General features: G+C 72.2%; 91 protein-coding genes and 1 pseudogene. 39 read left to right on the top strand and 53 right to left on the bottom strand.

The features are described 5' to 3' along the window. The first annotated feature begins 4 nt into the window (after positions 1-4). On the top strand, positions 5-82 hold the full coding sequence (locus tag ACFC51_RS13545) for a 50S ribosomal protein bL37 (RefSeq protein ID WP_371604899.1): 78 nt from the start codon (positions 5-7) through the stop codon (positions 80-82). An 87-nt stretch (positions 83-169) separates the two neighbouring features. On the opposite strand, the gene ACFC51_RS13540 is transcribed toward ACFC51_RS13545, so the two are convergent. From ACFC51_RS13540 to ACFC51_RS13530, 3 genes are all read right to left on the bottom strand, one after another. Further along, complete coding sequence (locus ACFC51_RS13540; RefSeq protein ID WP_376528619.1) at positions 170-2,164, bottom strand: ATP-binding cassette domain-containing protein; 1,995 nt, start codon at positions 2,162-2,164, stop codon at positions 170-172. A 318-nt stretch (positions 2,165-2,482) separates the two neighbouring features. Next, positions 2,483-3,028 carry an AAA family ATPase gene (locus ACFC51_RS13535; RefSeq protein ID WP_376370446.1) on the bottom strand — a complete coding sequence of 182 codons (546 nt, stop codon included), beginning with the start codon at positions 3,026-3,028 and terminating at the stop codon, positions 2,483-2,485. A 76-nt stretch (positions 3,029-3,104) separates the two neighbouring features. Further along, positions 3,105-3,815 carry a DUF2470 domain-containing protein gene (locus tag ACFC51_RS13530; RefSeq protein WP_376528617.1) on the bottom strand — a complete coding sequence of 237 codons (711 nt, stop codon included), beginning with the start codon at positions 3,813-3,815 and terminating at the stop codon, positions 3,105-3,107. Positions 3,816-4,065: 250 nt separating this feature from the next. On the opposite strand from ACFC51_RS13530, the gene ACFC51_RS13525 reads away from it, so the two are divergent. The 3 genes from ACFC51_RS13525 to ACFC51_RS13515 all read left to right on the top strand — a co-directional run bounded on the left by ACFC51_RS13525 (position 4,066) and on the right by ACFC51_RS13515 (position 9,860). Further along, a complete protein-coding gene (locus ACFC51_RS13525; RefSeq protein ID WP_376370443.1) occupies positions 4,066-4,419 on the top strand; it encodes a VOC family protein in 354 nt (117 codons plus the stop codon). A gap of 821 nt (positions 4,420-5,240) precedes the next feature. Then, positions 5,241-8,630, top strand: coding sequence for a CARDB domain-containing protein (locus ACFC51_RS13520; protein WP_376528615.1), 3,390 nt, complete (start codon positions 5,241-5,243; stop codon positions 8,628-8,630). A gap of 87 nt (positions 8,631-8,717) precedes the next feature. Then, positions 8,718-9,860, top strand: coding sequence for a winged helix DNA-binding domain-containing protein (locus tag ACFC51_RS13515; RefSeq protein ID WP_376370438.1), 1,143 nt, complete (start codon positions 8,718-8,720; stop codon positions 9,858-9,860). A gap of 76 nt (positions 9,861-9,936) precedes the next feature. Here ACFC51_RS13515 and ACFC51_RS13510 read toward each other — a convergent pair whose 3' ends face one another. Then, entirely contained in the window at positions 9,937-10,458 is a 522-nt protein-coding gene (locus ACFC51_RS13510; protein WP_376528613.1) for an ATP-binding protein, read from the bottom strand. 608 nt (positions 10,459-11,066) lie between these two features. On the opposite strand from ACFC51_RS13510, the gene ACFC51_RS13505 reads away from it, so the two are divergent. Then, positions 11,067-11,198: a hypothetical protein gene (locus ACFC51_RS13505; RefSeq protein WP_376370434.1), complete on the top strand. Its 132-nt coding sequence runs from the start codon at positions 11,067-11,069 to the stop codon at positions 11,196-11,198. A gap of 22 nt (positions 11,199-11,220) precedes the next feature. On the opposite strand, the gene ACFC51_RS13500 is transcribed toward ACFC51_RS13505, so the two are convergent. From ACFC51_RS13500 to ACFC51_RS13465, 8 genes are all read right to left on the bottom strand, one after another. Next, entirely contained in the window at positions 11,221-11,847 is a 627-nt protein-coding gene (locus ACFC51_RS13500) for a dihydrofolate reductase family protein (RefSeq protein ID WP_376528611.1), read from the bottom strand. 216 nt (positions 11,848-12,063) lie between these two features. Beyond that, positions 12,064-13,062, bottom strand: a complete 999-nt coding sequence (locus ACFC51_RS13495) for an ester cyclase (RefSeq protein WP_376528609.1) — start codon at positions 13,060-13,062, stop codon at positions 12,064-12,066. A 113-nt stretch (positions 13,063-13,175) separates the two neighbouring features. Further along, entirely contained in the window at positions 13,176-14,522 is a 1,347-nt protein-coding gene (locus ACFC51_RS13490; protein WP_376528608.1) for an MFS transporter, read from the bottom strand. 435 nt (positions 14,523-14,957) lie between these two features. Continuing rightward, positions 14,958-15,764, bottom strand: a complete 807-nt coding sequence (locus ACFC51_RS13485; protein ID WP_376528606.1) for an HpcH/HpaI aldolase/citrate lyase family protein — start codon at positions 15,762-15,764, stop codon at positions 14,958-14,960. Further along, a complete protein-coding gene (locus ACFC51_RS13480; RefSeq protein ID WP_376370426.1) occupies positions 15,761-16,534 on the bottom strand; it encodes an SDR family NAD(P)-dependent oxidoreductase in 774 nt (257 codons plus the stop codon). Before ACFC51_RS13480 ends, ACFC51_RS13485 begins: the two co-directional genes overlap by 4 nt. After that, positions 16,531-17,841 carry a histidinol dehydrogenase gene (hisD, locus tag ACFC51_RS13475; protein ID WP_376528604.1) on the bottom strand — a complete coding sequence of 437 codons (1,311 nt, stop codon included), beginning with the start codon at positions 17,839-17,841 and terminating at the stop codon, positions 16,531-16,533. The genes ACFC51_RS13480 and hisD (ACFC51_RS13475) overlap by 4 nt, the downstream gene beginning before the upstream one ends. 80 nt (positions 17,842-17,921) lie before the next feature. After that, positions 17,922-18,668 carry an alpha/beta fold hydrolase gene (locus ACFC51_RS13470; protein ID WP_376370422.1) on the bottom strand — a complete coding sequence of 249 codons (747 nt, stop codon included), beginning with the start codon at positions 18,666-18,668 and terminating at the stop codon, positions 17,922-17,924. Then, positions 18,665-19,804, bottom strand: a complete 1,140-nt coding sequence (locus tag ACFC51_RS13465) for a hypothetical protein (protein ID WP_376370421.1) — start codon at positions 19,802-19,804, stop codon at positions 18,665-18,667. The genes ACFC51_RS13470 and ACFC51_RS13465 overlap by 4 nt, the downstream gene beginning before the upstream one ends. 310 nt (positions 19,805-20,114) lie before the next feature. On the opposite strand from ACFC51_RS13465, the gene ACFC51_RS13460 reads away from it, so the two are divergent. Beyond that, entirely contained in the window at positions 20,115-21,113 is a 999-nt protein-coding gene (locus tag ACFC51_RS13460; protein ID WP_376370419.1) for a LacI family DNA-binding transcriptional regulator, read from the top strand. 102 nt (positions 21,114-21,215) lie between these two features. Here the strand turns inward: ACFC51_RS13460 and ACFC51_RS13455 are convergent, their stop codons facing one another. The 7 genes from ACFC51_RS13455 to ACFC51_RS13425 all read right to left on the bottom strand — a co-directional run bounded on the left by ACFC51_RS13455 (position 21,216) and on the right by ACFC51_RS13425 (position 30,655). Then, positions 21,216-22,667, bottom strand: coding sequence for an amino acid permease (locus ACFC51_RS13455; protein ID WP_376370417.1), 1,452 nt, complete (start codon positions 22,665-22,667; stop codon positions 21,216-21,218). 205 nt (positions 22,668-22,872) lie between these two features. Further along, positions 22,873-24,234 (bottom strand): histidinol dehydrogenase, encoded by a 1,362-nt coding sequence (gene hisD / locus ACFC51_RS13450; protein ID WP_376370415.1) that lies wholly within the window; start codon positions 24,232-24,234, stop codon positions 22,873-22,875. Positions 24,235-24,326: 92 nt separating this feature from the next. Continuing rightward, on the bottom strand, positions 24,327-25,238 hold the full coding sequence (locus ACFC51_RS13445) for a LysR family transcriptional regulator (RefSeq protein ID WP_376528602.1): 912 nt from the start codon (positions 25,236-25,238) through the stop codon (positions 24,327-24,329). A gap of 158 nt (positions 25,239-25,396) precedes the next feature. Further along, complete coding sequence (locus tag ACFC51_RS13440) at positions 25,397-27,349, bottom strand: glycogen debranching N-terminal domain-containing protein (protein ID WP_376528600.1); 1,953 nt, start codon at positions 27,347-27,349, stop codon at positions 25,397-25,399. Continuing rightward, the gene (locus ACFC51_RS13435; RefSeq protein WP_376528598.1) at positions 27,346-28,737 is read right to left on the bottom strand and encodes a hypothetical protein; all 1,392 of its coding nucleotides are present in this window, start codon (positions 28,735-28,737) and stop codon (positions 27,346-27,348) included. Before ACFC51_RS13435 ends, ACFC51_RS13440 begins: the two co-directional genes overlap by 4 nt. Next, complete coding sequence (locus ACFC51_RS13430; protein ID WP_376370404.1) at positions 28,734-29,534, bottom strand: TIM barrel protein; 801 nt, start codon at positions 29,532-29,534, stop codon at positions 28,734-28,736. The genes ACFC51_RS13435 and ACFC51_RS13430 overlap by 4 nt, the downstream gene beginning before the upstream one ends. A 74-nt stretch (positions 29,535-29,608) precedes the next feature. Further along, positions 29,609-30,655, bottom strand: coding sequence for a zinc-binding alcohol dehydrogenase (locus ACFC51_RS13425; protein WP_376528596.1), 1,047 nt, complete (start codon positions 30,653-30,655; stop codon positions 29,609-29,611). A 136-nt stretch (positions 30,656-30,791) separates the two neighbouring features. On the opposite strand from ACFC51_RS13425, the gene ACFC51_RS13420 reads away from it, so the two are divergent. The 7 genes from ACFC51_RS13420 (at position 30,792) to ACFC51_RS13390 (ending at position 39,422) form a co-directional block, all read left to right on the top strand. After that, complete coding sequence (locus ACFC51_RS13420; protein ID WP_376370400.1) at positions 30,792-32,195, top strand: ABC transporter substrate-binding protein; 1,404 nt, start codon at positions 30,792-30,794, stop codon at positions 32,193-32,195. A 34-nt stretch (positions 32,196-32,229) separates the two neighbouring features. Then, positions 32,230-33,210, top strand: coding sequence for a carbohydrate ABC transporter permease (locus ACFC51_RS13415; protein ID WP_376370398.1), 981 nt, complete (start codon positions 32,230-32,232; stop codon positions 33,208-33,210). A gap of 74 nt (positions 33,211-33,284) precedes the next feature. After that, positions 33,285-34,151: a carbohydrate ABC transporter permease gene (locus ACFC51_RS13410; RefSeq protein WP_376370483.1), complete on the top strand. Its 867-nt coding sequence runs from the start codon at positions 33,285-33,287 to the stop codon at positions 34,149-34,151. An 88-nt stretch (positions 34,152-34,239) separates the two neighbouring features. Continuing rightward, on the top strand, positions 34,240-35,448 hold the full coding sequence (locus ACFC51_RS13405) for an ROK family transcriptional regulator (protein ID WP_376528594.1): 1,209 nt from the start codon (positions 34,240-34,242) through the stop codon (positions 35,446-35,448). A 118-nt stretch (positions 35,449-35,566) separates the two neighbouring features. Further along, on the top strand, positions 35,567-36,472 hold the full coding sequence (locus ACFC51_RS13400; RefSeq protein ID WP_376370394.1) for a Gfo/Idh/MocA family protein: 906 nt from the start codon (positions 35,567-35,569) through the stop codon (positions 36,470-36,472). 125 nt (positions 36,473-36,597) lie between these two features. Further along, entirely contained in the window at positions 36,598-37,932 is a 1,335-nt protein-coding gene (locus ACFC51_RS13395; RefSeq protein ID WP_376528592.1) for a purine-cytosine permease family protein, read from the top strand. A gap of 29 nt (positions 37,933-37,961) precedes the next feature. Further along, positions 37,962-39,422, top strand: coding sequence for an amidase (locus ACFC51_RS13390; protein WP_376528590.1), 1,461 nt, complete (start codon positions 37,962-37,964; stop codon positions 39,420-39,422). 90 nt (positions 39,423-39,512) lie between these two features. On the opposite strand, the gene ACFC51_RS13385 is transcribed toward ACFC51_RS13390, so the two are convergent. From ACFC51_RS13385 to ACFC51_RS13370, 4 genes are all read right to left on the bottom strand, one after another. Then, a complete protein-coding gene (locus ACFC51_RS13385) occupies positions 39,513-40,619 on the bottom strand; it encodes a serine hydrolase domain-containing protein (protein ID WP_376528588.1) in 1,107 nt (368 codons plus the stop codon). A gap of 147 nt (positions 40,620-40,766) precedes the next feature. Further along, a complete protein-coding gene (locus tag ACFC51_RS13380) occupies positions 40,767-42,590 on the bottom strand; it encodes a SpoIIE family protein phosphatase (RefSeq protein ID WP_376370390.1) in 1,824 nt (607 codons plus the stop codon). 285 nt (positions 42,591-42,875) lie between these two features. Further along, entirely contained in the window at positions 42,876-43,523 is a 648-nt protein-coding gene (locus ACFC51_RS13375) for a CoA transferase subunit B (RefSeq protein ID WP_376370388.1), read from the bottom strand. Next, the gene (locus ACFC51_RS13370) at positions 43,523-44,293 is read right to left on the bottom strand and encodes a CoA transferase subunit A (protein ID WP_376370386.1); all 771 of its coding nucleotides are present in this window, start codon (positions 44,291-44,293) and stop codon (positions 43,523-43,525) included. Before ACFC51_RS13370 ends, ACFC51_RS13375 begins: the two co-directional genes overlap by 1 nt. A 206-nt stretch (positions 44,294-44,499) precedes the next feature. On the opposite strand from ACFC51_RS13370, the gene ACFC51_RS13365 reads away from it, so the two are divergent. Continuing rightward, entirely contained in the window at positions 44,500-46,164 is a 1,665-nt protein-coding gene (locus ACFC51_RS13365; protein ID WP_376528587.1) for an IclR family transcriptional regulator C-terminal domain-containing protein, read from the top strand. A gap of 76 nt (positions 46,165-46,240) precedes the next feature. On the opposite strand, the gene ACFC51_RS13360 is transcribed toward ACFC51_RS13365, so the two are convergent. After that, positions 46,241-47,401: an FAD-dependent oxidoreductase gene (locus ACFC51_RS13360; RefSeq protein ID WP_376528585.1), complete on the bottom strand. Its 1,161-nt coding sequence runs from the start codon at positions 47,399-47,401 to the stop codon at positions 46,241-46,243. Positions 47,402-47,448: 47 nt separating this feature from the next. Continuing rightward, the gene (locus ACFC51_RS13355) at positions 47,449-48,132 is read right to left on the bottom strand and encodes a TetR/AcrR family transcriptional regulator (RefSeq protein WP_376370380.1); all 684 of its coding nucleotides are present in this window, start codon (positions 48,130-48,132) and stop codon (positions 47,449-47,451) included. A gap of 506 nt (positions 48,133-48,638) precedes the next feature. On the opposite strand from ACFC51_RS13355, the gene tkt reads away from it, so the two are divergent. Then, complete coding sequence (tkt, locus tag ACFC51_RS13350; RefSeq protein WP_376370378.1) at positions 48,639-50,819, top strand: transketolase; 2,181 nt, start codon at positions 48,639-48,641, stop codon at positions 50,817-50,819. A gap of 55 nt (positions 50,820-50,874) precedes the next feature. Here the strand turns inward: tkt and ACFC51_RS13345 are convergent, their stop codons facing one another. Next, a complete protein-coding gene (locus ACFC51_RS13345) occupies positions 50,875-52,320 on the bottom strand; it encodes an MFS transporter (protein WP_376528583.1) in 1,446 nt (481 codons plus the stop codon). Continuing rightward, a complete protein-coding gene (locus tag ACFC51_RS13340; RefSeq protein WP_376528581.1) occupies positions 52,317-52,973 on the bottom strand; it encodes a TetR/AcrR family transcriptional regulator in 657 nt (218 codons plus the stop codon). Before ACFC51_RS13340 ends, ACFC51_RS13345 begins: the two co-directional genes overlap by 4 nt. A gap of 120 nt (positions 52,974-53,093) precedes the next feature. Between ACFC51_RS13340 and ACFC51_RS13335 the strand changes: the two genes are divergently transcribed. Further along, positions 53,094-55,472 (top strand): SpoIIE family protein phosphatase, encoded by a 2,379-nt coding sequence (locus tag ACFC51_RS13335; RefSeq protein WP_376528579.1) that lies wholly within the window; start codon positions 53,094-53,096, stop codon positions 55,470-55,472. A 30-nt stretch (positions 55,473-55,502) separates the two neighbouring features. Here the strand turns inward: ACFC51_RS13335 and ACFC51_RS13330 are convergent, their stop codons facing one another. The 4 genes from ACFC51_RS13330 to ACFC51_RS13315 form a co-directional block, all read right to left on the bottom strand. Beyond that, entirely contained in the window at positions 55,503-58,361 is a 2,859-nt protein-coding gene (locus tag ACFC51_RS13330) for an NHLP bacteriocin export ABC transporter permease/ATPase subunit (RefSeq protein ID WP_376528577.1), read from the bottom strand. Between the two features lies 1 nt (position 58,362). Continuing rightward, the gene (locus tag ACFC51_RS13325; RefSeq protein WP_376370368.1) at positions 58,363-60,636 is read right to left on the bottom strand and encodes an NHLP family bacteriocin export ABC transporter peptidase/permease/ATPase subunit; all 2,274 of its coding nucleotides are present in this window, start codon (positions 60,634-60,636) and stop codon (positions 58,363-58,365) included. After that, on the bottom strand, positions 60,633-61,439 hold the full coding sequence (locus ACFC51_RS13320) for an HlyD family efflux transporter periplasmic adaptor subunit (protein WP_376370366.1): 807 nt from the start codon (positions 61,437-61,439) through the stop codon (positions 60,633-60,635). The genes ACFC51_RS13325 and ACFC51_RS13320 overlap by 4 nt, the downstream gene beginning before the upstream one ends. Positions 61,440-61,522: 83 nt before the next feature. Further along, a complete protein-coding gene (locus tag ACFC51_RS13315) occupies positions 61,523-61,750 on the bottom strand; it encodes a type A2 lantipeptide (RefSeq protein WP_329225975.1) in 228 nt (75 codons plus the stop codon). Between the two features lie 817 nt (positions 61,751-62,567). Here ACFC51_RS13315 and ACFC51_RS13310 point away from each other — a divergent pair. Continuing rightward, positions 62,568-65,261, top strand: a complete 2,694-nt coding sequence (locus ACFC51_RS13310; protein ID WP_376528575.1) for a cellulose binding domain-containing protein — start codon at positions 62,568-62,570, stop codon at positions 65,259-65,261. Positions 65,262-65,377: 116 nt separating this feature from the next. Further along, positions 65,378-67,000, top strand: a complete 1,623-nt coding sequence (locus ACFC51_RS13305; protein ID WP_376528573.1) for an FAD-dependent monooxygenase — start codon at positions 65,378-65,380, stop codon at positions 66,998-67,000. A gap of 109 nt (positions 67,001-67,109) precedes the next feature. On the opposite strand, the gene ACFC51_RS13300 is transcribed toward ACFC51_RS13305, so the two are convergent. The 8 genes from ACFC51_RS13300 to ACFC51_RS13265 all read right to left on the bottom strand — a co-directional run bounded on the left by ACFC51_RS13300 (position 67,110) and on the right by ACFC51_RS13265 (position 78,317). Next, positions 67,110-69,290 (bottom strand): discoidin domain-containing protein, encoded by a 2,181-nt coding sequence (locus ACFC51_RS13300; protein ID WP_376370360.1) that lies wholly within the window; start codon positions 69,288-69,290, stop codon positions 67,110-67,112. A 246-nt stretch (positions 69,291-69,536) separates the two neighbouring features. Continuing rightward, positions 69,537-71,915 (bottom strand): family 43 glycosylhydrolase, encoded by a 2,379-nt coding sequence (locus ACFC51_RS13295; RefSeq protein ID WP_376370358.1) that lies wholly within the window; start codon positions 71,913-71,915, stop codon positions 69,537-69,539. Further along, the gene (locus tag ACFC51_RS13290; RefSeq protein WP_376370356.1) at positions 71,912-73,423 is read right to left on the bottom strand and encodes a sulfatase-like hydrolase/transferase; all 1,512 of its coding nucleotides are present in this window, start codon (positions 73,421-73,423) and stop codon (positions 71,912-71,914) included. Before ACFC51_RS13290 ends, ACFC51_RS13295 begins: the two co-directional genes overlap by 4 nt. Beyond that, the gene (locus ACFC51_RS13285; protein WP_376528571.1) at positions 73,420-74,403 is read right to left on the bottom strand and encodes an aliphatic sulfonate ABC transporter substrate-binding protein; all 984 of its coding nucleotides are present in this window, start codon (positions 74,401-74,403) and stop codon (positions 73,420-73,422) included. The genes ACFC51_RS13290 and ACFC51_RS13285 overlap by 4 nt, the downstream gene beginning before the upstream one ends. A gap of 43 nt (positions 74,404-74,446) precedes the next feature. Beyond that, positions 74,447-75,226 carry an ABC transporter ATP-binding protein gene (locus ACFC51_RS13280; RefSeq protein ID WP_376528569.1) on the bottom strand — a complete coding sequence of 260 codons (780 nt, stop codon included), beginning with the start codon at positions 75,224-75,226 and terminating at the stop codon, positions 74,447-74,449. Then, positions 75,223-76,056, bottom strand: a complete 834-nt coding sequence (locus ACFC51_RS13275) for an ABC transporter permease (RefSeq protein ID WP_376370351.1) — start codon at positions 76,054-76,056, stop codon at positions 75,223-75,225. The genes ACFC51_RS13280 and ACFC51_RS13275 overlap by 4 nt, the downstream gene beginning before the upstream one ends. Beyond that, positions 76,053-77,267, bottom strand: a complete 1,215-nt coding sequence (locus tag ACFC51_RS13270; RefSeq protein ID WP_376370349.1) for an ROK family protein — start codon at positions 77,265-77,267, stop codon at positions 76,053-76,055. The genes ACFC51_RS13275 and ACFC51_RS13270 overlap by 4 nt, the downstream gene beginning before the upstream one ends. 66 nt (positions 77,268-77,333) lie before the next feature. Beyond that, entirely contained in the window at positions 77,334-78,317 is a 984-nt protein-coding gene (locus ACFC51_RS13265; RefSeq protein WP_376528657.1) for a formylglycine-generating enzyme family protein, read from the bottom strand. Between the two features lie 267 nt (positions 78,318-78,584). Between ACFC51_RS13265 and ACFC51_RS13260 the strand changes: the two genes are divergently transcribed. The 3 genes and pseudogenes from ACFC51_RS13260 to ACFC51_RS13250 all read left to right on the top strand — a co-directional run. Next, the gene (locus ACFC51_RS13260; RefSeq protein WP_376370347.1) at positions 78,585-79,157 is read left to right on the top strand and encodes a hypothetical protein; all 573 of its coding nucleotides are present in this window, start codon (positions 78,585-78,587) and stop codon (positions 79,155-79,157) included. A 120-nt stretch (positions 79,158-79,277) separates the two neighbouring features. Then, complete coding sequence (locus ACFC51_RS13255) at positions 79,278-79,961, top strand: class F sortase (protein WP_376370346.1); 684 nt, start codon at positions 79,278-79,280, stop codon at positions 79,959-79,961. A gap of 688 nt (positions 79,962-80,649) precedes the next feature. Beyond that, positions 80,650-80,895 (top strand): annotated as a pseudogene (locus ACFC51_RS13250) (HEAT repeat domain-containing protein); the annotation flags it as partial. A gap of 145 nt (positions 80,896-81,040) precedes the next feature. On the opposite strand, the gene ACFC51_RS13245 reads toward ACFC51_RS13250, so the two are convergent. After that, positions 81,041-81,616: a DNA polymerase ligase N-terminal domain-containing protein gene (locus ACFC51_RS13245; RefSeq protein WP_376528655.1), complete on the bottom strand. Its 576-nt coding sequence runs from the start codon at positions 81,614-81,616 to the stop codon at positions 81,041-81,043. 457 nt (positions 81,617-82,073) lie between these two features. Between ACFC51_RS13245 and ACFC51_RS13240 the strand changes: the two genes are divergently transcribed. Together ACFC51_RS13240 and ACFC51_RS13235 are read left to right on the top strand one after the other, a co-directional pair. Continuing rightward, complete coding sequence (locus ACFC51_RS13240; RefSeq protein WP_376414805.1) at positions 82,074-82,988, top strand: family 16 glycosylhydrolase; 915 nt, start codon at positions 82,074-82,076, stop codon at positions 82,986-82,988. A 56-nt stretch (positions 82,989-83,044) separates the two neighbouring features. Further along, complete coding sequence (locus ACFC51_RS13235; RefSeq protein ID WP_376528567.1) at positions 83,045-84,037, top strand: aldo/keto reductase; 993 nt, start codon at positions 83,045-83,047, stop codon at positions 84,035-84,037. Between the two features lie 7 nt (positions 84,038-84,044). Here the strand turns inward: ACFC51_RS13235 and ACFC51_RS13230 are convergent, their stop codons facing one another. From ACFC51_RS13230 to ACFC51_RS13195, 8 genes are all read right to left on the bottom strand, one after another. Continuing rightward, complete coding sequence (locus tag ACFC51_RS13230; protein ID WP_376380482.1) at positions 84,045-85,226, bottom strand: serine/threonine-protein kinase; 1,182 nt, start codon at positions 85,224-85,226, stop codon at positions 84,045-84,047. A 240-nt stretch (positions 85,227-85,466) separates the two neighbouring features. Next, entirely contained in the window at positions 85,467-86,156 is a 690-nt protein-coding gene (locus ACFC51_RS13225; RefSeq protein ID WP_376528565.1) for an HAD family hydrolase, read from the bottom strand. Between the two features lie 24 nt (positions 86,157-86,180). After that, a complete protein-coding gene (locus ACFC51_RS13220; RefSeq protein WP_376380477.1) occupies positions 86,181-86,663 on the bottom strand; it encodes an Lrp/AsnC family transcriptional regulator in 483 nt (160 codons plus the stop codon). A 207-nt stretch (positions 86,664-86,870) separates the two neighbouring features. Further along, the gene (locus tag ACFC51_RS13215; protein WP_376380475.1) at positions 86,871-87,269 is read right to left on the bottom strand and encodes a VOC family protein; all 399 of its coding nucleotides are present in this window, start codon (positions 87,267-87,269) and stop codon (positions 86,871-86,873) included. A gap of 41 nt (positions 87,270-87,310) precedes the next feature. Then, positions 87,311-87,859, bottom strand: coding sequence for a GNAT family N-acetyltransferase (locus ACFC51_RS13210; protein WP_376528563.1), 549 nt, complete (start codon positions 87,857-87,859; stop codon positions 87,311-87,313). A gap of 152 nt (positions 87,860-88,011) precedes the next feature. Further along, positions 88,012-89,700, bottom strand: coding sequence for a hypothetical protein (locus ACFC51_RS13205; RefSeq protein ID WP_376528561.1), 1,689 nt, complete (start codon positions 89,698-89,700; stop codon positions 88,012-88,014). Further along, a complete protein-coding gene (locus tag ACFC51_RS13200) occupies positions 89,697-91,520 on the bottom strand; it encodes a flavin-containing monooxygenase (RefSeq protein ID WP_376528559.1) in 1,824 nt (607 codons plus the stop codon). The genes ACFC51_RS13205 and ACFC51_RS13200 overlap by 4 nt, the downstream gene beginning before the upstream one ends. A 418-nt stretch (positions 91,521-91,938) precedes the next feature. Next, entirely contained in the window at positions 91,939-92,706 is a 768-nt protein-coding gene (locus ACFC51_RS13195; RefSeq protein WP_376528557.1) for an SDR family NAD(P)-dependent oxidoreductase, read from the bottom strand. 130 nt (positions 92,707-92,836) lie between these two features. Here ACFC51_RS13195 and ACFC51_RS13190 point away from each other — a divergent pair, with 130 nt between their 5' ends. The 8 genes from ACFC51_RS13190 (at position 92,837) to ACFC51_RS13155 (ending at position 99,870) form a co-directional block, all read left to right on the top strand. Continuing rightward, a complete protein-coding gene (locus tag ACFC51_RS13190) occupies positions 92,837-93,511 on the top strand; it encodes a TetR family transcriptional regulator (protein ID WP_376528554.1) in 675 nt (224 codons plus the stop codon). A gap of 65 nt (positions 93,512-93,576) precedes the next feature. Beyond that, the gene (locus ACFC51_RS13185) at positions 93,577-94,041 is read left to right on the top strand and encodes a hypothetical protein (RefSeq protein ID WP_376528552.1); all 465 of its coding nucleotides are present in this window, start codon (positions 93,577-93,579) and stop codon (positions 94,039-94,041) included. Between the two features lie 190 nt (positions 94,042-94,231). Beyond that, positions 94,232-94,420 carry a hypothetical protein gene (locus tag ACFC51_RS13180; RefSeq protein WP_376380456.1) on the top strand — a complete coding sequence of 63 codons (189 nt, stop codon included), beginning with the start codon at positions 94,232-94,234 and terminating at the stop codon, positions 94,418-94,420. A 149-nt stretch (positions 94,421-94,569) separates the two neighbouring features. After that, positions 94,570-95,619: a YihY/virulence factor BrkB family protein gene (locus ACFC51_RS13175; protein ID WP_376528549.1), complete on the top strand. Its 1,050-nt coding sequence runs from the start codon at positions 94,570-94,572 to the stop codon at positions 95,617-95,619. Positions 95,620-95,820: 201 nt separating this feature from the next. Next, positions 95,821-96,258, top strand: a complete 438-nt coding sequence (locus ACFC51_RS13170; RefSeq protein ID WP_376528546.1) for a phage holin family protein — start codon at positions 95,821-95,823, stop codon at positions 96,256-96,258. Then, complete coding sequence (locus ACFC51_RS13165; RefSeq protein ID WP_376528544.1) at positions 96,255-96,725, top strand: DUF3618 domain-containing protein; 471 nt, start codon at positions 96,255-96,257, stop codon at positions 96,723-96,725. The genes ACFC51_RS13170 and ACFC51_RS13165 overlap by 4 nt, the downstream gene beginning before the upstream one ends. 467 nt (positions 96,726-97,192) lie before the next feature. Then, the gene (locus ACFC51_RS13160) at positions 97,193-98,704 is read left to right on the top strand and encodes an FUSC family protein (RefSeq protein WP_376528542.1); all 1,512 of its coding nucleotides are present in this window, start codon (positions 97,193-97,195) and stop codon (positions 98,702-98,704) included. Positions 98,705-98,799: 95 nt separating this feature from the next. Beyond that, a complete protein-coding gene (locus ACFC51_RS13155) occupies positions 98,800-99,870 on the top strand; it encodes a lactonase family protein (protein WP_376528653.1) in 1,071 nt (356 codons plus the stop codon). Between the two features lie 111 nt (positions 99,871-99,981). Here ACFC51_RS13155 and ACFC51_RS13150 read toward each other — a convergent pair whose 3' ends face one another. Next, on the bottom strand, positions 99,982-100,905 hold the full coding sequence (locus ACFC51_RS13150; RefSeq protein ID WP_376377824.1) for a sirohydrochlorin chelatase: 924 nt from the start codon (positions 100,903-100,905) through the stop codon (positions 99,982-99,984). A gap of 138 nt (positions 100,906-101,043) precedes the next feature. Continuing rightward, positions 101,044-102,042, bottom strand: a complete 999-nt coding sequence (locus ACFC51_RS13145; RefSeq protein ID WP_376528539.1) for an N-acetylglucosamine kinase — start codon at positions 102,040-102,042, stop codon at positions 101,044-101,046. 186 nt (positions 102,043-102,228) lie between these two features. Here ACFC51_RS13145 and ACFC51_RS13140 point away from each other — a divergent pair, with 186 nt between their 5' ends. From ACFC51_RS13140 to ACFC51_RS13125, 4 genes are all read left to right on the top strand, one after another. After that, a complete protein-coding gene (locus ACFC51_RS13140; protein WP_376377828.1) occupies positions 102,229-102,906 on the top strand; it encodes a uracil-DNA glycosylase in 678 nt (225 codons plus the stop codon). A 410-nt stretch (positions 102,907-103,316) separates the two neighbouring features. After that, entirely contained in the window at positions 103,317-104,537 is a 1,221-nt protein-coding gene (locus tag ACFC51_RS13135) for a saccharopine dehydrogenase C-terminal domain-containing protein (RefSeq protein WP_376377830.1), read from the top strand. Between the two features lie 152 nt (positions 104,538-104,689). After that, complete coding sequence (locus ACFC51_RS13130; RefSeq protein ID WP_376377831.1) at positions 104,690-106,183, top strand: APC family permease; 1,494 nt, start codon at positions 104,690-104,692, stop codon at positions 106,181-106,183. 1 nt (position 106,184) lies between these two features. Continuing rightward, positions 106,185-106,601, top strand: coding sequence for a universal stress protein (locus tag ACFC51_RS13125; protein WP_376377833.1), 417 nt, complete (start codon positions 106,185-106,187; stop codon positions 106,599-106,601). Positions 106,602-106,632: 31 nt separating this feature from the next. Here ACFC51_RS13125 and ACFC51_RS13120 read toward each other — a convergent pair whose 3' ends face one another. The 3 genes from ACFC51_RS13120 to ACFC51_RS13110 all read right to left on the bottom strand — a co-directional run bounded on the left by ACFC51_RS13120 (position 106,633) and on the right by ACFC51_RS13110 (position 109,482). After that, a complete protein-coding gene (locus ACFC51_RS13120; RefSeq protein ID WP_376377835.1) occupies positions 106,633-107,718 on the bottom strand; it encodes a WD40/YVTN/BNR-like repeat-containing protein in 1,086 nt (361 codons plus the stop codon). Positions 107,719-107,905: 187 nt separating this feature from the next. Then, positions 107,906-108,412: a GNAT family N-acetyltransferase gene (locus tag ACFC51_RS13115; RefSeq protein ID WP_376528537.1), complete on the bottom strand. Its 507-nt coding sequence runs from the start codon at positions 108,410-108,412 to the stop codon at positions 107,906-107,908. Between the two features lie 11 nt (positions 108,413-108,423). After that, positions 108,424-109,482: a LacI family DNA-binding transcriptional regulator gene (locus tag ACFC51_RS13110; protein ID WP_376377838.1), complete on the bottom strand. Its 1,059-nt coding sequence runs from the start codon at positions 109,480-109,482 to the stop codon at positions 108,424-108,426. 215 nt (positions 109,483-109,697) lie between these two features. Between ACFC51_RS13110 and ACFC51_RS13105 the strand changes: the two genes are divergently transcribed. Genes ACFC51_RS13105 through ACFC51_RS13090 form a run of 4 tightly spaced genes read left to right on the top strand, consistent with a single transcriptional unit; the run spans position 109,698 to position 115,233 of the window. Next, on the top strand, positions 109,698-110,942 hold the full coding sequence (locus ACFC51_RS13105) for an extracellular solute-binding protein (RefSeq protein ID WP_376377841.1): 1,245 nt from the start codon (positions 109,698-109,700) through the stop codon (positions 110,940-110,942). A 2-nt stretch (positions 110,943-110,944) separates the two neighbouring features. Beyond that, on the top strand, positions 110,945-111,874 hold the full coding sequence (locus ACFC51_RS13100) for a carbohydrate ABC transporter permease (RefSeq protein WP_376377844.1): 930 nt from the start codon (positions 110,945-110,947) through the stop codon (positions 111,872-111,874). Between the two features lie 4 nt (positions 111,875-111,878). Next, on the top strand, positions 111,879-112,778 hold the full coding sequence (locus ACFC51_RS13095) for a carbohydrate ABC transporter permease (protein WP_376377847.1): 900 nt from the start codon (positions 111,879-111,881) through the stop codon (positions 112,776-112,778). Between the two features lie 52 nt (positions 112,779-112,830). After that, positions 112,831-115,233 carry a glycoside hydrolase family 3 N-terminal domain-containing protein gene (locus ACFC51_RS13090; protein ID WP_376528534.1) on the top strand — a complete coding sequence of 801 codons (2,403 nt, stop codon included), beginning with the start codon at positions 112,831-112,833 and terminating at the stop codon, positions 115,231-115,233. Positions 115,234-115,343 lie beyond the last annotated feature (110 nt).

Raw genomic sequence — 115,343 nt, 5'->3', positions numbered from 1 at the left:
TTCGATGTCCTCGAAGCGACGTCGCAAGAAGAAGGCCCGCCGCAAGAACGGCGCGAACCACGGCAGCCGTCCTCAGACCTGAGGGAGCGCCGACGGTGATCCGGGGGGTGGCACATGCCACCCCCCGGACGCGTTCCCGGCGGCCTGCCGCACGGCCGGGCGGCCGGACTCAGGCGTGGCCGCGGACCGGGGGCGGGCCGGGGTGCGGCACGGAGCCGCGCGGCTCCGCCGCGTACTGGGCGGCCTGCGTGGTGAACATGGCCGCGTAGCGTCCCTGGGCCGCCATGAGTTCGTCGTGCGTCCCCTGCTCGACGAGCCGGCCCCGGACGAGGACGTGGATGGTGTCGGCGTGGCGGACGCCGGACATGCGGTGCGTGACCAGCACGACCGCCCGGTGCGGGCCGGCGAGGCGCCGGATGGCGTCGAAGGCGGCGATCTCGGCCTCGGGGTCGAGCGCCGAGGTGGGTTCGTCGACGATCAGCACGCTGTCCGCCGGACACGTCCCGGTGCGAAAGTGGGTGCGGGCCAGGCCGATCTTCTGCCATTCACCGCCCGAGAGTTCGGACGCCCCGCGGAACATGCGGGCCAGCAGGGTCCGCGGTCCATGGGGGAGCCCGGCGATGACCGGGCCCGCCCCGGCGTAGTCGATGGAGGGCCGGAGGTCGTCCGGCCCGGCGTGCCGGCCGGGGCGGCCGATGCCGATGTTGAGGGCTGCGGTCATCGGCCAGCGCTGGAAGTCCTGTGTCAGCAGGGCCACGCGGTCGAACACCTGTGACCGGTCGAGGTCCGACAGCTCCTGCGTGCCCCAGTGCACCGTGCCGCGATGAGGCAGCAGCAGCCCGGCGAGGACCTTCATCAGCGTGCTCTTGCCCGAGCCGTTCTCGCCGACGACGGCGGTCACCGAGCCCATGGGGAGGGAGATCGACACCCCGTCCAGTGCCGGGGTGTCGCGGTCCGGATAGCGGTAGGTGACTCCGTCGAGGACCACCCGGCCCACCCGTTCGGGCAGACGTCCCCCTCCGCCGGGGATGGCGCGACGGGCGGCCTCGACCAGGAACCGGTCGTGGTCCTGCACGTACAGGCCCTCCTCGTGGAGCTGGTTGACATTCATGACCAGGGCCCCCAGGCTCGCCGAGCCTGACCGTACGGCGATCACCGCGGTGCCGGCCACGGCCAGGTCCATGTGGCCTGCCAGGATCAGCCAGACCATCACGCCGTAGGTGGAGGCCAGTGCGAGGCCGGACAGCGCCGCGGCCGCCATCTCGGTCATCGCCTTGCCGTTCGCGAGCCGCTTCTGCTCGGCCTCCGCGCTCTCCGCCATGCCGCGGTACTTCTCCAGCAGGAACGCGCCGACGGAGTGGATGCGCACCTCCTGGGCCGCGCCGCGCTCGGTGAGCAGGCTCGCGATCAGCCGGCTGGCACGCAGGTGCTCGACCCATGCCATCACGGACGTGTACCGCTCCTGGGCGACGCGCATCGCCCCCCAGCCGCGCGGGGCCGCGATCAGCAACAGCATCGGGAGCAGGGCCGGGTGGAGGACGGTCAGGATGCCCGCGGTCGCGACCAGGGAGATCGTGCCGTTCAGCGCGGCCACGCACGCGCTGATCATGCGCCGGGCGGAGGCCGCACCGAACTGCGCGACGTCGATCAGCCGGCGGAACTCCGGGTCCTCGATCGCCTCCAGTTCGACCACGGTCGCCGCCTCCAGGTACTCGGTCGTCGCGATCCGCTCGACGAGCGGTTCCAGGCGGCCGGCCCGTGACGTGGAGAGCCCTGCGAGGCCGGCGTCGACGACCGCGACGGCGGCCACGACGACCAGCGCGGGCAGGGCGGACCGCAGCCGCTCGACGGGGTCTCCGCCACCGAGCAGCGCGTGCATCACGGAGTTGACCGCCAGGAGGGCCACCGCGGCCGCGACGCCCTGGCCGACCTCGCTGATGCCGACCGTCAGCAGGGCCGGGCGGTCGGCGGCCCACGCCCGGCGCAGCGTCGAGCCGATCAGCCGGGGCATGGCCCGGAGCGCCGAGCCCATCGTCCGTTCGAGCAGGGCGCGTTCGTGCTCGGCGAACACGCCGTCGTAGCGCAACGGGCCGCCGAACAGCTCCTCTTCGGCGGCTGAGACCTTCGGCTCGACCGGGCGGGCGCGTCGGAAGAATCGCCTCACGTACGGCCTCCCCGGGCGTGGCCGTCCCTGCTCGGCTCCCTCACGCGCGCCTCCCCCGTCTCCGGTCGGCCGGTGGCCCTCGGCCCGCGCCGGGGCGGACGCTCAGCGGAAGCGTCGGCCGACCACAGAGAAGTGCCCAGAAGACAGGCCGTCGTAGCCCATCGGCGGGCGTACGCCGGAGCGGGAACCGTTCGCCGGCAGCAGCGCCGTCCCTCTCCCGGGGTCTCGGTCCTCGTGGGCGGGCTCCTGGAGGGCTCGGCCTCCTGGGTGGGCGAGCTCCCGGTGGTTCCAGTCCTCCTGGGCGGGATCCCGTTGGTCTCAGTCCTCCTGGGCGGGCAGCTCCGCGAGACCGCTCTCGCGCATGACGCGCTCGACCGTCCGGCCGAGGGGGCTCCGGTGGCCGATCACGGTCTCGATGCCGCCCGGCAGGAGATCGCGCTCCCGGTACCAGTCACGCAGTTGGTGCTCGGTCACCTGCGCCAGGTACACGGGATCGGCCTTGCCGGCGTGGCGGACGAACGTCTCGTCGATGGGGACGTCCAGGTAGTAGCAGCGGGAGACGCCGCGGTGGTCGGCGACCAGGTCCGTGAGCATCTCGCCGTAGCGGTCGGCGTACAGGATGCCCTCGACGACGACGTGGTAACCCGCTTCGAGCGCGTAGCGTGCCACCGTGTCGATCAGACCGATGTTCGCGGCGCCGGGCCGGTCCCGCTCACGCAGCACGGTCCGCCGGAGGTTGTCCTGCCCGACCACGGCCAGTCCGCGGCCGAAGCGGTCCCGGATCCCGGCCGCCACCGACGACTTGCCCGACGCCGAGTTCCCCCGTACGACGATCAGCCGGGTCTCTTCGCTCCCCGTCCTCATCCGCCGCACGCTACCGCCTGCCCGGGGGCCGCGGGCCCGTTCGTGCAGGGAGGCCCCGGTGCCTCCGGGGCCGTGGTCAGGTGAGCAGCTGGTTGCGGTGGGAGGCGCGACGTGCGGCCGTGAGCAGGGCGTGGATCTGCGGACCCGCCTGGTCGAGGCGTGCCACGGGCTTCGCGAAGGGCAGCCGTACATCGCGGTGGGTGCCGGGGTACTCCATGCGCAGGGTCACCCCGTAGCGGTCCATGGCGAGGGGGAGGACGCGCTTCACGCCCTTGTCCGGCTGCGGTTGCACGAGGCGGAGGAGCAGGGGCACGAGCTCCCCGTGTTCGTCCACGAGGTGGGTCAGCATCCCCGCCTCGCTGGTGGCGATCGGATCGGGCTCGGTCTCCTGCAGCGTGTCCAGAGTGACGAACGCCCGGCCCCCGTGGTCCTCGAAGACCGCCTGGCCGAACTCCATGCAGGTGCTCTCCGCGGCCTCCGTGCTGTAGGGGGCCGACAGCAGGCCGGTCACCGTGACACGGGCGCGCGTGCGGTCGCGCACCGGCGTGGGCGCGATGTCGGTGAACTCCAGCCGGACGGGGACGCGCGGCCCGGCCGGGTCGAGGCCCGCCTCGGACGGCTCGTGCAGGTGGATGTGGCCCATGGCGGCCGTGCCGTCGAGCCGGTGCACCTCGACGGGGTCGAGTCCGTCGCTCACCACCGTCATGGAATGGGCCGCGGTCAGGATCGACAGCACGCGTTCGGCGGGGGTGGGCTGTGTGACGCGGGAGGAGGTGAAAGGACGCATCCAAGTTCTCCAGAGAGCAGGCGGGGAGACCTCATTGCAGTTACTTAGGTATGCCTAACCTAACCCATGAATGCCGGTTCGGGTAGCGCGCCGCCCTGACCGAGGAATGTTCGAGACGTACCCGGTGGAGGGGGGCCGTACGATCTGTTGGTCGGACGGCATTTCGGCGCGGGGGTGGTCCAGGGTCCGGCCGGCCGTGCGCCGGGGGAGCCGGCCGGCGCCGTACGGCAACGACGAGGGGAGCCGGGCCGTGGCGAATCGCTGGGTGGGGGTGACCGTCGACTGCGTCGACGTGGAGCGGGTGTCGGCCTTCTGGAGCGTGCTGCTCGACCGTCCGCCGGGGCCGTCCCGGCCTGGCTGGGTCTACCTCGGCCGTCACGACGACCCGCAGCCGCGCCTCGTGTTCCAGCCCGTTGCCGAGCCGAACCCGGGCAAGGTCCGTCTCCATCTGGACGTCCTGGTCGACGACATCGACCAGGGCATGGCACAGGTCCTCGCCCTGGGAGGCCGGTCCACCGGAGAGCGGCACGACTACGACGAGGGTGTCGTCGTCGTGATGGCCGATCCCGAAGGACACGAGTTCTGCCTGTCGCAGTTCTACTGACCGTTCGCATGAGCCGGCGCCGCTCCGCGATCGCGCACCCCCGCGCGGGCAGCGCCCACGCGGGGGTGCGCCCCGCGGCGGCATGGCGGGGGAGGTGCGGAACGGTGGCAGGACGCGGAGCTGTCCTCCTGCCCGGCCTCCCGCAGCAGTGACCCGGGAGCTGGCCGGATGCGCGCGATTCCGGACCGGGCCGCCCGCCGGGGTGAACTCGACCCCGGTGTCCCGCTTCAGGGCCGGCCCGGTCGCCCTCCCGGTGGTGCTGGTGCTCCATGAGCTCCTCATGGTCCGCCGCACCCTCTCCGAGGCCGGCCTGGAGGAGATCGTGGATGTCCTGTTCCTTCCCCTCGTCGTGCCCGGGAAGACGCACCACACCTGGCCGCGCGTCGTACGGGCGGCCGGCCGTCCCTGCGACGTCCGTGTAACTGCTGTCCGTTACAGCTGTGTTGAGCCGACATGAGCTGCGGCTGCCGCGGTGCCGCCCTCAGGTGATCCCGTCGGGGCCGCTGAGCTGCGCGGACGGCGGGCGTGCACCTGGTGCCCGTGTGAGGACCGTTGACAAATGGGTGACCTGCTAGAAACCTGTCACCCCAGCACCGCAAAATATTGACCGGATCACTCAAAAACCTAGGCAATTAGCGCGAGTTCCCGGCGGGTGGCCTGCTCCCTCACCTGCCGGAGTCCGGGATCGTCCCCCCATCGGTGTACCGGCAGCCGGCACCCGGCCGCCGCCGACCGCCCGACCGCCGTGCAGGCGTCGCGCGGGACGGCGGCGCTTCGGCGTGCTCCTTCCGGTCCCGCAGCCTCACGGAACAGAGGACAGCATGAGATGGAAGCAACTCGGCTGGCGGTTCGTCGTCGGCGCGGTGACAGCCGCACTGATGACCGTCGGGCTCCTGCCGGTCACCGCCACGGCGGCAGTCCAGCGGACCGACCTGGCCCTCGGTAAGCAGGCCACGACCAGCGGGTCCCACGGTGCCTACCCGGCGTCGAACGTCACCGACGGGAGTCAGGCCACGTACTGGGAGAGTCCCGGGACCTTCCCGCAGTGGGTCAGGATCGACCTCGGCAACCGGTTCGACGTCGACCAGGTGGTGCTGAAGCTGCCCGCCGCATGGGAGGCGCGGACCCAGACGCTCGACGTCCAGGGCAGCACCGACGGGAGCACCTTCAGCACGCTGTCGGCCTCCGCCGCACGGGCGTTCAGCCCCTCGGCGGGCAACACCGTGACGATCGGCTTCACCGCGAAGCAGGTGCGGTACATCCGTGTCCAGGTGACCGCCAACACCGGCTGGAACGCCGCGCAGCTCTCCCAGGTGGAGGTCTACGGCGAGGAAGGGACAGGCCCGCCGCCCGCGACCGGCTCCAACCTGGCGCTGAACAAGCCGATCGAGGCGTCCTCGGTCGCGCAGACCTATGTGGCGGCCAACGCCAATGACGACAAGCTGGGCACGTACTGGGAGTCGAACGGTCACCCGTCGACCCTCACGGTGAAGCTCGGCGCGGACGCCGACACCCAGGCCGTCGTCGTCAAGCTCAACCCGGACCAGGCGTGGGCGACCCGCACCCAGAGCCTCCAGGTGCTCGGACGGGCGCAGTCCTCCACCGGTTTCACCTCGCTGAAGGACCGGGCGGACTACGTGTTCAGCCCCTCGGGCAACCAGAACACGGTGACCATCCCGGTCAGCGGACGGTACGCGGACGTACAGCTCAAGTTCTTCGCCAACACGGGTGCTCCCGGTGCCCAGGTCGCCGAGGTCCAGGTGGTCGGGACCGCCGCTCCCAACCCCGACCTGACCGTCTCGGAGCTGACGTGGTCGCCGGCCTCGCCGTCCGAGAAGGACGACGTCACCGTGAACGCCACCGTGCGCAACACGGGCACGGCGGCGTCCGCCGCGACGACCGTCGACGTCAGCGTGGAAGGCGTCGTCGCCGGCAGCGGGGCCGTGGGCGGACTCGCCGCCGGGGCCTCGGCCACCGTGGCCGTCGGCGTCGGCAAGCGGCCGATGGGCTCGTACAGCGTCTCGGCGGTGGTCGACCCGACCGACACGGTCGCCGAGCAGGACAACAGCAACAACAGCCGCACCGCCTCGTCGAAGCTCGTGGTGAGCCAGAGCCCCGGTCCCGACCTGGAGGTGCTCGGGATCACCTCCAGCCCGTCGAACCCCGCCGTGGGGGCACCCGTCACCTTCACCGTCTCCGTCCGTAACCGCGGTACGACAGCGGTGAGTTCCTCGACCGTCACCCGTCTGCAGGTGGAGAGCACCACCCTGAACGGCACGACCGGTGCGATCGCCGCCGGAGCCACCGTCGCCGTGCCGGTGAGCGGGAGCTGGACCGCGAAGAGCGGCGGGGCCAACCTGACCGCCACCGCGGACGCGACCGGTGTCGTCGCGGAGACGAACGAGAGCAACAACGTCTTCTCCCGCGCCATCGTGGTCGGCCGCGGTGCCGCAGTCCCCTACACCGAATACGAGGCCGAACAGGGCGCGTACAAGGGGACGTTGCTCAAGTCCGACAAGGAGCGCACCTTCGGGCACACCAACTTCGCCACGGAGTCGTCGGGGCGCGAGTCCGTGCGGCTGAACACCACGGGCGAGTACGTCGAGGTCACCTCCACCGTGCCGTCGAACTCGATCGTGGTGCGCAACTCCGTCCCCGATGCACCGGGCGGAGGAGGAGCGGAGGCCACGATCAGCCTCTACGCCGACAACACCTTCGTACGGAAGCTGGCGCTCTCCTCCAAGCACAGCTGGCTCTACGGTGACACGGACAGCCCCGAGGGCCTGACCAACCAGCCCGGACCGGACGCCCGCAGGCTGTTCGACGAGTCCAACGCCCTGCTCGGCCGGACCTACCCCGCCGGGACGAAGTTCCGTCTCCAGCGCGACGCCGGTGACTCGGCCTCCTTCTACATCATCGACCTGGTGGACCTGGAACAGGTGGCACCGGCCCTCGCCCAGCCGGCCGGATGCACGTCGATCACCACCTACGGAGCCGTCCCGAACGACGGGATCGACGACACCGACGCCATCCAGCGTGCGGTGACGGCCGATCAGAACGGCGACATCGGCTGCGTGTGGATCCCGGCGGGCCAGTGGCGGCAGGAGCAGAAGATCCTCACCGACGATCCGCTGAACCGCGGCCAGTTCAACCAGGTCGGCATCAGGGACGTCACGATCCGTGGCGCGGGCATGTGGCACTCCCAGCTGTACACCCTCACCCAGCCCCAGAACGCCGGCGGCATCAACCACCCGCACGAGGGGAACTTCGGCTTCGACATCGACGACAACACCAAGATCTCGGACCTGGCGATCTTCGGCTCGGGCACCATCCGGGGCGGCGACGGCAACGCCGAGGGCGGGGTGGGCCTGAACGGGCGCTTCGGTGACGACACCAAGATCACCAACGTGTGGCTGGAGCACGCGAACGTGGGCGTCTGGGTCGGTCGCGACTACGACAACATCCCGGATCTCTGGGGCCCCGGCGACGGCGTCGAGTTCACGGGCATGCGGATCCGGAACACCTATGCCGACGGCATCAACTTCGCCAACGGGACGCGCAATTCGACGGTGTTCAACTCCTCGTTCAGGAACACGGGTGACGACTCGCTGGCCGTGTGGTCGAGCAAGTACGTGAAGAACCCGTCGGTGGACGTCGGTCACGACAACCACTTCCGCAACAACACCATCCAGCTGCCCTGGAGGGCCAACGGCATCGCGGTCTACGGAGGTTACGGCAACACCATCGAGAACAACATCATCTCCGACACGATGAACTACCCCGGCATCATGCTGGCGACGGACCACGACCCGCTGCCCTTCTCCGGGCAGACGCTGATCGCGAACAACGCCCTGCACCGCACGGGAGGGGCGTTCTGGGGCGAGGCCCAGGAGTTCGGCGCGATCACGCTGTTCGCGGCGGGCCAGGACATTCCCGGGGTCACGATCCGGGACACCGACATCCACGACTCCACCTATGACGGGATCCAGTTCAAGTCGGGCGGCGGGTCCGTGCCGGGAGCGCAGATCTCGCACGTCCGCATCGACAACTCCGTCAACGGCTCGGGAATCCTGGCCCATGGCGGGGCACGGGGCAGCGCGACCCTGACCGATGTGACCATCACCGGTTCGGCCGAGGGCGATGTCGTCGTCGAACCCGGATCACAGTTCGTCATCAACGGCAGCGCGGGGAGGGCGACGGCCCGGAAGTAGCCCGGGTTCCGGGGGCCGGCTCGACCGGCCCCCGGAGTTCCCCCGCCCGGCCCGCCCCGCCGGCGGTCACGAAGCCATAATCCCTCCATGAGCCTCAGTGCACGCCAGCTCCTCCTGGCCACCCTGGACCGCCAGCTCCTGCTGGAGCGGCAGCGGATGGACGTGCCCGAGGCGGTCCGCCAGGTCTGCGCCCTCCAGGCGCAGTCACCCGCCTCCCCGTACGTGGCCCTGTGGAACCGGGTGGAGGACTTCGACCCCGCGGACCTCGACGCGGCCTTCGCGGACCGCAGGATCGTGAAGGCGACCCTCATGCGGATCACACTGCACGCCGTCCACGCGGAGGACCATGCACCCTTCCACGCCGCGATGACGGGATGTCTGCGGTCGAGCCGGCTGTACGACCGCCGTTTCACCTCGACCGGTCTGCCGCCGGAGGAGGTGGACGCGCTGCTTCCCGATCTCGTTGAGCTCCTGGCACACCCTCGCACCGGCCCGCAGGTGGAGGAGGAACTGGCCAGCCGGTTCGGCGAGCACGCGCGCCGCGTGTGGTGGGCGTGCCGTACGTACGCGCCGTTGCACCATGTCCCCGCGGCCGGCGGCCCCTGGGCGTTCGCGCTGCCGAACGTCTACCGCTCCTCCCCGGCCCCCTCGGCGCCGACGCCGCAGGAGCGGGCGGCAGGGGTGCGGCGGCTGCTGCTCGCCCACCTCCGGGCGTTCGGACCGGCGTCGGCCCAGGACTTCGCGCGGTTCACGCTCCTGCCGCGCTCCGAGGTCTCGCAGGCCGTGCGGGAACTCGACGACCGGCTGGTGCGGTTGGCGGGCCCCGGTCGCGCCGTCCTGTTCGACCTGGCAGGCGCGGTCGTGCCGGCCGAGGACACCCCGGTGCCGCCCAGACTGCTGCCGATGTGGGACAGCACCATGCTGGCCCACGCCGGCCCCGGCCGGACCGTTCCCGAGGAGTACCGTCCGCTCGTCGTCCGGAGGAACGGCGATGTGCTGCCCTGCATGCTCGTCGACGGGCGGGTCGCCGGTGTGTGGCGCGCCACGGACGACGGACTCGAACTGTCCTCCTTCCACGAGCTGGACAGGGCCGCGCGGGAAGGACTGGCCGAGGAGGCGGAGAAGCTGGCGCTCCTGCTGGCCGGCCGGGATCCGGCGGTGTACCGGCGGTACGGGCACTGGTGGGACAAGGGGTTCCCTGTGGTCGACACCATGGTCGTCAAGGTCTGAGGAGTGGCGGGTTCCGGACCGGAGGGGACGGGATCTGTGCCCAGGGGCAGTGCGCCGAACGAAAGCGGGACGAGCCTCAGTTCTTGACGGATTCGACGATCCGCAGGGCGGCCTCGGCGGGTGTGAGGTGCGTGGTGTCCACGACCTCGGCCTCGCTGTGCAGCCAGGTGCGGGCCGCCTCGGCGTACGGCTCGAGGTGGGAGAGGCGGAACGAGGACGGGCCGAGAACCGTGTCGCCCTCGATACGGTCACGGAGCGTGTGCTGGTCGGCATGGAGGACGAAGTGCCGTACGGGAATGCCGTGCCGGGCGAGGCCGGAGCTGATCTCGCGCCAGTACTGCTCGACCAGGACGGTCATGGGCATCACCAGGATGCCGCCCGTGTAGTCGAGTACCTGGCGGGCGGTCTCGACCACGAGCGGCCGCCACGGCGGCCAGTGCTGGAAGTTGTCCGTATCAGGCAGCCCCGGCGTGATGTCCATGAGCGTCTCGCCGACTTTCTCGGCGTCGAACACCCGCGAGTCCGGCATGAGTTGCTGTACCAGTGGACTGGTCGTCGTCTTGCCCGCGCCGTGGGTTCCGTTGAGCCATACGATCATGGCCCCACGCTAGCGCTGTCCGGACCTCCGGGGGCGGGTACGGGGAAGCGGGGTCGGGGCGGAGTCGGCAGGGACGGCCGGGGATCGTGCCCGTCCGGCAGGCACCCGGCCGCACGCGAGGACATGCGCGATGCGGGTGCGAGCGGAATCCGATGGCCCCTGCCGGGTCGCCCGCTGCGCTCTCGCCCCACCCCGCCCGTTCCGGCTCCGTCTTCACTGTGGGAGGCGGCTCGTAGGCTGCTCGGCACACCGGACAACCGGAGGTTCCGTGTCCAGCCATCCCGGCGTCCGCGCACTGTCAGGCCTGCTCGTGCCGTGCAGCCGAAGCAGCGAAGGGGCGCCCCATGACGTGGCCGGAGTGGCGGAGGCCGAGCGGCGGCTGGGGGTACGGCTGCCCTCGGACTATTCCCGGCCTCGCGCGACGGGGTCGTCCCACCGGCCCGCACCGCGTCGGTCGTCACGGGAATACCGGTCCGGGCCGGTGAACTCGCCTGCCGTACTTGCATTCGAGTGCGAGGCGCGGGATAAAGGTGAGGAAGAGGGGCACAGGCGACTTCTCACGATGGCCGCCGCGAACGACCCGCCCGTACGACACGAGGTGAAGATCCATGGGCAAGATGACCTCCGCGATCAAGCAGGTGCGCGGGCGGATCATGGAAGCCGACGGCAAGGCCCTGCAGAACCCGCGGCTGCGGGACGAAGGGCGCCGCCTGCAGGAGAAGGGGCGCGAGGGCCGGTAGCACCGGACGCCCCGGCACCCCCTCAGGACGCCGGGTCCTGGGCTCCGGCGCCGTACACCCCGTGCTCGGGCAGTCCCGCCGTCTCGAAGGTGTGCACCGACAGCCCGCGCGGTGTCGTGCGATGGCTGACGAGCCGCAGCCCGGCCGGGGTGCCGTCGTCCGGGAAGAGCCGCCTTCCGCGGCCGGCCACGACCGGGGCGATCGCGAGCCGCAGTTCGTCGACCAGGCCCGCCGCCAGCAGGGACCGGGCGAGCCGGGAGCTGCCGTGCACCTGGAGGTCCCGTCCGGGGCGGCGCTTGACCTCGGCGACCTGCGACGGCACGTCCCCGTCGAGGATGGTCGTCGGGTTCCACGCGGCCGCGGTCAGACTGTGGGACGCGACGTACTTGGGCAGGCCGTTCATCAGGGGTGCGAAGGGGTGGTCGGTCATCGTCGGCCAGTCGCGGGCGAAGCTCTCGTAGGTACGGCGTCCGAAGAGCAACGCGTCCGCCGTGCCGAGCCAGGCGGCCGCCACAGCGAGGAACTCCTCGTCCAGGTACGGCACGAACCAGCCGCCCTGATCGAACCCGTCCGTGGGGTCCTCGTCAGGGGAGCCCGGCCCCTGCGAGACACCGTCGAGGGTCAGGAACTGCTGAACGACAAGCCTCATCACGCATCGCTCTCTTCCGCTCCGTCGTGGGCCGACACGATGTGGCCCCAGGGTCAGACTCTGCCACCCCTCATGGGCCGGTACGGGCCGACACCCGACGGCCCGCCCGGACTCGTGCGGATGCCGTGGGGGGAACGCGGCGGCGGGGAGCCGGCCGGTCCGGGGTGAGGAAGAGGGGCCCTGCTTGCCGGTCCCCTCTCCCTCACCCGGGGTGGCTCAGTAGATGTTGGCCTCCACGGCCGGGCCGTCCCCCCGGGTGCTGTTGATCTGGGCCCGCAGCGAGATCTCGTCGTAGACGCGGAACTCCCGCACGATGCGGCCCTCCTGGACCAGGAACTGGGAGACACCGAGCACGGTCACGGGCTGATCGGTCAGCGGCCCGAAGACCGGCGTGCCCCGGTAGGTCCCGTGCATGGTCCACGTGACGGCGACCCGCAGTCCGGCGTACCGCGGCGCGTAGTTGGTCTGTACGTCCCGCACCGCGAACCGGGCGTCCGGGAAGGCGCCCACCATGGAGAGCAGGTCGCTCTGGTAGCGCTCGGGGCGGATGACGGTCCGGTCGCCGACGGTGTGCAGGAAGAGGTCCCGCACCATGAAGTCGTCGACCTTGTGCAGCCGGCGCCGGGTCCAGACCTCGTCGATGAACTCCAGCACCATCTCGCACTCGGGCCGGTACGCGTCCGGGCGGGGGCCGCTGACGCCCACGGACAGGACGTCCTCGGGCGGCTCCTCGGTCATCGACCCGCTGTATCCCTGGAAGCGCAGGGCGCGGGCCGCCTCGTCCGGGTCGACGCCCCGCTGCAGGCAGTCCGCCAGCTCGTCGCGGACCACCCACTCCTCGACCATGCGGCCGCGCCGGTAGAGGCAGTTGGCGACGGTCCGCTTGCGGATGCGGATGTTGCGCCCGTCGACCAGGTGCTCGTCCGCGGAGAAGACCAGGTGGGAACTGAGGAAGGCGTCGTCCCCGCGCGCTTCCCACACCACGTCCTCGGCCTGGCCGATGTGTCCGGGCGTACTGCCCATGCGCATCGTGCTTCCCTCGATCACACCGTCGCGGCCCACGACGGTGCCGAGGCTGGTGTGGACGATCGAGTCGGGCTCGTAGTTGTCGACGATGTAGGAGATGTCCCGGCCGACCCAGATGCGGTCGGTCACCTCACGGATGAAGTCGTCCGGGTCTTTGTAGGGGAGATAGGCGGCGGGGTCCAGGGGCATGAGAGGTACCTTTCGCGATCTGCACGGATTTCTGAATGCGTATGTATGGAGGGTGGACGTGCTGGGTGTGGAGACGGTGCGCCGAGGGGGAACGGCGCGGTGGTGCGCACGGCTCACCGGGCGAACTTGTCCGCCCCGAGGTGACTCCGGTACGTCTCCGTCATGAAGGCGCTCACGACGACGAGGGCCATGACCGCGGCCACCGCCAGATAGGCCCACACGGCGTAGATCGTGTCGAAGGTGGTGACGAGCAGGGCGGCGACGAACGGGGTGATCCCCATGAAGATGGAGAACGAGCTGTTGTACGCGATGGCGCTCGCGCTGAAGCGGGTGCGAGTCGCGAAGAGTTCCGCCGCGCAGACCGTGACGATGCCGGTCAGGAAGAACTCGGGGACGATGTAGATCAACTGGCTCGCGACGGCCGCCCCGAAGGTTCCCTGCTCGCCGACCCGGAAGGCGAGCGGCACCAGGACGATGCACGCGACGGCTCCGGCGATGATCATCGGTTTGCGGCCGATCCGGTCCGAGAGGATTCCGGCCAGGGGCAGCATCGGGATGAGCGCGGCTATCGAGATCGCGTTGGAGGTCAGCGCCATCCAGCGGGGCAGGCCGAGCGTCCCCGTCAGGTATTCGGGATAGAAGGTGACCCAGCTGTAGGAAAGGATCGCGGCCATGACCGAGATGCCGCAGAACGCGAGCATCGGACGCCACTGCGTGCGCAGGGCCTCGCGGATCGGGGCCTTGACGACCACGGCGCCGTCCTCGGTGGCCCGGACGAACTCGGGCGACTCCTCGATGCGCCGGCGCAGCCAGATCCCGACCGCGCTCAGGGGGAGCGCGAGGAGGAACGGGATGCGCCAGCCCCAGGAGTCGAGCGAAGGTCCCTGGAACAGCCAGCTGGCGAGGGCCGCCGTGCCGGCGCCGGCGAGGATGCCCACGAAACAGCTGTTGGAGGCGTACGAGGCGTAGTAGGCGCGGCGGTCCGGCTCCGCCCATTCGACGATGAAGGCCACCGCGCCGACGTACTCCCCGCCCGACACCATCCCCTGGACGACGCGCAGGAGGAGGAGGAGCAGGGGTGCGAGGATCCCGATCTGGTGATACGTCGGCAGGGCGCCGATCAGGGCGGTGGCCACCCCCATGAGCACGATGGTCCAGAGCAGCGTCTTCTTGCGGCCCACCCGGTCTCCCCAGCGGCCGACGAGCGTTCCCCCCAGGGGGCGGAAGAGGCAGGCGACGGCGATGATCGCGTAGGTGCTCAGCACCGCAACCGCCTGGTTGCTCTCCGGGAAGAAGGCGGGGGCCAGGACCGGCGCCATGTAGCCGTAGAGGCCGTAGTCGAACTGCTCGACGAAATTCCCGACGCTTCCCGCCCCGATGGCTCGGCGGATCTCCTTCCGCTTCTCCGGGTCGACCTCGTGCGTGGCGACTGCGGTGGTGGGCGGCGCTACAGCGGACATGGGTTCTCCGTTCGCGCAGTGAGAGTTATGCATACGTATGAACTTTCGCCGAACACTAGGGAGCGCGGGGAGGGCCGTCAAGGGGTCCGCGCGACGGATTCGGCGAGCACCGGGAGTACGTGACGGGCACCTGCACGGCGAGGCCGGAGACCTGCGCGCAAGCGGGCCACCAGCGTGCCGTGCGGGTGCGGGGACCCGCGGGAGCCCGCGCGGTGTCCCCGGCTGCGGGGTGGCACCGGCGGGCCCCGGAGGACCGCCCCGGGGGAGTCCCGAAGAGCTGGCGGAAGGACGCCGACGACCGGCCCACGGAAGGCCCGCCGGAAGTCTCTGAGGGTGCCCGGTGAGGAGCCCGCCGCCTCCTCACCGGCCCCGGACGGGCCCGGGCCGGGAGACGAGGAGTGGTGCGGAAGGGCGAGCGGCGGACGGCACGCGGCGTCACGACGGCCGGCCGCCCTCCTCACGGGAGGCGGGAGCCGCCAGGGACCGGAAGGTGTCCATCAGGACCTGGGCCATGTTGTGGAGCACCAGCTGGGCCCCGGCCCGCTCGGCGTCCCGGACGCCTTCCGGGCCCGCCACGATCGTCATGACCGCCCGCCCCGCCTCCCGGGTCGCCCGGTGAGCCGTGGCGACCAGCCCGTCGATCACGTCCGTCCCGGGGAAGGCGCAGTCCGCCGCGAGGTCGGCCGGTCCCACGAGCACCGCGTCCACCCCCTCCGAGCCGGCGATCTCCCCCGCGGCGGCGACGGCCTTCTCCGTCTCGACCATCGCCACCACCAGGGCGTCCCGCGAGGCGGTGACATGGTCGGCCGCCGAAACGGTGCCGAAGCGGCCGGCTCTGCTGTACGTCGCGAAGCCCCGTGTCCCCAGGGGCGGATAGTGGACCGCCTCCACCGCCCGGTGCGCGTCCTGCGCGCTGTCGATGTGCGGATGGACGATCCCCGCGGCCCCCAGGTCGAGGCAGCGCAGAGCGAGAGCGGGCTCGGAGGTGCCGACGCGGACCAGGACGTCGATGCCCCGGGCGGCCGCGGCGGTCATGTGGTGCTGGAGCGCCGTCATGTCCGCGGGCCCGTGCTCGCAGTCGATGACCACGTAGTCGAGGCCCGCGACGCCCGCCATCTCCACCAGGGTCTCCGACGGAAGCCGCAGCAGCGCACCGTACAGCCGTTCGCCGGCCGCGAGCCGTGCCTTGAGGGAAGTGCGCTCGGTGAGGGCGGGGCGGTGATCCGCCCGTGCCGCCGTCACCGTGCCACCATGCCCGCCGAGAGGTCGATGTCGGCGCCGCACAGCCCCGGCATCCGCAGCATCGCGCTCACCGCGGCGCCCACCTCCTGCTCGGTGACCATCCGCCCGAGGGCCGACCGCGACACGAACTCCTTCTCGGCCTCCGCGTGGCTTCTGCCGGTGCGCTCCGCCTCCAGGCGGAAGTTCCGCTCCATCCGGGGGCCCGACACGGGCCCCGGGGACAGCGAGTTCACGGTCACCCCCAGGGGCCCCACCTCGCCCGCCAGGGTCGCCGTCAGCCCGATGACCGCCATCTTCGACGCGCAGTAGGGGGTGCGACGCAGCAGCGGCCGCTTGCCCGACACCGAGGCGATGTTCACCACGTCGCCCGAGCCCCGCGCCGTCATGGCAGGAAGGAACGCCCGGCACATCAGGAACACCCCGCGCACGTTCACGTCGAAGACCTCGTCCCACTCCGGTACCGGGATCTCGGTGAGCGGTGCCACCGGTCCGGCGATCCCCGCGTTGTTGACCAGCACCGAGATCTCCTCGTGCGCCAGGCTCTCCGCGAGCTGTGCGACCTCGTCGGGGCGCGACACGTCGCAGACCCGGTGGACCGCACCGGGCCCCAGGCGGGCGGCCGTCTCCTCCAGGGTGTGTCCGTTGCGGCCGGTGATCACCACACGGGCCCCGCCGGCCAGCAGCGAGCGCGCGATCGCGGCGCCCAGGCCGCTGCCGCCTCCGCTGACGAGCGCGGTGCGTCCGGCCAGTGGGGCCGTACCGCCGCTCATGCGCCGGCCTCGTCGTTCCACGGCAGCGTGCCGTTGCCGTACTTCGCCGCCCGTACGTCACCGGAGCGGGCGTGCCCCTCGAACAGCTCGACGCGCGACGCGCGCCCGCAGACCTCGCCGAGCAGCGCCGACGAGGAGGTGTCCGTGACCTCCTGGTAGGTCACGGTCTTCAGGTACTTCCCCACCCACAGGCCGCCGGTGTAGCGCGCGGCGCCCCGCGTGGGCAGGACGTGGTTGGTGCCGATGACCTTGTCCCCGTACGAGACGCAGGTGCCCTCGCCGAGGAACAGGGCGCCGTAGTCCCGCATCCGGTCCAGCGCCTGGCGAGGGTTCTCGGTGAGGACCTCGACGTGCTCACTGGCGTAGGAGTCCGCGATCTCGAAGGCCTCCGCAAGGGAGCCGGCCACGACGATCTCGCCGTGGTCCCGCCAGGCGGGACCGGCGAAGTCCTTCGTCGGCATGCCCGGCAGCAGCCGCTCGATGTGCGCCTCGACCTCCCGGCCCAGCGCCTCGGACGTGGTGACGAGCACGGCGGGCGAGTCCGGGCCGTGCTCGGCCTGCGAGAGGAGGTCGACGGCCACGACGAACGGGTCCGCGTGTTCGTCTGCGATCACGAGGATCTCCGTCGGGCCCGCGAACAGGTCGATGCCGACCTCCCCGAACAACTGCCGCTTGGCCTCGGCGACGTACGCGTTGCCCGGGCCGGCGATGAGCGGCACACGGCCGATCGTCTCGGTGCCGACGGCGAGCGCCGCGACGGCCTGCACCCCGCCCAGCAGGTAGATCTCGTCGGCGCCCGCGAGGTGCATCGCCGCGACCGTCGCCGCCGGGATCTCGCCCCGTATCGGCGGGGTGCAGGAGGCGACCCGCTCCACCCCGGCCACCTTGGCCGTCACGATGGTCATGTGCGCGGAGGCGGTCAGCGGGTAACGCCCGCCGGGTACGTAGGCCCCCGCACCGGAGACGGGGACGTGGCGGTGTCCGAGGCGGACGCCCGGCAGGGTCTCGATCTCGACGTCGTGCAGCGAGTCGCGCTGGGCCCGGGCGAACGTGCGCACCTGCTGCTGGACGAAGCGGATGTCCTCCAGGACCGTCTCCGGAACCCCGGCGACGATCCTGCCGATCTCGTCCGGGCCCAGCCGGAAGGACTCGGGACTCCAGTCGTCGAACTTCTCGGAGTACCGGCGGACCGCTTCGTCGCCGTGCTCACGGATGTCGTCGAGGATCGCGCCGACGCGCTCGGCGACATCCGCGCGGGCCGCGCGCACCTGACCGGCGGGCACGGGGGACTTGAGGAACTGGGGCATGACGGCTCTCTTCTCGGGTGTGACGGTGAAGGGGTGGGGATGGGGTGGTCCCGGCCGGTGAGGACCGGGACGGCCGGGCGTCAGGGCCGCGCCGGAGGCCGGGAGCTCCGCACCCGTGCCAGCAGGTCCCGCAGGGCGGCGGAGACCTCCCAGGGGGACTGCCAGGGCAGCAGGTGTCCGGCGCCGGGTACCTCGCGCAGCTCGGCGTCCGGGACGGCCCGGGCGATCAGCCGGTGGAAGTCCGGAGGGCACAGGGCGTCGCGTGCGCCGGAGAGGACCACGGTGGGGCAGCGGGCGGTGCGCAGCGCGTCCTCGCGATCCGAGCGGGTCGCCTGGGCGGCGAGCTGGGAGCGCGCGGCGACGGGGCCGACGGCGCGGGCCATCCGCCGGTACCGCTCGGCCTCCCCGCCCGCCGGGTCCGGCGGAGCGGGGAACATGCCCGGCAGCGTCTCCTCGACGACGTCCGCGAAACGGCCCCCGGCGATCAGCCCGTCCCACGCGCGCCAGGCGGCGTACTGACCGGGGCGCGGCGCGCCCGCGTTCGCCGACATGACGCAGAGACCGGCGATCCGCTCCGGGGCCCTGTGCAGCGCCTCGAAGGCGACGACCGCTCCGAGACTCAGCCCGACGGCTACGAAGGGGCCCGGCACCGACGACAGGAGGTCCCCGGCCAGCGCACCGATGTCCGGCTTCCCCAGCGCGAGGTGGTGGACGGCGTGCCCTTCGGGGAACTCCACCTCGGACCAGAGGCTCTCGTCGCACAGCATCCCGGGCACCACCACGAGGGGCAGCGGGTACGCCGGGCCGACGCGGGGCACGGCGGTCACCAGCGGCGCGCTGAGCGGGGCAGCAGCGCGTAGGGCGCGAGGTAACCGTTGTGGTCGATCCCCAGGCCCGCGTCGGCGGCGCTCTTGGAGACCTCCTCGTCCCACTCCAGACGGACGCGGCCGTCACCGGAGTTGACGACCAGGAGATCGCCCTCCTCCTCGCCCGCGTTGCGCAGCGTGCGCCAGGCGTCCTGGGGAACGGAGAGCATGTCGCGCGGCCCCAGCCGCACCGAGACGGGGTCCGCGCGGTTGAGCGTGACCTCCCACAGGCCGTCCTTGACGATCAGGGTCTGCGTCTCGTGCTGACGGTGCAGCGACACGCCCTGACCCGGCTCGGCACGCAGCCAGGCGGCGTTGTGGCCGTGCGGATTGAAGATCCGGGGCTCCTGGTGCGGGTCCTCGGTCATGCCGTACCCGATGACGCAGCTCAGGCGGGCTCCTCCGCCCGGCAGGGTGCTGTCCAGGAAGGGCCGGTCGGACCAGACCAGCTCGTCGGACACCGCGACACGGCGCTTCATCTCGTCGGCGGTGTAGTGGCGCAGCCGGTCGATGTGCTCCTGGGGCATCGGCTGGGTCAGCTCGGCGCCGGACGGGATCTCGTCGCCGGCGACCGTGTCGACCAGTTCGTTGTCGGCGGTGAGGTACAGGCCGTGCCCCTCGGCCTCACGCAGGACCGAGGGCCCCCAGATGATGCCACCGGTGTGGTCCATGCCGAGCACGGTGAACATCCAGCCGTCGTCAGGGCCGGTGTTGGTGAAGCCGCGGAAGATCCAGGTGGGCACGGAGGCGATGTCGCCGGCCTTGAGGAGGTGCTCCCCCTCGGTGCCGTCGGCGCCCCAGCGCAGCAGGTACTCGCCCTCGGTGCAGACGAACACCTCGGCCGTGTAGTGGAGGTGGAGGTTGTTGGTGACGCCGTGGGGCATGGCGGCGGCGCCGATGTTGTAGCCGTGCGGCAGGCGGAGGTTGACGTGCTGGCCGGCGGCCTGCGACACGCCGGGCCCGATCATGGCGTAGTTCTCCTTCCGGTCCGATCCCGGCGTACGGCAGTCGATGAAGGCCTGGTCGCACGAGACGAAATCGCTGCGGCGGATCGTGCGGCGCCCCAGCTCCGCGGTGGACACGACGGCGTCAGGCATGGCTGCTCCTTCATCTGGAATACGTATGCATTTCCATGACAGGCCCTTCGTCGGGCGATGTCAAGGGATCATGCGGGGTCGGTTCCGGGGCGTAGGGTGCGCAGGGCTCCCGGTTCGCGGGTCCGGCCGCCTGGACTGAGCGCCCGCCTGGTCGGCCGTCGGGTGCGGGGAGCGCGTGGATCCGGGTGCGGAGCCGGTCGCGGCTGCCTCGCGGCGTACGGGCGCCATTCGGAAGTGTGGCGGTAGCTGCATACGTATAGTGACTACAGGGCGCCGGCGGTGATGCGCCCGGGCGAGGAGAAGAGGGCGGATGGCGATCACGAGTCACGACGTGGCGAGGCTGGCGGGCGTCTCCCAGCCCACGGTGTCCCGCGCCCTGCGGGACGACAGCCGTGTGTCCGCGGCCACCCGTGAGAAGGTCAGGCGGGCCGCGGAAGCGCTGAACTACGTGCCCAGCGAGGCGGGGCGGACCCTCTCGACCCGGTCCACGCGCCGGATCGGCGTCATCGTGACCGATCTGACGAACCCGTTCTACCCGCACGTCATCGCACCCCTGCACGACGAGCTCCAGCGCCTGGGCTACCGCATGATGCTCCTCGTGGAGCGCTCCGACGAGGCGGTGGCCGAGGAGAAGCTGTTGGACCAGTCCCTGGACGGTGTCGTCCTTGCGACGGCCACCACCGACTCCCGTCTGCCGGCCCAGCTCGACCGCCGCGGCATGCCGTACGTCTTCCTCAACCGCGACACCGGCGGCAGCGGCGACTACGCCTCCGTCGTCGACAACGAGGGTGGCGGGCGCCTGGTCGCCGACGTCCTGGTCGGCCTGGGCCACCGGAGGATTGCTGGCATCTTCGGCGCGGCCAACACGACGACCGGGCGCGAACGCGAGCTGGGCTTCCGGCTGGCCCTGGCCGACGCGGGTATCGGGCTGCCGGCGGACCGGGTGGCGCGCGGAGCCTTCGAGTACGACACCGGCTACGGTGCGCTGCCCTTCCTGCTCGACGCGGCCGAGACCCCCACGGCGGTCTTCTGCGGCAACGACGTGGTCGCCATCGGCGTCCTGAACGCCGCCCTCAAGGCGGGGCTCCGGGTCCCCGACGACCTGACCGTGATCGGCTTCGACGACCTCCCGATGGCCGCCTGGGAGGTGTTCCGGCTGACCACGGTCCGGCACGACCTGCGGGAACTGTCGCGGCAGGCGGCGCGGCTGCTGGTCCGTCGCATCGACGGCGGCGCCGACCCCGCCGGTGAACGCCTCGTCCTGCCGACCGAGTTCGTACCCCGCGCGACGCATGCCCGTATCGCCTGACCCGTCGCCGCCCCACACGCCCACACCCGCTGACCCGTCGCCGCCGAGCACGCCCGTACCCACTGGTCCGCTGCCGCCGCACAACCCGGCGTCCCCGGCCTGTCAGTGCGGCGTCGATCCGGCCGGGAGGGACGCGGTGCGGTCGCCGTCCGCGGTTGCGGGAGCGGCCCCCTCCGCGCCGGACCGGTCGCCGTGCCGCTTCTGCCGCAGCACGCCGACGCCGACGAGGACCGCGGCCAGGGCGAGCGAGAGCCAGAGTTCGAGACGGTGACCGGGCAGCACCGCCATGAGGACCAGCACCCCGGCGATGAAGGCGATCGTGGCGAGGGTCAGATACGGGAAGGCCCACATCCGCACCTCACCCGGCCGGTCCTCCTTGCGGCGGGTGGCGTACTGGGTGATCGCGATGACCATGTACATCATCAGGGCGATCGCACCGCTCGACGCGATGAGATAGGTGAAGACGCTGGGCAGCAGGTAGTTGGCGATCACCGCCGCGACGCCGATGACGGTGGAGGCGACGACCGCGTTACGGGGCACACCGGACGCCGAGGTGACGGCGAGCGCGGCCGGGGCGTCCTTGCGGCGGGCCAGCGAGAAGGCCATGCGTGACGCGGTGTAGATGGCCGAGTTGAGACAGCTGCTCACCGCCACGACGAGGACCACGTCCATGATCCGCCCCGCGCCGGGGATGTTCATACGGTCGAGGACCGCCTGGTACGAGCCGGCGGCCAGTCCGTCGGCGTTCCACGGCACCAGGCTGACGACGACGAAGATCGAGCCGACGTAGAAGAGTCCGAGCCGCCACACGACGGCGCGTACGGCCTTCTTGATGTTCTTCCTCGGCTCAGCCGACTCGGCGGCGGCGATGGTGACGATCTCGCTGCCCTGGAAGCTGAACATCGCGGTGAGCAGGCCGGCGAGTACGGCGACCCCGCCCTTGGGCGCGAACCCTCCGTTGCTCCAGAGGTTCGCGATCCCGTGGGCGTCCGAGCCCGGGAGCACACCGAAGATCGCGAGGGCGCCGAGCACGAGGAACGCGATGATCGCGACGACCTTGAGCAGCGCGAACCAGTACTCGAACTCGCCGTAGTTGCGCACGGCGAGCAGATTGCTGCCCGCCAGCAGGGCGATCATGGCGAGAGCCGGTATCCAGCTGGGGAGCGAGGTGAGCCCCGCGATGACCTCGCCGGCGGCGATCGCCTCGATGGGGATGACCAGGATGTAGAACCACCAGTACAGCCAGCCGATGGAGAAGCCGGCCCAGCGGCCCAGGGCGCGGTCCGCGTAGGTGGAGAAGGAGCCCGTGTCGGGCTGGGCCACGGCCATCTCTCCCAGCATCTGCATGACGAGCACCACCAGGGTGGCGGCCAGCAGGAAGGAGATCAGTACGGCGGGACCGGCGGCGGCCACGGCGGTGGACGAGCCGACGAACAGGCCGGCTCCGATGACACCTCCGATGGAGATCATCGTGATCTGGCGTCCCTTGAGGCCCTGGGTGAGCGGGGGGCCCGAGCCGTCCGACGGGGGAGAGGCCGGTGAGGGATGGTGCATGGGGAGAATCCTCGCGGGAGTGGGAGCGCAGGTGCCCCTGCTGCAGGACTGTGCTCGTCCGCCTCGGGCGGGCGACGCCGGCCGGCGGCCCGGGACACCGGCTACGACTGTGCACGGTGTCCCGGGCGCCGACAACCCCCGCCCCGGCCCGGGCCGGCGTGGAGACCGGGGCGGGGGGCGGGTCGGCGCTGCTCGCGCAGCGCCGTCAGAGCTGCTCGCGCAGCGCCTCGGGGACGGAGTCGAACGCGCCGGAGGTGCGTCCGATCCGGTCGATGCGGACCGTGGCGGTCGCCCCGTGGGCGGCGAGCCCCTCGAAGGCCGAGATCCGCTCGACGGCGGGGGCCAGGGCGGCGGTACCCTCCCGTGCGGTCCGCTGGTACGTCAGCGGCTTGAGGAAGCGGGAGACCGAGAGCCCCGCGTTGTAGCGGGCCGTCTTGCCGGTCGGCAGCACGTGGTTCGTGCCCGCGATGCCCTTGTCCGAGTAGGCGACGGTGGACCAGGGGCCGATGAAGAGCGAACCGTAGTTGGTGAGGTTGTGCAGGTAGAAGTCGTCGTCCTCGGTCTGGATCTCCAGGTGCTCGGGGCCCAGGATGTCCGATACGGCGACGGCCTCGTCACGGTCGCGTACGACGATGACGGAGCCGAAGTCCCGCCAGGCGGGTCCGGCGATGTCGCGGGTGGTGAGGGTCTCGAGCTGGCGGTCGATCTCGGCGGCGACCGCCCGGGCCGTCCGCTCGGAGGTGGTGATCAGCGCGGCCGGGGAGTTGGGGCCGTGCTCGGCCTGGCCGAGCAGGTCCGCGGCGACCCAGGCCGGGTCGGCGGTGTCGTCGGCGATGACTGCCACCTCGGACGGGCCGGCCAGCAGGTCGATCCCGACCCGGCCGAAGAGCTGCCTCTTCGCCTCGGTCACGAAGGCGTTGCCCGCACCGACCAGCATGTCCACCGGGGCCTCGCCCAGCAGGCCGAAAGCCATCGCGCCGAGGGCCTGGACACCTCCGACGGCGAAGACGCGGTCGGCCCGGGAGAGGTAGGCACCGTAGAGCACGGCGGGGTGGGCGCCGTGCTCGCCGGACGGGGGCGTGCACGCCACCACCGTCGGCACCCCCGCCGTCTTGGCCACGCCCACGGTCATGAACGCGCTGGCCAGCAGGGGGAAACGGCCGGCCGGGAGGTAGGCGCCGACACGGGACACCGGCACGTAGCGCTGGCCGCCCGCGACCCCGGGCGCCAGCTCGATCTCGAAGTCGGTCAGGTGCTTGCGCTGGGCGGAGGCGAAGCGGTGCGTGCGCTCGTAGCCCATCTCCAGGGCGGTGCGGACGTCTGCGGGCAGGGCGTCCCCCGACTTCTTGAGCTCGGTCGCCCCGATCTCCAGTTCGCCGGACCAGCCGTCGAGCTCCTGGCCGTAGGCACGGACCGCGTCCAGGCCCCTGGTCTCGATCTCCTTCAGCATCTGGGAGACCCGCTCGACCACCTTGGGGTCGCGCTGGGCGGGAGGCCCGTCGACCGCCGGCTTCTTGATCCAGCGGAAGGGGGCGAGGGTCTTCTGTTCGTCGTGCGTGATCTGCATGCCTGGGACGGTAGACGCGCCGCTGCCACAGGACCAGAGGGGCCTTGCCTGCGTCTCCCACAGGGTTTCCCTGTGGGTCGTACCAGGAGGGGTCACAGCGGCAGACCGTTGCCGATCTCGCGGAGGGTGTCCTCGGCGAGGCGGGCGAGTTCCCTGGTGGCGCGCGACAGGGGGTGGCCGCGCCGCCTCACCAGCGCGATGGTGTCGTACAGCGGCTCGGCGAAAGGAACGGTGCGCAGCCCGGCGGGGAAGGAGGGGCTGGCGATCACCGCCCTGCTGGCGATCGTGTCGCCGATGCCGGCCGCGGCCAGTTTCAGCGCCGCCTCCACGTGTTCGAGCTCGATCAGCGGATCGACGCTCACTCCGGCGAGCTGGGCACGTGCCGCGATCTGCCTCCTGGTCGGGTCCTTCCACCCGTAGTGGGCGTCGTACAGCACCAGAGGTGCCTGCGAGAAGGATTCGATGGTGACCGGGGCGCGGGTGCGCTCGGCGCTCGCGCTGACGTAATGCACCTCGTCGCGCATGAGCGGGGTGACCGCGAGTCCGTCCTCGTCCACGGGCAGGATGACCAGGCCCGCTTCGATCCGGCCCGCCGCGACGGCCGAGGCGGTCTCGGCCGAGTTCTGCCCCACGAGCCGTACACGGACGGACGGGTACCGGGCATGGAACATCTGTACGAGATTGGCGAGCAGGTAGTAGTCGGCGTTGCGCAGGACCCCGAACGTGGCGGTGCCCCCGCCCAGGGAGCCGAGGGAGTGCACGGCCCGCATCCCGCCGTCCGCCGCCTCCAGTGCCTCCTGGGCGTAGGGGAGGAGCTCCTGCCCCGCCGCCGTCAGGCTCAGGGTGCGGCTGCCGCGGAGGAACAGCTCAGCGTCCAGTTCCGCCTCCAGGCGGCGGACCAGCTCGGAGGCGGATGCCTGGGCGATGTCCATGGCCTGTGCGGCGGCGGTGAAGGACCCGAGGCGCTCCGCCTCGACGAAGGCCCGCAGCTGATTGAGTGTCATGCCGTCTCCTCGTGCGGAGCGGACGCGGGGAGGCGGCCGCGGCGGGGGTGCTCCGGCGGCGCGGGGGAGAGGCGTGCGGTTCTGCGCATGCCTGCACCTTAGGAAGCCGTGGCCCCGGACACCGCACCGGCGTCCGGGGCCTTCCCGGAGCGGCCCGGTCAGTCCGCCGTCTCCCGCAGCGCCGTGAGGACGGCCAGGGGGGTGGCGGCCGCCCACGCCTGCGGGGAGCAGGAGTGGGGATACGGCACCGGGCGGGGGTGCTGGGCGCGGGAGTAGCCCGCCATGACCTCGGGCAGCCGGTGCCCGTGGTGCGCCGACGCCTCCAGCAGGCCGAGGGCGACCGTGCGCGCCTCCTCGACGAGACCGCACCGGGCCAGACCGAGCAGCACCACCGCGTTGTCGTGCGGCCAGGACGTGCCCCGGTGGTACGAGAGCGGGTGGTACGCGGGCTGGCCGGACGCCAGGGTGCGGATGGCCCACCCCGAGAAGAAGTCGGGTTCCAGCAGACGCCGCCCCACGCGCTCGGCGTGCCGGCCGTCCAGGATGCCCGACCACAGCAGGTGCCCGGCGTCGGAGGCCAGCGAGTCGACCTGCCTGCCCCGGCCGTCCAGCGCGAGCGCGGGGAAGTCGGGGCCGGTCATCCAGAAGTCCCGCAGGAACCGCTCCCGCAGTTCCGCGGCCGCCTTCTCCAGCTGTTCGGCGTACGCCGCGTCGTTCCACACCGAGCGGGCCGTGCGCGCGGTGCGGACCAGTGCGTCGTAGGCGTATCCCTGCGCCTCGGCCACGGCGATCGGCCCCTCGGCCTGGGTGCCGTCCAGGAAGCAGACGGCACCCTCGGAGTCCTTCCAGTTCTGGTTCACCAGCCCGCGGGGGTCGGGCGTGTAGACCAGGTAGCCGCTGTCGTCCAGACCGCCGTCGCGGAACATCCAGCTCACGGCGGCGCGCGCCGCACGCTCCAGGCGGGTGGCGAGGGTGAGGTCGCCGGTGGCCTCCGTGTAACTCTCCAGCAGGACCAGGAAGAGCGGGGTGGCGTCCACCGAACCGTAGTAACGGCCGTACGGCACCTGGCGGAAGTGGGCCAGCTCGCCGTGGCGGATCTCGTGGACGATGCGCCCCGGCTGCTCCCCGCGGCCGGCGTCGTGGACGGTGCCCTGGGTCGCCGCGAGAGCGAGCAGGGTCCCCTCCGCCAGCTCGGGCCGGTAGGGCAGCGCGAACAGGGAGGTGAAGAGGGAGTCCCGCCCGAAGAGCGTGAGGAACCACGGGATCCCGGCCGCCGGCACCCGAAGGTGCTCGCCGTCCGGGCCGGTCGCGGGGACCCTCAGTGCGGCCAGGTCGCTCAGCCCCCGGGCGCACGCCGCAGCCAGACCGTCCGGTGCGCCGGGTGGCACGGGCAGCGGCGCCCCGGTGAAGGCGGAGGTGTCGGCCGCCTGCTCCGCGACCGCCTCGGCCGGCGTGCCGACGAGGGCGGGCGCGGGTGCGCCGTGCGCGTACGCCGTGACGGTGAGCAGGAGTTCGGCCGCGCCGTGGGCGGGCAGCTCCAGGTGCCAGTCCAGCCGGTGCGCCGTCCCCGGTTCGCCGGCGGGGCCCACGGCGGCCGGAGCCGGGGAGGCGCACACCGCAGTACGGGAGAGCCAGTCGCCGCGCTCGTAGGTGAACGTGACCCCGTCCTGATGGAGGGCCGCTGTGTGCCGGGCGCCGTCCTTCTCGTACCGGCGCTTGTCGGAGCGCAGTTCGAACTGGTCGGCGAAGTCGGCGTCCGCGGTGAGCGAGAGCACCGCGGTGACGGGTGCGGGGCCATTGTTGACCAGCCGCAGACACTCCGTCAGAACGCCCGAGTCGACGGCCTGTTCACGGAATACGGTATAGGCGGCCGGTTCGTCCCGGGTGCCCGGCGGGGTGAGCACGCACAGAGCGGACTCCTCGCCCGCCGACGGCACCAGTACCTCCGGTGCCGCACCGTCGACGGTCAGCGTCCACCGGCTCAGGTGGCGTGCGTCGCGGTGGAACAGCCCGTCCGGGGAGGTGCCGCGGCGGCCGCCGACGCCTCCGTCGGCGCCCAGGACCGCGAAGGTGCCCGCGCGGACGAGGGTGGTGTCCGCTGTGCCGTTCACGCGCGTACTCCGATCGCAGGGGTGCCCGGGCCGTTGTCGCCGGAGGCCGGCCGCGCCGCGGCCAGCAGATCGAGGGTGAGGGCCGCCGTCCAGCCGAAGGCACGGGTGCCGCGGGCCTCGGCGGTCTCCGGGTCCACGTACTCGGCGAAGGCGCTGGCCCCGGCGGCGTCCAGCATGGCCGTACGCAGCGCGTCCGCCGTGCGGGGACGCCCGTACAGGCGCAGCCCGCGCTCCAGCAGCCAGTTGGTGTTGAACCAGGCGGGACCGCGCCAGTAGCGGGAGGGGTCGAAGGCATGCCCGGCGAAGTCGTACGACGGCGCCATCGGCACCTCGCCCAGACGGAAGGCCGGGCCCGACACCGTGTCGAGCAGGGCGTCGACGACGTGCCGGGGGAGCCCGGGGACGACGAGAGGGACGAGCCCGGCGACGCTGCGCTCGGGGATCAGCTCGTCACCGACCAGGTCCCGGCAGAGGAACATGCCGTCGGCGGGCGACCAGAGCCGCTCCACCAGCGCCGCCGTGAGCCGCTCGGCCCGTGCCTCGTGCGGGGAGGGGTCCGCCCCCGTCTCGGCGGCGATCCGGGCGAGCGCGTGCTCCGAGACGATCAGCAGCGCGTTGACACAGGGGTCCTCCACCGCGAAGGCGTGCGATCCCCGCACGTCCGCGTAGCCGCCGTCCCGGTAGTCCGAGGCGAGCCGCACGTAGCGGCCGTAGTCCAGGTCGGTGGGACGCTCCGACGCCTGCCCGTGGTCGAGGTCGGCACGCCGGTACGAGCCCGGGGCGGCCGGCTCGACACGCCGCAACGGGCCGTCCCAGCACGGGCTGTTGTCCATGCCGGGCTCCCACGGGTGCACCATGGCGGCCAGTCCGCCGCCGCCGAGGTCGCGGTCGCCCGTGAGGTAGTCGTGCCAGGCCACGAGCCGGTCGTAGACACGCGGCAGGAAGCCGCGGCCGCGCGAGGCCTCAGGGTCGGCCTCGTGGACGAGCCACGCGGCCAGCGCGTGTACCGGGGGCTGCACGATGCCGGAGGTCTCGGTCCCGGCCGGGGCACCCGCCGGGGCGCCCGCCGTGGAGGAGCGCCAGAAGTCGGGGCTGGGGAAGTACGCGTCCAGGGGCACCGCGGGACTGAACACGATGTGCGGAACGCGGCCGTCGGCCCACTGGGCGCCCAGCAGGCTCTCCAGCTCGCGCTGGGCCCTGCGCACCGACAGGTGGCGCAGCCCGATCGCGATGAAGGCCGAGTCCCAGCTCCACTGGTGCGGATACAGGCCGCGGGACGGGACGGTGGAGGAGCCCGTCCAGTTGGTGAGGAGGACCCGTGCCGCACCGCGCCGAAGGGTCAGGTGATCGGCGGCGGCGGGCACGGGGGTCTCGAGCAGCGACGTCACGCGCCGGACCTCCGCAGGAACGCGGGGACCGAGCGGACGGCCGCGACCGGGTCGCCGGTCAGCCGGCACTCGGCGGCGAGGTAGCCGTCGTAGCCGATGCTGTGCAGGGCTCCGATCCAGGCCGGCCAGTCGAGGTGGCCGGCTCCCGGCTGGAAGCGGTTGGAGTCGCTGACCTGGGCGTGGCCGATGTAGGGGGCCGCCGCGAGGATCGAGGCCGAGGGGTCGGCCTCCTCGATGTTCATGTGGTAGCTGTCGATGCCGATGCGGACGGAGTCCAGGCCCACTGTGCGGATGAGGTCGACGGCCTGGTCCAGCCGGTTGACCATGTGGTCCTCGTACCGGTTGAGCGGCTCCAGGTAGAGGGCGACGCCCTCGGAGCGCGCGTGCTCACCCAGCTCGGAGAGGCCGGACAGCAGCACCTCGCGGTCCTGCTCCTCGGTGCGCGGCGGCTCGAAGGGCGGCAGCCGGCGCGAGAACATCCCGTACGACGCGGGGGTCTGCACACCCAGTGCCCCGATCTCGGCCGCGACGGAGAGCTGCGACTTCATCTGCTCCAGCGCGTCACGGCGCAGCCCGTCGTCGAACGCCGCGAAGAAGTGCAGCATGTCGACGCAGACGGTCGGCATGACGACGCCGTCGGCGAGTGCCTGCTTGAGCTCGGGCAGACGGTCGCGGAAGTGGAAGTCGCCCTTGGACCGCAGCTCCACGGCGTCGAAGCCGGCCTCCTGGGCGAAGGCCCATTTCTCCTGGAGCGTGTCGCCGGGGAGGAGCTGTTCCTGGCAGGCGGTTTTCAGCATGGGGTGCCTTTCGGCGCCGTCGGAGGGCGCTCGGGGTCTGAACGGTTCGGGAACGGATCGGGCGTGCTGCGGGCTCAGAACTCCAGGACGACCTGGAGGGCGTCGGCGGGCGTCTCGTCGAGCAGCACGTACGCGTCGGCGCACTCCGCCACCGGCACGACATGGCTGACCAGCGACTTCACATCGACCTGGCCTTCGGCGACCAGCGAGAGGAAGGTCTGCTGGAGCCGCTCGACACTCCAGCGTCCGGCCAGCTGCGGGGGCACGCCGCCGATCTGGGAGCAGATCAGCTGGATCCGGTTGTGGTGGAACTCGTCGCCGAGCCGCAGCCCGGCGCCGTCGCCCTGGTAGAAGCCGGACGCCACGACCCGGCCGCCGACGGTGACGGAGCGGACGGCCTCGTGCAGCGCCGGGTACACCCCGCTGATCTCGATGGCGACATCGGCGCCCGCCCCGCCCGTGGCGGCGCGGATCCGTTCGGCGACGTCGTCGGTCCGCGCGTTGAGGGTGTGCCGCGCGCCGTACTCCCGGGCGGTGGCGAGACGGCCGTCGAGTGCGTCGACCGCGGTGACGCGCGCGCCGTTGAGCTGGGCGAGGCGGGTGGTGAGCAGCCCGATGACGCCCTGGCCGAAGACGGCCACGTCCTCGCCGAGGTGGATGTCGGCGGCGAGGATCGCGTTGTACGCGATGGCGCCGACGCGGGCGAACGCCCCCGCGAGCGGTTCGAGACCGGCGGGCAGGGTGTGGCCGACCATGCGCTCGGCGGGGACGATGCCCTCGCTGCGGTGGCCCCAGATGCCCCAGACCAGATCGCCCGTGACGGGCATCCCGGGCGTGCCGACGAGCTCGGGGGAGACCTCGGTGACCTCGCCGACCTCGGAGTAGCCCCAGCCGGCCACCGGGTACTCGATTCCGGCCGCACCGTCGCGGAAGATCCGGGCCTCGGCGTCCCAGGTGCGTGTGAGATACGGATTCGTACCCCTGTAGGCAGTGAGTTCGGTTCCTGCCGAAATGCCGGAGTAGCGGGTGCGGACCCGCAGGTGGCCGGCGGGGAGCGGGGCGCTCTCGTGCTCGGCGACTTCGACCTGACGGGGGCCGGTGAACTGGACGACGCGTTCCACGGGGGGCTCCGGTAGCGCTGGGAGGGGTGTTGCTCGCTGACTTCAGTCGAAGATATCTCAGAGTTATGTCTTGTCAACACGCAAAAGTAATGCTGAGATGCATCAGGAAAGTGCGTAAGTGGCGTGAGGACAGAGCATGGTGATGAAGACCCGACGGTCGAGGGCGACCCTGTTCGGGCTCGCCGCGACCCTGGCGGCAGGCCTGCTGGCCGGCTGCTCGGGCGGCTCCGGCGCGGAGCGGCCCGACAACAGGATCACGGTGTGGTCGCAGGAGAACCTGCCGCCGAGGATGGCGGCGACCAGGAAGGTCGTCAGCCGCTTCGAGAAGGAGACCGGTGTCCAGGTCGATCTCGTCGGCGTGGACGAGGCCCAGCTGCCGCAGCTGATCATGTCCGCGGCGGCGGCCGGCAAGCTCCCGGACGTCATCGGGGCGGTCCCGATGGGCCAGGTCTGGCAGATGTACGGCAACGGCCTGCTCAACACCGACGTCGCGAACCGCATCGTCGAGGACCTCGACCCGGGCACGTTCAACAGCAACGCGCTCGCGCTCACGGCCGACGGGGGGACCCGGCTCGGTGTCCCCTCCGACGCCTGGCTCCAGATCCTCGTCTACCGCAAGGACCTGTTCGCCGAGGCCGGGCTCGACGCCCCCGACGACTACGCGAGCGCCCTGAAGGCAGCCGCCTCCCTCGACAAGGACGGAAGGGACGGCATCTCGCTGGCCACCGACCCCTCGGACGTCTTCACCCAGCAGAGCTTCGAGGACCTCGCCCTGGCCAACGGCTGCGAGCTGGTCGACGGGTCGGGCGAGCCCGCCCTCGACTCCCCGGCGTGCCGCAACGCCTTCGCGGCGTACGACGATCTCGCCCGCAAACACGGTGCGCCCGGCACCCAGAGCGTGGACACCACCCGCGCCACCTACTTCGCCGGACAGTCCTCGATGATGGTCTGGTCGTCCTTCCTGCTCGACGAGCTGGCGGGACTGCGGTCGGACGCGCTGCCCAGCTGCCCGGAGTGCACGAAGGACCCGAAGTTCCTGGCCCGCAACACCGGCGTCGTCACCTCCCTGAAGGGCCCCGACGGCAAGGAACCCGCCCAGTTCGGCGAGATCACGTCATGGGCCGTCACCAGGACCGCCGAGACGGGCGCCTCCAGGAAGTTCATCGACTACATGATGGGCAAGGGGTACGCCGACTGGTTCGGCATGGCCCCCGAGGGCAAGATCCCCGTCCGCACCGGCACGGTGCAGAAGCCCGGCTCCTTCGAACAGGCGTGGCGCTCCAGCGTCATGGGCGTCGACCGCCGCGAGTCCATGCAGAAGGCCTACCCCTCGGCCCTCCTCGACCGGCTCGTCACCGGCGTCGGCGACATGAAGCGCTGGGGACTCACCCAGGGGCAGGGCGCGCTCGTCGGCGCCACGAACGGCGAACTCCCCGTCGCCAAGGCCATCGGGGCGATGACCAGCGGCCAGCTCTCGCCTGACGAGGCCGCGAAGGAGGCCGACGACGAAGTGACCGCCCTCCAGAAGTCCCTCCAGTAGCCGCACGCCGCTCCCCTCACGAGGTAACCGACCCATGAGCACAACCCAGAGCGCCGCGAAGCAGCGCCGCGTCCCGGCGCAGAGTTCCAGCAGGCGCGAGAACCGCGCGGGCCTCGCCTTCGTGACCCCCACCTTCCTGGTGGTCCTGGTCGTGGTGATCCTGCCGATCCTGTGGACCGTCCTGCTCGCCTTCCAGAACGCCCGGCTCGTCGACATCCAGGAGAACGGCCTCTTCGGCCGGTGGACCCTGGACAACTTCTCGCAGGTCTTCGGCTCGCCCGGCTTCTGGAGCAGCCTCGGCACCACGCTGCTCTACACCGTCGGCGCCACCGCGGGCTCCGTGGTCCTCGGGCTGGTCGCCGCCCTCGCGCTGCGCCGTCCCTTCCGGGGCCGGGGCGTCCTGCGCGCCGCCATGCTCCTCCCGTACGTCGCCCCCGTGGTCGCGGTCTCCTTCGTCTGGGAGGTGGCGCTCAGCCCGCAGTACGGCATCGTGAACGAATGGGGCCGGAAGCTCTTCGGGTGGGACGACCCCATCGCCTTCCTCTCCACCCGGTCCTACGAAGTCGGCGTGCTCGGCGTCCACTTCGACATCCCGCTCGCCCTGCTCACCGTCATCGCCTTCGAGACCTGGCGCTACTTCCCGTTCGCCTTCCTCTTCATGCTGGCCCGGCTCCAGGCGGTACCCGCCGGACTCGAGGAGGCGGCGGAGGTCGACGGCGCCACCCTCTCCCAGCGCTTCCGGCACATCCTGCTGCCCCAGCTGATGCCCGTCATCGCCCTGCTGTCCGTCCTGCGCTTCATCATGACGTTCAACAAGTTCGACGACATCTACCTGCTCACCGGCGGCGGCTCGGGCACGGACGTCGTGGCCGTCCGCGTGTACGACTTCCTGACCTCGCGCTTCGACGTCGGTGCCGCCTCCGCCCAGGCGCTCGTCCTGGCCGTCGTGCTCATGGCCCTCCTGGGCGTCTACTTCACGTTCTTCGCCAAGAAGATGCAGGAGGAATCGGCATGACCGCCACCGAGACCCTGACCCGCGACGAGACCGGCCGGTCCACGCGCCCGCTGCCCGGGGCCCGGCGTCCCCGGATCACCCGGGCCCAGTTCGAGGAACGCTTCTTCGGCGTACTGCGCTGGATCGTGATCGCCTTCCTCGCGGCGATCACGATCGTGCCCTTCTACTACATGCTCATGCTGTCGGTGAAGCCCATCGACGCCCTGCTCCTCGACCCGGGCAACCTGTGGGTCTCCGCCAAGGACTTCACGCTCGACACCTACGAGAGCGTCCTCAAGTCCTCGTCCGAGGGCGGCCAGGGATTCCTCGGCATGCTGGTCAACTCGGCGCTCGTCGCCGTCGCCACGGTGCTGCTCACGCTGGCCGCGGCGGTTCCCGGGGCCTACGCGGTGAGCCGGCTGAAGTTCTTCGGCAACCGGCAGGTCAGCGCGATCTTCCTGGCCGTGTACCTCTTCCCGGCCACCCTGCTCGCCGTGCCGCTCTTCGTCATGTTCGCGAAGATGGGACTCTCCGGCAGTCTCGTCGGGCTCGCCATCGTCTACATCGCGCAGACCGTGCCCGTCTCGATCTACATGCTGAAGAACTACTTCGTCACCATCCCGTACAGCATCGAGGAAGCGGCGTCGATCGACGGCGCGTCACGGCTGCAGACCGTACGCAAGATCATCCTGCCGCTCGCCCTGCCGACCCTCATGGCGACCGGGCTGTACGTTTTCATGATCGCCTGGAACGAGTTCCTCTTCGCGCTCCTCTTCCTGGCGGCCGACCCCGACAGGTGGACGGTCTCGCTGGGACTCCAGCAACTGGCCAACGGCATCGAGGTGTCGAAGACGGTCCTGATGGCCGGGTCGGTGGTCCTCACCATCCCTGTGGTACTCCTGTTCTTCTCCGCCGAGCGGCTCCTCACCGAGGGCCTGACCAGCGGTGCGGACAAGGGCTGACACCGGGACAGGGGACCGGCAGGACCAGACGCCTGAGGCCCCCGGGGCAGCCGGCACGGACGCGACAGACAGGGCGAGGACAGCAGGGATGGCAGGAAACCAGGCCAGCGCGGGGCACCTCCTGCAGCTCATCCGCAGCGGCGAGGCCACCACGCGCGGAGAGCTCCAGCAGGCGACCGGGCTGTCCCGCTCGACGGTGGGACACCGGCTCGACCAGCTCTTCGGGGCGGGCTGGCTGCGCGGCGCCACCGGCACCTCCACCGGCGGACGCCCCTCCTCCCGGCTGGAGTTCGACCCGGCGCACGCCGTGGTGCTCGTGGCGGACTTGGAGACCCGGCACGCACGCCTCGCCGTGCTCGACCTGGCCGGAGAGGTGCTGGCCGAGCACACCGGGGCCCTCGTCATCGCCGACGGCCCCGACTGCGCCCTGGACCAACTGGCCCGCTGGTCCGGCCCGCTGCTCGCCGAGGCGGGCGTGGGACCCGAACGGGTCTGCGGCATCGGGCTCTCCGTGCCGGGCCCGGTCGACTGGGAGTCCGCCCGGATCGTCCAGCCCCCGATCATGCCCGGATGGGACCGCTTCCCCGTACGGGAGCGCATGCGAGAGGCATGGACCGAGCACGTCGGCCCGATGCCCGCGGCGGAACCCCTCCCGGTCTTCGTCGACAACGACGCCAACCTGATGGCCCTGGCCGAACAGCGGGCAGGCCACCCGGAGTGCAGCGCCTTCGTCCTGATCAAGGCGTCCACCGGGATCGGCGCCGGGGTCGTCGTCGGCGGCGAGATCTACCGGGGCATCGACGGCGGAGCCGGCGACATCGGACACATCCGGCTGCACGACCGCCCCGACGCCTTGTGCATGTGCGGCTCGTACGGGTGCCTCGCCGCGGTGGCCAGCGGCCGGTCCATCGCCGCGCAGCTCACCGACGCGGGAGTGCCCACCGCCTCGGGATCCGATGTCCGCGAGCACCTCGCCGCGGGTCAGCCGGACGCCGTCAGGCTCGCCCGGGAGGCCGGGCAGCGCGTCGGCGAGGTCCTGGTCACGGTCGTCACCCTGCTCAACCCCGGTGTGCTGATGCTGAGCGGGGACCTGGCAGGCACCCCGTTCCTCACCGGGGTCCGTGAACTCATCTACCAGCGCGCGATGCCACGCACCACGGCCCATCTCCAGGTCGTCACCTCCGAGCTGGGCGACCGCGCCGCCCTGGCCGGAGCCGCCCGTATGGTCATCGACCACCTCTACGCCCCCGACCGCGCCGACGCCCGCCTCGCGGCCCTGGCCCGCGTCGGCGCCTGAGCGCCCGTCCCCGCGCCGCCCGCACGACGACGCACAGGCGGCGCGTACCGCCCTCACGCCGGGGGCGCCCCCGTGCCCGGCGTGCACCGTACCCACAGCTGAACGACGGAGAACCACCATGTCCACCGCCCCCCTCCCGGACGCCTGGCCCCACGAACCGGTCCGCGTCGGCCTCGTGGGTGCGGGCCCCTGGGCCCGCACCATGCACGCCCGGATGCTGGCGGCCGGGCCGGAGACCGCACTCGCGGCGGTCTGGGCCCGCCGCCCGGAGGCCGCGGCCGACGTCGCCGCACCCTACGGCGCCCCGGTCGCCGCGTCCTTCGAGGAACTGCTCGACCGGTGCGAGGCCGTCGCGTTCGCCGTGCCGCCCGCCGTCCAGGCCGTCCTCGCCCCCCGCGCCGCGGCCGCGGGCCGAGCCCTCCTGCTGGAGAAGCCGCTCGGTGCCGACCTCGCCACGGCGCGCGCCGTGGCGGACGCCGTCGACGAGCACGGGGTGATCTCCCAGCTGGTCCTGACCAAGCGCTACCACCCGGCCACCCGTGCCTTCCTCGCCGAGGCGGCCACCCGCGAGGTGACGGGAGCGCGCTCCTGCTACCTGCACGGCGCCTTCCTGGGCGGGGAGTTCGCCACCTCGTGGCGACTGGAGCACGGCGCGCTGCTCGACCTCGGCCCGCACCTCCTGGACATCCTCGACAGCGCGGTCGGTCCCATCGTCTCCGTACGGGCCGCCGGTGATCCGCGCCGCTGGACCGAGCTCACCTGCGAGCACGAGAACGGCGCGGTCAGCCAGGCGTCCCTCTCGGGCAGTGTGCGGCTGGAGCGGGCCAGGACCCGGGTCGAACTCTTCGGCCCCGGCGAGGAACTGGTCTACGACACGGCCGGCATCGACCACGAGGAGTGCTGGCCCGTCCTCCGGCGGGAGTTCGCGACCGCCGTACGCACCGGCCGGGGCACCGGCATCGACGCGGCCCACGGCCTGCACATCCAGAAGCTGCTCGACATGGCCGTGCGCACGGCCGGCTGAGCCGAAGGGCCGCGGCCCGCGCGGTCTCGGGCGTCCTGCGCCCGTAACAAGCCGTGCCGTCCGCCGAAACACCCGGACCCTACCGTCCAAGCGTCAGAACGGTATACCAGTATCCGGGAGGGCCCGTGACCACGACCACGACCACGAGCGGAACAGGACGGCAGGAGCCCAGCCAGGGTGAACGCGGCGCGCTGGGCGACGAGTACGAGCACGAGCCGGTGCCCGAGCGGGCACGCCGCGGACTGCTGACCGTATCGGCCGTATGGTTCGGCTTTCCGATGAACCTGGGCAACGCCGTCTTCGGCGGCGTCATCGTCTACAACCTGGGCCTGGCGCGAGGAGCGGCGGCGATCCTCCTCGGCAACCTCGTGCTCTTCGCCTACGTCGGCGCCCTCAGCTGGCTCGCGGGCCGCACGGGCGAGAACTTCTCCCACCAGGCGGCCCGCACGTTCGGCACGCTCGGAAGCCGGATACCCGCCGGCTTCCTCTCCACCGTCGTCATCGGCTGGTACTCCTTCCAGATCGGACTGAGCGGGACCACCCTCCAGGAGACCCTGGGGTGGGCGCCGTTGCTGGGCGCGCTCGCCGGGGGAGTCCTCTACACCGTGCTCACCGTCCTCGGTATCCGTGCCCTGTCACTGATCGGGCTCGTCGCCACGCCGCTGTTCGTCCTCCTCGCGGGCGTCGCCCTCTGGTTCGGTCTCGCCGGGGAAGGCGCGTCCCTGGGGCAGGCCCTGTCGTACGAGGGCGCCGGTCACGCGCTCTCCTTCGGCGCCGCCATGAGCATCGTGGTCGCGGGATTCTCCGACTCGGGCACGATGACCGCCGACTTCACGCGCTGGGCCAGGAGCGGCCGGGCCGCCGTCGTCGCGGCGAGCTGCGCGTTCCCCTTCGCCAACAGCGTCGCCTACCTCGTGGGCGGGCTCGTCGTCGCCGTCGGAGGCGCCGCGGACCCCGCGGCCAACGGTGGCGGATTCCTCGGGCTGCTCACCGGCCACGGCCCCCTCCTGACGGCGGTCGCCGTCCTGTTCGTCTTCGTCAACCTCGGCTCGGTCGCCTCCCACTGCCTCTACAACGGAGCGGTCGGCTGGTCCGCCCTCACACGGTTCCGCATGCGGCCCCTCGCGATCGCCCTGAGCGTCCTCGGACTGGTGGCGGCGCTGACCGGGGTCTGGAGCCTCTTCCTCGACTGGCTGAACCTGCTCGGCATCTTCGTACCGCCCATCGGCGCCGTCCTGATCACGGACCAGCTGATCCTGCGCCGCCGCACGGAGGGCCGGGAGGTCCGCGCGTACAGGCCGGGCGCCCTCGTCGCGTGGGCGGCCGGGGCCGGGGCCGCGACGGTGGCGCACTACTTCCTGCCCGGTTCCGTCGACGCGGTCGTCGGCATGGCCGTCGCGTGCGGCGTCTACCTGGCAGTCGAGCACACCGCACCCGTCCCCGTCGCCCGAACCGCCTGAGCCGACCCGCCCCACCGAGGAGAACACGTATGGACCGCACCGCACGCGACCAGATCTGCCGCCTCTCCGCGACCGAACTCGCCGCACTCATAGGGAAGTCGGAGGTGTCCCCGCTCGAAGCCGTGGACGCGGTCCTCGACCGGACGGCGGAGGTGGATCCCGCTCTGCACGCCTACTGCACCCCCGTGCCCGACCAGGCGCGCGCCCGCGCACGCAGGATCGGCGAGCGCCTGGCGCGCGGCGAGGACGTCGGACCGCTGGCGGGCGTGCCGATCGGAGTGAAGGACCTGATCGCCACGCGCGGCATCCGCACCACGTCCGGCTCGCCCGCCTACGAGGACTTCGTGCCGGACGAGGACGACATCGTGGTGGAGCGGGTCCTCGGCGCCGGAGCCGTGGTGCTCGGCAAGACCAACGCCACCGAGTTCGGCTACAGCGCCGTGGGACACAATCCGCTTTTCCCGGCCACCCGCAATCCGTGGAACACGGCCCTCACGCCCGGCGGTTCGAGTGCGGGATCGGCCGCGGCCGTGGCCGCCGGCCTCGGGCCCGTCTCGCTCGGTTCCGACGGGGGCGGTTCGGTGAGGGTGCCGGCCGCGCACTGCGGTCTGGTCGGGTTCAAGGCGGCGATGGGGCGGGTCCCGGTGTGGCCGGGCTGCCGCGACGAGCGCTACCCGGGAGTCTCCGGCTGGGAGTCCCTCGAACACATCGGCCCGCTCACCCGCACCGTCGCCGACGCGGCTCTGATGCTGTCCGTGCTGGCCGGGCCCGACCCGCGTGACCGGCACTCGATCCCGTGCGGTGACGTCGACTGGACCGGCGCGCCCCGCGAAGCCGGTATCCGGGGCCTGCGCGTCGCCTACAGCGCCGATCTCGGCTATCTCGCCGTCGACCCCGAGGTGCGCCGCGTCGTCGACGCCGCGGTGGGCGTCCTGGAGAAGGACCTCGGGTGCCGGGTCGAGGCGGTGGACCCCGGGTGGGACGACCCCGCCGAGGCCTTCGCCGCCCTCATCGCCGCCGAGACCGACCTCACCGGCATGCGCCGCCTCGTCGACGTGCACGGGGAGCGCATGTCGCCCCATCTCGTGGCGATGATGCGACGCCGTTGGACCGCCGAGGAGTTCACCGATGCCAACATCGTGCGCAAGGCCGTCGTCAACCGGACGGCGCAGCTGATGTCCACGTACGACCTGTTCGTCACCCCGACAGCCGCCGTGCCGCCGTTCGCCGTCGGCATCCAGGGGCCCGGGCTCATCGACGGCCGGGAGGTGCCGGACACCGCCTGGACCGGGTTCACCTTCCCGGCCAACCTCACCGGCCAGCCCGCCGTGAGCGTCCCCGCCGGCTGGACCCGCGACGGTCTGCCGGTCGGGCTGCAGATCGTGGGCCGTCACCTCGCCGACGCGCAGGTCCTGCGTGCGGCGGCCGCGTTCGAGAGCGCGGCGCCCTGGGCCCACCGATGGCCGGCCGAGCTCGCGGCGCGGGTGTAGCGGCACGCGTCGGAGACGGGGCGAGTCACCACCTCGCGGTAGAGGCGTACGGCCACGGCACCCCGCGCCACGAGCCGGCGGGCCCGTGGCTCACCCGCGGCCCCCCCCCGCGCACAACGCGGCGTCCACGGCGCCCTGGACATGGCCCAGGCTCTCGCCGCCGCCCGCCCAGGTCGTGGTGTAGACGGTCACGGTGCCCCGTCCGCCGGTGGCCCGTCCGCCGGCCACCGAGTCGCCCGGCAGGTCGCCGCCGTGCCCCCAGTAGACGCCGCCGCAGCTGAGCGGGACCGAGGCGACGCCGTAGCCGTAGCGGCTGCCCGCGGGGTAGACGTCCCGGCCGCCGACGTCGGTGGTGTCCCGCGTCATCAGACGCAGCGCCCAGGCGGGCAGGAGACGGCCGCCGAACAGGCCGTTCCAGAAGGCGTTGAGGTCTCCGGGCGTCGAGACGAGCCCGCCGGACGCGCCGAACTCGTACCCGGGGAGCTTCGTCACGTCCACGACTCCGGCCTCCGGGAGCGCGGGGTTCACTCCGTAGTTGCGGGCGTGCGGTCCTCGCAGGACCGACTCACCGGGCGCGGGCCAGTAGGTGTCGTCCAGGTGCAGGGGGCGCAGAATCGTACGCTCGACATAGGTGCGGAAGCCGACGCCGGAGGCCCGGTCGATCACCATGCCGAGCACCAGGTAGTTGGTGTCGGAGTACCCCCAGTCGGCACCGGGCTCGAAAGCGGGCTCCGCGCCGAGTGCGAGAGCCAGGTACTCCTGCGGCGTGCCGGCCCGCGACCAGTCGACCAGCGAGACGTACTCCGGCAGTCCGCTCGTCTGCTTCAGCAACTGCCGTACGGTGACGGCGCGCCCGGCGAGCTGGGGCACGTAGGTCCCGGCGCGGTCGTCGAGGCCCATCAGTCCGTCCGCCACCAGGCGCATCACGGCGGCGGCGGTGAACGCCTTGGTGTTGCCGGCGAGCCGGAACCGGCCTTGCGCGCCGATCATGTGATGTCCCGTCACCATGTCGGAGACCCCGGCCGTACGGGTCCTCCCGCCCCCGTGGACGAGGGCGCCCGGGACGCCGTCCCGTTCCACCAGCAGATCCAGCTGCCGCTGCACGGGGTCCGACGGACGGGCCGCCGCCACCGGGGCGAGTGCCCCGGTCGTCGTGGCGGCGAGCAGGACTGCGGCGATGAGGTGCTTGCGGTGCATGGTCTTCCCCCTGAGTGGTGGCCCGGTTCCGGTGGGCCGGCCGGTCGCTCACCGACGACCCTGCCAGGGCGGAGCACCGAGGTCAGTACGTCCCGCCCCCGGACCGGTGGTGTTGCCACCCCCCTTGTCGTGCACTCCGTTGCAGCGTCAGGCGGGTTCGGAGGTGTCTCTGACCGGGGTGCCCTCGATGCGCGAGCCCGGCGCTCCCCGGTCGGCGGCGGCCGGGCTGTGGGCGTGCTGCGGCGGTGCCTCCCCGTCCCCGGCGCCGACGCCCGCGGGCGGGGTACGCAGGGCCAGCAGGGCGACGTCGTCGCCGCTGGGGTCGATGCGGGTCAGGAGTTCGTCGAGGAAGTCCTCGATGTCGCGTCGGGCCAGGGCCGCGGCATGCCGCCGCAGCAGGGCGAGACCGGTCTCGATGTCGCGGGTGCGGCTCTCGACCAGCCCGTCGGTGTAGAAGAGCAGGGTCGACCGGGGCGGGAGCTCCGCGCGGGCGTCGTGCCACCCCAGCCCCATGTGCAGGGCGGAGCTGAGTCCGAGCAGGGGCCCGTGACCGGCTTCGAGGAAGCGTGCGTGCCCGTCGGCGGTGACCAGGAGGGGCGGAGGGTGCCCGGCGTTGACCCAGTGGAGCTCCCGCGGGCCGCCCACCTCGCCCTCGATGCGCGCGAACACACAGGTGGCCATGGGGGCGTCGCTGGTGTGGGTCATGGCCTCGTCCAGGCGGCGCATGATCAGGCTGGGCGGCTCCGTCCGGTCCCAGGCCAGGGCGCGCAGCATGTTGCGGACCTCGGCCATGTGGGCGGCGGCCTTGAGGTCGTGCCCGACGACGTCGCCGATGACCATCGTCAGGACCCCGTCGCCCAGGAGGAAGGAGTCGTACCAGTCCCCGCCGATCTCGGCGGCACTCTCCGCGGGCCGGTAACGGGCCGCCAGAGTGAGGTGGTCCACCTGCGGCAGGGGCGTGAGGAGCTGGCGCTGCATGGTCTCCGCGACGTGACGCTGCTGTTCGAACAGCTCGGCGGCCTCCATGACGAGGCCGGCCCGGCGCGCGATGTCGGCGAGCACGAAGACCTCGGCGTCGGTGTAGGCGGAGTCCGGGGCGGTGCGGGCCACGGTCAGCGCGCCGAAGACCTGCCGCCGCGTGTGCAGGGGGACCACGACGGCGCAGGTCCCTCCCAGCCGGTCGAACAGCTCCCGGTGCGCGAGGGCGAGCGCGCTGTCCGGCCGCTCGGCGAGGTCGGCCGCGTCCAGGACGACGGGCTCCCCGCCCCGCAGCGCCCGGACCACGGCCGAGCGGGCCGACTCCGGCAGGGGTGGCAGCGGCCCCGTGAGCCCCTCCGCCGGCGCCCGGTCGCCGGGGGTGCGGACGGTCGTGCGCCGCATCTCGCCCGTCCGTCCCGGGGCGCGTACGTCGACGGCCGCCCAGTCGCCCATGTCCGGCACGAGCAGCCCGGCCAGCCTGTGCAGCATCTCCGGTGTCTCCAGGGTGGAGATCAGGACGGTCGAGACCTCCGCCACCATCGTCAGCCGGGCGGTCAGCCCTTCCAGTGCCGCGAGGTAGGCCGCGGTCTGCTCGGCGGCGTCGCGGTGCAGGCTGAAGTCGTGGAAGACGACCACCGCGCCCTCCGCGCGGCCCTCGACCCGGAGGGGAGTGGCGGCCCAGATGACGGGCACGAGGCTGCCGTCCCCGCGCAGGAAGAGTTCCTCGCTGCCTTCCGCGGGCCGGCCGCTGTCCAGGACGGCCAGCAGCCCGCACTCGTCGCGCGGGATCCTGCCGCCGCCCGGGCCGCGGTGCATCAGGTCGTGCATGTCGCGGCCGAGCATCTGCTCCAGCGGACGGCCGAGCAGCTCCTGCGCCCGTGGGTTGCACGCCGTGAGCAGACCCGCGGTGTCGGTGACGAAGACCCCCGCTCCGAGGCTGTCGAACACCGTGCGCATGAAGCCGATCTCCAGCAGCCCGTCCGTGGACCTCATGGGGCGTCCTCCGTCGTCGCCGGGTGGATCTCTCCGCCCGTACCCGCCGGGCCCACGTGCCCCGGACCTCCCGGCGACGGCCGCACGGACGGTACCTGGTCCGCCGCCGGAGACGCCGTCTGGGGGGTCATGCGCTCATGCCTTCCGCTTCATGGCCGGGGGCCGGCCCGGTCCGCCCGGCGAGGGCACCGGACGGCACCCGCGGCACCGCGGCATCTGTTCATCATTCATCCGGTACGCCCGTTCCGCCGCTCGGGAGCGGCCCTCACGCGGCGAGGCCGGGGCTCATGACGCGGCCCTGCCGGACGTACGGACCGGAGCGGCTGTCCTCTCCAGGACCTCGGCGGTGCTCACCCCGGGGGCGGTCTCCACCAGGACCAGGCCGTCGTCGGTCACGTCGAGCACCGCGAGGTCGGTGATGACGCGGTCGACGCATGCCCTGCCCGTCAGCGGCAGGGTGCACTCCTCGACGATCTTGGGGCTGCCGTCCTTCGCGGTGTGCGTCATGGTCACGATGACGCGGCGTGCCCCGTGCACGAGGTCCATCGCTCCGCCGATACCCGTCACCATTTTGCCCGGCACCGCCCAGTTGGCGAGGTCGCCCCGGGCCGAGACCTCCATGGCCCCGAGCACGGCGGCGTCGATGTGCCCGCCGCGGATCATCCCGAAGGAGAGTGCCGAGTCGAAGAACGAGGCGCCCGGCCGGACGGTGACCGTCTCCTTGCCCGCGTTGATCAGGTCGGGGTCGACGTCCTCGTCGTACGGGAACGCGCCGGTCCCCAGGATGCCGTTCTCGGACTCCAGGACGACGTGCACGCCTTCGGGCAGGTGGTTCGGGATCAGCGTCGGCAGCCCGATGCCCAGGTTGACGTACTCGCCGTCGCGCAGTTCCGCGGCCGCCCTGGCGGCCATCTCGTTCCGGTTCCAGGCCATCAGCCCCGTGCCTCCCGCTCCGTGACCGTCCGCTTCTCGACCTTCTTGTCCGCGGCCTGCCCGGGGGTGAGCGCGACGACCCGCTGCACGAAGATGCCGGGCAGATGCACATGGTCGGGGTCGATCCCGCCGGGCTCGACCAGTTCCTCGACCTCCGCGACGGTGATGCGTCCGGCCATGGCCGCGAGCGGGTTGAAGTTGCGCGCGGCCTTGTTGAAGACGAGGTTGCCGTGCCGGTCGCCCTTCGCCGCCCTGACGAGGGCGAAGTCGGTGCGGATGCCGTGCTCCAGGACGTACGCGACGCCGTCGAAGTCGCGTACCTCCTTGGCCGGGGAGGCCACCGCCACCCCGCCCTCGCCGTCGTAGCGCCAGGGGAGTCCGCCGTCGGCCACCTGGGTGCCCACGCCGGCCGGTGTGTAGAACGCCGGTATCCCGGTCCCGCCGGCCCGGAGCCGCTCGGCCAGGGTGCCCTGCGGGATCAGCTCGAGCTCCAGCTCGCCCCCGAGGTACTGCCGGGCGAACTCCTTGTTCCCGCCGATGTAGGAGCCGGTCACCCGGCTGATGCGGCCGGCGGAGAGCAGGACCGCGAGGCCGGAGTCCATCGCCCCGCAGTTGTTGGAGACGACTCCGAGACCGCTGACACCCCTCGCGTACAGGGCGTCGATCAGCACGTTCGGCACACCGCTGAGCCCGAAGCCCCCCACCGCCACCGACGCGCCGTGCCGCACGTCGGCGACGGCCAGCGCCGCCGACGCGACCACCTTGTCCATGGGACCGTCCATCCACTAGTGTTCGTCCAGTGAAGTTTCCTTCACTAGGTGGGGTGGAGTTTGCCGCCCGGACCGGAGCCGTGTCAACGGTCCGGGACCCGACGGCCGCAGGCCGGCCACGCTCCCGGCGGAAGGGGCGCGGGTCCCGGACGCCGCCCGGCGCCGTACCGTGTCCTTCCGGCACGGACCCACCCGACGGAGAACAGATGCCCCCGAACAGCACCGACCGGCCGGACACGGGCGTGCCCGAGGAGGCCGTCGCCCCGCTCATGCGCGGCATCGCGGTCCTGCGCAGCCTGACCGACGCGGACGGCTCCCTCAGCCTCAGCGACCTGGAGCGTGCCAGCGGGCTTGCCCGTTCGACGGTCGACAGGATCACGCTCACGCTCGCCCGCACCGGATACGTCCGCGTCGACGGCAGGACCGTCTCCCTCGCGCCGCGCCTCATGGAACTGGGCAACGCCTACCTGTCCTCGATCCGGCTCCCTTCCGTCCTCGGCGGCGAGGTGGACGCCCTCGCGGACGAACTCGACGAGTCCGTGTCCCTCGCGGTGCCCGACGGCGACGGCATCCGCTTCGTGCACCAGGCCACCCGGCGCCGGGCGATGTCCCTGCGCTTCCGCATCGGCGACCTGCTGCCCGCCGAACGCACCGCCCCGGGCGCTCTCTTCGCCACCCTCTGGGGTTCCGAGGAGTGGAGGGCCTGGCGGGAGCGGCGCGAGGCCGATCCCGACGGAGCCGGTTACCTGTCCCTCCAGGGCCGCCCGGGTGCCGCGGACGACCTGTTCGAGGACCGGGTGGAAGCGGCGCGGGCCGACGGATGGGCGCTGGACGACCAGCTGATCGAGCCCGGTCTGCTGGCCCTCGCCACGCCCGTACGCGGCCCCGCGGGATCGATCGCGTGCGTCCTCAGCGTGGTCAGCCACACCAGCAGGCACGACGCGCGAGGGCTCCGCGACAGCCTGCTGCCGCGTCTGCGCGCCGCCGCCCACACGATGGAGGAGCGCCTGCGTGACGCGCCCCCCGCGAGCCCGCCGGGCGCCCCCGGGACCCTCGCCGCGTGGACCGCGGCCTCGAAGCAGGAGCTGGGACGGGAGTTCGTGGAGTCCCTCGCCCGCGGCCTGACCGTCATCACCGCCTTCGGCGACACGGGAGCGGCTCTCACACTCAGCGACGTCGCCCGTGCGACGGGGCTCTCGCGCGCCTCCGCGCGCCGGGCGCTGATCACCCTCGAGCACCTCGGCCACGTCACGGCCGAAGGCCGCGAGCACCGGCTGACACCGCGCGTCCTGGCCCTCGGGTATCCGGTGCTCTCCCGCACCACGCTCCCGCGGATCGCCGAGCCGCACCTCGCCGCACTGGCGGCGCGGATCCAGGACTCCACCTCCCTCGCGGTCCTCGTCGACGACTCCGTGCAGTACGTGGCGCGCGCCGCCACCCACCGCATCATGACCGTCGACATCACCGTCGGGACCCGCTTCCCCGCCTACGCCACCTCGCTCGGCAGGGTCCTGCTGGCCGACCTGTCCACCGACGCGCTCAAGTCGGTCCTCGCCCACTCCGAACTGCGCCCTCTGGCCCCCCACACCCTCACCCACCGCGCCGCGCTCGAAACCGTTCTCGACGGCGTGCGGGCCGAGGGGTACGCCCTGGTCGACGAGGAGCTGGAAGCGGGCCTGCGCTCGATCGCGGTACCGGTGCGCGACCGGACCGGCACCGCCGTCGCCTCGGTCAACGTCGCGATGCACAGCAGCAGCCGGACGACCGAGGAGTGCCTGGAGCAGGTGCTGCCCCAGCTGCGGCTCACGGCTCGGCGCATCGAGGCCGAACTGCACATCGCCGCCCGCTTCACCCGCGTGGCCGTTCTCTGAGCCGTGCCGTCACCCGCCGGCCCGGCCTGCGGGGGAGGGGCCTCGCGCGGAGGGGCGGCTACGGCCCCGGCCCGGCTCATGCCTCCGGGCGCGGCTCCACGGCGAAGGCGGTGAACATGTCGACCAGTGGCTGCGGCGCCCGGTCGTGGAACAGCGTCTCCTGGCTCCGGGCGGAGTCCCGGGCCGTGCGTCCGCTCCGCGGGAACAGCGCGTCCTCGTACGCGGTCAGCGCGGCCTCGGTGTCACCCGGGTGGGCGGCAAGCGCACGGCCCAGCTCCGCGCCGTCGAACATGGCGAGGTTGGCGCCCTCGCCGGCGAACGGCGACATCAGGTGGGCGGCGTCCCCGAGGAGGGTGGCTCCCGGGACCCGCTGCCACCGGTGCTCGACGGGCAGCGCGTGGATGTGACGGGGGACCAGCGCCCCGTCCGCCTCGGCGACCAGGGCGCGCAGGCCGGGTGCCCAGTCGGTGAAGTGCTCCAGCACCGCGGCCTTCGCGGCCTCGGTGTCGGCGAAGTCGATGGTGGACAGCCAGTCCTCGGCCGCGCGCAGCGCCGTGTAGACGTGCAGGCTGCCGTCCGTCTCGCGGTGGGCGAGGAACGCCTTGTGGTCGCCGAGGGCGAAGAACATCCCGCCTCCGATGAGTTCGGCGCAGCCGGGGTGGCGGGTGTCGGCGTCGAGGAGGTCGAGCTCCACGAAGGAGATGCCGGTGTAGGCGGGCCGGGCATCGGAGAGCAGGGGCCGGATCCTCGACCAGGCGCCGTCGGCCCCGACGAGCAGCCCGGTGGTGAACGTGGTGCCGTCGGCGAGCGTCACCGCGTGGCGTCCGTCGCCGAGCGGCTCCGCGCCCACGACCTTGGCGCCCCAGCGGACGGTGCCCTCGGGAAGTGCGTCGAGCAGCAGATCGCGCAGGTCGCCCCGGTCGATCTCGGGGCGGCTGCCGTCGCCTTCGTCCTTCTCCTCCAGCACGACGTGAGCCGCCTTGTCGAGGACGCGCAGCGCCTCACCTCCGGGGTGGACCCGCGCGCGGAACTCCTCGTGGAGGCCCGCGGCGCGCAGGGCCGCCTGCCCGGTCTCCTCGTGGATGTCGAGCATGCCGCCCTGGGTCCGCGCGTTCCGGCCGGCTTCCAGGTCGAGGACGGTGGACCCGATCCCGTGCACGTGGAGGACGCGGGCGAGTACGAGGCCGCCGAGGCCTCCGCCGACGATGATGAGGGGGTGGTGGGGGGTGGTTTCCATGGTGGTGCCTCGTTCCTGCCGTGCGGATGGGGAAGTCGCCCGCTGCCTCAGCGGGGCGTGGTGGCCGTGCCGTTGACGACCGCCCGGAAGATCCAGGCCAGGCGCTGCCGCGGGGTGCCCGAGAAGAGGTCGGCGCCGAGTGCGGCGATGCGCGGGTGGGTCCGGGCCGATGCCTGGCCCAGCGCCTCGACGAGGGCGTCGTGGTCGTCCTCGGCGTCGGGTGCGCCCTCGCGCACGGACTGCTCGGTGGCGGTCGCGGTGGCCACCTGGAGGAGGACGTCCACCCCCCAGGCCGCCTGCCCGTCGGGTACTCCCCCCTCGTGCAGGAGGGTGAGGACGCTCTCCACGAGGGCGAGGTAGTGCGGCCCGGAAGGCCGGGCGACCAGGGCGGACCGGGCGAGGCCGGGGTGGTCGAACAGGACGCGGGTGTACGACAGGAGCACCTGGGCCAGCCGGTCGCGCCAGTCGCCCTCCCCGGTCACGGGCGAGAGGTCGACCGTGCCCAGCAGGTCCTCGAGGATCGCTGCGTGCAGATCGGCGGTGCCGGCGACGTACACGTACAGCGAGGCGGGGCCGGTGTCGAGCTCCTGGGCCAGCCGGCGCATGGTGACGCGCTGCAGCCCTTCGGCCGCCATGAGCCGTACGGCGGTGGCGACGACGGCTTCGTGGGTGAGGGCGGGCTTGGCCGGCCGTTCGCGGCGGCTGCGGGGGGCGGGGGTTCGCGGGGTCACACCCCGACCGTAACGAACATGTTCGTCACGAACAAGTTCGTCGCTGCGCGGCGGCCGGGAGGACGGGGTGCTCAGCCCTGTCGCTCGGAGGTGCCACGGCCTGCTGCCGTCCGGGCGCGGAAGCCGTTGCGAGACGCGCCGCCACCGCGCAGGTGCCCATGTGCGAGGGAGCGTGAGCCCGCGGACCGACCACCGGCAGGCCTGTGCTCCACCTCCCGCCCGTCGTCCGTGCCCTCCGGGAAGCCGGGGATCGTCCCCACGGCCGCGGGGCGGTACACGCCTGCCCGGGACCGCCGGGGGTAGGCGACCGGACGGCGGGGCGTGCGTCTCCGCCACCCGCGCCGGGCGCATCTCCGCCCGACGGGCATCGGGCGCTCCGCTCCACCGCACAGCCGGGCCCGCTCCGGGTGCGGAGGACGCCGAGTGAACCGAGGATGCGAAGGGGTGGCGGGCCGCACCGACCGGCCCCGTCGTACCGAGAAGCGACACCCGAGGGAGACAACACCATGGCGCCCGAGCGATCCTCTTCCGGCAGCACGGCATCGCGAGACGCAGGGCTCGCCCTTCCCGTGGCCGAACGGGCGGGCTGGACCGACGTGGACGTGCGCGCGGTGGACACCGTCAGGGTGCTGGCCGCCGACGCCGTCCAGAAGACCGGCAACGGCCACCCCGGTACGGCGATGAGCCTGGCACCCCTCGCCTACCTGCTGTTCCAGCAGGTCATGCGCCACGACCCCGCGGACGACCAGTGGCTCGGCAGGGACCGCTTCGTCCTCTCCTGCGGCCACACCAGCCTCACCCTCTACATCCAGCTCTACCTGGCCGGCTACGGCCTGGAGATGGACGACCTGAAGGCGCTGCGGACCTGGGACTCGGCGACGCCGGGGCATCCGGAGTACCGGCACACCCGGGGCGTGGAGATCACCACCGGCCCGCTGGGCCAGGGCATGGGCGCGTCCGTGGGGATGGCGATGGCGGCCCGCCGGGAAAGGGGCCTGCTCGATCCCGACGCCGCCCCCGGTGCCAGCCCGTTCGACCACCACGTCTACGTGCTGGCGTCCGACGGCGACATGATGGAGGGCGTCGCGTCCGAGGCCGCCTCCCTGGCCGGTCATCAGCAACTCGGCAACCTCATCACCTTCTACGACTCCAACCACATCTCCATCGAGGACGACACCGACATCTCGTTCAGCGAGGACGTCCCGGCCCGCTTCGCGGCCTACGGATGGCACGTGCAGACGGTGGACTGGACCCGGACGGGCGACTACGTCGAGGACGTCGACGCGCTGCTCGCCGCGATCGAGAAGGCCAAGGAGGAGCGGTCCAGGCCCTCGTTGATCATGCTGCGCACGATCATCGGATGGCCCGCCCCGACGAAGCGCAACACCGGCAAGGCGCACGGAGCGGCCCTGGGCGACGACGAGGTCGCCGGCACCAAGAGGCTCCTCGGCTTCGACCCCGGGGAGTTCTTCCCCGTCGAGGACGACGTCCTGGCCCACACCCGGGCGGTGGGGGAGCGGGGCCGGGCGGCACGGGAGAGCTGGCAGACGGCGTACGACGAGTGGCGGACCGCCGCCCCGGAGCGGGCGGCCCTGCTGGACCGGCTGCGCGAGCAGAAGCTGCCCGCCGGCTGGACCGACGCCCTGCCGGTGTTCCCGGCCGATGCCAAGGGCATGGCCACCCGCAAGGCCTCGGGGAACGTCCTCACCGCGCTCGCGCCGGTGCTGCCCGAGCTCTGGGGCGGCTCGGCCGACCTCGCGGGCAGCAACAACACCACCATGGACGGCGAGCCCTCGTTCGTCCCCGCCGACCGGCAGACCGAGGAGTTCACCGGCGGACCCTACGGCCGGACCCTGCACTTCGGTATCCGTGAGCACGCGATGGGCGCCGTGCTCAACGGCATCGCCCTGCAGAGCCTGACCCGCCCCTACGGCGGAACCTTCCTCACGTTCAGCGACTACATGCGGCCCGCCGTCCGCCTCGCCGCCCTGATGAAGCTGCCGGCCACCTACGTGTGGACCCACGACTCCATCGGCCTGGGCGAGGACGGCCCCACCCATCAGCCGGTGGAACACCTGGCCGCCCTGCGGGCCATCCCGGGCCTCGACGTCGTACGCCCCGGCGACGCCAACGAGACCGTGGTCTGCTGGCGGACGATCCTGGAGCACACCGACCGCCCCGCAGGCCTCGTCCTCACCCGGCAGAACCTGCCGGTGCTCGACCGTGCCGACGGTGTCCACGCCGCCGCCGAGGGAGCCGCGCGGGGGGCCTACATCCTCGTCGAGGCGTCCCAGAGCGTCCCCGACGTCATCCTGGTGGCGACGGGGTCCGAGGTCCAGATCGCGCTCGACGCCCGCAGGCTGCTGGTCGACGAAGGGCTGGCCGTACGCGTCGTCTCGATGCCCTGCCGCGAATGGTTCGCCGCGCAGCCGCTGCCCTACCAGGACGACGTGCTCCCGCCCGACGTGCGCGCCCGTGTCAGCGTCGAGGCCGCCGTGGGCCAGGGCTGGCGCGAGGTGGTCGGCGACGCCGGCCGGATCGTCAGCCTGGAGCACTACGGCGCCTCCGCCGACTACCAGCGGCTCTACGAGGAGTTCGGCATCACCGCGGAAGCGGTCGCCGCGGCCGCGCGTGCCAGTATCCGGGACGCGGTGGAGCCTCCCCGGCCCGGCGGACGACGGTCCTGACCCCGGGAGGCCGTGCCCCGGGGCACGGCCTCGCCGCCGGCCGGCGCCGCATCGGTCACCCGGTCCGCGGCAGGCCGGCGGGAGGAACATCGGGACCGTCCGTGGTGCCCGTGCCGGGTGCGGCGCCGCCGGCCGGCCGGGTGGGCAGCAGCCGTGCCGGAAGCAGGGCGAGGGCCGCGAGTCCGGCGAGGACCAGCAGGGTGGGCCCCGTCGCCGAGACGGACATGCCCCGCTCCCCGGCGGCGGACGGTCCGCGCAGCATCAGGCCGGCGGCCACCGCGATCCCGAGGGCCGGGCCGACGTTCATGGCGGTCTGTTTGAGTCCGCCGATGACCCCTGCGTACCCGTAGGGCGCCTCGCCGACGACGGTCGCGGTGGCCGTGACCATGACGGTGGCGAATCCCGCCCCCAGGACGGCGAAGGCCACGCCGCTGACCGCCCACGCACCGGCCGGCTCCAGCCCGGACAGTCCGGCCGTCCCGAGGACGACGAGGACCGTGCCGAGGACCGCGGTGCGGCGGGGCCCGTACCGGCGCAGGGCGGTGGCGGCGGCGGGCGCGCCGAGGACCATGAACACGGTCAGCGGGAGTCCCCGCAGACCGCTGGCCGACGGGTCGAGCCCCTGCACGTCCTGGAAGAAGAACGTGGACACGAACAGCGCGCCGAACATGCCGCCGCCGGTGAGGAGCAGGAGCAGCACCGACGCCGTCACCGGTACCGACCGTGCCACCGGCGACGGCACGATCGGGTGCGCGGTGCGGCGCTCGTGCAGGACGAGCGCTGCCGCGAGGCCCGCGACGGCGGCCAGGCCGAGCCGGGTCGGCGCGGTGGACCACCCGTGCGCCGGGATGCCGGACAGGGTGTGGGCCAGGGCCGCGAGGGCGGTGGCGAGCAGTGCCACGCCGGTGAGGTCCAGCCGTCGGGCCCCGGCACGGGAGGGCGCCGGTGTCCAGACGGCGAGGGTGAGGACGGCGGCCACGAACGCCACGGGCACGTTGAGCCAGAACACGGCACGCCAGCCCGTATGGGAGACGAGAAGCCCTCCCAGGACCGGGCCGGCCGCCGCGGCCACCCCGATGGCGCTGGTACGCACGGCGACCGGAGTGCCGAGCCGGTCCGCCGGGTACGCCGCCCGCAGCAGCGCGAGTGTCGCCGGCTGCAGGAGCGCGCCGAACACGCCCTGCACCGCGCGCAGTGCCACCACCCAGCCCACTCCCGGAGCGAGCGCGATCCCGGCCGAGGCGGACGCGAAGCCGGTCAGGCCCACGAACAGCATCTGCGGGTGCCCGTAGCGGTCACCGAGTCGCCCGGCGACGACGAGGAGCGAGGCCACCGCGAGCAGGTACGCGGTGCTGGTCCACTGGACGTGCTCCAGGCTCGCGCCGAGATCGTGCCGCAGGCTTGGCTGCGCCACCATCAGGACCGTGCCGTCGAGCGCGACGAGCATCGCGCCGGTCGCGCTGACCAGGAGCGCGAGGCGCTGCCGTAAGGGTGCGGTCACGAGGTCACCGGACCGAGGTGGGCGTCCAGCACCGCCGAGACGAGCCGGTCGGGAGGGACGTCACCCGGTGCTCCGCCCGGTGACGGGGCACCGAGGGCGAGCTGGAGGCTCCCCCAGCTCCACAGTTGGGCGAGGCCGTGCAGGTTCGACCAGAGGGCGGCGGCCGTCACGGCCGGCGGGGGCTCGGCGGAGAGAGGAGTCCCCGGCCCGTGCGCGGCGGCCCGGTCCGTCCGGTGCCGGGTGATGAGGCCGACGACCAGCCCGAACAGCGGCAGAGTCGCATGCCTGAGCTGCGACCCGTCCGGCGCGTGGTTCCCGCTGTCGAGCAGGTCGTGCCGGAACATCAGCTCGAACATGCCCCGGTGCTCCAGCGCATACCCGATGTGCGCCCGCCCGATCTCCTGCAACTGGGCGCGCGGCGACGCGGTGCCGTCGGCCGCGGCGGCGAACCGGGCTTCGAGGTCCGCGAAACCGCGGCGGGCGATCGCCGACAGCAGGGCGTGATGCGTGGGGAAGTACCGGCGGGGAGCCCCGTGCGACACCCCCGCCCGGCGGGCGATCTCACGCAGCCCGACCGAGGCGGTCCCCTCGGTCGTCACGAGGTCCACCCCCACGTCGATCAACCGTTCCCTGAGAGAGTTCTCGTGGTCCATGGGCCGTGTCTACCAGGCGCGAGTAGACACTGTCTACGGAGCCGGGGCGGTGCGCCGCGGTTGTGGTGTCCCCGGGGGCGGCGGATTCTGTAGGGGACGAAGGGCGGCCGGTGTGGCGCCATGACTGCATGGAACGCGGAGCAGACAGCCGACTTCCGTGGTCCCCTCGACGTCAGCAGGGCGGCCACGGCGGTTCTCGACGCCCAGGACACGGTCATCGGATGGAGCCCCGCGGCCGAACGGCTGCTCGGCTACCGGCCGCACGAGATGGTCGGCCGGCCCCTGGCCACGTTCCTGCCACCCGGCGCGGCACCCCCCGTCCCCCCTCCGCACCGCGGGAACGAGATCCGGGCCGCCCGGCACCGGGACGGGCACGAGCTGACGGTCGCCACGGCGGTGTGTCCCCTCCCGGGCGCCGGTGCGGCGGAACGCGTCCTCCTCGCGACGGAGCTGTCGGAACTCCGGCTGTGGGAGTCCCGGCTCGCCCTGTTGAACGGACTGGCAGCCCAGTCGCCCCTCGGCCTGGCCATCTACGACACCGATCTGCGCCTGACCTGGTGCAACGCGGCGTACGAGCAGGAGATCGGGCGGCCGTTCGCCGAGTTCCGCGGCCGCCGGGCCGATGACCTGTACTCCGACGGAAGCTTCGTGACGCAGGGGCATCCGCCCACCCTCGACACGGTCATGCGGCAAGTGCTGGACACCGGCGATCCGTTCCTGGACCTGCATTTCCGGGGCCGGCCGCCCAGTGACCCGGACACGGACCACGTCTGGTCCTGCGCCTACTACCGGCTCCAGGACGCCGACGGTCATGTGTTCGGCGTGTGCGAGGACGCCTTCGACATCTCCGACCGCTACAAGGCCCAGCAGCGGCTGGCCCTGCTCGTCGAGGCGGGCCGCGGCATCGGCACCGCCCTCGACGTACAGGTCACCGCGGAGAAGATCACCGAGGTCGCGGTTCCCGAGTTCGCCGCCACGGCCACGGTCGATCTCTCGCGGGCTGTCCTGGAGGGCGAGGTGCCGGCCACCGGTGATCCGGTGGCGATGTCCCTGGTCCGGGTCGCCAGCTGTTCGGGGGAGGACTCCGGCACGGAGAAGCCGCACCCTCCCGACGTGCGCATCCCGCCCGTGGAGTACCCGCCCGGTTCACCGCAGGACCGCAGCCTCTCCTCGGGCGGCCTCGTGGCCGACGACACGGTCCTGGTGGTGCCGCTACGGGCCGGGAACAGCACCCTGGGCCTCGTCACCTTCCTCCGCGACACCGCGTCGGCCGCCTTCGACAGCGGCGAGGTGGCACTGGCCGACGAACTGGCCGCCCGGGCGGCCGTGTCCATCGACAACGCCCGCCGCTTCACCCGGGAACGCAACGCGTCCCTGGCTCTCCAGCGCCGGCTGCTCCCGCACCACGTGCCGGAGCAGTCGGCGGTCGAGTTCGCCTACCGCTACCTGCCCGCCGACGACCTGATCGGGGTCGGTGGTGACTGGTTCGACGTCATCCCGCTGTCCGGAACGCGGGTCGGACTCGTCGTCGGGGACGTGGTCGGCCACGGCCTGCAGGCAGCCGCCACCATGGGGCGCCTGCGCACGACCGTACGGGCGTTCGCCCAGCTGGACATGGATCCCGTCGAGCTCCTGTCGCGGCTCGACGACCTGGTCGGTCAGTCCGCCCAGGAACGCTGGGGCGAGCTGGGCACACCCGACGGCACGGACGCCGACGTGACCACCGGGGCGACCTGTCTCTACGCGGTCTACGACCCGGTCTCGCGGCGCTGCGTCATGGCCAGGGCCGGGCACCTCCCGCCGGCGGTGGTCGCCCCGGACGGAGGACCCTCGTTCCCTGACCTGCCGGCCGGCCCGCCCCTGGGCCTGGGAGGACTGCCGTTCGAGTCCCTGGAGATCGAGCTGCCGGTGGGCAGCCTGCTGGCCCTGTTCACCGACGGTCTGGTCGAGGCCCGCGACCGCGACATCGACCACGGACTCGACACCCTGGGACGGGTACTCGGCGACCGGCACGCGTCCCTGGAAGAACTCTGCGACCGCGCCGTGGCCGAACTCCTGCCGGACGGCTCGACGGCCGACGACACCGCCCTGCTGCTCGTCCGCACCCGCGAACTCGACAGTTCGCAGGTCGTCGAATGGGAGCTGCCCTCGGAACCGGTCGCCGTCGGCCGCGCGAGGGAGCTGGCCACCGCGCAGCTGCACCTCTGGGGCCTGGAGGAGCTGTCGTTCGCGACCGAGCTCGTCGTCAGCGAGCTGGTGACCAACGCGGTCAGGTACGCCGAAGGACCGCTGCACGTCCGTCTCATCCGCGACCGCACGGTCCTGTGCGAGGTCGCGGACACGGGCCACACCTCACCCCACCTGCGTCACAGCGGTGACGAGGACGAGGGCGGGCGCGGCCTGTTCATCGTCGCGCAGCTCGTCCAGCGATGGGGAACGCGCTACACCCCCTCCGGGAAGACCATCTGGACCGAGCAGCCGCTGCCCGCGGCGGGGTGAGCGAGGGCGGCGACATCCGCCGGCGCCCCCTCAGCTCATCTGGCGCCGGACCAGTTCGTGGAGCTGCCCGCCCGTGTCCGCCAGCAGCACGTCCGGCGGCCCCTCCTGGACGACCCGGCCGTCCGCCATGACGACGACCCGGTCGGCGTCCATGACCGTGGACAGCCGGTGCGCGATCACGACCCGGGTGGCCCGCAGGGACTTCGTGCTCTCGATCACGGTGCGCTGGGTCTCGTTGTCGAGCGCGCTGGTCGCCTCGTCGAAGAACAGGACACGCGGACGCCGGACGAGGGCCTGGGCGATCATCAGCCGCTGGCGCTGCCCCCCGGAGATCGATCCCCCTCCGGAGATCATCGTGTGCAGCCCCATCGGCATGCGCTTGATGTCCTCGGCCAGCCCGGCCATGGCGGCGGCCTCCCACGCCTCCTCCTGGGTGAAGACCTCGGCGCCGCAGATGCAGTCCAGGATCGACCCGGACAGCGGCTGGGCGTTCTGCAGGACGACCCCGCACTGCCGGCGCACGGCCGCCTGGTCGAGGGCCGCCAGGTCCTGACCGTCGTACAGGACACTGCCCGAGACCGGCCTGTCGAAGCCGATGAGCATCCTCAGCAGCGTCGACTTGCCGCATCCGCTGGGGCCCACGATCGCCACGAACTCGCCCGGCCGCACGGTCAGCGACACCTCGTCGAGGACGACGGGACCGTCGTCGGAGTAGCGGAAGGTGACCCCCCTCGCCTCGATCTCCCCGGTCAGCTCGCCCGGCTGGGTGCTCGCACCGCGTACCTCGGGCGCCTCGTCGAGCACCGGCTTGATCTGCTCGAACATCGGCAGCACCGCCGCGGCGGACACGAACGCACCCGTCAGCTGGGTGACGGCTGTCAGCAGCATCGTCACCGACGTGTTGAAGGTCAGGAACTCACTGGCCGTCAGGGAACCGCGTGCCGGGCCGGCCAGCAGGACGAAGACGACCAGCGAACACAGCGGGAGATAGAACGCGTTGAGCACCGTCGTGAGGTTCTTGATCCGGCCCGCACGCTTCTGCAGCTCACGGCTGCGTGCGAACTCCGACGCCCACGCCCCGTACGCGAAGCTCTCCGCCGCCGCGACCCGCAGCTTGGGCAGCCCCCGAAGCGTCTGGAACGCCTGGTTGTTGAGCTTGTTCCCCAGCTCGACCAGCCGGCGCTGCCAGCGGAGCTCCAGCATGCCCATGGTGAGGAACACCCCGGCGATGACCACCAGCATCCCCACGGCGGTGAGAGCCAGCGGGACGCTGAACCAGAGCAGCAGGCCCAGGTTCATCACCCCGAGGGTGCCCGCCTGCACCACGACCGGTCCCGTGCCGGAGAGCACCCGGCGGATCGCGCTCACCCCCATCGCCGCGCTCGCCAGCTCTCCCGTGGACCGCTCGGTGAAGAACTTCGTCGGCAGCCTCAGCAGCCGGTCCCAGACAGCGGGCTGGAGCGTGGCCTCGATACGCCCCTCCATCCGCAGGATCGTGAGGTTCTGGAGCAGCATGAAGGCGGCCGAGACGACACCGGCGATGATCACGGCGAGCGACATCTGCACGATGAGGGCGTTCTGGGCGTTCGGCACGTAGACGCCGAGCACCCTGCCGGTCGCGATCGGCACCAGCGACCCCAGCCCGACCGTCACCAGCCCGGCGACCACCAGCTTCCGCAGGTCGCCCCGGGTCCCGAAGAGGCCGAAGCGCAGCAGCTGCCTCTTGGCCAACGGCTGTTCCGGAAGCGGCCTGTAGAACATCACGGCACGTTCCTCGAACTCCTCGGCCGACCCGCGGTCGATCCGGCTGCGCCGGCCCGTCAGGGGGTTGACCGCCTCGTAGCGTCCGCGCCGCCAGAGAAGGGCGACCGGCGCCCCGGACGCGGCCCGGTGACCCACCAGCGGACCGGAGTCCTCCCGCCACCAGCGCCCGTAGAGCCGGACCGCGCGGGTGCGGACGCGTGAGGCGACCGCGACCCGTTCGACCGGGTCGATCCGGTCGCTCACCGCCCCGCCCGACGAGGGCTCCGCCAGGACGATCCCGGAGTCCCGGGCCACCAGGCGGCACGCCGCGTACACCGCGTCGTCCGAGGCCCCCGCCGCACGCGAGGCACCCCTGCCGGACCGGCCGATCGAGGTCAGCAGCGCCTGGTCCGCCTCCTTGCGTACCGCCTCACCGGCCTTCATGCCGGCCGCGGTCCGGTCCTCGTGTGCGCGCTCCAGCTGTTCGATCCAGCGGTCCAGCGCCGCCAGCAGGCGGTACTGCTGGTTGACCAGCCCCTGCCACATCGACGGGTCGACCAGCAGGTCGCCCGCGGCCTCCGCGCTGAACGCCGCGCCGTACTGGACGCTGCCGGGCGCCACCGGCAGCCACAGGACGTCGTCGTCGCCTCCCGGCTCGTCGAAGGCCGTCCGCCCGTCGAGCGGTGCCTCGAAGAGCACGCGCCGGCTGCGGCCCACACCGAGCGAGAAGGCGTGCTCCAGCAGACTCAGGGCGGCGTCCCCCGTGTCGTAGTGGCTGCGGTACTGCCCGTCGTACGCCGCCTGGTCGGGGTACTCCGGCCGGTACAGCTCACGCAGCGGGATCCGCCGCAGCACGCACTCCTGGAGCGGCCGGCCGACGAGGGTGTGCTTCGGGCCCTCGACCGGCCCCAGGACGAGCGTTCCCGGCTCCAGACGGCCCAGGAAGTGCCAGTGCCCCTGCTCGAGCGCGTCCACCGCGAACAGGTCGAGGGCGCCCCCCACGACGAGCCACAGGACCTGGGGCCCTTCCAGGGACAGGCTCCGCAGCCCGGTGCAGTCGACCGGTTCGCCGAGTGCTCCCAGCGCGCCGATGACGGGGTCCTGGCCGGGAGCCTCCGGGCCCGCGACGGGATGTGCGGATGTCACGTCAGTGCTCCCTGACCAGGTCGGCGTAAGGGCCACCGGCAGCCACCAGGTTCTCGTGGCGGCCGCGCTCCACGACCGTCCCGTGGTCCAGGACCACGATCTCGTCGCTGTCGCGGACGGTGCTCAGCCGGTGCGCGATCACGACGCAGGCGCAGCCGCGCCGCCGCAGGTTGTCGATGATGACCCGCTCCGTCTCGGCGTCCAGCGCGCTGGTGACCTCGTCCAGGACGAGGATGCTGGGGCGGCGCACGAGCGCCCGGGCGATCTCCAGGCGTTGGCGCTGCCCGCCGGAGAAGTTCCTGCCGTCCTGCTCCACCCGGCTGTGGATGCCGCGGGGCCGCCGCGCGACGACGTCGTACAGAGCGGCGTCCCGCAGGGCCTCGGTCACGGCCTCGTCGGGGACCGAGGGGTCCCACAGCGCCACGTTGTCCCGGACCGTCCCCTCGAAGAGGAAGACCTCCTGGTCGACGAAGGACACGGACGCGGCCAGGGCGCCCCTGGGTATGTCCTCCAGCCGCTGCCCGTCGATGCGGATCGTGCCCTCCCACGGGCTGTAGAGCCCTGAGATGAGCCGGGACACCGTCGACTTGCCGCTGCCGGAGCCGCCCACGAGCGCCACCTGCTGCCCCGGACCCACCGAGAGGGAGAAACCGGTGAGCAGCGGCTTGTCGAGCGGGCTGTACCCGAAGGTGATGTCCTCCAGCGTCACATGGCCCTTGAGCCGGCGGGTGCTCGCGGCCGGTTCGGGGCGGGAGTACAGCGCGTCGACCGGGAAGTTCTCGACGTCCTTGAGCCGGGCCACATCGGCGGCGAAGTCCTGGACACGGCCCGCCACCCCGTTGAGCCGGGTCACCGGCGCGGTGAAGCGGGTCACCAGCGCCTGGAAGGCGACGAGCAGACCGATCGAGATGTGGCCCTCGACGGCCCGCAGCCCGCCGATCCACAGGATCACCGCGCTGTTGAGCGTGGCGAGGGCGGGAGCGACGATGCCCAGCCAGGCGCTCGGCACCCCGAGCCGCTGCTGCTCCTCCAGCGTCGTCGCGTGCTGTCCGGCCCACCGTCGGAAGTACCCGTCCTCCCCGCCGGTGGCCTTCATGGTCTCGATCAGCTGGAGACCGGTGTACGACGTGTTCGTCAGCCGTGCGCTGTCGGCCCGCAGCTTCTGGGTGCCGGTGGCCCGCATCCGCACGACGATGCGCATGGCGACCACGTTGAGGAGCGCGATCCCCACGCCGATGACGGTCAGCTGCGGATCGTACGTCCACAGGAGGAAGGCGTAGAGGAGGACGACGATGCCGTCCACACCCGCCGCGGTGAGATCGCGGGCGAGCGTCTCGGCCACCGCGTCGTTGGACTGGAGGCGCTGGACGAGGTCGGCGGGGCTGCGCTGCGAGAAGAAGGTGACCGGCAGCCTGAGCAGATGGCGGAAGAAGCGCGCACTGCCGAGCGTGGACGAGATGATGCGCCCGCGCAGCAGATTGGCCTGCTGGAGCCAGGTCAGTACGGCGGTGAGGGCGACCATCGTGCCCATGGCGGCGAACAGCACGCCCAGCAGCGAGGTCTGCTCGCCAATCATGAACATGTCGATATAGGTGCGGCTCAGGGCCGGGAGCGTCGCCCCGACGGCCACCAGCAGCAGGCTGGCGAGCAGGGCGACCAGCATGGTGCCCGTGGTGCCGCGCAGCCGGGCGGGCAGCGCGGCCATGACGCCGGGCCTACGGCCGCCGCGCCGGAAGTCCTCGCCGGGTTCGAGGACGAGGACGACTCCGGTGAAACTGGTGTCGAAGTCCTCGGTGGGCACGAACCGGCGCCCCTTGTCGGGGTCGTTGATGTGGACCCCGCTGCGGCCGAGGCGGCGCCCCGTCCCGTCGTACACGACGTAGTGGTTGAACTCCCAGAACAGGATCGCGGGCGCCTGGACGTCCGCCAGGGCGGCGGGTTCCATCTGCATGCCCTTGGCCTGGAGGCCGTAACCACGCGCCGCCTTCAGCACGTTGCTGGCGCGCGATCCGTCACGCGATACACCGCAGGCGATCCGGAGCTCCTCCAGCGGCACATGGCGCCCGTAGTGGCCGAGCACCATCGCCAGAGACGCGGCACCGCACTCCAGGGCCTCCATCTGGAGCACGGTGGGCGTGCGCACGGTCCTCGTCCGCCGGGGCTTCGGAGCGGGGCGCGACCGCCGCCTGCTGTTCGGGGCACCTTCCGGGCGGTGCCTGCCGCGACCCGGAGGGGGGAGCTGCTGGGCGGTGGGGGACGGGTGGGGTGCGGTCACGGGAGCAGCCAATCGATCGGGCGCTGGTCGGCGAGACGGACGGAGCCGGTGGCCAGGGTCATGGAGCCGACCGCGTACGGAGGACCCTCGGCCGAGGACCACCGGTAGCCGGACTCGGTGGAGGCCGAGCGCTCGATCTTCACCAGGACCGCCAGCGGACGCCCGTGCGCGGAGAACTGCCGGCCGAGCTGGGCGTCGCCGAGGAAGCGGGTGATCTGCTGCTGCGTCTGTGCCGCCCTGCCGACGGCAGCCACCTTGCCGCGCAGCACCCCGTACTGCTGGGCCGGCACGGACTGGACGGTGAGGTCGACGGAGGCTCCCACCGGGACCGAGGCGGCCCCGCTTCCCGAGACGTACAGCAGGGCGACGAGCGGGTCGTCGGCACCGTCGATCCGTTCGACGCTCGCCACGTCCGCGCCGGTGGTGACCACCGCGCCGATCGTGGCCGTGACGGAGGTGAGCCGGCCCGCGTCGATCGTACGGACGACGCGTTCGCCGGTCTCCGTACGGACCTTGAGCAGGGGGGAGTTGCGGGGCAGCGTCTCGCCCTCGTCGGCGAGCACCTCGGTGATCTGCCCGGCGACCGGGCTCTGCAGGATGTAACTGCCGCGGGAGTGCGTGAGGATGCCCGGTGCGTCGAGGGTGCTGGCGACCGAACCGGTCGCGGCCCAGAAGCAGGCGGCCGCCATCACGGCGACCGTGACGCAGAGGACGAGCAGGCCCTGCGGGCGGGCGAACCGCACCGGGAGGTCGAGCTGTTCGGGCGACTGCAGCTTGGAAAGGGCCTGTTGGCGGAACTGCACGGAACTCTTCCCTCACCTGTCAGCGGTCGGCACCGAGCCCCGGAACCGACGGGTTCCGGGGCTCGGCGGGGTACTGCCGTGTCTCAGAGACCGGCGGTGAGGCCGGTGGCCAGGCCGGTGACCGCACCGGTGTTCACGCCGGTGGCACCCTCGACGAGACCGGTGACCGAGCCGACGACGCCGGCGACCGGGACGATGCCCTCGACGGTGCCCGTGACGTTGCCGAGCACGTTGCCGACGAGGCCGCCCGCGACGTTGTCGAGGTCGCTGTCGGAGATCTCGGCGGTCTCGACCTGGGGGGTGTAGTTCATGATGAGCGCTGCCCTTCGTATGGAAATTGCTTCTCCACGGAAACCCGTGCTGCGGCCTCCGTATGGGCCAGGATCAAAGCACGCCTGTGCCTCGTACAGCCAATCGAACTGCGGTGGATCTGTGGTTGTCGGCCCGCTCGAATCGACTTACGTGCAGAAGTGTTCATTCCGTGGCGGCAGGTTCTTCACGAGCTTCACCGGATGAATTCCGCGCCGTCGCACCTCTCTGTTCCCCAAGTGGGGCAGTCCCGCCCCAATCGCCCCTCGGACCCCCTCGGACCTGGCATTTCGTACCGAGGTGCGTGATCGGTGTGCGCACGCCGTGTGCAGGTTTCCCCTGAGTGGTGCTCCCGCAATTCCGGGGGTGGGTGGTGAGGCCCGACGCGGGAAGTTCGGAAGGTATCGATATTCACGCCATTGTAAAAGATGAACACGACTCTATTTCCCTGTGTGCGTCGTCCGTGCGTGGGTGGCGTATTCATGAAGCATTTTCCTGGACCGCGTGCTCTTTGTGTCACGCGCTCTCCTTTTGTGTGGAGAGGGTGTGGTGTCGCCCATCGGCTGCCGCCCGTCCCGGGGGTCGCCCCCTCGGGGGCATCGCTGTTCCCCGGTACTGCCGTCCGCACCCCGGGGTCGGGCGGTGGTGTCGCCCGGACCCCGGGGTGCGCTCCCCAGATTCATCCGATGAAACGACTGCACCACTCTTCTCTCGGGCGATACGCGGCGCTAGCATCGGGTTGCTCTATGGGAGCGCTCCCATCTCTGTGTCAGTCCCGTACCGCCCCTGTCGGCGGTCCAGCTCGGAGAGGACGTTTCCGTGCGCTTGAGCGCCAGACCAATCGCCGCCCTCGTGGCGGCACTTGCCCTCACCGTCGGGTTATCGGTCACCGGAACCCCCGTCGTCGCCCGGCCGGACGACCGGCCGGCCGCCGAAGCATCGGATGTGTCCTTCGCGGCGGACACGTACACATGGAAGAACGCGCGGATCGACGGCGGCGGCTTCGTGCCGGGCATCGTCTTCAACCGGTCCGAGAAGAACCTCGCCTACGCGCGCACCGACATCGGCGGCGCCTACCGCTGGGACCAGGCCGGCAAGCGGTGGACCCCGCTGCTGGACTGGGTGGACTGGGACCGGTGGGGCTGGTCCGGGGTGGTGGGCCTCGCCTCGGACACGGCCGATCCGGACAACGTGTACGCGGCCGTCGGCACGTACACCAACAGCTGGGACCCGACCAACGGGGCGGTCCTGCGCTCCTCGGACCGGGGCGCCTCCTGGAAGGCCGCCACCCTGCCCTTCAAACTCGGCGGCAACATGCCGGGCCGGGGGATGGGGGAGCGGCTCGCCGTCGACCCCAACAAGAACTCCGTGCTGTACCTCGGCGCCCCCAGCGGCAAGGGCCTGTGGCGGTCCACCGACTCGGGTGTCACCTGGTCCCGGGTGACCGCCTTCCCCAACCCCGGCAACTACGCCTCCGATCCCTCCGACACCAGCGGATACGGCAACGACAACCAGGGCATCGTGTGGGTGACCTTCGACGAGCGCTCCGGGAGCGCGGGCAGCGTCACGAAGGACGTCTACGTCGGGGTCGCCGACAAGGAGAACACCGTCTACCGCTCCACGGACGGCGGTGTCACCTGGTCCCGGATCGCAGGCCAGCCGACCGGGTACCTCGCACACAAGGGCGTGCTCGACTCCTCGACGGGTCAGCTCTATCTGACACTGAGCGACACGGGCGGCCCGTACGACGGTGCAAAGGGGCGGATCTGGCGCTACGACACGAAGTCCGGCGCCTGGGCGGACGTCAGCCCTGTCGCCGAGGCCGACACCTACTACGGCTTCAGCGGCCTCTCCGTCGACCGGCAGAAACCGGGGACCCTGATGGCCACCGCCTACAGCTCCTGGTGGCCCGACACCCAGATCTTCCGCTCCACGGACAGCGGCGCCACCTGGTCCAGGGCCTGGGACTACACCAGTTACCCGAACCGCTCCAACCGCTACACCCTGGACGTCTCCTCCGTGCCGTGGCTCAGCTGGGGCGCCAACCCCTCACCGCCCGAGACCTCCCCCAAGCTGGGGTGGATGACGGAGGCCCTGGAGATCGACCCGTTCGACTCGGACCGCATGATGTACGGCACGGGCGCGACGGTCTACGGCACGGAGAACCTCACGTCCTGGGACTCCGGCGGCCAGTTCACGATCACGCCCGTGGTGAAGGGGCTGGAGGAGACGGCCGTCAACGACCTGGCGAGCCCGCCCTCCGGAGCACCGCTGCTCAGCGCGCTCGGTGACATCGGAGGCTTCCGGCACACGGACCTCGACGCCGTGCCCGCGATGATGTTCACCTCGCCGAACCTGGACTCCACCACGAGCCTGGACTTCGCGCAGGCGTCCCCCGGCACGGTCGTACGGGTAGGCAACGCGGATGCCGCTCCCCACATCGGCTTCTCCACCGACAACGGCGCCAACTGGTTCCAGGGCTCCGAGCCCTCCGGCGTCACCGCCGGCGGCACGGTCGCGGCGGCGGCCGACGGCAGCGGGTTCGTGTGGAGCCCGGAGGGCGCGGGGGTCCACCGCACCACCGGCTACGGGAACACCTGGACCGCGTCCACCGGCATCCCGGCCGGAGCGACGGTCGAGTCCGACCGCGTGAACCCCAAGAAGTTCTACGGGTTCAAGGCCGGCACCTTCTACGTGTCGACCGACGGCGGCGCCAGCTTCACCGCCAGGGCGACCGGCCTGCCCGCCGAAGGGAACGTCCGCTTCAAGGCGCTGCCCGGCACCGAGGGCGACATCTGGTTCGCGGGCGGCGCCGCCACCGGCTCCTACGGCCTGTGGCGGTCCACCGACTCGGGCGCGACCTTCACCAGGTTCACCGGCGTCGAGCAGGCCGACAGTGTGGGCTTCGGCAAGGCCGCCCCGGGCGCTTCGTACCAGGCGGTGTACGTCAGCGCGAAGATCGGCGGGGTGCGCGGCATCTTCCGGTCCACCGACAAGGGCGCCACGTGGACGAGGATCAACGACGACGCGCACCAGTGGGCCTGGACCGGAGCGGCCATCACCGGCGACCCGAGGGTGTACGGGCGCGTGTACGTCTCCACCAACGGACGCGGGATCCAGGTCGGCGAGACCTCCAACACCGGCGGAGGGGGAACGGACCCGGACCCGGACCCCGACCCGGAGCCGGGCGACTCCGACTGCTCCGTGACGTACAAGGTCACCAACCAGTGGTCCGGCGGATTCCAGGCGGACGTGACGGTCACCAACACCGGCACCACCGCCTACGACGGCTGGCAGCTGGGCTGGTCGTTCCCCGGGGACCAGAAGGTCACCCAGATGTGGAACGCCTCCCACCAGCAGTCCGGTACGAAGGTGACCGCGACGAACGTCGGCTGGAACGGCAAGGTGGCCCCCGGATCCTCTGCGGGCTTCGGCTTCACGGGCACGTGGACCGGCGCCAACGCGGAACCTGCCGCCTTCACGCTGGGCGGTGAGGCCTGCACCGTCGGCTGACGCCCGCGGGCCGGTGCGGGGAGAGGGGCCTCCCCGCACCGGCCCGCAGCACCGAAATGGACATATCGCCCCCTGCGTGGTGCATTGAAGTGAAGGCACCTCACCTGGAGGCACCCATGACCGATGTCGATGTGCTCATCGCGGGGGCGGGCCCCGTCGGTCTGACGGCCGCGTCGGAGCTCGGCAGGCGGGGCGTGTCGTGCAGGATCGTCGACCGGCTCCCCGCCCGCCTGCCCTATGCGCGGGCGGTGGGCGTCCAGCCGAGGACGCTGGAGATCTGGGACCGGATGGGGATGGTCCGAGAGGCCCTGGAGACGGCCGTCCCCCTCAGGGGGCAGCTGCTCTGGGTCAACGGTGAGGAAGGGCCTCGGATCGACCTCAGGCTGCCGCCCGAGGTGCCCTACGGCTTCGCCGCCCTCCCGCAGTACGAGACCGAGCGGCTCCTCGAGGGCCTCCTGGTCCGGTGGGGAGGCCGGGTCGAACGCGGCACCGAACTCCTCTCCTTCGAACAGGACCCCGACGAGGTGCGAGCGGTCCTCTCCCTGCCCTCGGGCGGCACCGAGGAACTGACGGCCCGCTACCTCATGGGCTGCGACGGCGCCCACAGCGTCGTACGCAAGGGGCTCGGACTGTCCTTCGAGGGCGCGGCCCTCCCCGAGGAGTACATGCTGGGAGACGTGGAGGTCGACTGGGACCTGCCGGACGGATACGGGATCCGGGCCTCGCACGTCGCCGACGGACGCACGGACGACATCCTGGTCTGCATCCCGCTGCCCGGCGAGAAGCGCTACCGGATGTCCATGGCGACACCGCCCGAACTGTCCCGGACCGCGCCGGGGGAGGCGGACGGCGTGGCACACGGGCTGAGCGGTGACCAGGGTCCGGTGCCGGGCATCGAGCACATCCAGGCGGTGCTCGACCGGCTCTCCCCCCGCCCCACGACCGCCTCCGCGCTGCGCTGGTCCTCGGTCTTCCGCATCAGCCACCGCATCGTCGGCCGGTACGGCAGGGGGCGGGTCTTCGTCGCCGGCGACGCCGCGCACATCCACCCGCCCACGGGTGCGCAGGGGATGAACACCGGGGTCCAGGACGCCTTCAACCTGGCATGGAAGCTCGCCGCCGCGGTGCGGGGCCACGCGGGCGCCGGGCTGCTGGAGAGCTACGACGCCGAACGCCGCCCGATCGGCGAGGAAGTGGTGGCACGGACACTGCGCCACGTGCGGGACGGCGTGCAGGCAGACCCGGAGGACCCGGCGACGACGATGCTGCGGGAGGCCCAGCTCCTGCTCGGCTACCGGGGCAGCCCGGTCGTGGCGCCCGGCGGCTCCGGGAGCGAAGGCCCCGCCCCGGGAGACCGGGCGCCGGACTGCGGGGGCCTCCTGTACGCCCTGGGGGCCTTCCCCGTACGGCTGTTCAGCCTGCTGCGGGAGCGGGAGCACACGCTGCTGCTCTACGCCGGCCGCGAGGAGCAGACCGCACCCTTCGAGGAGGTGGCGGCGGCCGCGACCCGGGCCGCGCACGGTCTGCTGGACACCTGCGTCGTCCTCGCCCCGGAGCTGCGCGCGCCCACGCCCCGCCTGCCCTGCGTGCACGACGGTCTCGGCGAGTTCCGCCGTACGTACGGCGTGCTGGGCGGCGAGGCGGTCCTCGTGAGGCCCGACGGGTATGTCGGAGCGCGCGCGGCCCCGGCGGACGGCCCGGAACTGTGCGCCTGCCTGGAGACGCTCTTCGGCACCTGAGGGTGCGAGGGGAGCGCCGTACACGGCAGCGGGACATGACGCGGGGCCCGGCAGCGACTGCCGGGCCCCGCGCCGTCCGATGAGCCGACTCCGCTCATCTCACCCCGGCTCAGGGAAAGGACACCACCTGGGACGGGATGGTCGACGTGCCGGATGTGGGGGACCCGGTGTTGTTGATGACGTGTTCGTACTGGCCCTGGCCGCCGAGCGAGACGACGAGCAGGTCGTGGAACTTCACCCCGGGCTTCACCGGGGCCTGGAAGCCGTGCTGCTGGCGGATGGTCGGGTCGACGTTGAAGTAGCAGTAGCTGCCCATGCCCCAGCCCTCGTGGGTGGTGACGGAGTCGCCGACCTTGTAGGCGGCGTACCCCTTGATGTCACCGTTCTGGATGGCCGCCTGGTTGGGAGCGTCGTACGCCTTCTCGTTCTGGAAGAAGATCGTCTTCCCGTTCTCGCCGTACCACTGGACGTCGTACTTGTTGAAGTGTTCGACGAACAGGCCGGTGGCCAGCACGTCGTCACCGTTGACCCGGAGTCCGTAGTCGGAGCGGTTGGTCTCCCACCCGACCCCGTCGCCGTGGTCGGCCCGCCACAGCCACGTGTGGTCGATGATCGTGTCGTCGCTGTTGACCACCATGCCGGTGGTCGCCTTGCCGGCGCCCGCGCCGCCGACGCGGACGAAGACGTCCTGGAGGCTGGTCGGGTTCGCCGAGTGGTCGGCGGCCGCGCCCTCCGGTCCGACCTGGACGAGGACCGAGGAGTTCTGGGTCCCCGCGTCGACCAGGAGTCCGGCGAGCTTGACGCCGTCGACGTCGCCGACCTTGATCGCCGTCACGCCGTTGTCCGGGATGATCGTGGCGAGGCCGAGGCCGAGGGCGACGGTGTTCGCGCGGTTGATCTCGATGGGCTCGTTGACGTGGTAGATGCCCGGGGTGAACAGCAGGTGCAGGCCCTGGCGGACGGCTGCGTTGATCGTCTGCGCGGTCGCGCCCGGCTTGACCACGTAGAACTGGCTCAGCGGGATGGACTCACCCTGCGGGGTGCCGTTCCACGAGACGCCGCGTGCGTTGGTGCGCTTGGCGGGGACGAAGACCTTGTAGGTGTTTCCGTCGAGGTAGAGGAAGGGCTTCTCGCGGGAGACCGGGGTGTTGTTGAGGGTGGTGTACGGCGGCTCGGGGAAGCTCTGGGCGGGCGCGCCCTCGACGCCGGAGAACGTCATGTTCCAGACGCCGTTGCCCCAGCTGCCGATGGAGCTGTCGCGGGTGTACCACTGCTGCTGCGAGTAGGGGCCGACCTGGCCGTCGATCTTGCTGTCGGCGATGTAGCCGCCGCTGGCCCAGCCGTAGCCGTTGGGCGCGAGGTTGAGGCCGCCCTTGACGTGCATGCGGCGGAAGGGGGCGGCCTGGGAGACGGCCCAGCGGTTGGTGCCGCTGACGGGGTTGAGGGCGAGGTTCTCGGCCGAACGCCAGAAGTTCTGGGTGGCGTTGCCGTTGAACCAGCCGGCGTCGACGGTGACGTCACCGTTGAAGGTGGTGTCGTCGGGCTTCAGGCCGAGGCCGGCGATGGAGGTGTAGAAGCCGATCTGGGCGTTGATGTTGTTGTAGGTGCCCGGCTTGAACATCAGGGCGTAGCGGCCCGTGCCGAACTGCGCGGACTCCTGCTTCTTGAAGATCTCGTCGACCTTGGCCTGGATGTTCGGCGTCGAGGGGTCGAAGACCAGGACGTTGGGGCCGAGGTCACCGCCCCCGGGGATCTGCGGGTCGCCCCCGCCGGTCGTGCCGAACACCTGGAACTCCCAGAGGGAGTGGCCGTAACCGGTGGCGCGGGCGGTGCCGGTCAGCCGGACGTAGCGCGCGGTGCCGGAGACGTTGAGGGTCTCCGTGCCACCGGGGCCGGTGGTGGTGGAGTAGGCGGTGCTCCAGGTGTTGTTGTCGGAGGAGAACTCGATCCGGTAGCCGGTCGAGTAGGCCGCCTCCCAGCGCAGCACGATCTGGCTGACCGAGGCGGCGGCGCCGAGGTCGACCTTGATCCACTGAGGGTCGGAGAAGGTGCTGGACCAGCGGGTTCCGGTGTTGCCGTCCACCGCGGCGGTTGCGGGGGTGCCGGCGTTCTCCTGGCTGGAGGCGGTGACCGTCTTCCCCTGGGAGAGGAGCGTGGGTGCCGCGCTCGCGGAGGTCTGGGGGACGAACGCGAGGAGCGAGAGGACCAGTCCGGCGATGACGGCCAGGACGCCGCTGCGTCTACCGGTCAGGGCGAGAAGGGGTCTGTGGAGGTTCGGGGGTGCGTACATCGGGGATTCTCCTGAGTCGTGGGGCGGGTACACGACGCGCACAGCCAGAGAGCGCTCTCTCCGGCTGTGCGAGATACTCCACCCTTGTTACGAACGCGTCAAGAGATGTGCAACAGCAGATGTATCAGCGCCTGTTGGCGACAAGAACTGATGACTGGCTCCCGGTGCCGGCCTCCCTTGGACCACCTCCTCGGTGACGGAACGTGAGATCTGACGGGTCATGGATTCAGGAAATGGCGGCGCGGTTCACGGTGCGGCGTACGTCCGCACGTAGTCGAACTCCGCCGTCACGCCCGAGCGGTTGTGGGAGACGAGACCGATCTTCAACTCGCCCCGGACCGGCAGCGTCCAGACGCTGCCGGCCGACCAGTGGACGCCGTCACGGCTGGTGGACGCGCGTACCTCGTGCTCCCCGTGCGCGCTGTCGCGGTGGTACGCCATCCGCAGCCACATCGTGCCGGCCGTGGGGCCCCCGAACATCGGGGCGTTGGCCACCGCGGTCGGCGGAGTGGTCGTGGGTCGCTCGCCCTCCTTGCCGAACTCGCTGACATCGAGCAGCGCGCCGTTGCCGTTGGTGAGCGGAAGGACGGAGTGGACGAGCTTGAACCAGCGGTCGTCGTTCTCGTACAGCACGAGACCGGCCTGCTGCGCGGCCCGGCCGGGGGAGAACCGGAGCTTCGTCTCGACCGTGTAGTCGCCCGTGGGTGCGTCCCTGATCAGCACCGAGGCCGTGTTGTCGCCGAGATACAGCTCGGCGTCCTGGGTCGGCCAGGAGAGCGCTCCGCCGGACACGGTGACGCCCGCCGACGGTCCGCGCACCCACTGCCAGGGGGAGCCGGCGTCCGTGCCGGGGACCGAGGCACCGTCGAACTCGTCGCTGTGTCCGGGCAGGAGACGCCCCGGTGCGGCGTCGGCGACCCGCTTCGTCACCGGCCGGTACAGGGCGGTGGCGCCCACGTTGTCCGCCGCTGCGCCCGTGCCCCGCGCGGCGGCTCCCACCGCCCCCTCGCGCACGGCTGCGGCCGGCAGGTCACGGGACTGCACGGCCACCGGGTCCCGCAGCCGGTCGCCGGACACCTCGGCCGTCAGCCGGGTGCCGCGCAGCTCGACCGACACGTTGTTCCAGGTGCCCCAGGAGAATCCGGACGGCAGCGCGGTGACCTGCTCGCCCCGGCTCCGACCGCCCACCCGTACGTCGGTGACGAGGGCGCCGCGCGCCCGGTCGAGCCAGGCCACGATCCGGTTGCCCGGATCGCGGTGGGCGACGGTGAGCCCCGCCGCGCCGTCCGCCGACGTCACCTTCAGATCGGCCTCCGCGCGCAGGTCAACGGGCACGCGTCCTGCGGCCACGAGGTACGAGGTGCTCGTGCCGGAACCGGCCGGGGTGTGCACCGCGTAGCCGCGCGCGTCCGGGTCGGTCGCCGTGGACCAGCCGGAGCCGCCCTCGGTCCGCCAGCCCTCCAGCCCGCTGCCGTTGAACGTCCCGCCGGCAACGGGAGAGGTCACCGGTGCGGTCGTCGGACCGTCCGAGGGGCCCGCGCCCGCCCGCACGACGGGCCAGCCGTCGATCCAGTCGAGCCGGTCGACGAGCATCGGGCGCCGGGTCAGCTTCAGAGTGCCGTTCGAGGCCGGGGCGAGGTCCGGGGACTCGGCGGGGATGCCGTGGTAGACCAGCCAGTCCTGACCCGCCAGGTCGGTCTGGAGCGCGTTGTGGCCGGGGCCGATCCACCGGTTCCCGTTGGCCCCTGCCACCACGCCCGCCTTGCTGGTGAGAGCCATGAGATCAGTACCCTCGTCATCGGTGAACGGGCCGGTGGGGCTGGTGGACCGGCCCACCTTGACCTGGTAACCGCTGTACGCCCCGTCGCAGCACCCGGCGTCGGAGTAGAAGAGGTAGTAGAAGCCGTCACGCCGTACGACGAAGCCGCCCTCGACCCGGCGTCCCCGCGCCACCTGCGTGACCTCTCCCACGGTCCGCGTCAGGTCGGCGTTCATCCTCGCCACGCAGATCGTGTCGTAACTGCCCCAGTACAGGTAGGGCGTGCCGTCCGTGTCCGTGAACTGCGCCTGGTCGATGTTGCCCGCCGGGCATCCGCTCGGCGAGGGCAGTACGGAGCCCCGGTCGGTCCACGGGCCCGTGGGGGTGGCGGACGTGACCAGGCCGACCGTGTTGCGCCCCGGCACGGAGTAGTAGAGGTGGTAGAGGCCGGCCGCGTAGCGCACGTCGGGTGCCCACAGACGCGAACCCTGGTGCCAGGCGGGCTTGTCCGCCGGGGTGAAGACCTCGCCCGCGTACTCCCACGCCACCATGTCCGCCGAGCGCAGGATCGGCAGCATGCGCTCGCCGTCCTCGCCCTTGCTCTGCATGACCGGGTTCTGGGTGCCGTAGGCGTACCAGAACCCGTCCTTGCCGCGGATGACCGCGGGGTCGGGGAAGGTGTCCACGGCGCCCGCGGACACCGGGTTGGTGTACGTCGCCGCGGCGGCCGGACGGCTCGGCGTGCTCACGGAGGCCGGGCCGCCCTGTGCGCCGTGCGACGGGGCGGAGGCGAGGGTGAGGATCCAGACCAGGGCAGCCGCCCCGGCCGCCCACCCGGGGATCGAGGTCCTTCGCGTGCGTCTCATGGGGTCTCCGTGAGGGTCCCGCCCGGATCCGCGGCCGCGGTCCAGGTCGTGTCATCGGTCTCGAAGGCGCTGAGGCTCGGGTCGTAGTCGGAGGCGCCGATGTCGTACATCGACGTCATCCAGTGGTAGAAGTTGTCGCCCCGGTCCCGCAGCAGCTCGTACAGCCGCCGCATCAGCCGGGCCCGTACCTCGCCGAACTCGGGGTGCGGGTAACGGTTGCAGAGCTCGTGCGGGTCCGCCACCAGGTCGTACAGCTCGTTGACCGACTCCGGGTTGACGACGAGCTTGTAGCGGTCGTCGCGGATCATCCGCTGCGGATAGGGGAAGTGGTGGCCGTGGAACTCCGCCACGAGATCGCCCGGCCAGTCGGGCCGTTCCCCCTCCACCAGCGGGACCAGACTGCGGCTGTCCACCGCCGGGGACGGGTCGCAGCCCGCCAGTTCGAGCAGGGTCGCGGTGCAGTCGGTCAGGCTGACCAGCTCGTCCCTGACCTGCGGGGCGGCCCCGGGGATCCGGATGATCCCGGGGATGCGGTAGATGTCCTCGTACATCGCCGGGCCCTTGTCGTGGAGCCGGTGCGCGCCGGTGAACTCGCCGTGGTCCGCGGTGAAGAACACCGACGTGTCCTCGCTGAGCCCCAGCTCGTCGAGCCGGGTGAGGATGCGTCCGATCTGCTCGTCGATCAGGGTGACGTAGCCCCAGTAGACGGCGATCAGCTTGCGGGTCGTCTCGATCGGGATGGTGTCGAAGGCCCAGTGCGCGCTGTAGTTGCGCTGCACGGGCGGTTTGCCCTCGAAGGTCTCGGCGACGGACGGGGGCAGCTCGACGAGGTCCGGGTCGTAGAGGTCGAAGTAGGCGTCCGGCAGCAGATAGGGCAGATGCGGGCCGAAGAAGTGCGTGGCCAGGAAGAACGGCTCGTCGCCGGCGGCGTACCGCTCCAGGTGCTCGATGGCGCGGGTGGCGAGGTAGTGCTCGAACGTCGCCTCCACCGGCTGGTGCAGCCGCGCGGCGAGCAGGTTCCCCGGGTTCCCGCCCGGTGCCGTCCCCCGGACGGGCTCCGAGATGCGGTACGGCGGGAGCCCGTTGTCCTTGAGGTACGCCAGATAGTCCGGGTGGTCGACAGGGTTGTGCCAGCCGGGCAGATCGGGGCCCTCGAAGCCGTACGACGCCGCGTTGCGGTGGGTGCCGCCGTGCCACTTGCCGATCAGGCCGAGCCGGTAGTCGCGTGCTGCCAGCGCCGCCGGGAAGGTGAAGGCGTCCTCGCGCAGGTCCTCCAGATAGCCCACGTTGCGCTCGTAGTTGGCGAGCAGCCGATGCCGGAACGGCGCCTGTCCCGTCAGCAGGCTCGCCCGCGCGGGGGTGCAGATCGCCGTGGGCGTGTAGAAGCGGTCGAAGCGTGTGCCGGTGGCCGCCAGCCGGTCCAGATTCGGCGTGGCGACGTGCGGATTGCCGTAACACCCGAGGGTGTCCACCCGGTGCTGATCGGTCATCAGGAACAGCAGGTTCACTTCTTGTACGCCTTCGAGTAGAGGTCGCCTTCGTAGTACGTGCCGGCCGCGGGGGCCTTCTCGAGCTGGCCCGTGCCGACGAAGAACTCGCCGAGGTCGTCCAGCCAGCCGTCCACCGTGCCGTCCTCGGTCTTGGCGACCAGGTCGGCCGTCGACAGCGTCTCCACGTTCGCCGCGTCGGCCGCGACCTTGGCGCGGTCCGTCTTCAGCAGCGAGGCGGCCGCGTCGATCGACTCGTCGGGATGGGCCGCCCGCCAGTCGTTGGCCTTCTGGAGGACCCTGACCACCTTGGCGTTCAGCGCGGCGTCGCTTCTGGCGGGCGCGACGAAGGCGGTGGGGAACGCCCGGTCGGTGAAGTCCGCCGTGCTGGCCACCTCCTCGAGGCCGGGCCTCTTCGCCTTGATGGTGTCGATCAGCGGGTACCAGAGGCCCGCCCCGTCGATCTGCCCGGAGACGAACGCCGAGACGACGGTGGAGGGATCCATCGGCACCTTCTCGATGTCCTTCTCCGTCATCCCGGCCTTCTGCAGCGCGAGGTCGAGCGCCATCGCACCGGACGTGCCCTCGGGCACGCCGACCTTCTTGCCCTTGAGCCCTTCGAGGGAGGTGATCCCGGGCTGGGCTATGACCCGGTCGGCGCGTGCGAGCGTGTTGACGGCGATGACCTTCGCCTTGCCGGAGGCGGGCAGCCACATGGCTCCGGGGCCGATGTAGCCGAAGTCGAGGTTGTCCGAGCCGAGTGCCTGGATCTGCAGGGGGCCGTTGGTGAACGTCTTGTACTCGGGGTCGAGGCCTTGTTCCTTCCACAGCCCCTGCTGGTCCGCGATGGCCAGGAGACTCGCTCCGTTGTAGTCGCCGATGTAGCCGAAACGGACGGTGGAGCCGCCGTCCGCGGACGAGCCGCCCGAGCATCCGGTGACGGAGAGTGCCAGGGCGGACACGGCGACGGCCGCCGTCAGGGCGCGCAGAGGTAGACGCATGACGCAGGTTCCTTAAAGGGGTTCGGGTGACGGGGTGGGGGTTTCAGGCGGCCGGGGCGGCCGGGCTCTGGTGGTAGACGGCGGTCCACACGGCGTTGCGGATCCGGGCGAACGCGGGGGAGAGGCGCATGGCCTCGGTGCGCGGGTAGGGCAGGTCCACGGGGACGACCGAGTGGATCCGGCCCGGCTTGGCGGCCATGACCACGACGCGCCTGGCGAGATACACCGCCTCGTCCACGTCGTGCGTGACGAACATGACCGTGCGCTGGTCCCGGCTCCACGTCTCCAGGAGCTGGTCCTGCATCTGGACCCGGGTCAGCGCGTCCAGCGCGCCGAAGGGCTCGTCCATCAGCAGCACCTGCGGATCGACGGCGTAGGCCCGGGCGATGGCGCAGCGCTGCTTCATCCCGCCGGACAGCGTCTTCGGGAGCGCGTCGGCGAAGTCGCCGAGCCCGACCAGCTCGATGGCGCGCTCGGCCCGCAGCTTCCGCTCGGCGGCCGCCACGGACGCCAGCTTCAGCCCGAACTCGACGTTGCCGCGTACGGTCAGCCAGGGGAACAGGGCGTACTGCTGGAAGATCACCCCCCGGTCGGGACCGGGGCCCGTGACCGGCCGGCCGTCGACGAGGACCTCGCCCGAGGTCGGCACGGCGAGCCCGGCCGCGAGGTTGAGCAGGGTGCTCTTCCCGCAGCCGGACGGGCCGACGACGGTGACGAACTCCTCGTCACCGATGTCGAGGGACACCTCGTCGAGGGCGGTGAAGACGGTCTTCTTCAGGGGGAAGGTCCGTGAGACCTTCCGGAAGGAGATCTTGGGGTTCATCGGGTCTCCTGCCAGCGGGTGAGGCGTCGTTCGGCGAGCAGCAGCAGCCGGTCCATCAGGAGACCGAGCAGGCCGATGGTGATGAGGCCGACGAAGATGGTGGGGAGGTCGTAGTAGAGCTGGGCCTTCTGCATCTGGTAGCCGAGCCCCTCCTGCGCGGCGATCAGCTCCGCGGCCACCAGGGTCCCCCAGGCGGAGCCCAGCCCGATCCGCATCCCGACGAGGATGAACGGCGCGGAGGCCGGGACGACCACCTTCAGGAAGATCGTCCCGTCGCGGGCGCCGAGCACCCGGGCGGCGTCGATGAGTGTCCGGTCGACCCCGACGACGCCCTGGAAGGCCGCCACGACGCTGGACAGGAACGCCGCCAGGAAGATCACGAAGATCTTGGGTACCTCCCCGATGCCCAGGAGCACGATGGCCAGCGGGATCATGGCCAGGGGAGGAACCGTGCGGAAGAACTGCACGTACGGCTCCAGCAGCCCGCGCGCGACCGGGTACCAGCCCATCAGGAAGCCCACGGGCACGGCCAGCAGGGTGCCCAGCGCGAAGCCGGTCAGTACGCGTCGCACACTGGCCAGCGAGTCCTCGGCCAGTGTGCCGTCCGCGATCAGCTCGCCCGCCCTGCCCGCCACGGCGGCCGGGCCGGGAAGCGCCTGGACCCCGAGCGAGGCCAGCCAGGCCCACAGGCCGACGCCCGCCACCAGGGCGAGCAGATTCAGGGCGAACGCGGGGACGCGGGTGCCGCCTTTCCGGCGGGGCTCACGGGTGTGTTCCACCGTCTCCCGGACGGGTGCGGCCCGCTTCATGGGTGTCTCCGTGGAACTCATGCGGCGTCCTCGGGAAAGTCGTCGTCGCCCGCATCCGGATAGCGGGCGAGCAGGGGGGACTCATGCAGGGCGAGGGCGACGCCGCCGAGCGCGCCCCCGGCCTCGCCCAGCCCGGAGGGCAGCAGCGTCACGCGCCCGCGGGCCAGCGGCATGACGTGCGTGTCGAGGGCTTCCTGCACGGGGGTGAGCAGTGCCTCCCCCGCCCGGGCGAGCTCGCCGCCCAGCACGATCACCCCCGGACCGACGGCGTTGACGACCCCGGCGAGGACCGTGCCCGTCCTGATCCCCGCCGCCCGCAGGACCTCGTGCGCCGCCCGGTCGCCGTTGCCCAAGGCCCGCAACAGCGTCGGGACGTCGTCCGCACGGCCGCCGAGCGCGCGGTAGGAGGCGAGGACGGGCCCGATCGACGCGATCGTCTCCAGGCACCCCCGGCCCCCGCACTCGCACGGCTCGCCCGCGGGATCGGCGGTGATGTGCCCGAGCTCGCCCGCCAGCCCGTCCACACCCCGGTGGAGCGAACCGTTCACGACCAGTCCACCGCCCACTCCGTGCGAGAGCCGCAGGTACAGGACGTCCTGGCTGGATGCGGCCGCCCCCCAGGTGGACTCCGCGAGGGCGGCGAGCCGGGTGTTGTTGTCCAGCAGGACAGGGGCGCCGAACCGCTTGCCCACCAGCCCGGCCAGGGTCGCCAGCGGCTCCTCCGGCGCGCCCGCGGCCGTGCGCACCGGCCCCACGACACCGACCCCGACCGCGCCGGTCGTCCCGAGGGAGGAGAGGCGCAGGGTGCCGCCGGCCAGTGACGCCACCAGCCGCTCCGCCAGTTCCACCCGCTTCTCCCAGGAGAGCCCGGGCGGGTGGGCCCGGCTCGCCGAACCGATCACCTCGTGCGCCACGTTGGCCGCGGCCACATGGACGGCGCGCCGGGCGAAGTCGATGCCGACGGCCTGACCGGCCGTGGGGTTGAGCGTGAGGTGCTCCACCGGCCGCCCCCGCCGGCGCGGACCCGGGTCGGCGGCGGCTGCCACGACGGCGCCGCTCGCGACCAGGGTCCCGACTATGTCGTACAGCGTGGTGCGCGACAGTCCGGCCCGGCGTCCGAGTTCGGCGCGGCTCTGTGGTCCGTGCCGCCGCAGCAGACCGAGTACGCGTTCCTCGTGCCCGCGTCTCAGCCGCGAGAGAGGTCCACCGTGTGAGTGCATGGCGCCCAGCATGATGACCGCGCGATTTTTTCGTCAATGACCCGGAAAAATATTCATGTTGCTGCAATGGCGGCGGATTCAGGCCGTGCGCACCGTACGGAAGCCGAGGTTCCCCGTGGTGCTGTCCGGTGTGTTGCCCGTACGGGCGGCCACCCGGTAGCGGTTGCAGTAGGAGCGGTGGCACAGGTAGGAGCCGCCGCGCATCACCTTGGCGTCACCCGAGCGCGGCCCGCGCGGATCGCTGCGGCGCGCGGTGGGACGGGTGACGCCCCACCAGTCCTGGCACCACTCCCAGACGTTGCCGGCCATGTTGTACAGGCCGTATCCGTTCGGCTCGTAGGCGTCGACGGGAGCGGTGCCCGCGTGACCGTCCTCGGCCGTGTTCTTCGTGGGGAAGTGCCCCTGCCAGATGTTGCAGCGGTGTTCCCCTCCCGGGGTCAGCTCGTCGCCCCACGGGTAGCGGGCCTGCACCAGGCCGCCCCTCGCCGCGTACTCCCACTCGGCCTCCGTCGGCAGCCGGGCGCCCGCCCAACGGCAGTACGCACGCGCGTCGTTCCACGAGGCATGGACCACCGGATGGTCCTCGCGGCCCTCGATCCCGCTGCCCGGCCCTTCGGGCGCGTCCCACCGGGCACCCTCCACCCCGCACCACCACGGGGTGCCGTCGGGGCGGCCGGCGCCACGCCGCAGGGCGGCCGGGAGGAACCCCGCGAAGACGTACGACCAGCCGAAGCGCTGGGCCTCCGTGACGTGACCCGTGGCCGATACGAACTCGGCGAAGCGCAGGTTGCTCACCGCGTGCGCATCGATGCGGAAGGCGGAGACCCGCACCTCGCGGACGGGACCCTCGCCGTCGCCCCGGAAGCCCTCCGGATCCTCGGTCCCCATGAGGAACGTCCCGCCGGGGAGCAGCACCGCCCCGTCGGCGGCCGCCCCGCTTCCGGCGGACGGGGCGGCCCTCTCCGCCCCCTCGCCGTGCTGCTCCGGAGGGAGGGCGGGAGCGGTCCCGGACAGGCCGTCAGACCTCCCGCGACCGGGGGAGCAGCAGCCGGCCGGTGCCATGTCGTTCATGCCGCCGATCCTACGAGCACCCTGCGGGTCCTTACACCGATGATCGTTTCCGCCCAAACCTCCGCTCGGCGTGGCGTGCCCTCCAACGGGTGACATCTGGCTCCCTGTCACACGATGGGCCCACGGAGTACCTCGAATGCGGCCTTCCCGAGTGGTGGGCCGCCGGATTTCAGCTGACGGTGGATCACGTCGCACCCGTGATCCGATGAGCCGACAACCAGCCGGTCAGCGCGGGGGTGGCGAAAGGACTGTGTATCCATGCGCTCTGCCCGCACCCTGTTCGCATCGGCCGCCGTCACGGCGGTCCTCGCGGTCTCCGTCCCCGCCGCATACGCCGTGACCTCGGCGGACGACTGGGACAAGGACAGCGGTTCCTCCGCCAGCAGCAACGACGACCGTGAGAAGCCCGACTCGTGGAAGCACGACAAGCCCGAGGGCGGTGTGCACGCCGGTGGCGGTGCGCTGGCCGGCGTGTCGGCGGACGACTGGGAGAAGGACAAGGAGTCCGGCTCCGGCAGCAACGACGACCGTGAGAAGCCGGACTCGTGGAAGCACGAGAAGCCGGAGGGCGGTGTGCACGCCGGTGGCGGTGCGCTGGCCGGCGTGTCGGCGGACGACTGGGAGAAGGACAAGGAGTCCGGCTCCGGCAGCTCGGACGGCGAGAAGACCTGGAAGCACGAGAAGCCCGAGGGTGGCGTCCACACCGGTGGCGGCGCGATGGCGCTGTCCGGCAGCGGCCTGGCCGCCGGTTCGGTGCTGATGCTCGGTGGCATCGGCGCCGTCGCGTACAAGCTGCGCCGCCGCAACGCCTCGGGTGCCGCGGCCGCCTGACGGGCGCACCGCACCACTGGATGAATCCTGTCGTGGCCGCCGCCCCTTCGCCGGGCGGTGGCCGCGCCGATTTTCCCCGTACAGCCGCCCGTCCCCCCGTACGCGAAAGGCAGCATGCGCATGGCCGCCCCGCAGCCGTCCGAACCAGATCCCGCCTCCCCTGCCCTCGGCCGTTCCCTGCTGTGGCCCGTCGCGGCGGTGGGGCTGGGCTTCCTCCTCGTCTACAACTCCTTCGACGCGTCGGCGGGAGTCCCGCCGGCCCCCGCCGTGGTGTCGCTTCCCGCGGCCCCGGCCTCACCGGCGCCTTCCGCCTCCGAGTCCACCGGTCCGCGCGAGCTGCCCCCGTCCTACCCCAAGCGGATCTCGATCAAGTCGATCGCGGTCGACGCCCCCTTCACAGCGCTGGCGATCGGGTCCTCCGGGCAGCTGGAGGCGCCGCCGGCGGACGACCCGAATCTCGCGGGCTGGTTCAAGGACGGCGCCACCCCCGGCGAGCGTGGCACCTCGGTCGTGGCAGGGCACGTCGACACGAAGACGGGTCCCGCCGTGTTCCTGCTGCTCAGCACGCTCAAGGCCGGGAACACCGTGGACATCACGCGCGAGGACGGCTCCGTCGCCACCTTCGAGGTCGACTCGGTCGAGACGTTCAGCAAGGCGGACTTCCCGGACGAGCGGGTCTACGCGGACAAGGGCACGGCCCAGTTGCGGCTCATCACCTGCGGCGGTGTCTACGACAAGAAGAAGAAGGACTACGAGGACAACGTGGTGGTCTTCGCCCACCTGGCCTCGACGAAGAGTCCCTGATGCGGCCCGCCCCTCACCCCTTGGCGCGCGGGTGGGGGGGCTCGGTGCCCGTGTGCTCCGGACCGTCGGTCCGGAGCACACGCACGAGGGGGCCGCCCCTCGGGCGGCGGCCACCGGTGCGACGCCGAGGGCTCTCCGGTTCCACCAGGAGCGCACCACCTGCTGCACCACCGTGATCCGCATGTGCGCAAGCACGTGATCGCACTCCTGGCCGCGGGCGGTTCGGGCGAGGACGCCCAGGCGGTCTCGGCGTCGGCCCCACCGATCGCCCTGACCCGGTCGAGCGACATCCGGACCGTACGCCAGGCACTGCTTCTGGGGTCTCCTGGACCTGCTGGCGGGCCGCCCCTGCTCGGCTCCCCGGAGATGACGCGGATCCGCGAGCGGCTGCGGGCCGAGGGACGCGACGGCCTCGCCGACGCGCTGCTGCTGTACGAGGGCCCGAGGTCCGCCCCTGCCACGGAGGCACCCGCCGTCCCGGCCGGCCCGCCCGCCCGGACGCGCGGAACTGCTGCGCCTGTCCCGTACAGGAGGTCCCGAACAGATCCGCAGGGCCCTCTCCCGTCTGGTCGAGGAGCACGGCGGCGGGGCACCGGACAGGGATCCCGCCCTGAGCGAGCTCATCGCTGAGCTGCTGACCCGTCCCAGGCCGAAGGTCAGGCTGCACGCCCACCGGACCTCGCGCACCATGCTGGACCGCCCGGCCCACCTGCTCCACACCGCGGCTCTGCTGGACGACCCCCAGTCCGACATCACCCGCATGGCGATCGGGACGCTCAGCCGGGCCGGCTGGGAACCCGCGGTCCCGGCGCTGGTGGCCCTGCTCGACCACACCCGGCCGACGGTCCGGGCGGAGGCCGCCGAGGGACTGCTGAGGATGGGCGGATCCGCGGTGTCCGCGCTGCGCCACGCCGCCGGCCACGCCCGTCCGGACAGGCGCTCGCGCTACACGGACGTCCTGGACCGGTTCACCGGGGACGGCCGAAGCGACCGGCTCACGGAGGACGGCCGGAAGCGACCGGCTCACGGAGGACGGCCGGAAGCGGCCCGCCTTGCAGTGAGGCCTCGGAGCGGTGGCCTCAGGGGCTGCTCTCCTGCTCCGCCACGGCGACCTGGTGGAGGGTGCGGCCGGTGCGGGCGGAACGCGCGTGGTACGGATCGGGGGTGCCGGGCCGGTCGTGGACCGCCTGACGGTCGTCGGCCTTGATCAGCAGCCAGGCCTCGGGCCCCCGGATCCCGTTCTCGTCGTCGATGTGGAAGCGGGTGAGAGCGAACTCGCCGTGCAGCTTCGCCCCGTCGAGCCAGAAGGTGGCGTGCCCGCGCTCCAGGGACTCCGCGAACGGCACGGGATCCCCCGTGAGGTCGTGGCTGGTCGGACGGTAGACGCCCTGGTCCCAGACGATCACGGTGCCGCTGCCCTGCTCGTCCTGCGGGATGACGCCCTCGAACTCGCGGTACTCCAGGGGGTGGTCGTCCGTCGGCACCGCCAGTCTCTTGTCGCTCGGGTTGTCCGAGGGGCCGCGCGGCACGGCCCAGGACTTCAGGACGCCGTCGACCTCCAGACGGAAATCGAAATGCATGCGCCGGGCGTCGTGGATCTGCACCACGAAACGCCGTGTGCTCTCGCTGTCCACGCCTGATCCTTCCGCCGGGATGCGGCGGACGGCGAGCCGCTGCCCTGACGAGGCCGCGCACCCCGCACCGTCCGTCTCTCCACTGTGCCGCCGGGGACCGTGTGCCGCACGACGACGCCCGCACGCGATCCGCTGGAAGTGCAGGTCAGCCGGTGTACCGCGCGAGCGCCGCGTCGGCCGCCGCACTCGTGAGCGGGCACGGCGGCCGGCGATACCGGCGGGGCCCCGCAGGGCTGGGACCGGGTCGAGGACGAGGGGGAGGACTGCTTCGGTACGGATGTGCATGAGTTGTCCGTTCCCTGATCCGGCGACTTCCCTCCACGGCCGTCCGGTCCGGACCAGATCCTTGACGGGGCCTCGGACCCCTGCCTTAAATCAAGTGTTGAAAGATACGCATGGGGCGCGTGCTTCATGTGTTCACCTCTCGTGCGTATCTGTCATGTGCATGACTGTCATCCCCCCACCCCGAAATGAAGTGATGACCGTGCCTTCCCCCCAACACGCCGTACGCCGTCCCTCGCGGAGGCGCCGTACGACGCTCTACGCCGCACTCTCCCTGCTCTGCTGCTCCGTGGTCATGACCGCACTTCCCGCCGGAGCCTCGGCCGCACCCGACCCCCACACGGCTGCGTCCTCCACGGCACCCAGGGCGGCGGCCGTGGCCTTCGAGGACAACTTCGACGGGGCAGCGGGCTCCGCCGTCGACGGCGGCAAGTGGCTCACCGAGACCGGCGACAACGTCAGCAACCACGAACGGCAGTACTACACCGCGGGTACCGACAACGCGGCCCTCGACGGCCAGGGCAACCTCGTCATCACCGCGCGCAAGGAGAACCCCGGCAACTACCAGTGCTGGTACGGGGCCTGCGAGTACACCTCGTCCCGGCTCAACACCTCCGGCAAGTTCACCGCGACGTACGGCCACATCGAGTCCCGGATGAAGATCCCGCGCGGTCAGGGCATCTGGCCCGCCTTCTGGATGCTGGGCGCCGACATCGGAAGCGTCGGCTGGCCCAACAGCGGTGAGATCGACATCATGGAGAACGTCGGCTTCGAACCCGGCACCGTCCACGGCACCCTGCACGGACCCGGCTACTCCGGCTCCGGAGGGATCGGCGCCGGCTACACCCTCCCCGGCGGGGCCGCCTTCGCCGACGACTTCCACACCTTCGCCGTCGACTGGGCCCCCGACTCCATCACCTGGTCCGTCGACGGCACCGTCTACCAGCGGAGGACACCCGCGGACCTCAACGGCAACACCTGGGTCTTCGACAAGCCCTTCTTCCTCATCCTCAACCTCGCCGTCGGCGGCTACTGGCCCGGCGACCCGGACGGCAGCACCGCCCTCCCGCAGCAGCTCGTGGTCGACTACGTCCGGGTGACCACCGGCTGAGCACCGGCGCGGGGGCGGCAGCGGTCACCGCCGCCGCCCCCCCGCGCCGACGTAGCATGATCCGCATGGAGCAGCGCACACTCGGCAGGACCGGCCGTGACGTATCGGTCGTAGGACAGGGCACCTGGCAGCTGGGCGGGGACTGGGGCGAGGTGCGGGAGGCCGACGCCTTCGGCGTCCTCGACGCCGCCGTCGAATCGGGAGTCACCTTCTTCGACACCGCAGACGTGTACGGCGACGGCCGCAGCGAACAGCTGATCGGCCGCTATCTGAAGGACCGGCCGGACGCGCACGTCTTCGTCGCCACCAAGATGGGCCGACGCGTCGACCAGCTTCCGGAGAACTACGTACTGGACAACTTCCGCACCTGGAACGACCGCTCGCGCGCCAACCTCGGCGTCGACACCCTCGATCTCGTCCAGCTGCACTGCCCGCCGACCGCCGTCTACTCCTCGGACGCCGTGTACGACGCCCTCGACACGCTCGTCGCCGAGCAGCGGATCGCCGCCTACGCGGTCAGCGTCGAGACATGTGCCGAAGCCCTCGCGGCGATCGCCAGGCCGGGCGTCTCCAGCGTCCAGATCATCCTGAACCCGTTCCGCCTCAAGCCCCTCGACGAGGTTCTCCCGGCGGCGGCGGAGGCCAGCGTCGGCATCATCGCACGAGTGCCGCTCGCCTCCGGGCTGCTCTCCGGGAAGTACACCGCCGACACGGTCTTCGCCCCCGAGGACCACCGCACGTACAACCGCCACGGCGAGGCGTTCGACCAGGGTGAGACGTTCTCCGGCATCGACTACGCGACCGGTGTGGCCGCCGCCGCGGAGTTCGCCGGGTTCGCTCCCGAAGGCGCCACCCCGGCAGGGACCGCGCTGCGCTGGATCATCCAGCAGCCCGGTGTCACGAGCGTCATCCCCGGTGCGCGCTCCGTGGAGCAGGCCCGGGCCAACGCGTCGGCGGCAGCACTCCCGCCGCTCCCGCAGAGCACCCTCGACGCGGTGCGCGACCTGTACGACCGACGGATCCGCGCGGAGGTCCACCCCCGCTGGTGAGCCGTGCTCAGTCGTCCTCGCCGTCGCCGTCCCCGGCGGGAGCCACCGCCGGGTCGGCAGGCGCGGGCGATTCGAGCCCGGCCGTCGGGGTGACACCGGGATCCGGGGTGTCAGCGGCTCCGGTGTCCGGAGCGAAGAGGATCGTGCCCAGGTAGACCGCCGCCAGGAAGGCGACCGTCCCGGCGACGGCGCTCGCCACGCGCGGGCGGCGGCGGATCGCCTCACCCGTGCTCATCCGGCGGGTGGTCGCGGATCTGGCCGCCGATCTGGACGCCCGGGGCGCAGGGGCCGCCCGTCTGCGGCCGGTGGCCTGCGGCAGCCGGTACGTCGACTGGCCCCCGCCGGCCGGAGCGCCCGGAGCCGGCGCGGAGGCCGCCGGGGCGGCGGACCGCCGGGACGCGGGCCTGTGCTGCGGCAGTGGCTCCGGCCGTCCGCGCCAGGCGTCCGTACGGAACCAGTCGGAGACCTGCTGCGCGGTCGGCCGGTCCTCCGGCTTCTTCGCCAGCAGGCCCAGCAGGTAGGAGTCGAAGGCGGGGGAGACGTCCACGCCCCGCTGCCTGACCGGCACCGGAGGCGTGTCCACGTGCTGGTAGAGCGTCGCGGTCGCCGTGTCCGAGCGGAACGGCGGCTGGCCGACGAGCAGTTGGTAGATGACACAGCCGAGCGAGTACATGTCGGACGCGGAATCGGCCGTCCGCCCGAGGGCCCGCTCGGGAGCCAGGTACAGGCTCGTGCCGACGATGTGGCCGGCCGTCGTCAGCGCCGTCGACGGATCGTCGACGAACTGGGCGATGCCGAAGTCCCCGATCTTCACGGACCCGTCGGCATCCAGCATCAGGTTGCCCGGCTTGATGTCACGGTGCACGATGCCCTGCCGGTGCGCGGCGGCGAGGCCGGCCGCGGCCTCACCGGCGATCCGGGCGACCTGCTCGGGACGGACCGTCTCCTCGGCCTCCAGCAGGTCCCCGAGGCTCCTGCCCTCGACCAGCTCCATCACCAGATAGAAGCGGTCCTCCCACGAGCCGAAGTCGAACACGGCCACCAGATGAGGGTGGCTCAGACGCGCGGCGGTCTGCGCCTCCAGACGGAAGCGCGCGGTCGACGAGGCGTCGGCCTGGTCGCCCAGCAGCAGCTTCACCGCCACGGCACGCCCCAGCACTTCGTCGGTGGCACGCCACACCTCACCCATACCGCCACGGCCGATGGGGGATATCAGCCGGTACCGTCCAGCAACCAGCACCTGTGCACACCACTCTCGAATTGTGAACCGCTCGACTGCCGCGGCGGCGACCTGAACGGGCTCATCGCCTCGGTACGGTGCGTCGGGGTGCGCGGCATGATCAGGATATCCGTCCCCCGGGCCTCCGCTCGCCCCGCCCGGGAACAGGGAGCCGAATCCGGCCAATCGGCGGAGCCGACCGGCCTGTTCTCACCCTGTGGAGAGCCAGTCGAGCACCGCGGCGGCCGTGAATTCCGGCTGCCCGCCCGGGAAGAACAGCTCCGCCTGCGCGAACGCCGCCCCGTCCCCGGCCGCTTCGCTGTCGGGGACCGCGACGCAGCGCATCCCGGCCGCGTGCGCGGCCCGGACTCCCGGGACCGCGTCCTCCAGGACGACACAGGACTCCGGCGCCACACCCAGCCGCCGCGCCGCCTCCAGGAACACGTCGGGCTCCGGCTTGCCGTGCGCCACCTCCTCGGCGGACACGTACAGGGGGATGTAGGCGTCGAGCCCCGTGACCGCGAGCGTGGCCGCGATGGCGGCCCTGGACGACCCCGACGCCACTGCCATCGGCACCCCGTGCTCGTGCAGCCGCTCGACGAGGACGCGCATCTCGGGGAAGGCGGTGGTGGACGCGCCGGCGAGCTCCAGATAGAGGGCGTTCTTACCGGCCAGCAGCTCGTCGACCGGTGCCTGGATCCCGTACTCCTGCCGCAGGACGGTGAGGGTCTCACGGGTGCCGATCCCGATGAAGCGGGTGTGGTTCTCCCAGCTGAAATCCCGCACCCCGTAGCGGGCGAGAAGCCGGCGCCCCGCCTCGTAGTAGTTCGGCTCGCTGTCGATGAGGGTGCCGTCGAGATCGAAGAGGACCGACGGGGCGGGCGCAGGCTGGATCTTCATGGCGTCCAGCATGCCCGACGGTGATCAGCCCGCGGCGTCCGCCGTACGCCCCACCGCTTCGACCAGCGGCAGCACCCGATGGGCCACGCGCTCGCGCAGCGCCACCTCGGTCCGTGTCCTGACGACGCCGGGGAGCTGGATCAGCCGCTGGATCACGTCCTCGAGATGGCCGTTGTCGCGGGCCACGACGCGCGTCAGGAGATCGCCGCCCCCGGTCGTCGAGAACGCCTCGATGATCTCCGGAACGGCCGCGAGCGCGTCCCCGACCTCGTCCAGGTGCCCCTGGGTGACCTCCAGATGGACGAAGGCGAGCACCGGGTGGCCGAGCGCGGCGGGTGAGAGGGCGGGGCCCGTCCCCGTGATCACCCCGTCCCGCTCCATACGGTCGAGCCGGGCCTGAAGGGTGCCGCGCGCCACGCCCAGGAGACGGGCGTACTCACGCACGCTGGTGCGCGGCTGCTCGATGAGCAGACGAATGATGCGGGTGTCGAGGGCGTCCACCGCCATGTCCGGCTGTGCTCCTCCTGGCTCGGTGGCAGGTCGCCCGACTGTACCCAGGCCGTACGCCGACACGCTGCACCGGCCGGTGCACGGAGCTCGGCGGCCGCCCGGCGACAGGACCCGGGCGCCCGAGGGGGCCGTGTGTCAGGACCCGGTGGATCGCCCGAGGGGGCGGCGTGTCAGGACCGGGTGGATCGGCAGAGGGGCGGCGCCTCAGGACCCGGTGGATCGCAGGGGCCGCAGCCTGGTGCGCAGGAGGCAGAACTCGTTGCCTTCCGGGTCGGCCAGGACGTGCCAGCTCTCGGTCCCCGTCTGGCCGACGTCGGCGGGCCTGGCGCCGAGGGCGAGCAGTCGTTCCAGCTCGGCGTCCTGGTCGCGGTCGCAGGGGTTGACATCGATGTGCAGCGGGAGCTTCCCGGCGCGCGGATCGCGCCCGGCGCCCAGGACGAGGGCGGGCTGCGCACCGCCGAACCCCCCGCCGGGCGGGCCGATCCGGATACTTCCGTCGTCCTCCCGGTCGAGCTCGACGTAGCCGAGGACCCCGCTCCAGAACGTGGCCATCCGGTCCGGGTCGGCGCAGTCGACGACCAACTCGCTGATGCGGCATGCCATGCCGGTCAGTGTAGGCGGACCGCCCTGCGAGGGCCGCCCCCTCAGCCGTACGGCAGGTCCGGGGACCACACGCCGAACCACTGCTCGGCCCCGTACTCCTCGAACCGCTCCACCTCCGTGAACCCCAGCTTCGCGGCGAGGCGCATCGCGCGGGTGTTGGCGGTTCGGGTGCAGACCACCACCGGCTCGCCGGGGAGCGCCTCGGCGGACCAGGCGAGCACCGCCTCGCACGCCTCGGCGGCGTACCCGGATCCCCAGGCCGCAGGCAGGAACATGTAGCCGAGTTCGGCCTCCTCCGCGTCCGGGCGCACATGCCCCGGACGCGCGGCGTCCCGTCGTGCGAGGGTGACCATGCCCAGCATCGCCCCGTCGAGCGCGGCCACGAAGAGGCCGGGGCGTCGTCCGGGGACCTCGGGGACCGCACGTTCGAGCTCGTCCCGGTGCCGGGCGCCCCCGAGGTGGGCGCCGACCTCCGGCGAGGCGAACAGCTCGATGAACGCCGCCCGGTCGCGGGCCTCGGACCGGCGGAGCACGAGCCGTTCGGTTCGTGCCGGGGCAGGGGGCCAGGCGACGCGTCCCAGTTCGGCCATGGCGGGCAAGCTACCCCACATCGGTGCGAGGGAGCCAGGACGGCCGTCCTTCCTCGTACGCCCCGGAACACATCCCCCCGGCGGGCGTCCCGCCCTCGCTCCGCCAGGACGCAGGTACGTCATGGCGGAGCGAGCGGGACGCCCGGACGCCGCTACCGGGGTCCCGACGGGGTCAGCCGCAGCAGGGTGCCCTCGCCGTCGGCCGACAGGACCAGCGAGCCGTCCGGCGCGGAGGCGAGTCCCGTGAAGCGGCCGGCGAGCCCCGGCAGGCCGTGGGCGAACAGCGCGGGTCCGGCGTCCGGCGGCACGGGGACGGCGTCCGGCGACGGGCCGACCGGCAGGTCCTCGGCCTCGGTCCAGCTCGCCGCCGTGACGAGGGAGACCGCGCGCAGGCTGCGGTGCGCGGTCTCCACGACGTACAACACGTCGCCCACGACCGCCAGTCCCTGCGGTGCGCCGAGGCACTCGGCGACGACGGCCGCCGTCGCGTCCTCCTCCAGTCGGAGCACGGCGCCGGCCTGTTCGTCGCTGACGTAGCACCGACCCGCGGCGTCGAAGGCCACATCGACCGGCCGGCCGAGCCCCTCCGCGAGCACGGTGACCCGGTCGCTCCCGTCGACGGCCAGGACCCGGCCGGCTCCCGCCTCGGCGACGACGAGCGAGCCCGCCGCCGGATCCACCGCGATGCCCATGGGCCGGTCCAGTCCGCCCGAGCGCTTCCGCATCGACCCGTCCCGCGGGTCGTACGTCCGCACATCGCCGAACTGCGAGGTCAGGTGCAGGAGTCCACCGTCCGCCGCGATGCCGTGCGCGAAGGGGGCGAGCACATGGCTGACCGGTTCGGCCGGCTCCGCGTCCGCGCCGCCGTCACCCCCGAAGGACGCCTCCGAGGACGCCGGAGGGCTCGCGACCCGGTAGTGATCGGCCGCGTACACCGTGCCGCCGAGGTCGACCGTCACCCCGTACGGGCCGTCGAACCCGCGCGGCACGATCACCCTGGTGCGCCCGTCCGGGTGCATCTCGGTGATGCCGCCGCTCGCGTAGCTGGAGACGAACATGCGGTTCTCCGCGTCGAACGCCGCGTTGTCCAGCCCCGCCAGGCCACTCGTGACCAGCGTCCGGGACCCCGTGCCGTGCAGATCGATCCGCGTCACCCTGCCCTCCGGCCCCAGCGACAGGACGTGCAGGACACCGCCCCGGTCGAAGCGCACCGCGACCGGGCGGTCCACCTGGTCCGCGACCATCTCCGGCTCACCGCCGTCCGGCGGGATGCGCCAGATCTGCTCGCTGATCATGTGCGGGTAGTAGAGGCACCCGTCCGGTCCGCGCTGCATCGCGTTGCCCATGGCGAGCCCCGCGGTGAGCACGGCGGGCGCACCGCCGTCGGGGAAGAGCTCCAGCAGACGGCCGTCCGGCTTCATCTCGTTGACGAAGAGCCGGTCGCCGATGCAGGTGATCCCGTTGGGGTTCTTCACCTCGTCGCTGACGAGGGTGTACTCGCCGCGCGGGCTGCGCCGCCAGACGCGGCCCGGGACCAGGTCGGCGATGTACATCGAGCCGTCCGCCCCGAACGCGAGGTCGTCCGGTGACCGGACCGGTCCGCCCGCCGGTACGACGACGTCGAGTTCGCCCCCGTCGAGATCGACCGCGCTGATCCGGCCCCCCAGGAACTCGGCGACGTACAGCCGCCCGTCCGGGCCGAACGCGATGCCGTTCGACCCCCACAGCGGGTTGGCCGGGCTGAGCCTCTCGGCGGACGGGTGGGTGCCCCGCCGGCCGGTCACGTCGTACCTGCTCGGACGGCCGGCCGCCCGTTCGTCCTCGCCGTGCACCGCGCTCACCTGGCTTCGGCCATGACGTCGTTCATTCCGTCGCCCTCGCGCCAGGTCCTGAGCAGTTCGTGGAAGGCGACCGGGCCGTCGCCGAAGGACTCGCTCCGCGCCCGGGGCCTGCCCTCGTTGTTGTAGTACCCCGGGGTGCACTCCGCCTGGAACGCGTGCAGGCCGGCCGCCTTCCGGCGGATCGTGGCCACCCACTCCTCCTGCGCCTCGACCGTCGGCTCGACGCACCGGACCCCGCGCCTGCGTGCCTCGGCGACGACCTCGGCGACGTGCGTGGCCTGCTCGTCGAGGATGTGCACGTAGTTGACGGCGCTGGCGTTCTGCAGCGGCCCGAGCTGGAAGAAGTTCGGGAAGCCGTTGGTGTAGAACCCGTGCAGGGTCCTGGGGCCCTCGCTCCACGTCTGCAGGAGGGATGCCCCGCCCCGCCCGTACACCGGGAGCCGGCCGGACAGCACGCCCGAGACGCCCACCTCGAACCCGGTCGCGAAGATGATGCAGTCGACCTCGTACTCGGTCCCGCCCACCACCACCGCGTTGCGGGTGATGCGCTCGACACCGTGGCTGTCGGCGGTGTCGACCAGGGTCACATGGGGGTGGTTGAAGGTCTGGAGGTAGTGGTCGCTGAAGGTGGGCCGCTTGCACATGTAGCGGTACCAGGGCTTGAGCTTCTCGGCCGTCTCGCCGTCCTTCACGACGGAGTCCACCCGGGCGCGGATCTCGTTCATCTTCTGGAAGTCGGCCAGCTCGTAGACGCGTTCACGCTCCTCGGGGTCGACGTCGCTGTAGGCGTCGGTCGGGATGAGCTTCTCCTGGAGACGGGCGGTGCTCGTCCAGGCGTCGTCCACCAGGTCCTCGTCCACCGGCTTGCCCGTGACGACCCTGAGGAAGTTCTCCATCCGGCGGCGCTGCCAGCCCGGTTCGAGCGACTTGGCCCATTCCGGATCGGTGGGCCGGTTCTCCCGCACGTCCACGGACGACGGCGTGCGCTGGAAGACGTACACCTGCCGCGCGTCCGCCCCGAGATGCGGGACGACCTGGACGGCGGTCGCGCCCGTCCCGATGAGTGCCACGCGCTTGTCGGCGAGCCCGGTCAGACCGCCGTCCTGGTCGCCGCCGGTGTAGCCGTAGTCCCAGCGGCTGGTGTGGAAGGTGTGGCCCTCGAAGGTCTCCACGCCCGGGATGCCGGGAAGCTTCGCCTGGCTGAGCGTCCCACTGGACACCACCACCCAGCGGGCCCTGATGAGATCTCCGCGGTCCGTGCCGACGGTCCACTCCGACGCGCCGTCGTCCCACCGCAGTTCGGTCACGGAGGTCTGGAAGCAGGCGTCGCGGTAGAGGTCGAAGTGCCGTGCGATCGCCTCGGAGTGCTCGCGGATCTCCTCGCCCGGGGCGTACTTCCACTTCGGGACGTAGCCGACCTCTTCGAGCAGCGGCATGTAGGTGTACGCGTCGATGTCGCAGTGGATGCCCGGATACCGGTTCCAGTACCAGGTGCCTCCGAAGTCCCCGCCCTTCTCGATGACGCGGATCGTCTCGACGCCCGCCTGGCGCAGCCGCGCCGCGGCGAGGAGACCGCCGAAGCCGCCGCCGACGATCACCGCGTCGACCCGGTCCCGCAGCGGCTCCCGGGTGAAGCCCGGGTCGGCGTGCGGATCGTCGGCGTAGTAGCCGAACTCGCCTGCTGCGCGCCGGTACTGGGCGCTCCCGTCGGGGCGGATGCGCCGGTCGCGTTCCTGCCGGTACTTCAGGCGCAGCGCCTCGGGATCGAACCCCGCCCCGTGCGGGTCCGGGCCGGTGGGTGAGGTGTGGGGGGAGGGCATGGACGGCCTCGTTCCTCTGGATTCGTCTGGGGGATGGATCCGGTGCCGGTGTCCGGCGAGTGGTCCGCGCGGGGAGCGCGGGGCGAGGGTGAGGGGGAGTGGTCGCCACCCACCTGCCGCGACGTCACCGGGCGGGTGTCCGGGGACGACTTCCCCCGGGCTTCTGGGACTTGTGTCGTGCGCCGCACCTCTCTAGTGCAGCATACATATCGTGTGGTCGATACATATCGAGGGTGGGGCGGGGGTGGTGTGAAGGTGTCCGGAAACGGGTGCCCGGCCCCCCCGGGTCCGGCTCGCGCCGCTCCCCGGGGTGCGCGGGGCGCCGGCGGAGATGGCCGGAAGCGGTGGGGCGGGCGGTCGGGCCGCCTCGCGCCCGTGCGGGCCGGGGGTGAGGGCGCACACGGACGCGGTGGGGGAGTCAGACCGCGGACCAGCCGTTGTCGACGGGCAGGATCGCCCCGTTGATGTTGCTCGCCGCGTCGGACGCCAGGAAGACGATGGCCGCCGCCTGCTCGTCCGCCTGGGCGGGGGTGCCGACGTTGCCCATGTAGGGGGCGAGGGCGGCGGGACCATGGGCGCCCCGGTCCGCGTCGACCTTGATGTTGGTGAGGGTGCCGCCCGGGGCGATGGCGTTGGTGCGGATCCCCTGGCCGCGGTACATGACCGCCAGTGACTTGGTCAGTCCGGCGATGCCGTGCTTGGAGGCGGTGTACGCGGCCCCCGCCGCGCTGCCCCGCAGCGAGGCCTCGGAGGCGGTGAACACGATGGCACCCCTGCCCGCGGCCAGCATGTGCGGCAGTACGGCCCGCGTCAGGCGGAACGGAGCCGTGAGGTTGATGCCGATGACGCGCTCCCACTCGTCGTCGCCGGTGTCGGCCGCCGCCGACATGCTGTCCATGACCCCGGCGTTGTTGACCAGTACGTCTATCCCGCCGAACTCCTCCGTCGCCGTCGCCGCGACCCGGTCGACGACCGCCTGGTCGCGCAGGTCGCCGATCACGGTGACCGCCGTGCCCCCGGCCTGCGCCACCTCCTCGGCGACCTTCCCGGCCGACGCGTGATCGACGTCGGCGATCACGACGCGCGCCCCCTCCGCCGCGAACCGCAGGGCGACGGCCCGGCCGATGCCCGATCCGGCGCCGGTGACGATGACGCTGCGGCCCGGGCCGCTGGTGGTGACGCTCACGAGATGCTCCTTGCGATCGGTGGTTTCGCCGCCACGTTACTTTATTGGCGTGGACCGCCAACATGGCGGGCCGTGCCGGAAAACAGATCGCTACGATGGGCGCAGCCAGGAAGGAAGGTGGCCGAAAGCCGTGGAAACCGCACATGCCGGCGGGGCGGAGGGCCGTTCCGGCGTCACCGCAGGAACGGCGGCCGAGGGCGGTCCGCGCCTGGGCCGTCCCCCGCTGACCGAACGTCGTAAGGCCGCCACCCGGCTGGAGATCGCCCGCGAAGCCGTACGGCTCTTCGCCGACCGGGGCGTGGCCGCGACGACCGCCGACGACATCGCCGCGGCCGCCGGCATCTCGCAGCGGACGCTGTGGCGCTACACCTCCTCGAAGGAGCTGTGCGTCAGCCCGCTGCTGACCTACGCCCTCGACTCGGTCACCGTGCTCATGAGGTCGTGGCCGCGCGACCGGCCCCTGGCCGAGGCGGTCTCCGGCGGACCCTCCGCGCTCACGGCATCCGCCTCCGCCGATGCCGACGCCCTGCGCGACCTGGTCCGCCTCACCCGCACCGAGCCCGGGCTGCGGGCCGTCTGGCTCCAGGTCCACCACGACGCCGAGCGGGTCTTCGCCGAGGTCATCGCCGAACGCACGGGGCAGACGCCGGACGAACTCGAACCACGGGTGCGGGCGACGCTGTTCAACGGCGCGCTGCGCATCGCCGTCGAGCAGTGGGCCTGGGGCCCGGACCCGCGGCCGGAGTCGCTGCCGCGTGCGATCGCCCGCGCGCTCGGCATCGCCCGCGCCGGCCTGTCCGGCTGAGGGGGGTGGCGCGGGGCCGGATGCCCCGCACGTGTCCGGTCGATCGGACCGTCGTTGATCACGGCATGAACCTGCGGTCGATCTCCCTCACGCTCGTCGCCGTGCTGAGTGCGGCCGGATGCGTATCCGTACAGCCCGGGCCGGAGCGCCCGGCCCCCGTGGCATCCGTGCGTTCCGGCAACGTCCCCGCCGCGCAGGCGTCCACGGAGCCCAGCGCACCGGCCGCCGTGCACGACGCTCTGGGGAAGGCCGAGGAGCGGCCGCGCGGCGCGGAGGAGCGGAAGCGGAAGCCGGAGGGGAAGGTGCGTCCGCCGGCCGGGCAGCCGGAGGTGATCGCACCGCCGGCCCGTCGGCAGGCCGGGAACCGGCCGCGGCACCATGCCCCGTACCGTCCGGAGCCCCGCCGCGCCCACCCCCCGAGCGTGGCCCGGCCGCCCCAGCCGCACGACATGCGCACCGTCTGCGCGACGAGCCGCGGGATCGCCTCCGCCGACATCGTCGACCTGTGCCGTGCGACGTACGGCCGCTGAGGGTGTTCGTGGCGGTCCGTACGGGAGGCGGGGACGCGCCCGTCCGGCCCGCGTCGCGCGTCCCGGGGGCCGTGACGGCGGAGTGTCGGGCGATGGGCACCGAGTGGTCACCGGACCTTCACCCCGGCCGTCGGTCACCCGCGCCGCAGCGGGCACCCGACGGACTACCACCGGTCGGGAGGTACGTGCCGTGATCGCTGTCGCCGTTCTGATCGTGCCCGCGTTGGCGCTGATGCTGTACGGGATGGACCGTATCGAGGACCGGCTGTTCGGCGGGCCGCGGGCGCGGCATGCGCGCGGCCGCCACCTGCGGCTGGTCGACGGCACCGGCGACACCCTGAGGGAACGCCCGCGTGAGCGGCACCCGGACGCCGCCTGACGGGCATCGGCAGGCCGTCCCGGGTTCGCGAACCGGCTGCTGGGACCTGCGGGCCGCCACCGCGGGGCAGCCGCGCGAGTCCGGAAGGCATCGGCTGCCCTTCACCGGCCTGAGGGCATAGGGCCGCGTCCCAGGGTTACGCGGTAGGTATGGCGAAGCTTCGTTTTCCAGGACGTGAGGACCACCGCGGCGTTCACCCGGCGCCGCAGCCGGAGGAGGCCGGGCCCCGGCCGGAGGTGGAGGACGCGGCTCCCGGCATGCCGGCGGAACTGCCCGGGCGGGCGTGGGGCGCGGTGCTGAAGGGCTCGCTGCGGGAGTTCAGGGAGGACGAGCTGACCGACCGTGCCGCGGCGCTGACCTACTACGGGGTGCTGTCGCTGTTCCCGGCGCTGCTGGTGCTCGTGTCCCTGCTGGGCATCACCGGTGAGTCGGCGACCGACACGATCGTGTCCAACCTCCGGCAGCTGGCCCCCGGCTCCGCTCGCGACATCATCACCCAGGCGGTGGAGCAGCTGCGGGACAGCGCGGGCACCGGGTCGGTCATGGCGGTCGCGGGCCTGGTGCTGGCCGTCTGGTCGGCCTCCGGCTATGTGGCGGCGTTCATCCGCGCGGCCAACGCGGTCTACGACATGCCCGAAGGGCGGCCGGTCTGGAAGATCCTCCCTGTACGGGTCGGCGTGACGGTCCTGCTCCTGGTGCTGGCCGTGGCGAGCGCGCTCATCGTGGTGTTCACCGGCGGGCCGGCGCGGCAGGCCGGAGAAGCGCTGGGCATCGGTGACCCGGCGCTGACGGCGTGGTCGATCGCCAAGTGGCCCGTCCTGATCGTCCTGGTCGTGGTCATGATCGCGATCCTCTTCTGGGCGACGCCCAACGCCAAGGTCAGGGGATTCCGCTGGGTCACCCCGGGCAGCTTCCTGGCACTGGCGCTGTGCATCGCAGCGTCGGCCGGCTTCGCCCTGTACGTCGCCAACTTCGCCTCCTACAACAAGACCTACGGCACCATGGCCGGCGCCGTCGTCTTCCTCGTATGGCTCTGGATCAGCAACCTGGCGATCCTCTTCGGCCTGGAATTCGATGCGGAGACCGCGAGGCAACGGGCCATAGCAGGGGGGCACCCGCCCGACTCCGAGCCCTACACGCGCCCCCGTGACACCCGTACGTGGGACGAGGGCGACCTGAACCGACTGGACGACGCGTGACCGCCCCGTACGCGGCAGTGCCCCTGTCGGAGGCGCCCCGGCGCGAAGCGCCCCGGACGTCGGACCACCTCGGCCCGAACCGATTCGGCTTGAGCCACCCACGGGGCCTGAACCGCGCGGTCGGGGGTACGCGTGGGCTCACCGACCGTTGGGGCCTCCAGGGCACCCGGGCCGACCAGGAGAGGACATGAGGTGACTGCCATGCCGAGCGCGCAGCCGCACTCCGCAGGAACTGATCGCACCGCTCCGGCTTCCGCGGCGGAGCCGGTGGGTGACCTTGTGCAGCGGGCCTCGCACCAGCTGACCGAGCTGGTGCGAGGCGAGCTGAGGCTGGCTCAGGCGGAGATGAAGGAGAAGGGCAGGCACTACGGCAAGGGCGGCGGGCTGTTCGGGGGCGCCGGTCTGGCCGGGTTCCTGGCGCTCGAGGCGCTGGTGGTCACCGCGATCGCCGCGCTGGCAGTCGTCCTGCCCGTATGGGCCGCGGCCCTGATCGTCACGGCCGTACTGGGCGCGACCGCCGCGCTCATGGCCCTGACCGGGAAGAAGCAGATCGACAAGGCGGCGCCCCCCGCGCCCGAGCAGGCGATCGAGAACGTGAAGGCCGACGTGGCCGAGATCAAGGAGAGTGCTCACCGATGAACAAGCCGTTCGACGACAAGGCAGGCGCTCCCGGCCCCCAGGAGCTGCGCGAGCAGGTCGAGCAGACCCGCGAGCAGTTGGGGGAGACCGTCGAGGCCTTGGCGGCCAAGGCGGATGTGCAGGCGCGGGCCAAGGAGAAGTCCGTCGAGATCAAGGAGAAGTCGGCCGAGATCAAGACGCAGGCCGGGGTCAAGGCCGGGGAGCTGAAGGCGAAGGCCGCCGAGGCCGCGCACCAGGTGCAGGACAGCGTGCCCGACCCGGTCAAGGACAAGGCGGCCAAGGCTGCCGACCAGGTCCGCGCCAAGGCGGCGCAGGCCGGGGACGCGTGGGACGAGAAGGCGCCCGAGCCGGTGCGGCAGGCCACGGCGCAGGGGGCTCGCGCGGTGCGCGACAACCGCACCGTGCTGCTGGTGGCCGCGGGCGCTGCGGTCCTCGCCTGGGTGACCCTCCGCCGCCGGAAGGGGTGACCCTCCGTCGCCGGGAAGGCGTGACCCGGGGTGCGGCCCCGGAAGCCACCGGTCCGTTCCTAGGGGGGCGGGCACAGGGGCCGGGCGCGTGAAGAGGGGTGGGGGGGGGGGGGGGCGCCCCCCCCCCCCGCCCCCCCCCCCCCCCCCCCCCCCCCCCCCCCCCCCCGCCCCCGCCCGCCCGGGGGGGGGGGGGGGGCCGCGGGGGGGGGGGGGGGGGGGGGGGGGGGGGGGGGGGCGGGGCCGGGGGGCGGGGGCCCCCCCCCCCCCCCCACCCCTCTTCCGTCACCTCGGCACACGCGTACGGCCAATGGCCACCTCATGGCACAGGTGTGACGCACTCTGCTGTGCCAATGGCCCACCTCGGAGTCCATCTGTTGAGCCAGTAGTCGGAATCATGGTCTGATGGTCCCGTCGATGGCGCTGCGGATTCCGTGGCGCCCTTTTTCATGAGAAGGGGCGGGTATTCCGTGCTGAAGAGGGCGTTCATGGCTCCGGACCCGGGGCGGTTGCGTCTGCGTCACGCCACCAGGGCCGTTCTGGGCATCGGACTGGCCGTCATCGTGTGCGGCCTGGCCGGCCACTCGCTGGTCGGCGCCATCACCGGCGGGCTGGCGGCGCTCCTGGCCCTCTTCACGGTGCTGGACCCTGCCGTGCGCGGCCAGGCGGTCACCACCGCGCTCCTGCCCGTGGCCGGACTGCCGGTGTTCGCCCTCGCGGCCGCGCTGCACGACCTTCCCGTGGCGCGTGACCTGGCCTTCCTCGCGGTCATGGGCGTGGGCGTCTACGCCAGGCGATGGGGGCCGCGCGGCCACTCGCTCGGGGTCTTCGCCTTCATGGCCTTCTTCATCACCCAGTTCCTGCACACCCTGCCCGAGCAGCTGCCCGAGGTGTACTCGGCCGTCCTGCTCTCGCTCCTCACCGCCTCGGCCGTCCGCTTCGGGTTCTGGTGCTACGAGCGACGGCTGCCCGTGACGGCCGTGCTCGCACCCGTGACGGGCCGGGGGCTGGCCCGCGCGACCACGCGTCAGGCCGTCCAGGCGACGGCCGGCGGCGCCCTGGCGCTGCTGGCCGGCCAGCTCCTGTCCGGAGAACGCTGGTACTGGGCCGTCGGCGCCACGTGGTGGGTCTTCGTCAACACGGCCTCGCGCGGCGAGACCCTGGTCCGCAGTTTCCGGCGGGTGCTGGGGACGCTGGCCGGCATCCCCGTCGGGCTGCTCGTCATCGCTCCACTGCACGGGGCGGTGGTGCCCTCCGCCGTCCTGGTGGCGCTCGGTGTCTTCGGGATCTTCTACACCGCCGCGGTCTCCTACACCTGGATGATGTTCTCGGTGACGGTCCTCGCCGGCACGCTCTACGGGCTGCTGGGTGTCCTCGATCCGGCGCTGCTCGGGCTGCGTCTCGTGGAGACCGGCGTCGGGGCCCTCGGGGCGATGGTGGCGGTCCTCCTCGTCCTGCCGGTCACCACCCACGCCACGACCGACGCCTGGATCCAGCGCGCTCTGCGCTGCGTGCACGCGTGCACCGCCGAGGCGGCCGCCCGTGTCGCGGGGTCGGCGACCGCCGACCCCGCTCCCCGCGTGGCCGAGCTGGAGGCGCTTCTCGGGCGCGTACGCCTCTCGCTCGGTCCGCTGGTGCATCCGCTGAGTCCGCTCCGGGCCCGCAAGGCACGGGCCCGGCAGGTGCTCGCCCTGCTCGACGTCTGCGCGCGCGAGGTACGGGGTCTCGCGTCGGTGGCGGCGGACCCGGAGGCGTCCCACGACGCCCGGCTGGCGGCTGCCTGCTGGCGGGTGGAGTCCTCGGTGGAGGCGCTGACGACGCCGCCCCTGTGGAGGGACCGCGCGCCGGCGCCCCTCGGAGCCCTTCCGCCCTCCGGTGTCACCGAACCCGCGCTGGCCCATCTGCACAGCCTGGAAAGGGCGCTCGCCGAGCTCGCCGCGCCCCTGCACAGCTCGCCGCGCGCCCCGTTGATCGGAGCCTGACCCTCTACGTCGTCCCCTCTCTGGTCTGGACCAGAAAACGCTGCCTGCTACCGTCGGCCGGGAAGATCGTGACGGACGTGAAGAGGGGTAGCGCGATGGGCGCCGACCACGCACAGCGGGCATTCATAGGGTCGTTCACCTCGGCGGGCGGGCGCGGCATCACGGCCGCCGCCGTCGACCGGGACACGGGGGCGCTGACGGTGCTCGCCTCGACGGAGGCCGTCGCCGACCCGTCCTTCCTCGCCGTCGGCCGTGCTCCCGGCGCGTACGGCACCGTTCTGTACGCGGTCAGCGAGACCGACGACGGCGCCGCCGCGGCCCTCGCGGTCGGTGCCGACGGCACTCCGCGGCTGATCGGCGAGGTGCGGCCGGTGGACGGGAGCGGTCCCACGCACCTGGCGCTGGCCGCCGGCCATCTGCTCACCGCCAACTACGGGTCCGGCAGCGTCACCACGCTGCCGGTGTCCGGCGACGGGTCGCTGGCCCCCGCGGCAGCCGTGTTCCGGCACGAGGGCAGCGGCCCGGACGAAGGACGGCAGTCCGGCCCGCACGCGCACCAGGTACTGGCCGACCCGTCGGGGCGGTGGGTGCTGAGCGTGGACCTCGGCACGGATTCCGTACGCGTCTGCGCCCTCGACCCCGCCACGGGCTCCCTGCTGCCGCACTCCGAGACGGCACTGCGGCCGGGCACGGGACCGCGCCATCTCGCCTTTCACCCGTCCGGGGGACACGCCTACGTCCTGAACGAGCTGGAACCTACCGTCACCGTGTGCCGCTGGGACGCCGCCGCCGGCCTTCTCGAACCGCTCGGGGAGACGCCGGTGCTGCCGTACGGCCACGACGAGGGCGCCGCCGTGCGCACGTATCCGTCGGAGGTCGTGGTCTCGCACGACGGCCGGTTCCTGTGGACCGCGAACCGGGGGCACGACAGCATCTCGGTCCTCACGCTCGACGAGACGGCGGAGAAGCCCGTCCTGGCGGCGGCGGTGGGCTGCGGCGGCCGCTGGCCCCGTGACCTCACCCTCGACCCCTCGGGGCAGTGGCTCTACGCCGCCAACGAGCACTCGGGGAACGTCAGCTGGTTCGCCGTGGACGCGGAGACGGGCGTCCCGGAGCACGCCGGCTCCATCGATGTTCCGGCCGCCTCCTGCGTGGTCTTCGCCTGAGACACGGTCGCGACGCCCGGAGGGCGTCGCGACCGTGGAGCGGCGACGCCCTGGGCGCGGACCGGAAGCGCCCGGTCCGCGCCTCGTCGTCCAGGTGCGGGGCGGCGCGGATCAGTGCGCCTGGGCGCCCTGCGGCGTCGCCGGAGTGATGCCCAGCGTCGTCGCGTACAGCGAGAGCACGAGCTTGCCGATGGCCGGGTACGCGCCGAGCGGCTCGGCGGTCGCACAGCCCGCCTCCTTCGCCGCCGCGTCCAGCAGCCCGGCGTCGATCTCCGGGCCCACCAGGTACGGCGCGAGCGCGAGCTGCGCGGAACCGGAGTTCTGCAACTGCTCGGCGATCGAGGCCACCGACCCCTCCACGTCCAGGGCCGCCGCCATCACGGGAACCGCGAGCCGGGCGGCCAGCAGCATGCCGGTGATCCCGGCGGCCTGCACGGCCTCCTCGCCGCCGACCGTGGCCAGCACGATGCCGTCGGCCGCGGTCGCCACGGTGAAGAGCCTGGCCCGGTCCGCGCGTGCCAGACCGGCCTCCGAGAGGCGCACGTGCAGCGCCTCGGCGAGCAGCGGGTGCGGACCCAGCACGTCGGTCAGCTCGGCCTGTGTACCGCTGTCCATGACGGCCTGCCGTATGCGCCGGATGAGGGCGCTGTCGGGCCCCGCGAGGAGCGGCACCACGACGGCGGACGGCCCCGAGGGCTCCGCGATCTCGCGGCCCGCGGCGGTGGCCTGCTCGTAGCGCGCGGTGCGCTCGGCGGCGGCATGGGTGAGTACGGAGGCGAGCGCCGGGTACTCGGCGTCGTCGCCGTCGAGGTAGCCGATCTGCGCGTTCAGACCGGGCAGCTCGGAACGGGCGATGCTGATGACTTCCTCGGCCAGGCTGCGCGAGGCCGGGGAAGGGGTACCGGGAAGGGCGAGAACGAGCGCGGCAGCGCCCTCAGGTGCGACCACGGGCTCCGGGCGGCGGTGCCGTCCGGACTGGCGAGGTCGCGGCATTCGTACAGGCAGGCCGGAAGCGGGCCCAGTGGGGGTGCTCATGGCGCCGCATGCTACTGGTTTTGGGTGCCCCTCTGTTCGGGGAGGGGGCGCCAGGACGTCATGTGTCCGTATATGTCTGTTGAGTGGCAAAGCGGGCGACTGACCTGCTCTGTCCGGGCGCTCGATCGCTCGAATCGTCTACGTTACTCCCGGTACGAACAGGAGCCGCGGGTGGGGTGGGATGCGCAGCCCCGGTCCGGCGAGCGCACGGGCGATCTCCAGCGCGCCGTGCAGCGGGTCGCCCGCCGCCGGCACCACGCGCGCCTGCGGGACCTGCCCGGCCAGCTCCGTGCGGAGCGGCGCGAGAAGCGGCTCGCCCATGCGGAACAGCCCACCGGTGAAGGCGACTTCGCATCCGTCCGGGCCGGATTCGGCGGCGCCGGGACACACTGCGGCCGCGGCTTCCGCGATGTGCGCCGCGGCCTCCCGGAGGATCCCCGCCGCGACCTCGTCGTCCTCGGCGCAGCCGGCGACCTCGGGGGCGAAGGAGGCGAGCAGTGCGGGACGGTCCGTCCGCGGATAGAGCAGCCCCGGCAGGCCGGTGGCGGGACCGAAGACCGCCTCCAGCCGTTCCAGCAGAGCCGGTGAACCACCACGCCGCCCGTCGTGCGCCCGCATCGCCGCGTCGAGCCCCGCCCGGCCGATCCAGGCACCCCCGCCGCTGTCTCCGAGGAGATGGCCCCAGCCGTCCGCCCGGCGCCAGGTCCGCAGATCGGTCCCGAGCGCGATCATGCCCGTCCCGCCGGCGACGACCGCCCCGGGCCGCTGTCCCAGTGCGCCCGCGTACGCGGTCACCGCGTCGGCCGCCAGGGCCATCCGCCGTACCCCCAGCGCGTCGCCGAGGGCGGCGGGCACCTCGGCGCGCAACCGGTCGCCGAGCGTCGCCATGCCGGCCGCTCCGATCGCCGCGGCGGAGACGGACGCGCCGGGGCCCGCACGCTCCAGCAGCCGCCGGGCCGCGGGCAGCAGCTGTTCCAGCAGATGTCCCGCGTCGATGCCGGCCGGACCCGTCCGCACCGGCTCGGCGCAGACGTCCGTGGCGACCGGGTGCGTGGCGTCCGGGCCGCCCAGGGCGACTCGCAGCCCGGAGCCGCCCGAGTCCACGCCGAGGACGAACGGGCCACGGCCGCCGGTCATGGCAACCACCGCTCGGCCGACCGCTGTTCGACCGCATCCATCACTGGGGACAACACCGCCTGAGCGACCTCATGGAACGGCTCCGGGGGACTGGAGGACTGACGACGCCGCGCAGCCTACCCCCGGGCGCCTCCCGCGGGGGACCGCATGATCACGTTGTCGGTGTAGGCCGGTAGGGTGACGCCCGTGGCAGCGCGACCGTTGAATGAACTTGTGGAGCCCGGATGGGCCCGGGCCCTGGAGCCCGTGGCCGGCCGGATCGCGGCGATGGGGGATTTCCTCCGCGCGGAGATCGGGGCGGGCCGCACCTACCTGCCGGCGGGGGCGAACGTCCTGCGCGCCTTCCAGCAGCCCTTCGACGACGTGCGGGTCCTGATCGTGGGTCAGGACCCCTATCCGACCCCGGGCATGGCGATCGGGCTCAGCTTCGCGGTCGCCCCGGAGGTGCGGCGTCTCCCGGGCAGCCTGGAGAACATCTTCCGCGAACTGCACGCGGACCTCGGCCTCCCGAGGCCTTCCAACGGAGACCTCACGCCGTGGACCCGGCAGGGGGTGCTGCTGCTCAACCGCGCACTGACCACAGCGCCGGGAAAGCCCGCCGCCCACCGCGGCAAGGGCTGGGAAGAGGTGACCGAGCAGGCCATCCGCGCCCTGGCCGCGCGCGGCAGGCCCATGGTCTCCGTGCTGTGGGGGCGGGACGCGCGCACCGTGCGCCCGCTCCTCGGGGACCTGCCCGCGGTCGAGTCCGCGCACCCCTCTCCCATGTCGGCCGACCGCGGCTTCTTCGGCTCGCGGCCGTTCAGCCGCACCAACGACTTCCTGGTCGGACTGGGGGAGCAGCCGGTGGACTGGCGCCTCCCGTGAGCTGCCCCGGACCGCCTGCGGCACCCCGCCCGGCGGCGGTGCGGGATACGGGCTCCGGCACCGTGCATAGGTTCCCGGAACCGGGGCACGAGACCCTGTGACCCGAGCTCCGGCAGGTGCACCCCCCCCCGCACCTCCGTGAGCACCCGGCCCCACCGGCATCCCCCCGCCGGTGGGGCCGGTTCCTTCTCCGCGGCCGGTCACGCCGACGGCCCGCACCGCGCGGCACCCGGCGCCCCCTGGCCAGGGCCCGGGGGCCCGTCCGGGTGGCTCACCGGGGCCGGGGCGGCCCGGACCCGGGACACCGGCCCGCCGCTCCCCGCCGCCCGTGATCCGGGCTGTTAGCGTCCCCACTCCACCGGACCGGCCGGCCCGGCCGTGCCGTCGGCTCGGCAGAGGAGTGGTGTCCCATGCGTGTTCTCCTGGTCGGCGCGGGAGGGGTGGGCACGGCGATCACCCGGATCGCGGCCCGGCGGCCCTTCTTCGAGCACATGGCGGTCGCCGACTTCGACCTCGCCCGGGCGGAGGCCGCCGTCGCCGCCCTCGGGGAGCCCCGGTCCCGCTTCGGCGCCGTACGGCTCGACGCCTCCGACCCGGCCGCCGTCCGCGCCGTACTCGCCGAGCACCGCTGCGACGTCCTGCTCAACGCCACCGACCCGCGCTTCGTCATGCCGCTGTTCGAGGCGGCTCTCGCCCACGGCGCGCACTACCTCGACATGGCGATGTCGCTCTCCCGGCCCCACCCGTCCCGCCCGTACGAGAAGTGCGGGGTCAAGCTCGGGGACGCGCAGTTCGACCGCGCGGCGGACTGGGAGGCCGCCGGGCTTCTCGCGCTGGTCGGCATGGGGGTCGAGCCCGGGCTCTCGGACGTGTTCGCCCGCTACGCCTCCGACGAGCTCTTCGACGAGATCGAGGAGATCGGTATCCGCGACGGCGCCGACCTCACGGTGGAGGGCTACGACTTCGCCCCGTCCTTCAGCATCTGGACGACCATCGAGGAGTGCCTGAACCCGCCGGTCGTCTACGAGGAGGGGCGGGGCTGGTTCACGACCGCCCCTTTCAGCGAACCGGAGGTCTTCGACTTCCCCGAGGGCATCGGCCCGGTCGAGTGCGTCAACGTCGAGCACGAGGAGGTACTGCTCGTCCCCCGGTGGCTGAAGGCCCGGCGCGTGACGTTCAAGTACGGCCTGGGTGACGAGTTCATCGAGGTGCTGCGCAGCCTCCACAAGCTGGGCCTCGACCGTACGGACCCCGTGTCCGTGAAGAGCGGCGCCGGTGTGGCCCAGGTGTCACCGAGGGACGTGGTGGCCGCCTGCCTGCCCGATCCGGCCGGACTGGGGGAACGGATGCACGGCAGGACCTGCGCGGGCACCTGGGTGAAGGGCAGCAAGGACGGGAAGCCCCGTGAGGTCTACCTGTACCACGTGGTCGACAACCAGTGGTCGATGCGTGAGTACGGCTCCCAGGCCGTGGTCTGGCAGACCGCGATCAACCCCGTGGCCGCGCTGGAACTGGTGGCGGGCGGTGTCTGGGGCGGCACCGGGGTGCTCGGCCCCGAGGCCATGCCGCCCCGGCCGTTCCTCGATCTCCTGGCCGAGTACGGCGCGCCGTGGGGCATGCGGGAGCAATGACGGCGACGACCCGGCCGGGGACACGTCCGCGGCCGGCCCGAGGGAGCCGCCGGAGGTGCACACCGTGAACCGGCTGAATAGCATACGGACATACATATTCCGCCCGTGTACATTCCGCCTTCTCTTCAGGCCTGTGACCCTAGTGAGGGAGCGTGGCAGAGGACCGTGCCGGATCAGGACCGCCGGCAAGCTTGAAGCCGAACGCGATCGGCTTCGTCGACGCGCTCGTCATCGGACTGAACGCCACGTCTCCCGCCTACTCGGTGGCGGCCGTCATCGGTCCGATCGTGGCGCTCGTCGGCATCTACGCACCCGGAGTGCTCTTCGCCTCCTTCGTGCCGATGCTCCTCATCGCCGCGGCCTTCTACTACCTCAACAAGGCCGACCAGGACTGCGGGACGACGTTCTCCTGGGTCACGCGCGCCCTGGGCCCGTGGACCGGGTGGCTCGGCGGCTGGGCCATCGCCATGACCGGTGTGCTCGTCGTCGGGTCGCTGGCGGACGTCGCCGTGAGCTTCGGGCTGATGGCCGTCGGCCTCGACAGCTGGGCCGAGAACACGTTCGTCCGCCAGTTGCTCACCGTGGTCCTGATCGTCGTGATGACCGGCCTGTGCGTCATCGGCACCGAGATCTCGGCCAAGGTGCAGAACGTCCTGATCCTGGCTCAGGTGGCTTTCCTCCTCGTCTTCGTGGTCGTCGCGCTCTACCGCGTCTACGCGGGCACGACCGACTTCGACTCCGTCACTCCCGCCGTCGAATGGCTCAACCCCTTCGGGGCGGGCGGCGCGGCGCTCACGGGGGGCCTGCTGCTGGGGGTGTTCATCTACTGGGGCTGGGAGTCGTGCGTCAACCTCACCGAGGAGGTGGAGGACTCGGCGACCGCTCCCGGACGGGCCGGCGTGTGGTCCACGGTCATCCTGCTGGTGACCTACCTGTCCGTCGGCTTCGCGGTCGTCGCCTTCGCCGGGCCCGCCTACCTGGCCGAGAACGCCGACGAGGAGGAGTTCATCTTCGCCCTGCTCGCCGGCGAGGTCATGGGGGGCTGGGACTGGATCGTGCTGCTCGCGGTCGCGACCTCGGCGCTCGCCTCGACCCAGACCACCATCATCCCTGCCTCGCGCACCGCTCTGTCGATGGCCCGCCGCCACGCGCTGCCCGCGCACTTCGCACACATCAGCCCGCGGTTCCGGACCCCCGACGTGAGCACCTGGTGGGTGGCGGTCATCGCCATCGCCTGGTACCTCGTCGTCAACCGGATCAGCGAGAACGCCCTCTTCGACTCGCTGACCGCGCTGTCCCTCCTCATCGCCTTCTACTACGCGCTCACCGGAGTGGCGTGCGCGGTCTACTACCGCCGCCATCTCACCGAGAGCGCGCGCAACTTCCTCCTCATCGGCCTCGGCCCGGTGGTCGGCGCCGGTCTGCTGACCTGGCTGCTCGTCCGGTCGGTCATGGATATGTCGGACCCGGCCAACTCCTACAGCGGGACCTCCTGGTTCGGGCTGGGCCCGCCGCTCGTCATCGGTATCTGCATCAGCCTCGCCGGTGTGCTGTTCATGGTGGTGCTGCGGTTCACGTCGCCGGCCTTCTGGGCCGAGCGCCGCGGTGTGGTCGATCCCGGTCTCGTGCACGGCAAGGAGCGCTGACATGTCCGTGGTCCTCGGGTACGACGAGTCGCCGGGCGCCGCGCGTGCCCTGCGGACGGCGATCGAGGTGGCCGCCGCGTTCGGCGAGCGGCTCGTCCTGGTCTACGGGGCGGCCCCGCCCGGTCCCACCGGCGAGGAGTACCGCGCCCACTACGACGCCATCCGCCAGGCGGGACGTACAGGGCTGGAACGGGCGGTCACCGCGGCGGAGGAGGCCGCGGTGCCGACGACGGTCGAGGTCATCGACCTGAGTCCCGCACAGGCGCTGATCGAAGCCGCCTCGCGTCACGCGGCGAGGGTCATCGTGGTGGGGAGCTGGGGCGAGAGCCCGATGCGGGGGGCGCTGCTCGGCTCCACCCCGCACAAGCTCCTGCACCTGTCGACCGTCCCGGTGCTCTGCGTGCCGACCGACGTGTGAGCCGGCCGGAGGGGCCCGGGCACGCCCCCGGTCAGCCGAGCACCGCCGCCCGTACGCACAGGACGTCGGGCAGGTGCGAGGCGAGCTGCTGCCAGGTGTCGCCGTCGTCCGCGCTCGCGTACACCTCGCCGTTGCGGTTGCCGAAGTAGACGCCGGCCGGGTCGCCGTCGTCGACGCAGAGCGCGTCGCGCAGCACCGTGCCGTAGTGGTCGTCGTCCGGAAGGCCCCGCGTGAGGGGCTCCCAGGTCTCGCCCGCGTCCTGGGTCCTGAAGACCCGGCAGCGGTGGCCGGCGGGGACACGGTCCGCGTCGGCGTTGATCGGGAAGACGTAGAGGGTGTCCGCGCGGTGCGGGTGTGCGGCGGCGGCGAAGCCGAAGTCCGAGGGGAGGCCCGCGCCGATGTCCTTCCAGTGCTTCCCGCCGTCGTCGCTGCGGAAGACGCCCCAGTGGTTCTGCAGGTAGAGCCGGTCGGGATCGGCCGCGTCCCGGGTGACCTTGTGGACGCACTGGCCGAACTCGGGATCGGGATCCGGCAGGAAGACCGCCGACACGCCCTTGTTGGAGGGAGCCCACCGCTCACCGCCGTCCTCGGTGCGGAACACGCCCGCGGTGGAGACGGCCACGGTCACCGCCCGGGCGTCCCTCGGATCGGTCAGGATGGTGTGCAGGCCCTCGCCGCCCCCGCCCGGCACCCACCTGGACCGTGTCGGGTGCTCCCAGAGCGGCCGGACCAGCTCGAACGACTCGCCGCGGTCGTCCGACCGGAAGAGCGCTGCGGGTTCGGTGCCCGCGTAGACGACGTCGGGCGCCTCGGGGCCCGCCGGGTGCAGCTGCCAGACCCGCTCCAGCGACGCCTCGGTGAACTGCGGGAACTTCACGGCGGGCCGCTTCGGCTCCACCCAGGTCCCGCCCAGATCGTCGGAGTGGAAGACCGAGGGGCCCCAGTGCGCGCTGTCGCCGCCGACCAGCAGCCGGGGCGTCTCCCCGCGCGTGTCGATCGCGATCGAGTAGATGGCCTGGGCGTTGAAGTGGGGATCTCCGAACTCCCACGTCCCCGCGCGCCTGCGGCCGATGAAGAGCCCTTTGCGCGTGCCCACGGTGAGGAGTACATCAGTCATGACAGGACCTTCCGAAACGCCGTTGTGCCGGACAGGTGCCAGTCTGCACCCGGCCACTGACAGAGGCGGGGAGCGGCGGTGCCGGTCCAGGTCACAGCGGTCGTGGCAGGGGTGCGAGGGGCACCGTGGCCATCTGCCGACGGCACAACGGGGGTGCCTGCGGTCCGGCGCCTGGGGCCCGTTCCGGTCAGTCCCCGCGGCTCCGAACCAGCAGCCGGGTCGTGCTCCCGTCCGCCTCCCGGACGTCCCGGACGTGCCGGAAGGCTGCCCGTCCCAGCAGGGCCAGGGACGGCGCGTTCTCCGCGGCGACCGTCGCGTACACGTCGCTCAGGCCGAGCGGGCCGAACCCGTGGCCGACGAGTGCCCCGACCAGTTCCGTTCCCAGCCCGCGGGCCCAGGCCTCCGGGGCGAGGGCGTACACGATCTCGTGCCCGCCGGACTCCTGGGTGGGCTTGATCTCCGCGTGGCCCACCACCCTGCCGCCCTCACGCACCGCCCACACGTCGAAGAGCCCCTGCGCGTACACCTTGGTGAACACACGACCGAAGAGTGCGCGGTCCTCGGCCTCGGTCGACGGGCCGTCGCCCAGCCACCGCGAGACCCGCACGTCCTGGAACAGGGCGACGAACGCCTCCTCGTCGTCCGGCGTGTACGGGGTCAGCAGGAGGCGGGCCGTCCGTATGCCGGGAGTCACCGGTCCCGCCCTCAGCGCGCCGGCGGGGCCGTGCTGCTGCGCACGACGAGACTCGTCGCCAGGTCGACCCTGGTGGTCGCGGGCTGCCGGCCCCGGCCCAGGTCGAGGACGAGCCGGGCCGCGGTCTCCGCCATCTCTATGAGCGGCTGGCGCACCGTGGTGAGCGGGGGGCCGATCCAGCGGGTGAGCGGCAGGTCGTCGAAGCCGACGACGCTGAGGTCCTCCGGGATCCGCAGCCCCAGCTCGCGCGCGGCCTCGTAGACGCCGAGTGCCTGCAGGTCGTTCCCGGCGAAGACGGCCGTGGGCCGCTCCGGCAGGCGGAGCAGTTCCAGTGCCGCGGTGTAGCCGTCCTCATGGTTGAACTCGCCCTCCCGGACGAGCTCGGGGTCCATGGGGACGCCCGAGGTCTCCAGGGCGGCGCGGTAGCCGTCCAGCCGGGCCCGGCTGCACATCATGCGAGCAGGCCCGCCGATGACACCGATGCGCCGGTGGCCCAGTCCCGTCAGGTGGCGGGTGGCGGCCAGGCCGCCCTGCCAGTTGGCGGCGCCGACCGACGGGATGTCGTCACCGGGATCACCCGCCGGATCGACGACGACGAACGGGATGGAGCGGCTCGTCAGCTGGGCCCGCTGTGCCGCGTCGAGGTCCGAGAGCACCAGGATCACACCGGCCGGGCGGCGGGCCAGGACTCCGTCCACCCATGTCTGGCCGGGGGTCAGCCGGCCAGCGCTCTCCGAGAGGACCAGGCTCAGGCCCTCCTCCCTGGCGACGTTCTCGACGCCCCGGACGACCTCCATCGCCCAGGCGCTGTCCAGTTCGTGGAAGACCAGATCGATGAGCTGGGACTGCTGCGAGGCGCCACGCCTGCGGCGGTAGCCGTGGCGCAGCAGCAGCTCCTCCACCCTCGTGCGCGTACCAGGGGCGACGTCGGCGCGTCCGTTCAGCACCTTCGAAACTGTCGGAGCCGAAACTCCGGCCGCTCGGGCGATCTCTGCCAGCGTGGCGGTGCTCTCCGACGGCTCGCCGGCGGACACCTTCTCCTGTTGGGGCTGGACCTTTGCAGGGCTCATGCACGAATCGTAGCTCCCCCGAGGTCTCGTATACGCGTCTGGGCAAGGTTCGTAAATCCTTGCTCCTGCCCTCTTGACTGGCCCGAAACACGACCGTACGGTTCCGGCAACATTCGAAAGGCACGCCGAAACATTCGACAGAGGGTGCGGTCATGCGGTCGGGGATATTCACTCAGGGCACACGTACGACGAGATGGGCCGCGGCGGGTGCGGCCATGGCCATGGCCGGAGTGCTGGCCGGCTGCGGCTCCGGCGCCGGCGGCAGTGACAGCGGGTCCATCACCGCCTATGTCTACGGCGACGACGCGGTCAAGGTTCAGCAGGCCGCCGTCGACACGTTCAACAAGACCTCCGAGGTCAAGGTCAAGCTGGTGTCGGTCCCCGGCACCGACTACGTGAACAAGCTGCGCAGCGCCATGGGCTCACCCAGTGCCCCGGACGTCTTCTTCAACTGGGGCGGCGGCTCCATCAAGCCGTACGTCGACTCCGACGACCTGGTCGACCTGACGTCGACGGTCAAGAACGACGCCACGCTCAAGGACGGCTTCCTGCCCTCGATCATGACGGCCGGCGGGCTCGAGGGGAAGATCTACGGGGTGCCCATGCGTGGCATGCAGCCCGTGATGCTCTTCTACAACAAGGCCCTCTTCGCCGAGCACGAGATCGAGCCGCCCAAGACCTGGGAAGACCTCCAGGCGGCCGTCAAGACCTTCAAGGACGCCGGCATCACCCCGTTCGCGCTCGGCGGCTCCGACAAGTGGCCCGAACTGATGTGGATGGAGTACCTGCTGGACCGGATCGGCGGCCCCGAGGTCTTCAAGAGGATCCAGGACGGCGACACCGGCGGCTGGGGCGACCCGGCGGTGCTCAAGACGGCGCAGACCGTCCGGGAACTGGTCGACGGCGGCGCCTTCGGCAAGAACTTCAACTCCGTGGACTACGGCAACGGCGGAGCCCCGACCCTGCTCAACAAGGGCAAGGCCGCCATGCACCTCATGGGCTCGTGGGAGTACTCGACGCAGCTGGGCAAGGCCCCGGAGTTCGCGAAGAAGGACCTCGGCTGGACCGCGTTCCCGACCGTGACCGGCGGCGTGGGAGACCCTGCGAACGTGGTGGGCAACCCCACCAACTACTGGTCGGTCAACGCCCGGACCAAACACAAGGACACCGCCGTCGCCTTCCTGAAGGCCATGGCGTCGAAGACCTACGCGCAGGCACTCGTCGACAACGGCGACGTGCCCACCACGTCCAACGCGGCCTCGATGCTGAGCGGTTCCCCCAACCCCCGGTTCGCCACCGACCAGTACGAGATGGTGCAGAAGGCCCCCAGCTTCACCCTCTCGTGGGACCAGGCACTCGAAGCCCAGTACGCCACGCCCCTGCTCACGGAGATCAGCAAACTGTTCGCCGGCAAGACCACTCCCGAGCAGTTCGTCGAAGCAATGAAGGCCGCCAAGTAACGATGTCCCACCACACTCCGGTCGCGAAGAGGCGCGGAGACAGGAAGGCGGCCGTCGGCGACGTCGGCCGCCCCCCGGTCGCCTGGGCCGTCCCCGGCATCCTCTTCTTCGCCGTCTTCGCGATCGTCCCCCTGGCGATCGCCGTCTATCTCTCCTTCTGCGAGTGGGACGGGCTCGACTCCCCGACCCTGACGGGCCTGGACAACTGGACCCGGCTGTTCAAGGACTCCGAATTCGGCCAGGCAGCCTGGCTGAGCCTCCTGCTCACCACGATCAGCTGGGTCTTCCAGACGCCGGTGGCCCTGCTGCTCGGTGTCTGGGCGGCGGGACGCCAGCGGGGCAGGGCCTTCCTGTCCGCGGTCTTCTTCATCCCGCTGCTGCTCTCCACCACCGCCATCGCGATGCTCTTCCACGCGCTGCTCGACCCCAACTTCGGTGTGATCCGGACCATCGGACCCTGGCTCGGCATCGACCCCGACGTCATGGGCTCCTCCACCGGCGCCCTGCTCGTCGTGGCGTTCGTCGGCGGCTGGCAGTTCATGCCCTTCCACACCCTGATCTACCAGGGCGGCGCCCGGCAGATACCGGAGGTCCTGTACCAGGCGGCCTCCATCGACGGGGCGGGCATGGTGCGCCAGTTCTTCCACATCACGCTGCCTCAGCTGCGGCACACGATGACGACCTCGTCGGTCCTGATGATCGTCGGCTCACTGACCTACTTCGACACCGTGCTCATCATGACCAAGGGCGGTCCGGGCACGGACACGACGATCCTGCCCTACCTGATGTACCGGACCGGCTTCCAGACGTACGACCTCGGCTATGCGGCGGCCGTCGCCACCGCGCTCGTCGTCGTGGCCACCAGCATCTCGCTGCTGATGGTGCGCCTCAGCGGCTTCGGGTCCATGCGGTCGACCCGGGAAGGTATGTGACGCGATGTCGATCGACACCCGCCCCGCCGCGCCGCAGCACCGTGCGGCGCCCACCGCGCCGCGCCGCGGACGCACGCCCCGCCGGCGCAGGTCCCCGGGCAACCCGGTGGCCGGAATCGGCTCGCTGATCTGGCTGCTCATCGTCCTGGTGCCGCTCTACACCCTGGTCTCCGCGTCACTGATGCGGCAGGACGAGGCACTGAACGGCGACCCGCTCGCTGTCCCCACGGACCCGACGTTCGAGAACTACCGCACCGTGCTGGACAGCGGGTTCCTCTCGCTGATCGGCAACACCGCGATCGTCGCCGTGGCCACCGTCGCCCTCGTGCTGGTGCTCTCCGTCCCCGTCGCGTACGTGGCGGTGCGCACCCGCAGCCGCCTCTCGTCGCTCGCCTTCCGGACCTTCCTCCTCGGCGTGGCGATCCCGGCGCAGGCGGTGATCGTGCCCCTCTATCTGATGATCGGGAAGATGGGGCTGTACGACACCCTGTGGGCGATCATCCTGCCCACCGCGGCCTTCGCGATGCCCGTCGCCGTCCTCGTGCTCAGCGGCACGATGCGCGACGTCTCCGAGGAGATGTACGAGGCGATGGCCCTCGACGGGGCCTCGCCCGTGCGGATGCTCTGGCAGCTGGCCGTCCCGCTGTCCAGGGCGGGGATCAGCACGGTGGCCATCTTCTCCGCCCTGCAGGCGTGGAACGGCTTTCTCTTCCCGCTGATCCTGACCCAGTCGGAGGAACAGCGCGTCCTGACGCTCGGGCTGTTCAACTTCATGAGCCAGTTCGGAGTGAACGTCCCCGCCGTCCTGGCGGCGATCGTCCTCTCCGTCATCCCCATCTTCGCCGTGTACCTCGTGGCCCGGCGGGCGCTGATCAACGGACTGATGGGGGTGGGCGGCAAGTAGCACACGGACGCCGCCCCGGACCACCGCACGCATGAGAGGAACCCCTGCCGCCATGGCAATCCACCCCGTCCCGCAGGCCCGCCAGGCCGATCCGCCCTCCGCCGTCGACGGCCCGTGGCGCGACCCCTCCCTCAGCCCCGAGGTGAGGGTGGCCGACCTGGCGGCCCGTATGACCCTCGAGGAGAAGGCCGCCCAGCTGTACGGAATCTGGGTGGGCGCAGACGCGGAGGGCGACGGTGTCGCGCCGCACCAGAACGACATGGTCGACCCGGTCGACTTCGAGGCCCTCACCACCCGCGGACTCGGCCAGCTCACCCGGCCGTTCGGCACCGCCCCGGTGGACCCGGGGGTCGGCGCCGTCTCCCTGGCCACGGCCCAGGCCCGCATCGTGGAGGCCGGGCGGTTCGGGATCCCGGCTCTCGCCCACGAGGAGTGCCTGGCCGGGTTCACCGCGTGGGGCGCCACCGCCTATCCCGTCCCGCTGGCCTGGGGCGCCGCGTGGGACCCCGAGCTGGTCGCCGAGATGGCGCACCGGATCGGGGGCGACATGCGGTCGGTCGGCATCCATCAGGGGCTCGCCCCGGTGCTGGACGTGGTGCGGGACCTGCGCTGGGGGCGTGTCGAGGAGACGATCGGGGAGGACCCCTATCTGGTCGCCACCATCGCCACGGCCTATGTGAAGGGCCTGGAGTCGGCGGGGATCGTCGCCACGCTCAAGCACTTCGCGGGCTACTCCGCGTCGGCCGGCGCCCGTAACCTCGCCCCGGTCCGGGCCGGCGCCCGGGAGATGGCCGATGTGATCCTCCCGCCGTTCGAGATGGCGGTCCGTGACGGCGGCGCCCGCTCGGTGATGCATTCGTACGCCGAGATCGACGGGGTTCCCGTGGCCGCCGACCCGTCCCTGCTCACCGGACTCCTCCGCGACACCTGGGGCTTCGGCGGCACGGTTGTCGCCGACTACTTCGGCATCGGCTTCCTGGAGACCCTGCACAAGGTCGCCGCGGACCGCGGCGACGCCGCCCGGCTGGCGCTGACCGCCGGCGTCGACGTGGAACTGCCGACCGTACGCAGCTACGGTGACGCACTCGTCACCGCCGTGCGGGACGGAATGGTGGCCGAGGACCTGGTGGACCGCGCCCTGCGCAGGGTCCTGCTGCAGAAGTGCGAGCTCGGTCTGCTCGACCCGGACCGCCAGGTCCTGCCGCCCGTGCTCCAGGGGGTGGAACCGGAGCGGGCGCGCGGCTCGGTGGACCTCGATCCGCCGCGGAACCGGGCCCTGGCCCGGCTGCTCGCCGAGCGGTCCTGCGTCCTGCTGGCGAACTCCGAGGGCGCGCTCCCGCTGAGCGGCACCGGGCGGATCGCGGTCGTCGGCCCCCGGGCCGACGACCCGCTGGCCATGCTGGGCTGCTACTCCTTCCCGAGCCATGTCGGGGTCCAGCACCCCGGTGCGCCCATGGGGATCGACATCCCCACGATGCTGGAGGCGCTCCGCGAGGAGTTCCCCGGTGCGGGCATCGACCACGCGCAGGGCTGCGACGTGGACGGCACGGACGCGGAGGGGATCGACGCGGCCGTCGCCCTGGCGGCCGGAGCCGACGTCTGTGTGGCCGTGCTCGGCGACCGGGCCGGACTCTTCGGCCGCGGCACCTCGGGCGAGGGCTGCGACGTGGCCGACCTCTCGCTGCCGGGCCTCCAGGGCGAGCTCCTGGACGCACTGCTCGCGACCGGCACCCCGGTCGTCCTGGTCCTGCTGACGGGCCGTACGTACGCCCTCGGCGGCCGGGCCGACCGGCTGGCCGGGTGTGTGCAGGCGTTCTTCCCCGGCGAGGAGGGCGGGTCCGCGCTCGCGGGCGTGCTCTCGGGGCGCGTCAACCCGTCCGGGCGTCTGCCCGTGGGGGTCCCCCGGGGCACCGGCGGGCAGCCGTGGACCTATCTGCAGCCGCCGCTGGGCCGGGCCAACGGGGTCACCAACCTCGATCCCACCCCGCTCTATCCGTTCGGGCACGGGCTCTCGTACACCTCGTTCGCGTGGGAGGCCGACGCCGGGGTGCCGTCCGAGCTCGCCACCGACGGGGAGGCCGACCTCACGCTCACGGTCCGCAACACCGGTGACCGGGACGGGACCGAGGTGGTCCAGCTCTACGTCCACGACCCGGTCGCCCAGACCACGCGTCCCGAGGCACGGCTCATCGGATACGCCCGGGTGCCGCTCGCCGCGGGGGAGTCCCGGAGGGTCAGCTTCCGTTTCCATCCGGACCTGGTCTCCTTCACCGGGAGCGGCGGACGCCGCGTCGTCGAGCCCGGAGACCTGGAGCTGCGGTTCGCCGCGTCCAGCGACGTGGCCGACGTCAGGCACACCGTAAGGCTGCGGCTCACCGGGCCCGAGCGCACCGTGGACCACCGGCGCCGCATGGTCTGCGAGACCTCGGTCGACGCGCCGCTCGCGCAGGAGTGACGTGGGGGGGGCGGGGCCCCCCCCCCGCCCCCCCCCCCCCCCCCCCCCGGGGGGGGCGGGGGGGGGGGGGAAATTTAGAAGGCCGCCCCGCCGGCTGTGAGGGGGGGCCA

Source organism: Streptomyces sp. NPDC055962, assembly GCF_042270185.1.
Classification (GTDB): domain Bacteria; phylum Actinomycetota; class Actinomycetes; order Streptomycetales; family Streptomycetaceae; genus Streptomyces.
The sequence above is the reverse complement of the archived record's forward strand: the minus strand, read 5'-3'. Positions and strand labels throughout refer to the sequence as shown.

Excerpts from the sequence above, each read along its gene's own strand:
- ACFC51_RS13385 (WP_376528588.1), bottom strand. The coding sequence starts at position 40,619 with ATGCACCGCAAGCACCTCATCGCCGCAGTCCTGCTCGCCGCCACGACG.
- ACFC51_RS13095 (WP_376377847.1), top strand. The coding sequence starts at position 111,879 with ATGTCGATCGACACCCGCCCCGCCGCGCCGCAGCACCGTGCGGCGCCC.
- ACFC51_RS13275 (WP_376370351.1), bottom strand. The coding sequence starts at position 76,056 with ATGAGTTCCACGGAGACACCCATGAAGCGGGCCGCACCCGTCCGGGAG.
- ACFC51_RS13315 (WP_329225975.1), bottom strand. The coding sequence starts at position 61,750 with ATGAACTACACCCCCCAGGTCGAGACCGCCGAGATCTCCGACAGCGAC.
- ACFC51_RS13415 (WP_376370398.1), top strand. The coding sequence starts at position 32,230 with ATGAGCACAACCCAGAGCGCCGCGAAGCAGCGCCGCGTCCCGGCGCAG.
- ACFC51_RS13340 (WP_376528581.1), bottom strand. The coding sequence starts at position 52,973 with ATGGACCACGAGAACTCTCTCAGGGAACGGTTGATCGACGTGGGGGTG.
- ACFC51_RS13495 (WP_376528609.1), bottom strand. The coding sequence starts at position 13,062 with ATGCCCCTGGACCCCGCCGCCTATCTCCCCTACAAAGACCCGGACGAC.
- ACFC51_RS13335 (WP_376528579.1), top strand. The coding sequence starts at position 53,094 with ATGACTGCATGGAACGCGGAGCAGACAGCCGACTTCCGTGGTCCCCTC.
- ACFC51_RS13215 (WP_376380475.1), bottom strand. The coding sequence starts at position 87,269 with ATGGCATGCCGCATCAGCGAGTTGGTCGTCGACTGCGCCGACCCGGAC.
- hisD (WP_376370415.1), bottom strand. The coding sequence starts at position 24,234 with ATGCAGATCACGCACGACGAACAGAAGACCCTCGCCCCCTTCCGCTGG.
- ACFC51_RS13090 (WP_376528534.1), top strand. The coding sequence starts at position 112,831 with ATGGCAATCCACCCCGTCCCGCAGGCCCGCCAGGCCGATCCGCCCTCC.
- ACFC51_RS13105 (WP_376377841.1), top strand. The coding sequence starts at position 109,698 with ATGGCCATGGCCGGAGTGCTGGCCGGCTGCGGCTCCGGCGCCGGCGGC.
- ACFC51_RS13445 (WP_376528602.1), bottom strand. The coding sequence starts at position 25,238 with ATGACACTCAATCAGCTGCGGGCCTTCGTCGAGGCGGAGCGCCTCGGG.
- ACFC51_RS13545 (WP_371604899.1), top strand. The coding sequence starts at position 5 with ATGTCCTCGAAGCGACGTCGCAAGAAGAAGGCCCGCCGCAAGAACGGC.
- ACFC51_RS13420 (WP_376370400.1), top strand. The coding sequence starts at position 30,792 with ATGGTGATGAAGACCCGACGGTCGAGGGCGACCCTGTTCGGGCTCGCC.
- ACFC51_RS13295 (WP_376370358.1), bottom strand. The coding sequence starts at position 71,915 with ATGAGACGCACGCGAAGGACCTCGATCCCCGGGTGGGCGGCCGGGGCG.
- ACFC51_RS13390 (WP_376528590.1), top strand. The coding sequence starts at position 37,962 with ATGGACCGCACCGCACGCGACCAGATCTGCCGCCTCTCCGCGACCGAA.
- ACFC51_RS13120 (WP_376377835.1), bottom strand. The coding sequence starts at position 107,718 with ATGACTGATGTACTCCTCACCGTGGGCACGCGCAAAGGGCTCTTCATC.
- ACFC51_RS13430 (WP_376370404.1), bottom strand. The coding sequence starts at position 29,534 with ATGCTGAAAACCGCCTGCCAGGAACAGCTCCTCCCCGGCGACACGCTC.
- ACFC51_RS13235 (WP_376528567.1), top strand. The coding sequence starts at position 83,045 with ATGATCCGCATGGAGCAGCGCACACTCGGCAGGACCGGCCGTGACGTA.
- ACFC51_RS13230 (WP_376380482.1), bottom strand. The coding sequence starts at position 85,226 with ATGGGTGAGGTGTGGCGTGCCACCGACGAAGTGCTGGGGCGTGCCGTG.
- ACFC51_RS13145 (WP_376528539.1), bottom strand. The coding sequence starts at position 102,042 with ATGACCGGCGGCCGTGGCCCGTTCGTCCTCGGCGTGGACTCGGGCGGC.
- ACFC51_RS13100 (WP_376377844.1), top strand. The coding sequence starts at position 110,945 with ATGTCCCACCACACTCCGGTCGCGAAGAGGCGCGGAGACAGGAAGGCG.
- ACFC51_RS13170 (WP_376528546.1), top strand. The coding sequence starts at position 95,821 with ATGCCGAGCGCGCAGCCGCACTCCGCAGGAACTGATCGCACCGCTCCG.
- ACFC51_RS13300 (WP_376370360.1), bottom strand. The coding sequence starts at position 69,290 with ATGTACGCACCCCCGAACCTCCACAGACCCCTTCTCGCCCTGACCGGT.
- ACFC51_RS13240 (WP_376414805.1), top strand. The coding sequence starts at position 82,074 with ATGACCGTGCCTTCCCCCCAACACGCCGTACGCCGTCCCTCGCGGAGG.
- ACFC51_RS13375 (WP_376370388.1), bottom strand. The coding sequence starts at position 43,523 with ATGGCCTGGAACCGGAACGAGATGGCCGCCAGGGCGGCCGCGGAACTG.
- ACFC51_RS13465 (WP_376370421.1), bottom strand. The coding sequence starts at position 19,804 with ATGCCTGACGCCGTCGTGTCCACCGCGGAGCTGGGGCGCCGCACGATC.
- ACFC51_RS13185 (WP_376528552.1), top strand. The coding sequence starts at position 93,577 with ATGAACCTGCGGTCGATCTCCCTCACGCTCGTCGCCGTGCTGAGTGCG.
- ACFC51_RS13200 (WP_376528559.1), bottom strand. The coding sequence starts at position 91,520 with ATGCCCTCCCCCCACACCTCACCCACCGGCCCGGACCCGCACGGGGCG.
- ACFC51_RS13255 (WP_376370346.1), top strand. The coding sequence starts at position 79,278 with ATGGCCGCCCCGCAGCCGTCCGAACCAGATCCCGCCTCCCCTGCCCTC.
- ACFC51_RS13515 (WP_376370438.1), top strand. The coding sequence starts at position 8,718 with ATGAGCCTCAGTGCACGCCAGCTCCTCCTGGCCACCCTGGACCGCCAG.
- ACFC51_RS13370 (WP_376370386.1), bottom strand. The coding sequence starts at position 44,293 with ATGGACAAGGTGGTCGCGTCGGCGGCGCTGGCCGTCGCCGACGTGCGG.
- ACFC51_RS13225 (WP_376528565.1), bottom strand. The coding sequence starts at position 86,156 with ATGAAGATCCAGCCTGCGCCCGCCCCGTCGGTCCTCTTCGATCTCGAC.
- ACFC51_RS13535 (WP_376370446.1), bottom strand. The coding sequence starts at position 3,028 with ATGAGGACGGGGAGCGAAGAGACCCGGCTGATCGTCGTACGGGGGAAC.
- ACFC51_RS13305 (WP_376528573.1), top strand. The coding sequence starts at position 65,378 with ATGACCGATGTCGATGTGCTCATCGCGGGGGCGGGCCCCGTCGGTCTG.
- ACFC51_RS13210 (WP_376528563.1), bottom strand. The coding sequence starts at position 87,859 with ATGGCCGAACTGGGACGCGTCGCCTGGCCCCCTGCCCCGGCACGAACC.
- ACFC51_RS13365 (WP_376528587.1), top strand. The coding sequence starts at position 44,500 with ATGCCCCCGAACAGCACCGACCGGCCGGACACGGGCGTGCCCGAGGAG.
- ACFC51_RS13175 (WP_376528549.1), top strand. The coding sequence starts at position 94,570 with ATGGCGAAGCTTCGTTTTCCAGGACGTGAGGACCACCGCGGCGTTCAC.
- ACFC51_RS13400 (WP_376370394.1), top strand. The coding sequence starts at position 35,567 with ATGTCCACCGCCCCCCTCCCGGACGCCTGGCCCCACGAACCGGTCCGC.
- ACFC51_RS13360 (WP_376528585.1), bottom strand. The coding sequence starts at position 47,401 with ATGGAAACCACCCCCCACCACCCCCTCATCATCGTCGGCGGAGGCCTC.
- ACFC51_RS13125 (WP_376377833.1), top strand. The coding sequence starts at position 106,185 with ATGTCCGTGGTCCTCGGGTACGACGAGTCGCCGGGCGCCGCGCGTGCC.
- ACFC51_RS13165 (WP_376528544.1), top strand. The coding sequence starts at position 96,255 with ATGAACAAGCCGTTCGACGACAAGGCAGGCGCTCCCGGCCCCCAGGAG.
- ACFC51_RS13500 (WP_376528611.1), bottom strand. The coding sequence starts at position 11,847 with ATGAGGCTTGTCGTTCAGCAGTTCCTGACCCTCGACGGTGTCTCGCAG.
- ACFC51_RS13155 (WP_376528653.1), top strand. The coding sequence starts at position 98,800 with ATGGGCGCCGACCACGCACAGCGGGCATTCATAGGGTCGTTCACCTCG.
- ACFC51_RS13505 (WP_376370434.1), top strand. The coding sequence starts at position 11,067 with ATGGGCAAGATGACCTCCGCGATCAAGCAGGTGCGCGGGCGGATCATG.
- ACFC51_RS13265 (WP_376528657.1), bottom strand. The coding sequence starts at position 78,317 with ATGGCACCGGCCGGCTGCTGCTCCCCCGGTCGCGGGAGGTCTGACGGC.
- ACFC51_RS13405 (WP_376528594.1), top strand. The coding sequence starts at position 34,240 with ATGGCAGGAAACCAGGCCAGCGCGGGGCACCTCCTGCAGCTCATCCGC.
- ACFC51_RS13530 (WP_376528617.1), bottom strand. The coding sequence starts at position 3,815 with ATGCGTCCTTTCACCTCCTCCCGCGTCACACAGCCCACCCCCGCCGAA.
- hisD (WP_376528604.1), bottom strand. The coding sequence starts at position 17,841 with ATGCCCCAGTTCCTCAAGTCCCCCGTGCCCGCCGGTCAGGTGCGCGCG.
- ACFC51_RS13285 (WP_376528571.1), bottom strand. The coding sequence starts at position 74,403 with ATGCGTCTACCTCTGCGCGCCCTGACGGCGGCCGTCGCCGTGTCCGCC.
- ACFC51_RS13220 (WP_376380477.1), bottom strand. The coding sequence starts at position 86,663 with ATGGCGGTGGACGCCCTCGACACCCGCATCATTCGTCTGCTCATCGAG.
- ACFC51_RS13510 (WP_376528613.1), bottom strand. The coding sequence starts at position 10,458 with ATGATCGTATGGCTCAACGGAACCCACGGCGCGGGCAAGACGACGACC.
- ACFC51_RS13520 (WP_376528615.1), top strand. The coding sequence starts at position 5,241 with ATGAGATGGAAGCAACTCGGCTGGCGGTTCGTCGTCGGCGCGGTGACA.
- ACFC51_RS13460 (WP_376370419.1), top strand. The coding sequence starts at position 20,115 with ATGGCGATCACGAGTCACGACGTGGCGAGGCTGGCGGGCGTCTCCCAG.
- ACFC51_RS13135 (WP_376377830.1), top strand. The coding sequence starts at position 103,317 with ATGCGTGTTCTCCTGGTCGGCGCGGGAGGGGTGGGCACGGCGATCACC.
- ACFC51_RS13380 (WP_376370390.1), bottom strand. The coding sequence starts at position 42,590 with ATGAGGTCCACGGACGGGCTGCTGGAGATCGGCTTCATGCGCACGGTG.
- ACFC51_RS13260 (WP_376370347.1), top strand. The coding sequence starts at position 78,585 with ATGCGCTCTGCCCGCACCCTGTTCGCATCGGCCGCCGTCACGGCGGTC.
- ACFC51_RS13110 (WP_376377838.1), bottom strand. The coding sequence starts at position 109,482 with ATGAGCCCTGCAAAGGTCCAGCCCCAACAGGAGAAGGTGTCCGCCGGC.
- ACFC51_RS13270 (WP_376370349.1), bottom strand. The coding sequence starts at position 77,267 with ATGCTGGGCGCCATGCACTCACACGGTGGACCTCTCTCGCGGCTGAGA.
- ACFC51_RS13150 (WP_376377824.1), bottom strand. The coding sequence starts at position 100,905 with ATGAGCACCCCCACTGGGCCCGCTTCCGGCCTGCCTGTACGAATGCCG.
- tkt (WP_376370378.1), top strand. The coding sequence starts at position 48,639 with ATGGCGCCCGAGCGATCCTCTTCCGGCAGCACGGCATCGCGAGACGCA.
- ACFC51_RS13455 (WP_376370417.1), bottom strand. The coding sequence starts at position 22,667 with ATGCACCATCCCTCACCGGCCTCTCCCCCGTCGGACGGCTCGGGCCCC.
- ACFC51_RS13480 (WP_376370426.1), bottom strand. The coding sequence starts at position 16,534 with ATGAGCGGCGGTACGGCCCCACTGGCCGGACGCACCGCGCTCGTCAGC.
- ACFC51_RS13280 (WP_376528569.1), bottom strand. The coding sequence starts at position 75,226 with ATGAACCCCAAGATCTCCTTCCGGAAGGTCTCACGGACCTTCCCCCTG.
- ACFC51_RS13490 (WP_376528608.1), bottom strand. The coding sequence starts at position 14,522 with ATGTCCGCTGTAGCGCCGCCCACCACCGCAGTCGCCACGCACGAGGTC.